This window comes from Hyphomonadaceae bacterium BL14, from assembly GCA_027627705.1.
Lineage (GTDB): Bacteria > Pseudomonadota > Alphaproteobacteria > Caulobacterales > Maricaulaceae > Oceanicaulis.
In genome coordinates, this window is sequence record CP091242.1 from 1,645,581 (window position 1) to 1,757,378 (window position 111,798).

111 protein-coding genes, 1 tRNA gene, 1 other RNA gene, 1 pseudogene and 1 riboswitch are annotated in these 111,798 nt (G+C 66.5%); of the genes and pseudogenes, 61 read left to right on the forward strand and 53 right to left on the reverse strand.

Features of this window, described 5'->3' with window-relative positions; all coding sequences use genetic code 11:
• Positions 1 to 558 precede the first annotated feature (558 nt).
• On the reverse strand, positions 559 to 990 hold the full coding sequence (locus tag L2D00_07920; GenBank protein WBQ11776.1) for a CBS domain-containing protein: 432 nt from the start codon (positions 988 to 990) through the stop codon (positions 559 to 561).
• A gap of 90 nt (positions 991 to 1,080) precedes the next feature.
• Here L2D00_07920 and L2D00_07925 point away from each other — a divergent pair.
• Positions 1,081 to 1,479 (forward strand): annotated as a pseudogene (locus L2D00_07925) (DUF2157 domain-containing protein).
• 899 nt (positions 1,480 to 2,378) lie between these two features.
• Positions 2,379 to 2,975, forward strand: coding sequence for a GDYXXLXY domain-containing protein (locus L2D00_07930; protein WBQ11777.1), 597 nt, complete (start codon positions 2,379 to 2,381; stop codon positions 2,973 to 2,975).
• A gap of 58 nt (positions 2,976 to 3,033) precedes the next feature.
• Here L2D00_07930 and L2D00_07935 read toward each other — a convergent pair whose 3' ends face one another.
• Positions 3,034 to 3,714, reverse strand: a complete 681-nt coding sequence (locus L2D00_07935; GenBank protein ID WBQ11778.1) for a rhomboid family intramembrane serine protease — start codon at positions 3,712 to 3,714, stop codon at positions 3,034 to 3,036.
• A 111-nt stretch (positions 3,715 to 3,825) separates the two neighbouring features.
• Between L2D00_07935 and hfaA the strand changes: the two genes are divergently transcribed.
• The 7 genes from hfaA to L2D00_07970 all read left to right on the forward strand — a co-directional run bounded on the left by hfaA (position 3,826) and on the right by L2D00_07970 (position 9,684).
• On the forward strand, positions 3,826 to 4,302 hold the full coding sequence (hfaA, locus tag L2D00_07940; protein WBQ11779.1) for a holdfast anchoring protein HfaA: 477 nt from the start codon (positions 3,826 to 3,828) through the stop codon (positions 4,300 to 4,302).
• A complete protein-coding gene (gene hfaB, locus L2D00_07945) occupies positions 4,295 to 5,287 on the forward strand; it encodes a holdfast anchoring protein HfaB (protein ID WBQ11780.1) in 993 nt (330 codons plus the stop codon). The genes hfaA and hfaB overlap by 8 nt, the downstream gene beginning before the upstream one ends.
• Positions 5,202 to 6,440, forward strand: coding sequence for a holdfast anchor protein HfaD (gene hfaD, locus L2D00_07950; GenBank protein WBQ11781.1), 1,239 nt, complete (start codon positions 5,202 to 5,204; stop codon positions 6,438 to 6,440). Before hfaB ends, hfaD begins: the two co-directional genes overlap by 86 nt.
• Positions 6,441 to 6,600: 160 nt before the next feature.
• Positions 6,601 to 7,773, forward strand: coding sequence for a saccharopine dehydrogenase NADP-binding domain-containing protein (locus L2D00_07955; GenBank protein ID WBQ11782.1), 1,173 nt, complete (start codon positions 6,601 to 6,603; stop codon positions 7,771 to 7,773).
• 119 nt (positions 7,774 to 7,892) lie between these two features.
• Positions 7,893 to 8,699, forward strand: a complete 807-nt coding sequence (locus tag L2D00_07960; GenBank protein ID WBQ11783.1) for a hypothetical protein — start codon at positions 7,893 to 7,895, stop codon at positions 8,697 to 8,699.
• A 41-nt stretch (positions 8,700 to 8,740) separates the two neighbouring features.
• The gene (locus L2D00_07965) at positions 8,741 to 9,274 is read left to right on the forward strand and encodes a PaaI family thioesterase (GenBank protein WBQ11784.1); all 534 of its coding nucleotides are present in this window, start codon (positions 8,741 to 8,743) and stop codon (positions 9,272 to 9,274) included.
• Positions 9,271 to 9,684, forward strand: coding sequence for a PaaI family thioesterase (locus tag L2D00_07970; protein WBQ11785.1), 414 nt, complete (start codon positions 9,271 to 9,273; stop codon positions 9,682 to 9,684). Before L2D00_07965 ends, L2D00_07970 begins: the two co-directional genes overlap by 4 nt.
• On the opposite strand, the gene L2D00_07975 is transcribed toward L2D00_07970, so the two are convergent.
• Positions 9,681 to 10,391, reverse strand: coding sequence for an SIMPL domain-containing protein (locus L2D00_07975; GenBank protein WBQ11786.1), 711 nt, complete (start codon positions 10,389 to 10,391; stop codon positions 9,681 to 9,683). The two genes, L2D00_07970 and L2D00_07975, sit on opposite strands and share 4 nt — an antisense overlap.
• Positions 10,392 to 10,633: 242 nt before the next feature.
• Between L2D00_07975 and L2D00_07980 the strand changes: the two genes are divergently transcribed.
• Positions 10,634 to 10,710, forward strand: a tRNA-Ile gene (locus L2D00_07980).
• Positions 10,711 to 11,044: 334 nt separating this feature from the next.
• On the opposite strand, the gene L2D00_07985 is transcribed toward L2D00_07980, so the two are convergent.
• The 6 genes from L2D00_07985 to L2D00_08010 form a co-directional block, all read right to left on the reverse strand.
• The gene (locus L2D00_07985; protein ID WBQ11787.1) at positions 11,045 to 11,656 is read right to left on the reverse strand and encodes a hypothetical protein; all 612 of its coding nucleotides are present in this window, start codon (positions 11,654 to 11,656) and stop codon (positions 11,045 to 11,047) included.
• 100 nt (positions 11,657 to 11,756) lie between these two features.
• Positions 11,757 to 12,545, reverse strand: coding sequence for an SDR family NAD(P)-dependent oxidoreductase (locus L2D00_07990; GenBank protein ID WBQ11788.1), 789 nt, complete (start codon positions 12,543 to 12,545; stop codon positions 11,757 to 11,759).
• On the reverse strand, positions 12,542 to 13,603 hold the full coding sequence (locus L2D00_07995) for an SMP-30/gluconolactonase/LRE family protein (protein WBQ11789.1): 1,062 nt from the start codon (positions 13,601 to 13,603) through the stop codon (positions 12,542 to 12,544). Before L2D00_07995 ends, L2D00_07990 begins: the two co-directional genes overlap by 4 nt.
• Before the next feature lie 64 nt (positions 13,604 to 13,667).
• Positions 13,668 to 14,879, reverse strand: coding sequence for a hypothetical protein (locus L2D00_08000; GenBank protein ID WBQ11790.1), 1,212 nt, complete (start codon positions 14,877 to 14,879; stop codon positions 13,668 to 13,670).
• Between the two features lie 5 nt (positions 14,880 to 14,884).
• Positions 14,885 to 15,661, reverse strand: coding sequence for a glucose 1-dehydrogenase (locus L2D00_08005; protein ID WBQ11791.1), 777 nt, complete (start codon positions 15,659 to 15,661; stop codon positions 14,885 to 14,887).
• A gap of 78 nt (positions 15,662 to 15,739) precedes the next feature.
• On the reverse strand, positions 15,740 to 16,153 hold the full coding sequence (locus L2D00_08010) for a MerR family DNA-binding transcriptional regulator (GenBank protein ID WBQ11792.1): 414 nt from the start codon (positions 16,151 to 16,153) through the stop codon (positions 15,740 to 15,742).
• A 144-nt stretch (positions 16,154 to 16,297) separates the two neighbouring features.
• On the opposite strand from L2D00_08010, the gene L2D00_08015 reads away from it, so the two are divergent.
• From L2D00_08015 to L2D00_08050, 8 genes are all read left to right on the forward strand, one after another.
• Positions 16,298 to 17,182, forward strand: a complete 885-nt coding sequence (locus tag L2D00_08015) for an SDR family oxidoreductase (GenBank protein WBQ11793.1) — start codon at positions 16,298 to 16,300, stop codon at positions 17,180 to 17,182.
• A complete protein-coding gene (locus tag L2D00_08020) occupies positions 17,182 to 18,792 on the forward strand; it encodes a hypothetical protein (GenBank protein WBQ11794.1) in 1,611 nt (536 codons plus the stop codon). Before L2D00_08015 ends, L2D00_08020 begins: the two co-directional genes overlap by 1 nt.
• 87 nt (positions 18,793 to 18,879) lie before the next feature.
• On the forward strand, positions 18,880 to 20,052 hold the full coding sequence (locus L2D00_08025; protein ID WBQ11795.1) for an acyl-CoA dehydrogenase family protein: 1,173 nt from the start codon (positions 18,880 to 18,882) through the stop codon (positions 20,050 to 20,052).
• Positions 20,045 to 20,848, forward strand: coding sequence for an enoyl-CoA hydratase-related protein (locus L2D00_08030; GenBank protein WBQ11796.1), 804 nt, complete (start codon positions 20,045 to 20,047; stop codon positions 20,846 to 20,848). Before L2D00_08025 ends, L2D00_08030 begins: the two co-directional genes overlap by 8 nt.
• On the forward strand, positions 20,845 to 22,812 hold the full coding sequence (locus tag L2D00_08035) for a DUF2118 domain-containing protein (GenBank protein WBQ11797.1): 1,968 nt from the start codon (positions 20,845 to 20,847) through the stop codon (positions 22,810 to 22,812). The genes L2D00_08030 and L2D00_08035 overlap by 4 nt, the downstream gene beginning before the upstream one ends.
• Positions 22,809 to 23,672, forward strand: coding sequence for a 3-keto-5-aminohexanoate cleavage protein (locus L2D00_08040; protein ID WBQ11798.1), 864 nt, complete (start codon positions 22,809 to 22,811; stop codon positions 23,670 to 23,672). Before L2D00_08035 ends, L2D00_08040 begins: the two co-directional genes overlap by 4 nt.
• Before the next feature lie 42 nt (positions 23,673 to 23,714).
• Positions 23,715 to 25,553, forward strand: coding sequence for a long-chain fatty acid--CoA ligase (locus L2D00_08045; GenBank protein WBQ11799.1), 1,839 nt, complete (start codon positions 23,715 to 23,717; stop codon positions 25,551 to 25,553).
• On the forward strand, positions 25,534 to 27,018 hold the full coding sequence (locus tag L2D00_08050; GenBank protein WBQ11800.1) for an NAD(P)/FAD-dependent oxidoreductase: 1,485 nt from the start codon (positions 25,534 to 25,536) through the stop codon (positions 27,016 to 27,018). Before L2D00_08045 ends, L2D00_08050 begins: the two co-directional genes overlap by 20 nt.
• Here the strand turns inward: L2D00_08050 and L2D00_08055 are convergent.
• Positions 26,994 to 27,923, reverse strand: a complete 930-nt coding sequence (locus L2D00_08055) for an alpha/beta hydrolase (protein ID WBQ11801.1) — start codon at positions 27,921 to 27,923, stop codon at positions 26,994 to 26,996. The two genes, L2D00_08050 and L2D00_08055, sit on opposite strands and share 25 nt — an antisense overlap.
• Positions 27,924 to 27,937: 14 nt before the next feature.
• Here L2D00_08055 and L2D00_08060 point away from each other — a divergent pair, with 14 nt between their 5' ends.
• Positions 27,938 to 29,215: an NADH:flavin oxidoreductase/NADH oxidase family protein gene (locus L2D00_08060; GenBank protein WBQ11802.1), complete on the forward strand. Its 1,278-nt coding sequence runs from the start codon at positions 27,938 to 27,940 to the stop codon at positions 29,213 to 29,215.
• Positions 29,216 to 29,239: 24 nt separating this feature from the next.
• On the opposite strand, the gene L2D00_08065 is transcribed toward L2D00_08060, so the two are convergent.
• From L2D00_08065 to L2D00_08085, 5 genes are read right to left on the reverse strand one after another with little or no spacing between them, the layout of a single operon-like run.
• Positions 29,240 to 32,605, reverse strand: coding sequence for a hypothetical protein (locus tag L2D00_08065; GenBank protein WBQ11803.1), 3,366 nt, complete (start codon positions 32,603 to 32,605; stop codon positions 29,240 to 29,242).
• Positions 32,586 to 33,275: a hypothetical protein gene (locus L2D00_08070; GenBank protein ID WBQ11804.1), complete on the reverse strand. Its 690-nt coding sequence runs from the start codon at positions 33,273 to 33,275 to the stop codon at positions 32,586 to 32,588. The genes L2D00_08065 and L2D00_08070 overlap by 20 nt, the downstream gene beginning before the upstream one ends.
• A 5-nt stretch (positions 33,276 to 33,280) precedes the next feature.
• Positions 33,281 to 33,679 (reverse strand): DUF6468 domain-containing protein, encoded by a 399-nt coding sequence (locus tag L2D00_08075; protein WBQ11805.1) that lies wholly within the window; start codon positions 33,677 to 33,679, stop codon positions 33,281 to 33,283.
• The gene (gene fliM / locus L2D00_08080; protein ID WBQ11806.1) at positions 33,676 to 34,839 is read right to left on the reverse strand and encodes a flagellar motor switch protein FliM; all 1,164 of its coding nucleotides are present in this window, start codon (positions 34,837 to 34,839) and stop codon (positions 33,676 to 33,678) included. Before fliM ends, L2D00_08075 begins: the two co-directional genes overlap by 4 nt.
• 13 nt (positions 34,840 to 34,852) lie before the next feature.
• Positions 34,853 to 35,401: a flagellar basal body-associated FliL family protein gene (locus L2D00_08085; GenBank protein WBQ11807.1), complete on the reverse strand. Its 549-nt coding sequence runs from the start codon at positions 35,399 to 35,401 to the stop codon at positions 34,853 to 34,855.
• Positions 35,402 to 35,667: 266 nt separating this feature from the next.
• Here L2D00_08085 and flgF point away from each other — a divergent pair, with 266 nt between their 5' ends.
• The 5 genes from flgF to L2D00_08110 are packed head-to-tail and all read left to right on the forward strand — an operon-like array spanning position 35,668 to position 39,372.
• Positions 35,668 to 36,399: a flagellar basal-body rod protein FlgF gene (gene flgF, locus L2D00_08090; protein WBQ11808.1), complete on the forward strand. Its 732-nt coding sequence runs from the start codon at positions 35,668 to 35,670 to the stop codon at positions 36,397 to 36,399.
• Positions 36,400 to 36,424: 25 nt separating this feature from the next.
• Complete coding sequence (gene flgG, locus L2D00_08095; protein WBQ11809.1) at positions 36,425 to 37,210, forward strand: flagellar basal-body rod protein FlgG; 786 nt, start codon at positions 36,425 to 36,427, stop codon at positions 37,208 to 37,210.
• 19 nt (positions 37,211 to 37,229) lie between these two features.
• Positions 37,230 to 38,171, forward strand: coding sequence for a flagellar basal body P-ring formation chaperone FlgA (gene flgA, locus L2D00_08100; GenBank protein ID WBQ11810.1), 942 nt, complete (start codon positions 37,230 to 37,232; stop codon positions 38,169 to 38,171).
• 12 nt (positions 38,172 to 38,183) lie between these two features.
• Positions 38,184 to 38,981 (forward strand): flagellar basal body L-ring protein FlgH, encoded by a 798-nt coding sequence (locus L2D00_08105; GenBank protein WBQ11811.1) that lies wholly within the window; start codon positions 38,184 to 38,186, stop codon positions 38,979 to 38,981.
• 4 nt (positions 38,982 to 38,985) lie between these two features.
• Entirely contained in the window at positions 38,986 to 39,372 is a 387-nt protein-coding gene (locus L2D00_08110) for a hypothetical protein (GenBank protein ID WBQ11812.1), read from the forward strand.
• Between the two features lie 10 nt (positions 39,373 to 39,382).
• Here L2D00_08110 and dksA read toward each other — a convergent pair whose 3' ends face one another.
• Both dksA and L2D00_08120 read right to left on the reverse strand, forming a co-directional pair.
• The gene (gene dksA / locus L2D00_08115; GenBank protein ID WBQ11813.1) at positions 39,383 to 39,814 is read right to left on the reverse strand and encodes an RNA polymerase-binding protein DksA; all 432 of its coding nucleotides are present in this window, start codon (positions 39,812 to 39,814) and stop codon (positions 39,383 to 39,385) included.
• Positions 39,815 to 39,956: 142 nt separating this feature from the next.
• Positions 39,957 to 40,382: a flagellar assembly protein FliX gene (locus tag L2D00_08120; protein WBQ11814.1), complete on the reverse strand. Its 426-nt coding sequence runs from the start codon at positions 40,380 to 40,382 to the stop codon at positions 39,957 to 39,959.
• 229 nt (positions 40,383 to 40,611) lie between these two features.
• Here L2D00_08120 and L2D00_08125 point away from each other — a divergent pair, with 229 nt between their 5' ends.
• Genes L2D00_08125 through L2D00_08140 form a run of 4 tightly spaced genes read left to right on the forward strand, consistent with a single transcriptional unit; the run spans position 40,612 to position 42,949 of the window.
• A complete protein-coding gene (locus L2D00_08125; protein ID WBQ11815.1) occupies positions 40,612 to 41,718 on the forward strand; it encodes a flagellar basal body P-ring protein FlgI in 1,107 nt (368 codons plus the stop codon).
• Positions 41,718 to 42,041 carry a rod-binding protein gene (locus L2D00_08130; GenBank protein ID WBQ11816.1) on the forward strand — a complete coding sequence of 108 codons (324 nt, stop codon included), beginning with the start codon at positions 41,718 to 41,720 and terminating at the stop codon, positions 42,039 to 42,041. Before L2D00_08125 ends, L2D00_08130 begins: the two co-directional genes overlap by 1 nt.
• Entirely contained in the window at positions 42,038 to 42,481 is a 444-nt protein-coding gene (locus L2D00_08135) for a flagellar basal body protein (GenBank protein WBQ11817.1), read from the forward strand. The genes L2D00_08130 and L2D00_08135 overlap by 4 nt, the downstream gene beginning before the upstream one ends.
• 3 nt (positions 42,482 to 42,484) lie before the next feature.
• Positions 42,485 to 42,949, forward strand: a complete 465-nt coding sequence (locus tag L2D00_08140) for a DUF6194 family protein (protein ID WBQ11818.1) — start codon at positions 42,485 to 42,487, stop codon at positions 42,947 to 42,949.
• Here the strand turns inward: L2D00_08140 and L2D00_08145 are convergent.
• Entirely contained in the window at positions 42,946 to 45,693 is a 2,748-nt protein-coding gene (locus L2D00_08145; protein WBQ11819.1) for an SBBP repeat-containing protein, read from the reverse strand. The two genes, L2D00_08140 and L2D00_08145, sit on opposite strands and share 4 nt — an antisense overlap.
• A 188-nt stretch (positions 45,694 to 45,881) precedes the next feature.
• Here L2D00_08145 and pseB point away from each other — a divergent pair, with 188 nt between their 5' ends.
• Positions 45,882 to 46,979, forward strand: coding sequence for a UDP-N-acetylglucosamine 4,6-dehydratase (inverting) (gene pseB, locus L2D00_08150; protein ID WBQ11820.1), 1,098 nt, complete (start codon positions 45,882 to 45,884; stop codon positions 46,977 to 46,979).
• Between the two features lie 4 nt (positions 46,980 to 46,983).
• Here the strand turns inward: pseB and L2D00_08155 are convergent, their stop codons facing one another.
• Positions 46,984 to 47,886: a DMT family transporter gene (locus L2D00_08155; protein WBQ11821.1), complete on the reverse strand. Its 903-nt coding sequence runs from the start codon at positions 47,884 to 47,886 to the stop codon at positions 46,984 to 46,986.
• A 179-nt stretch (positions 47,887 to 48,065) separates the two neighbouring features.
• Here L2D00_08155 and L2D00_08160 point away from each other — a divergent pair, with 179 nt between their 5' ends.
• The gene (locus L2D00_08160; GenBank protein WBQ11822.1) at positions 48,066 to 49,235 is read left to right on the forward strand and encodes a phosphoserine transaminase; all 1,170 of its coding nucleotides are present in this window, start codon (positions 48,066 to 48,068) and stop codon (positions 49,233 to 49,235) included.
• Between the two features lie 95 nt (positions 49,236 to 49,330).
• Here the strand turns inward: L2D00_08160 and hisC are convergent, their stop codons facing one another.
• Both hisC and L2D00_08170 read right to left on the reverse strand, forming a co-directional pair.
• Complete coding sequence (gene hisC, locus L2D00_08165; GenBank protein ID WBQ11823.1) at positions 49,331 to 50,416, reverse strand: histidinol-phosphate transaminase; 1,086 nt, start codon at positions 50,414 to 50,416, stop codon at positions 49,331 to 49,333.
• Positions 50,413 to 51,186, reverse strand: coding sequence for a methyltransferase domain-containing protein (locus L2D00_08170; protein WBQ11824.1), 774 nt, complete (start codon positions 51,184 to 51,186; stop codon positions 50,413 to 50,415). The genes hisC and L2D00_08170 overlap by 4 nt, the downstream gene beginning before the upstream one ends.
• A gap of 84 nt (positions 51,187 to 51,270) precedes the next feature.
• On the opposite strand from L2D00_08170, the gene gloB reads away from it, so the two are divergent.
• The gene (gene gloB, locus L2D00_08175) at positions 51,271 to 52,038 is read left to right on the forward strand and encodes a hydroxyacylglutathione hydrolase (GenBank protein WBQ11825.1); all 768 of its coding nucleotides are present in this window, start codon (positions 51,271 to 51,273) and stop codon (positions 52,036 to 52,038) included.
• Between the two features lie 3 nt (positions 52,039 to 52,041).
• Here gloB and L2D00_08180 read toward each other — a convergent pair whose 3' ends face one another.
• Together L2D00_08180 and L2D00_08185 are read right to left on the reverse strand one after the other, a co-directional pair.
• Positions 52,042 to 52,545, reverse strand: a complete 504-nt coding sequence (locus tag L2D00_08180; GenBank protein ID WBQ11826.1) for a prepilin peptidase — start codon at positions 52,543 to 52,545, stop codon at positions 52,042 to 52,044.
• A 158-nt stretch (positions 52,546 to 52,703) separates the two neighbouring features.
• Positions 52,704 to 52,877 carry a Flp family type IVb pilin gene (locus L2D00_08185; GenBank protein WBQ11827.1) on the reverse strand — a complete coding sequence of 58 codons (174 nt, stop codon included), beginning with the start codon at positions 52,875 to 52,877 and terminating at the stop codon, positions 52,704 to 52,706.
• 253 nt (positions 52,878 to 53,130) lie between these two features.
• On the opposite strand from L2D00_08185, the gene L2D00_08190 reads away from it, so the two are divergent.
• The 3 genes from L2D00_08190 (at position 53,131) to L2D00_08200 (ending at position 54,840) form a co-directional block, all read left to right on the forward strand.
• Complete coding sequence (locus tag L2D00_08190; protein ID WBQ11828.1) at positions 53,131 to 53,547, forward strand: pilus assembly protein N-terminal domain-containing protein; 417 nt, start codon at positions 53,131 to 53,133, stop codon at positions 53,545 to 53,547.
• Between the two features lie 87 nt (positions 53,548 to 53,634).
• Positions 53,635 to 53,781 carry a hypothetical protein gene (locus L2D00_08195; protein ID WBQ11829.1) on the forward strand — a complete coding sequence of 49 codons (147 nt, stop codon included), beginning with the start codon at positions 53,635 to 53,637 and terminating at the stop codon, positions 53,779 to 53,781.
• Between the two features lie 762 nt (positions 53,782 to 54,543).
• Positions 54,544 to 54,840, forward strand: coding sequence for a GIY-YIG nuclease family protein (locus L2D00_08200; protein ID WBQ11830.1), 297 nt, complete (start codon positions 54,544 to 54,546; stop codon positions 54,838 to 54,840).
• A 239-nt stretch (positions 54,841 to 55,079) separates the two neighbouring features.
• Here the strand turns inward: L2D00_08200 and thiC are convergent, their stop codons facing one another.
• From thiC to L2D00_08215, 3 genes are all read right to left on the reverse strand, one after another.
• Complete coding sequence (thiC, locus tag L2D00_08205; GenBank protein ID WBQ11831.1) at positions 55,080 to 56,954, reverse strand: phosphomethylpyrimidine synthase ThiC; 1,875 nt, start codon at positions 56,952 to 56,954, stop codon at positions 55,080 to 55,082.
• A 69-nt stretch (positions 56,955 to 57,023) separates the two neighbouring features.
• Positions 57,024 to 57,512, reverse strand: coding sequence for a hypothetical protein (locus L2D00_08210; GenBank protein WBQ11832.1), 489 nt, complete (start codon positions 57,510 to 57,512; stop codon positions 57,024 to 57,026).
• Complete coding sequence (locus tag L2D00_08215; protein ID WBQ11833.1) at positions 57,509 to 57,958, reverse strand: MmcQ/YjbR family DNA-binding protein; 450 nt, start codon at positions 57,956 to 57,958, stop codon at positions 57,509 to 57,511. The genes L2D00_08210 and L2D00_08215 overlap by 4 nt, the downstream gene beginning before the upstream one ends.
• A riboswitch (TPP riboswitch) is annotated at positions 57,950 to 58,050 on the reverse strand. Its footprint overlaps the gene before it by 9 nt.
• 90 nt (positions 58,051 to 58,140) lie before the next feature.
• Here L2D00_08215 and L2D00_08220 point away from each other — a divergent pair.
• The 4 genes from L2D00_08220 to L2D00_08235 all read left to right on the forward strand — a co-directional run bounded on the left by L2D00_08220 (position 58,141) and on the right by L2D00_08235 (position 62,932).
• Positions 58,141 to 58,980, forward strand: a complete 840-nt coding sequence (locus L2D00_08220) for a haloacid dehalogenase-like hydrolase (GenBank protein ID WBQ11834.1) — start codon at positions 58,141 to 58,143, stop codon at positions 58,978 to 58,980.
• A 94-nt stretch (positions 58,981 to 59,074) separates the two neighbouring features.
• A complete protein-coding gene (hemN, locus tag L2D00_08225; protein ID WBQ11835.1) occupies positions 59,075 to 60,415 on the forward strand; it encodes an oxygen-independent coproporphyrinogen III oxidase in 1,341 nt (446 codons plus the stop codon).
• 72 nt (positions 60,416 to 60,487) lie between these two features.
• Positions 60,488 to 61,900, forward strand: a complete 1,413-nt coding sequence (gene tldD / locus L2D00_08230; GenBank protein WBQ11836.1) for a metalloprotease TldD — start codon at positions 60,488 to 60,490, stop codon at positions 61,898 to 61,900.
• Between the two features lie 51 nt (positions 61,901 to 61,951).
• On the forward strand, positions 61,952 to 62,932 hold the full coding sequence (locus tag L2D00_08235) for an aspartyl protease family protein (protein ID WBQ11837.1): 981 nt from the start codon (positions 61,952 to 61,954) through the stop codon (positions 62,930 to 62,932).
• A gap of 20 nt (positions 62,933 to 62,952) precedes the next feature.
• On the opposite strand, the gene fliE is transcribed toward L2D00_08235, so the two are convergent.
• Genes fliE through flgB form a run of 3 tightly spaced genes read right to left on the reverse strand, consistent with a single transcriptional unit; the run spans position 62,953 to position 64,117 of the window.
• Positions 62,953 to 63,258, reverse strand: a complete 306-nt coding sequence (gene fliE / locus L2D00_08240) for a flagellar hook-basal body complex protein FliE (protein ID WBQ11838.1) — start codon at positions 63,256 to 63,258, stop codon at positions 62,953 to 62,955.
• Positions 63,259 to 63,268: 10 nt separating this feature from the next.
• Positions 63,269 to 63,682 (reverse strand): flagellar basal body rod protein FlgC, encoded by a 414-nt coding sequence (gene flgC / locus L2D00_08245; protein ID WBQ11839.1) that lies wholly within the window; start codon positions 63,680 to 63,682, stop codon positions 63,269 to 63,271.
• 24 nt (positions 63,683 to 63,706) lie between these two features.
• Positions 63,707 to 64,117, reverse strand: coding sequence for a flagellar basal body rod protein FlgB (gene flgB, locus L2D00_08250; GenBank protein ID WBQ11840.1), 411 nt, complete (start codon positions 64,115 to 64,117; stop codon positions 63,707 to 63,709).
• Positions 64,118 to 64,284: 167 nt separating this feature from the next.
• On the opposite strand from flgB, the gene L2D00_08255 reads away from it, so the two are divergent.
• The gene (locus L2D00_08255) at positions 64,285 to 64,671 is read left to right on the forward strand and encodes a flagellar biosynthetic protein FliO (protein ID WBQ11841.1); all 387 of its coding nucleotides are present in this window, start codon (positions 64,285 to 64,287) and stop codon (positions 64,669 to 64,671) included.
• On the forward strand, positions 64,668 to 65,465 hold the full coding sequence (gene fliP, locus L2D00_08260; protein ID WBQ11842.1) for a flagellar type III secretion system pore protein FliP: 798 nt from the start codon (positions 64,668 to 64,670) through the stop codon (positions 65,463 to 65,465). Before L2D00_08255 ends, fliP begins: the two co-directional genes overlap by 4 nt.
• A gap of 244 nt (positions 65,466 to 65,709) precedes the next feature.
• Here fliP and L2D00_08265 read toward each other — a convergent pair whose 3' ends face one another.
• The 6 genes from L2D00_08265 to L2D00_08290 all read right to left on the reverse strand — a co-directional run bounded on the left by L2D00_08265 (position 65,710) and on the right by L2D00_08290 (position 72,941).
• Positions 65,710 to 67,689, reverse strand: coding sequence for a methyl-accepting chemotaxis protein (locus tag L2D00_08265; GenBank protein ID WBQ11843.1), 1,980 nt, complete (start codon positions 67,687 to 67,689; stop codon positions 65,710 to 65,712).
• Positions 67,690 to 68,204: 515 nt separating this feature from the next.
• On the reverse strand, positions 68,205 to 69,023 hold the full coding sequence (locus L2D00_08270) for a PhzF family phenazine biosynthesis protein (protein WBQ11844.1): 819 nt from the start codon (positions 69,021 to 69,023) through the stop codon (positions 68,205 to 68,207).
• Positions 69,020 to 69,589 carry a thioredoxin family protein gene (locus tag L2D00_08275; protein ID WBQ11845.1) on the reverse strand — a complete coding sequence of 190 codons (570 nt, stop codon included), beginning with the start codon at positions 69,587 to 69,589 and terminating at the stop codon, positions 69,020 to 69,022. The genes L2D00_08270 and L2D00_08275 overlap by 4 nt, the downstream gene beginning before the upstream one ends.
• 402 nt (positions 69,590 to 69,991) lie before the next feature.
• The gene (locus tag L2D00_08280) at positions 69,992 to 71,284 is read right to left on the reverse strand and encodes an HlyC/CorC family transporter (protein WBQ11846.1); all 1,293 of its coding nucleotides are present in this window, start codon (positions 71,282 to 71,284) and stop codon (positions 69,992 to 69,994) included.
• Positions 71,281 to 72,384: a 3-dehydroquinate synthase gene (gene aroB / locus L2D00_08285; protein WBQ11847.1), complete on the reverse strand. Its 1,104-nt coding sequence runs from the start codon at positions 72,382 to 72,384 to the stop codon at positions 71,281 to 71,283. The genes L2D00_08280 and aroB overlap by 4 nt, the downstream gene beginning before the upstream one ends.
• Positions 72,381 to 72,941 carry a shikimate kinase gene (locus tag L2D00_08290; GenBank protein WBQ11848.1) on the reverse strand — a complete coding sequence of 187 codons (561 nt, stop codon included), beginning with the start codon at positions 72,939 to 72,941 and terminating at the stop codon, positions 72,381 to 72,383. Before L2D00_08290 ends, aroB begins: the two co-directional genes overlap by 4 nt.
• A 115-nt stretch (positions 72,942 to 73,056) precedes the next feature.
• Here L2D00_08290 and L2D00_08295 point away from each other — a divergent pair, with 115 nt between their 5' ends.
• The 4 genes from L2D00_08295 to L2D00_08310 all read left to right on the forward strand — a co-directional run bounded on the left by L2D00_08295 (position 73,057) and on the right by L2D00_08310 (position 76,880).
• Complete coding sequence (locus L2D00_08295; protein ID WBQ11849.1) at positions 73,057 to 73,197, forward strand: hypothetical protein; 141 nt, start codon at positions 73,057 to 73,059, stop codon at positions 73,195 to 73,197.
• 1 nt (position 73,198) lies between these two features.
• Positions 73,199 to 74,866, forward strand: a complete 1,668-nt coding sequence (locus L2D00_08300; GenBank protein WBQ11850.1) for a hypothetical protein — start codon at positions 73,199 to 73,201, stop codon at positions 74,864 to 74,866.
• Positions 74,863 to 75,792 carry a site-specific tyrosine recombinase XerD gene (locus L2D00_08305; protein WBQ11851.1) on the forward strand — a complete coding sequence of 310 codons (930 nt, stop codon included), beginning with the start codon at positions 74,863 to 74,865 and terminating at the stop codon, positions 75,790 to 75,792. The genes L2D00_08300 and L2D00_08305 overlap by 4 nt, the downstream gene beginning before the upstream one ends.
• Positions 75,793 to 75,899: 107 nt before the next feature.
• Complete coding sequence (locus L2D00_08310; GenBank protein WBQ11852.1) at positions 75,900 to 76,880, forward strand: acetyl-CoA carboxylase carboxyltransferase subunit alpha; 981 nt, start codon at positions 75,900 to 75,902, stop codon at positions 76,878 to 76,880.
• Between the two features lie 16 nt (positions 76,881 to 76,896).
• Here L2D00_08310 and fsa read toward each other — a convergent pair whose 3' ends face one another.
• Positions 76,897 to 77,553 carry a fructose-6-phosphate aldolase gene (fsa, locus tag L2D00_08315; protein WBQ11853.1) on the reverse strand — a complete coding sequence of 219 codons (657 nt, stop codon included), beginning with the start codon at positions 77,551 to 77,553 and terminating at the stop codon, positions 76,897 to 76,899.
• 143 nt (positions 77,554 to 77,696) lie between these two features.
• Between fsa and L2D00_08320 the strand changes: the two genes are divergently transcribed.
• Positions 77,697 to 77,948: a ribbon-helix-helix protein, CopG family gene (locus tag L2D00_08320; GenBank protein ID WBQ11854.1), complete on the forward strand. Its 252-nt coding sequence runs from the start codon at positions 77,697 to 77,699 to the stop codon at positions 77,946 to 77,948.
• Positions 77,945 to 78,253, forward strand: coding sequence for a type II toxin-antitoxin system RelE/ParE family toxin (locus tag L2D00_08325; protein WBQ11855.1), 309 nt, complete (start codon positions 77,945 to 77,947; stop codon positions 78,251 to 78,253). The genes L2D00_08320 and L2D00_08325 overlap by 4 nt, the downstream gene beginning before the upstream one ends.
• Positions 78,254 to 78,273: 20 nt before the next feature.
• On the opposite strand, the gene L2D00_08330 is transcribed toward L2D00_08325, so the two are convergent.
• From L2D00_08330 to L2D00_08350, 5 genes are all read right to left on the reverse strand, one after another.
• Complete coding sequence (locus L2D00_08330) at positions 78,274 to 79,044, reverse strand: ferredoxin--NADP reductase (GenBank protein WBQ11856.1); 771 nt, start codon at positions 79,042 to 79,044, stop codon at positions 78,274 to 78,276.
• Positions 79,045 to 79,142: 98 nt separating this feature from the next.
• Entirely contained in the window at positions 79,143 to 79,718 is a 576-nt protein-coding gene (locus tag L2D00_08335; protein ID WBQ11857.1) for a 5-formyltetrahydrofolate cyclo-ligase, read from the reverse strand.
• 32 nt (positions 79,719 to 79,750) lie between these two features.
• Positions 79,751 to 79,910, reverse strand: a non-coding RNA gene (gene ssrS / locus L2D00_08340) — 6S RNA.
• Positions 79,911 to 79,944: 34 nt separating this feature from the next.
• Positions 79,945 to 80,316, reverse strand: a complete 372-nt coding sequence (zapA, locus tag L2D00_08345) for a cell division protein ZapA (protein WBQ11858.1) — start codon at positions 80,314 to 80,316, stop codon at positions 79,945 to 79,947.
• Positions 80,313 to 80,672 (reverse strand): hypothetical protein, encoded by a 360-nt coding sequence (locus L2D00_08350; protein WBQ11859.1) that lies wholly within the window; start codon positions 80,670 to 80,672, stop codon positions 80,313 to 80,315. The genes zapA and L2D00_08350 overlap by 4 nt, the downstream gene beginning before the upstream one ends.
• Positions 80,673 to 80,807: 135 nt before the next feature.
• Between L2D00_08350 and glmM the strand changes: the two genes are divergently transcribed.
• Both glmM and cysQ read left to right on the forward strand, forming a co-directional pair.
• Positions 80,808 to 82,160, forward strand: a complete 1,353-nt coding sequence (gene glmM, locus L2D00_08355) for a phosphoglucosamine mutase (protein ID WBQ11860.1) — start codon at positions 80,808 to 80,810, stop codon at positions 82,158 to 82,160.
• 30 nt (positions 82,161 to 82,190) lie between these two features.
• Positions 82,191 to 82,985, forward strand: coding sequence for a 3'(2'),5'-bisphosphate nucleotidase CysQ (cysQ, locus tag L2D00_08360; protein WBQ11861.1), 795 nt, complete (start codon positions 82,191 to 82,193; stop codon positions 82,983 to 82,985).
• Between the two features lie 3 nt (positions 82,986 to 82,988).
• On the opposite strand, the gene L2D00_08365 is transcribed toward cysQ, so the two are convergent.
• The gene (locus L2D00_08365) at positions 82,989 to 83,930 is read right to left on the reverse strand and encodes an alpha/beta fold hydrolase (GenBank protein ID WBQ11862.1); all 942 of its coding nucleotides are present in this window, start codon (positions 83,928 to 83,930) and stop codon (positions 82,989 to 82,991) included.
• Positions 83,931 to 84,067: 137 nt separating this feature from the next.
• Here L2D00_08365 and gshB point away from each other — a divergent pair, with 137 nt between their 5' ends.
• Complete coding sequence (gene gshB, locus L2D00_08370; protein ID WBQ11863.1) at positions 84,068 to 85,012, forward strand: glutathione synthase; 945 nt, start codon at positions 84,068 to 84,070, stop codon at positions 85,010 to 85,012.
• Positions 85,009 to 85,794, forward strand: coding sequence for a hypothetical protein (locus L2D00_08375; GenBank protein ID WBQ11864.1), 786 nt, complete (start codon positions 85,009 to 85,011; stop codon positions 85,792 to 85,794). The genes gshB and L2D00_08375 overlap by 4 nt, the downstream gene beginning before the upstream one ends.
• Here L2D00_08375 and L2D00_08380 read toward each other — a convergent pair.
• Entirely contained in the window at positions 85,737 to 86,336 is a 600-nt protein-coding gene (locus tag L2D00_08380) for a hypothetical protein (protein ID WBQ11865.1), read from the reverse strand. The genes L2D00_08375 and L2D00_08380 overlap by 58 nt on opposite strands.
• 57 nt (positions 86,337 to 86,393) lie before the next feature.
• Between L2D00_08380 and L2D00_08385 the strand changes: the two genes are divergently transcribed.
• Positions 86,394 to 86,864: a universal stress protein gene (locus L2D00_08385; GenBank protein ID WBQ11866.1), complete on the forward strand. Its 471-nt coding sequence runs from the start codon at positions 86,394 to 86,396 to the stop codon at positions 86,862 to 86,864.
• Between the two features lie 42 nt (positions 86,865 to 86,906).
• Here the strand turns inward: L2D00_08385 and L2D00_08390 are convergent, their stop codons facing one another.
• Together L2D00_08390 and L2D00_08395 are read right to left on the reverse strand one after the other, a co-directional pair.
• Positions 86,907 to 88,856: a hypothetical protein gene (locus L2D00_08390; protein WBQ11867.1), complete on the reverse strand. Its 1,950-nt coding sequence runs from the start codon at positions 88,854 to 88,856 to the stop codon at positions 86,907 to 86,909.
• Between the two features lie 176 nt (positions 88,857 to 89,032).
• Positions 89,033 to 89,959, reverse strand: a complete 927-nt coding sequence (locus tag L2D00_08395; protein WBQ11868.1) for a hypothetical protein — start codon at positions 89,957 to 89,959, stop codon at positions 89,033 to 89,035.
• A 153-nt stretch (positions 89,960 to 90,112) separates the two neighbouring features.
• On the opposite strand from L2D00_08395, the gene L2D00_08400 reads away from it, so the two are divergent.
• Complete coding sequence (locus L2D00_08400) at positions 90,113 to 92,038, forward strand: glycosyltransferase (GenBank protein ID WBQ11869.1); 1,926 nt, start codon at positions 90,113 to 90,115, stop codon at positions 92,036 to 92,038.
• A gap of 38 nt (positions 92,039 to 92,076) precedes the next feature.
• Here L2D00_08400 and L2D00_08405 read toward each other — a convergent pair whose 3' ends face one another.
• Entirely contained in the window at positions 92,077 to 92,574 is a 498-nt protein-coding gene (locus L2D00_08405; protein ID WBQ11870.1) for a hypothetical protein, read from the reverse strand.
• A 109-nt stretch (positions 92,575 to 92,683) separates the two neighbouring features.
• Complete coding sequence (locus L2D00_08410) at positions 92,684 to 93,730, reverse strand: nitrilase (protein ID WBQ11871.1); 1,047 nt, start codon at positions 93,728 to 93,730, stop codon at positions 92,684 to 92,686.
• A gap of 83 nt (positions 93,731 to 93,813) precedes the next feature.
• On the opposite strand from L2D00_08410, the gene L2D00_08415 reads away from it, so the two are divergent.
• From L2D00_08415 to L2D00_08430, 4 genes are all read left to right on the forward strand, one after another.
• Positions 93,814 to 94,635, forward strand: a complete 822-nt coding sequence (locus L2D00_08415) for a GntR family transcriptional regulator (protein WBQ11872.1) — start codon at positions 93,814 to 93,816, stop codon at positions 94,633 to 94,635.
• A 110-nt stretch (positions 94,636 to 94,745) separates the two neighbouring features.
• A complete protein-coding gene (locus tag L2D00_08420) occupies positions 94,746 to 95,393 on the forward strand; it encodes a hypothetical protein (GenBank protein ID WBQ11873.1) in 648 nt (215 codons plus the stop codon).
• Positions 95,394 to 95,408: 15 nt separating this feature from the next.
• On the forward strand, positions 95,409 to 97,022 hold the full coding sequence (locus tag L2D00_08425; protein ID WBQ11874.1) for an FAD-binding oxidoreductase: 1,614 nt from the start codon (positions 95,409 to 95,411) through the stop codon (positions 97,020 to 97,022).
• Complete coding sequence (locus L2D00_08430; protein WBQ11875.1) at positions 97,019 to 98,443, forward strand: aldehyde dehydrogenase family protein; 1,425 nt, start codon at positions 97,019 to 97,021, stop codon at positions 98,441 to 98,443. Before L2D00_08425 ends, L2D00_08430 begins: the two co-directional genes overlap by 4 nt.
• Positions 98,444 to 98,450: 7 nt before the next feature.
• Here the strand turns inward: L2D00_08430 and L2D00_08435 are convergent, their stop codons facing one another.
• On the reverse strand, positions 98,451 to 99,446 hold the full coding sequence (locus tag L2D00_08435) for a calcium/sodium antiporter (GenBank protein WBQ11876.1): 996 nt from the start codon (positions 99,444 to 99,446) through the stop codon (positions 98,451 to 98,453).
• 290 nt (positions 99,447 to 99,736) lie between these two features.
• On the opposite strand from L2D00_08435, the gene L2D00_08440 reads away from it, so the two are divergent.
• From L2D00_08440 to L2D00_08455, 4 genes are all read left to right on the forward strand, one after another.
• The gene (locus L2D00_08440; GenBank protein WBQ11877.1) at positions 99,737 to 102,802 is read left to right on the forward strand and encodes a PAS domain S-box protein; all 3,066 of its coding nucleotides are present in this window, start codon (positions 99,737 to 99,739) and stop codon (positions 102,800 to 102,802) included.
• 104 nt (positions 102,803 to 102,906) lie between these two features.
• Entirely contained in the window at positions 102,907 to 104,376 is a 1,470-nt protein-coding gene (locus tag L2D00_08445) for an ATP-binding protein (protein WBQ11878.1), read from the forward strand.
• The gene (locus L2D00_08450) at positions 104,376 to 104,744 is read left to right on the forward strand and encodes a hypothetical protein (GenBank protein WBQ11879.1); all 369 of its coding nucleotides are present in this window, start codon (positions 104,376 to 104,378) and stop codon (positions 104,742 to 104,744) included. The genes L2D00_08445 and L2D00_08450 overlap by 1 nt, the downstream gene beginning before the upstream one ends.
• Positions 104,745 to 104,913: 169 nt before the next feature.
• A complete protein-coding gene (locus tag L2D00_08455) occupies positions 104,914 to 105,567 on the forward strand; it encodes a hypothetical protein (GenBank protein ID WBQ11880.1) in 654 nt (217 codons plus the stop codon).
• 98 nt (positions 105,568 to 105,665) lie between these two features.
• Here L2D00_08455 and groL read toward each other — a convergent pair whose 3' ends face one another.
• A complete protein-coding gene (gene groL / locus L2D00_08460; GenBank protein WBQ11881.1) occupies positions 105,666 to 107,312 on the reverse strand; it encodes a chaperonin GroEL in 1,647 nt (548 codons plus the stop codon).
• Positions 107,313 to 107,363: 51 nt separating this feature from the next.
• The gene (groES, locus tag L2D00_08465; GenBank protein WBQ11882.1) at positions 107,364 to 107,651 is read right to left on the reverse strand and encodes a co-chaperone GroES; all 288 of its coding nucleotides are present in this window, start codon (positions 107,649 to 107,651) and stop codon (positions 107,364 to 107,366) included.
• Between the two features lie 295 nt (positions 107,652 to 107,946).
• On the opposite strand from groES, the gene L2D00_08470 reads away from it, so the two are divergent.
• Positions 107,947 to 108,600, forward strand: a complete 654-nt coding sequence (locus L2D00_08470) for an OmpA family protein (protein ID WBQ11883.1) — start codon at positions 107,947 to 107,949, stop codon at positions 108,598 to 108,600.
• A 376-nt stretch (positions 108,601 to 108,976) separates the two neighbouring features.
• On the opposite strand, the gene L2D00_08475 is transcribed toward L2D00_08470, so the two are convergent.
• The 3 genes from L2D00_08475 to L2D00_08485 all read right to left on the reverse strand — a co-directional run bounded on the left by L2D00_08475 (position 108,977) and on the right by L2D00_08485 (position 111,757).
• Positions 108,977 to 109,279 (reverse strand): type II toxin-antitoxin system ParD family antitoxin, encoded by a 303-nt coding sequence (locus L2D00_08475; GenBank protein ID WBQ11884.1) that lies wholly within the window; start codon positions 109,277 to 109,279, stop codon positions 108,977 to 108,979.
• 79 nt (positions 109,280 to 109,358) lie between these two features.
• Positions 109,359 to 110,873: a UbiD family decarboxylase gene (locus L2D00_08480; protein ID WBQ11885.1), complete on the reverse strand. Its 1,515-nt coding sequence runs from the start codon at positions 110,871 to 110,873 to the stop codon at positions 109,359 to 109,361.
• Between the two features lie 107 nt (positions 110,874 to 110,980).
• Positions 110,981 to 111,757 carry an FkbM family methyltransferase gene (locus tag L2D00_08485; GenBank protein WBQ11886.1) on the reverse strand — a complete coding sequence of 259 codons (777 nt, stop codon included), beginning with the start codon at positions 111,755 to 111,757 and terminating at the stop codon, positions 110,981 to 110,983.
• Positions 111,758 to 111,798 lie beyond the last annotated feature (41 nt).

The following is a 111,798-nucleotide window of genomic DNA, read 5'->3' on the forward strand; positions in this document are numbered from 1 at the left end:
GCCGCCTGCGTTTCTCTTTCCAATTTCCAACGATGTCAAAGAGCCGGCATCCAGGCGGGCCGCAGCCCGGTCTTTCCGCCCCGGACTGCTCTGGCGAGCCGCCCGGTCTGCAAGGAGCGCGGTGTCTACTGACGCGCCACTCCGAAGTCAATCGCCTCTTTGCAGTGCGCTGAAAACTCGTTTCCAGCGATGCATATGACGGCGAGGAGCGCGGTGTCTATTGACTGGCGCTTCCCGTGTCAACCGCCCCGAATGAAGTTCTTGTCAGCGTTATCTGCCGGGCGAAAAAGAGCAAAAAGCTCTTCCTCGGCGCGGCTGACACGCCGTCGATGAACTCCCGTCCGAAGCGGAGAGGCTCAGCAGTATGAAGCGCTTCGATGCTGTCCGCAAGAGGAATTTGCCGTGAGGCGCGTTCCCGTTTGCGTCCGGAGCCGAAGCAGTCCGCCGCCGAGGAGGGGGGTTCTATCCCCCTGCCCGGACCGGAGCAACCCCTCATGACGGTTTTTTTGCATTGCGGCTCAGCGGCCCGGGGCAGATGCCTTGGCCTGACAGGCGGACTCAGGCTGTTTCGATATATGCTTTGAGCGTCTCGGCTTCGGCCTGGGCGTCGGCGATCTTGCGTTTGACCACGTCGCCGATGGAGACCACCCCGGTCATGCGCCCGGAATCGAGGATGATGATGTGGCGCACGCGCCGGTCGGTCATCATCCCCATGAGCTCGTCCACGTGTGCCCCGGGCCCGGCAGTAATCAAACCGCGTGTCATGGCGGACGATACCGGCATGGACAGAGCCGCCGCGCCGTGGTCGGCCACCATGCGCACCAGATCGCGTTCGGAAAAGACGCCGGCCGGCTGGCCGTCATTGCCCAGCACCACCGCAGCGCCGATCCGTTTTTCACGCAACACCCGGACCGCGGTTTCCAGCGTGTCCTCCGGCCGGATCGTAACGACGTCCGAGCCTTTGTCGGACAGGATTTTGCCTGCCGTCATATTCGCCTCCTTCGATGTGGCGATATCGGATATGATCATGCCTGAAGGCGGCGGGCGGCGCAAACCCGCGTCCGGGAAGACGGGGACAGCATGGCGGACGGATATCTCAAACGGCTGGCGCGCGATCTCGACCGGTGGATTGCCGACGGGCTGGTGCCGGCACAGAACCGCCAGACGATTCTCGACAGCGCCGCGCCGGCTGCGCGCCGCTGGAGCGTAGCAGGGGCCGCGGCGATTCTCGGGGCGGTTCTGCTGGCACTCGCGGCGCTGAGCTTTGTCGGTGCCAACTGGAGCGAGCTACCCAAGCTCGCCCGCTTCATCCTGATTCTCGCCGCGCTGTGGACGAGCCTGGCCGGCGCAGCCGCAGCATTCGCCCGTGGCGCTCCGGCGCTGGGCCATGCCCTGGCGCTGCTGGGGGCGGCGCTGTTCGGCGCGGCGATCATGCTGACGGCCCAGACTTTCAATATGAGCGCGTTCCGCAATACCGGCGTGCTGATCTGGGCGGCGGGTGCGCTGGCCACGGCTGTGATCGTGCCCTCGCGCCCGGTTCTGGTACTGGCGGCCGGCGTGGGTGCGCTCTGGGCGGGGCTTGAGGCCGGCAATCCCTTCGCGCCGGGCCCGGTCTGGGGCTATCTGGGGCTGTGGGTGGCGACGGCATGGGCGGCCGTGCAGATGAAATCGTCCGTGACGCTGCATCTTCTGGCCGCGGGGCTGGTGGTGTGGACCGGCCACGCCCTGTTCGAGGCCCTGGGCCATTTCGACAGTGATACGCGCTACTGGCTGTGCGCTTTCATCCTTGTATCGGGTGCCCTGGCCATGGCGGCCTCGCTGGCGCTGGACCGGCGCATCGCGGGGGCGGGCGTGCTGGCGGGCTGGGCGGCATGGGCGGCGGCGTTTGGCGCGCTGGCGCTGCAGGGCGCAGACTTTGTCGGCAGCCACCGGACCGGGCCGGCTGTCGCCTATGCGATCATCGCCGGCGTCGCGTTTGTGGCGTTCGCGGCCTTGAGCTTCTGGCGCCTGCGCGCGCAGACGCTGGAGCGCGGGCCGGCGGCGGCTTTGCTGCTCGCGGCGGCGTTCGTGCTCGCCTGGCCCGCCGTTGTGATGAACGAAACCGCTGCCGAAATGACGCTTGGCGCGGTCATCTATGCCGGTGCCGCCGCACTGGTGCTGGCGGGCGCGGCGCCCGGTCGGCGATTCGCCGGGGCGCTGGGCGTGACCGTGTTCGCGCTGCAATCGCTTTACGTTTATGCGCGCCTGTTCGGTGATCTTCTGAGCACTGCAGCCTTCTTCTTCATTGGCGGGCTTCTATTGATCGCCCTGTCCATCGTTATCGGGCGCTGGGCGCGCAGGCGCGCGCCAGCCTCCTCGGCACAGACCGGAGATCAGCCATGACCGCGCCCGTCCGCCTGATCGTGATGGCGCTGGCGATGGGCGCCGTGCTGATCGCCATGGCCGGTCTGCATGCCGCGCAGCGCGCGGGCGGAACTGAAATCCGGCTGGACATGCTGGCGGTCGATCCGCGCGATCCGCTGCTGGGCCATTATGTCGTGATTGAAACCCCGCTTCACCGGCTGGACCTGAACGCGTACGGCCCCGTCCAGACCGGATTCTCACGCGGCAGCGATGTCTACGTTTCCCTGCGCCGTGACAGCGAGACCGGAACCTGGACCGCGGCCAGCGTCCATGACCGCCATCCCGGAGAGGGCGTGGTGATCCGGGGCAAGGTGGAGCGCGTGATGGAGCGCGTCGACCAGGTCACGGACGCAGACGGCGAGCGGGTGCGCGACCGGGACAGCGCCCGCAGCGAACTGCGTGTGCACTATAATCTGGAACGCTACTATGCCAGCCGGGATGAAGCTCTGGAGCTGGAATACATGCGCGAGGAGGCGCGGTTGCGCCTGATTGTATCGGTCAGCAATTCAGGCAATGCCGTCATCAAGGGACTGGAGATTGACGGCGAGGATCGGCTGGACCGGTTGTTTTAGGCTCTTGATTGAGCCGTTTCGAACCGAGAAACCGGGCCCCGCTTTCGCTGAAAGTGCTCTAAGGCCGCGCGAAAATCCGTACGAAGGCCGGATAGGCGATCATCCCCACCAAAAGCCCACCCACATGGCCTGTCCAGGCGATGGGCAGGCTGAGCCAGGGATCGGCCAGGATCATCACGACGTGCAGGGCCAGAAGGGGCACCGCCAGGCGCAGCATGCCCCGGCGGCCGCCCTGGGCCCAGCCGGCCGCGGCCAGCAATCCCATCACCGCCGTCGATGACCCGGCCATGACGCTGGCCTCGCTCATGTGCACCAGGGCATGCAGGCCCGCCCCCGCCAGCCCGCAGGCAAAGAAGAAGGCAAGGAAGCCCGCCGATCCGACCGGGCCCGTCCCGAAGGGCCGCGCCGCCGCCGCGCCAAAGGCCAGCAGTGCCCCGGCATTGAGCAGCAGGTGCGCCCAGCCAAAATGTAAAAAGACATGCGCCAGATAGGGTGCAAACCCGCCCAGCGGGCCCGTCCCGAACCGGTCTGCGGTGTCGCCGGTGCGCACGGCGGCGGTGTCTACCAGCCAGCCATGAAAAGCGCCGTCACCCTGATTGACCGACCACCAGTCCAGAGCGTGCGTGCCGATCATGACCGCCAGCAGAAGGGCGATCACCGGCGGCAGCCCCGTCAGAATCGGCTGGCGCGGCGCCTGCACGGGGGGTGGCGGACGTGTATCGGGATCCGGACCGGTCATGGCGTTTCCTTACATCATATAGCGCGGGTCTGGCCTCCGGCCGGCACAGCGGCGTGGCACGGAGGTTGCAGCAGACCGGTCAATCGAGTCTTCAAAGAGGACACATAGACCATGCGTAGCCCCCTCAAAGCCCTCCCCGCCGCTCTTGCCGGCCTTGCATTCATTGCGGCGGGCGCCAGCGCCCAGGCACCGCAGTCCAATCCGTCAGAATGGAACCGGCCCTATGGCCAGTCCCATCAGGACGTCAGCCAGCCCTTTGCCGGAGCGCGTTCGCGGGCCGGCAACCGGGTGGTGATCAACGGGATCATCCAGACCGGTGTCGGTGTTTCGGCTCAGGCCAGCGCCTTCGCCCAGGGGTCTGCCAGCCTCGGCGGCGGCGTTCAGAACGGCGCAGGTGCCGGGACCGGCTACACCTTCCATCAGGCCACCGCCATCGCCAATCAGCTCAACGTGGTGGTGAACGGCAATTACAACACCGTCGTGGTCAACAGCCGCCAGATCAATTCCGGCCAGGTCACGGCCAATGCCGGTCAGACATCGGCCAATGCCGGTCCGGCGCCGGTAACGGGAGACAGCGACAATGACTAAGCTGCGCACCCTTCTCGCTGTGGCGGCGTCCGCCTTGAGCGTCACCGCCTGCGCCACCAGCACGCCGGGCTCGGACGGGCTGTACGCCACACCGACCGGCAGCGCGCCGGTCACCCCGAACCCGACGCCCTATTCGCAGGCGCTGGTATGCATGTCATCCCACGCCCGTCAGGCCGGACGCGCCGCGCCGCGTATCGCTGTGGGACGCATCGCCGATTATACCGGCCAGATGGCACCCGAAGGCGGCACCCGCGTCACCCAGGGTGCCTCGCTGATGGCGATCAGCGCGCTGGCCAAGGCCGGTGTGCGCCTGGTGGAGCGGTTCGACACTTCGGTGGCCGAGCTGGAGCTGCGCTACGCCAATAACCAGCTGATCACCGACGAGGGCGAAGAGCAGGGTTTTCGTCAGATCTATGCCGGCTCGATCCCGGGCTCGGACTATTATCTGGTGGGCGGCGTCACTGAGCTGAACGCCAATATCCGCTCCAACGGCCAGGACCTGTTCGCGGGTGACAGCGTCGATTCCAGCCCCTCGGGCGTGTTCTCGCGCCGCGTCTACGTGATGAATGTCGGCCTTGATCTGCGCCTGATCGATTCGCGCACACTCGAGGTGGTCGATGTGGTGTCCTACCAGAAACAGATCATCGGCCGCGAATTGTCGGCCGGCGTGTTTGCCTTCTTCGGCGACGCCGTGGTGGACGTATCGGCCGGCGGCCGTTCGCTGGAACCGATCCAGCTGGCCGTCCGCTCGGTGGTCGAGCGCGCCGTCCTGGAAATGACCGCCACGCTTTATGGCGTCAGCCCGGACCGGGTCTGCGCCTATGCCGACCCGCTCGGTCCGTCGAATTCGACCGGCGGCGTCCAGCTTCAAACCCGTTACGCCCCCACGGAGGCTCCCTATGTCCAGGCACGCACAAGCATTGATCGCGGGCACAACCGCCGCGATGCTGATCTCCGCAGCCAGCTTCGCGGAACCTACCAGTAGGGTCACCCTCAACCAGTCCAATTCCGCCGCCAATGCAGCTTCGGACGCGGTGACGGTAGGGGTCGGCGAATCGGTGAACTCCACCGCCATGGTGCAAGCCAATGCGGCCACCGGCTTCGTCACCGACTGGACCTCGGTGACCGGGGGGCAGTCCTTCACTGGTTCGGCGGATTCGGTCTCGCGCGTCGAGGCGGATGAAATCTGGTCATGGATCATTTCCGGTGCCGTGGCACAGGGCAATGGCATGACCGTGCAGAGCCTGAGCGATCTGGACATGGACCTGACCCAGGAGGCCGCCGCCGGCTCGCGCGTCAGCGCCCTGTCCGAGCTGCGCGTCGCCGACTACACCGCGCATGTGATCCAGACATCGGTCGCTGCCGCCAATGCGGTCGAGGTGAATGGGGCCAATGGCAGCCAGGCCATCGACCTGACCCAGACCGCCGCAGGCGACACGTATGCGGGCGCACGCCTGGCCGCTGAAGACGCGCGCATCGAGGATGTGGCCGCCGCCGTTCAGGCGTCGGGCAACAGCCTGCAGGCGTCAGGTAACGAGGCCGATCCGGTCGCCCTCATCAACCAGTCCCAGTCCGGCACAGTCACCGCCGAAGCCGACATCACGGCGCGCGACGTGCACTGGGGGCTGACGGCGGCGACGGAAGCGGCAGGCAATACCGCCGTCATGACCAATGACTGGGGCTATGCCCATCTTCAGGGCACGCAGAGCAATAGCGGCGGCGTCACGGCGCGCACGGTGGTCAATCTGGGCGAGTTTTCCAATGGCGTCGCGGCGATCAGCGCCCATGGCGTCGGCAATAACGCGCTGGTCTCCAATATCGGTGCAGACGCGTATAGCGGGATCGGCCAGGTCAATTCCGGGGCCGTGACCGGCGAGGCCCTGTTCAGTGGCGGGCATAATGGCGGATCGGGCCTGGGCGGCGGCATCACCGCCTCGGCCTCGGCCATCGGCAACGCCCAGTCGGGTTATATCTGCTCAGAGTGCCCGGTGGGACTGACCGCCAATATCAACCAGACCAATTCGGGACCGGTGACGGCGCGCGCACAGATCAACTCGCCCGGCTACACGCCCTTCATCTCCAGCTCGGCCACGGCCGTGGGCAATGCAGCGACCTTTTCCAGCCGCAGCCCGAACTGAAACCCGCACCCAGCCTGCACCTCGCCCCCCGGATCGCCCTGATCCGGGGGTCTTTCTTTGGGCCGTGCGGTGCCACTACACCCTGTTCGGCGCGCTTCAGGTGTGAAACCATGCGCCATCCAGACAGAACCAGCCCGCTTTCAGTCAGCAGAGAGAGTCCATGAGCCAGCGCGAATTTGACGTGATCGTTTTCGGTGCCACCGGTTTTACCGGCCGCCTTGTCGCCGAATACCTGCACCAGCAATACGGCGCGTCGGTGCGCTGGGCGATGGCGGGGCGATCGGCTGACAAGCTGGCCGCCGTGCGCGACGAGATCGGTGCCGCCAGCGATACACCGCTGATCACCGCCGACAGTGCGGACGCCGCCTCGCTGAAAACCCTGGCCGCGCGTGCCAGGGTCGTGATCACCACCGTCGGGCCGTACCAGAATTTCGGCGAGCCGCTGGTCGCCGCCTGTGTTGAGGCCGGGACCGATTATGTCGATCTGTGCGGCGAGCCGGCCTGGATGCGCGATATCATCCACCGCTATGACGCCGCGGCCAAAGCGTCCGGCGCGCGCATCGTTCTGTCGTGCGGCTTTGATTCAGTGCCCTTTGATTTCGGCGTCTATGTCCTGCAGCGCGAGGCCATTGCCCGCAGCGGCAAGCCGATCACCCGGGTCAAGGGCCGGGTGCGCAAGATGAAAGGCACATTCTCGGGCGGTACGGCGGCGAGCTTTGCGCAAACCATGGCCCGCGCGGCACGCGAGCCCGAGGTGATCAACTGGCTCAAAGACCCCTTCTCCCTGACCCCGGACTTCCGCGGCCCGGATCAGCCACACGGTGCCAAACCGCTTTACGAGGAAGACCTGGGCAGCTGGTCGGCCCCGTTCATGATGGCCGCCATCAACACCAAGAATATCCACCGCTCCAACCTTTTGCTGGGCCATCTCTACGGGACGGACTTTGTCTATGACGAGATGCTGCTGACCGGGCCGGGCGAGCAGGGCGAGGCGATCGCGAACCATGTGGCCAAGGACCGCTCCATGGCCGAGAACCCGCCCAAGCCCGGCGAGGGCCCTTCGCGTGCCGAACGCGACGCGGGCCATTACCAGATCATGTTCACCGGCGAGATGACCAATGGCGCGCGCCTGACTGCAGTGGCCGGCGGGGATCTCGATCCCGGCTATGGCTCGACCTCGCGCATGATCAGCGAATGCGCGCTGGCTCTGGCAGGCGATGTCAGCCGCGAGGCCACGCCCGGCGGCGTGTGGACGCCCGCCCCGGCCCTGCGCGAAGCGGGAATTGCCCGCCTGACCGGCAAGGCCGGGCTGTATTTCCGCATCGAGGATTGAGGGGTCAGGCACGGTGATGGCGGGTCAACGTAAACCCGCCATTCACCCTATTGCCCGAATTGAGCGGCGCGCACCCCTCTAAAGCTCTATAGAAATGGGCTGAAGAGGAGAGACGCATCGTGACCGTTCAGCCCCCCGCAAAGGCCGCGCGCGTCAGCGCGAAAACCGATTGGCGCCTGCGGCCCATCGTGCTGTGCGAGCCGAGCGGATTTCTGCGCCGCCTGACCGTCGACATTCTGCGCCATGCCGGGGCCGAGCGTATCACCGCCGTGGACGACGCCGAGGGCGCACTCTGGTTCATGCGTCAGACCCGGCGCGCGATTCTGGTGGCAGGCTGGCTGGACAACCCCGAGGCGGGCGACGCCGCCGATCTGGTGCGCCGCATGCGTCAGGATGCCAGCCCGGCAGGGCTCGCGCCCTCGCTCATCGTGTCCTCGCGCCGTGACATGACCGATATGGAGCGCGCGCGCGATAGCGGCGTGGACGCGCTCGTGCTGCGCCCCGTGGCTCCCAAAGACATCATTGTCCGCCTTGACCAGCTGGTGCAGCGCCGGCGCCCCTTTGTGCGCAGCGAGCATTTTGCCGGACCCGACCGGCGCATCCGTCCGGGTTCGGAGGCCGCCTTCAAGCGCAATGTGGATGTGACAGCGGGCCTGACCACGCCCATCGAGGCAGCCCGCGCCCAGGCCTACGCCATGATTGTGCGCATGCGCCGGCGCCAAGACCCCCTGGCCGAGCGCGTGGGCCGGTCGCTGGCGCGCAGCCTGGAAAACGCCGAGTCGCTGGGGCCGAAAGAAGCGCAAATCACGTCGCTGCATCGCGCGACACTGGCCAAGCTGGAGGCGCTGCACGGCGCGCCCGGCGAAGTGCGCGCTGAAATCGTGGACAGCCTGGAGCGGCTGACCGCCCGGCGGCGCGCCGCCTGACGCACTGGCGTTGGGGCCTGCGCGCGGCTAACTAGGCGCTCATGACAGACGATCTTCAATCAAGGCTCGACCAGCTGGCACCGCTTCTGGTGGCCGGCAGCCCCCATGCCGCCGATCTCGGCTTTGTGCTGGACGCGGTGCGGCCGGGCGAAGCTGTCGTGCGCGCGCCCTATCGCGAAGACCTGGTGGGCGATCCCGACACCGGCGTGACCCATGGCGGCGTGGTGACGGCGCTGCTGGATCACGCCTCGGGCACGGCAGCGTTTGCCGGACTGGGTGGCGACAAGGCCCTGGCGACGCTGGATCTGCGCATCGACTATATGCGCCCGGCCGCGCCGGGCCGCGCGATCATCGCCGAAGCGCATACGGTGAAGGTCTCCGGCCTCATCGCCTTTGTCAGCGCCATCGCCCATGACGGCGACCGAAATGATCCGGTGGCGACATCTCATGCCGCCTTCATGGTGTCGCGCGTCAGCCAGGAAGCCGCCGAGCGCGTACGCGCTGACATCGAGGCGGGGCGCGCCGGCCCCTATACCCGCACGCCGGGCCCGGGCCAGGCGGGGGGCGCACGATGAGCGCGCGCCTGTCATTGCTGATGAACAGCCCCTATGTGCGCCGCCTCGGCGTGCGCTTTGACGATCATGGCGATGAGCTGACGGGCATTTTGCCCTACGCCGAGGCGCTGGTGGGCAATCCGCTGATCCCGGCCCTGCATGGCGGGGCAATAGGGGCTTTCATGGAGATCACGGCCTCGGCCGGCCTGCTGGCCGCCAGTGATCTGGCCGCTCTGCCCAAGCCCATCGATGTGTCCATCGACTATCTGCGCCCGGTGCGCCCGGCGGATGTCTATGCCCGCGCGACCATCACCCGGCAAGGCTCTCGCGTGGCCAATGTGCGTGTGGAAGCCTGGCAGGAGCGCCGCGCCGCTCCGGTCGCGACGCTCCATGGTCATTTCCTGGTCAAGCCGTCCGGCTCGGCCAGTTAGCCTTCAATCTCCCAGGCGGCGTTGACGGTCGCCTCGATGGTGATTTCGCCGGCGGCGACGGGAGTGGAGGCGCTGTCGGAGCGGGCCATGGCGTACATCGCGGTCTCGGGCCGGTAGCTGCCGCTTTCAGAGAAGCTCACCAGACGCACAATCTGGAACCCGCCTGCATCCGCGTAGAGGTCCCGCAGGGCGTGCAGCTCGGCCACCGCCGCACGGCGGGCCTCATTGCGGGCCTCGTCCTCGCCCGAATAGCCAAAGCGCACGCCTTCCAGCTGATTGGCACCAGCGGTCACCATGGCGTCGATCACCTGACCGGTGCGGTCCAGATCGCGGATCAGCGCCGTGACGGTATTGCGCGCCTCATAGCCGGTGATCAGGGGCGACTGGTTCGAATCGCGCCCCGGCTGGGTATAGACCGGCGACACGGTCAGCTGGCGGGTCTGCATGTCCCGCTCGGCCACGCCGGCGCGGCGCAGTTCGGCGAACACGCGGGTCATGGCCTGGCTGTTGGCGCGCAAGGCGTCGGCGGCAGTGTCGCCACGCGTCACCACGCCGGACGAGATATGGGCCTGGTCCGGCGTCACCGTGACACTGCCCGTGGCGGACAGGTCCAGACGCGCTGGTTCCGGGGCCTCGGACTGGGCGAAAGCGGCGGGTGCGGCGGCCAGCATGACCGGTAGCATGACAAGAAGGGCAAGTTGGCGCATGGGTAAGCTCCTGTTTTGGCGGCCCGATGGACCGCACGGCCCAGATCAGCCGCCGATCACGGCACCAATGGGGCGCCCGCGCGGCAGTCTCCGGGAGATGCGGCACTCTACCACGGCGCAGATCAGGATGCGCTGACACAGATGGGTGTGGGGCGAGGCGCGCCCCGGGACACCCGGCTGGCGATGCGCGCTTGGCGCGCGCGCATGTCCGCGCTATGAAACCGCCCTTGCGCAATCGCGCCGGGCCTGTAGCTCAATTGGTTAGAGTCGGCGGCTCATAACCGCTTGGTTGGGGGTTCGAGTCCCTCCGGGCCCACCATTTTTCCTGGTCCTCCCTCGCTCCGCTCGGTCGGTCCTCGCTGACGCTGCGGGCGGGCGGTCGCCCTTGCGAACCCTGCGGGTTCGGGGTGTGCCTGTTTAGTCCTCCCTCGCTCCGCCCGGTAGGTCCTCGCTAAAGCTGCGAGCGCGCGGGTTGCGCTCTCGCCTCGGCGAAGCCGGGGCTTCGCTCCGGCGTAGCTGGGTGCGGGGCTTCGCCGCGGGGCTGCGTCCTCCCTCGCTCCGCCCGGACGGTCATGGCCGACGCTGCGGGTAGGATTGGAAAGCGGGCGGAGCCTCGCGCGCAGGCTGAAGCGGACTGTTTGCAGCGCGATGCATCATGTCACCCAGCCCACCATGCGCGGCCTGGGAAGGCCATGAAAGCAGACAATAGAAGCCCCGTTCGGCACGCCATTCTGCGCGACATTGGCAACCATATAGGAAGCGACCCGGCCCGGGGCAGCGTCCTGGATCCGGCCAACATGATCATCTAGGAGCCAGTGCAGGAATTCGCCGTCGCCGCGAAACCGGCTCATCACACCCTCCATACCGTGCATCCAGACGTACCGCCTCACGCGATCAATTGCGTCTCGGCGCAGGATCATCAGGCCTGACTGCGCGAGTTCCGGAGACACCAGATCACTCAACAGATAGCTGCGCTCCCCAAGCATCCACATCCAGGTAAAGTCGTGCACGAAAACCGTGTCGAGGTCCGCATAGATAAAGCCTCCTGGAAGCTGCAGGAACAGGTTCAGCTTTGCCCACCATCCGGGTAAATCAACGCACATCGGTATGAAATGCACGCCTGCTATTGAAGGCGCGCTATTTAAATCGTCATGGATACAATGTATTTTTACAGGAACAGATAAATTGGCGATGCTTTTCGCCATTTCTTCGAGGTAGTCGTAATCATACTCGTCTGACCGCTTCAGGACGGTATGCAGAACCAAGTCACCCATCAGCCACCAACACAATGCCGCCCTCACCGCCTCATCAAAGATAGCGGAAAGCGCGTTATGGTTGCAACTTAATACCGTCTCATCTCACCCCTCAAACCTTCCGCGTCTCCCGCCGCGTCATCCACCGCAGCACCGGCGCGGGCGCGAGCTTCATCAGCCACATCGCGCGGCGCATGGCGGCGCCGGTGAGGACGAAGCGGCGGTTCTGGTCGAGCCCGGCGATGATGTCGCTGGCGACCTCTTCGGCGGTGGTGGCGGTGAAGCTGGTGAAGGTGCGCACGCCCTCCATCCCGGCGCGTTTGAGGAAGGGCGTGTCGGATATGGCGGACGGGCACACCGTCATCACCCGCACCGGGCTGTTCGCCTCCTCCAGCTCGGCAGTGAGCGCTTCGGAGTAGTGCTTCACGAAGGCCTTGGTGGCGGCATAGACGGCGAGGTCCGGCGCGGGCACGAAGGCGGAATTGGACGCGATATTGACGATGGTTCCGCCGCCGCGCGCCGTCATGGCGGGCAGGACGAGGCGCGTGAGCGCATGCAGCGCTGCGATATTGACCGCGATCATCGCCTGCTCGGCCTCCAGCGCCAGGTTGGACGACGGGCCGTAGACGCCAAACCCGGCATTATTGATCAGGAGATCGCAGCCGCCCTGAGTTTCAGCCCACTCGAACACGCGCTGCGGCGCATCCGGGACGGCGAGATCAAGGGCCAGCCCCTCAATCAGCGCGCCGGGGAGTGTGGCGAGGAGCGCCTCGCGCGCCGCAGCGATCTCGTCTTCGCTCAAGGAGACCCACAGCAAGCGCCAGCCTCGCGCGGCGAGACGGCGGGAGACTTCCAGCCCGATGCCGCTGGATCCGCCGGTGATCAGGGCCGTCTGGGTCATGGCAACGTCTCTGGCCAGGCAAACGCGTCCACGCTTTCGCGCTCCAGCCCGCCGACCCAGATACGGCCCTGCCAGGGGGCCATGCCGGTGGCGCCATAGGGCTGATCGTCCGGCCCGTGGATGACGTGAACGGGCGTTCCGTCGCGATCCACAGCCAGGATCATCACCGGGCGCGGCGGCAGAGGCGGCAGGCCGGCGATCTGGATCCAGCGCCAAATCAGGCGCTTGACGAAGGGGCGCGGGTGCAGCGCCTCGATGTCGGCGGCGCGCAAGGACGGCATGGCGATCCACAACAGGCCCGTTTCGGGATCGAAATGCATGTTGTCAGGATAACCCGGCAGGCCGTCCAGGAAGGGTTCCAGGACGCCCGTATCCGGGTCCAGCGTCCAGACCCGCGCCGCCCAGGTCTCGTTGATATAGACAACGCCCGTCGCCGGATCGTGGGTAACGCCATTGGCGAAGGCGAGGCCATCGGCCAGCACCTCGTACTCATCCGGTCCGCGCACGCGGTAGATGACGCCCGTCGCCTCGCCCTCCAGATAGGAGGTCATGTAGTTGCCATACCCATAGCGCTTGGACGCATCCGACAGGATGACCGAGCCGTCGGCCAGCACGGTGATGTCGTCGGTGAACACCAGGCGGCCTTCGGGTTCCTGCGCCAGCCAGACCTCCCAGTCATTGCCGCCGGTATGCATGAGCAGGCCCCGCAGCGCGTCAGCCACGAACAGCGTGCCGTCAGGACCAAAGCCCAGCCCCAGCGGGCGCCCGCCGGTATGGGCGAATTCGCTCCAGCCGCCATCCGCGTCGCGCGCCATGATGCGCCCGTCCTGCAGCCCGGCATACAGCCGCCCATCGGGGCCGGGCTCGATGTCCTCCGCGCCGATGAGACCGGATTCGCGGATTTCAGGAGACACAGGCTCGATATCGAACAGGGCCGCCAGCGCCGGATCGGGCGGTGTGGGTTCGAACTTCACGGCGCTCAGCGATCCGGGCCCGTAGGCGGCCAGCACCACCAGCAGCACCAGCGTGGCGATGATCGAGACAATCCAGCGCGTCATGACAGCCCTCCCCGGCTATGGTTGGCGCGAGCGTGCGCGAGGCGGACGGGACGCGCAAGCGTGATCAGGTCACCGCCTTGCGGGTGGTGAATTCCGGCCGGTCCCAGGCGCGTGTCTCGATCACCTCGGCCAGCGCCGCGCCCGCATCGAACACCTCCACATGGGAGAGGTAGAGCGGGTTGAAGCCGAACCGCATCAGGTCCGGCGCGCGGAAATCGCCGGTCATGCCGCGCGCGATCATCGCCTGGACGATGGCGTAGCCCTGCTCATGGCGCAGCACCACATGGCCGCCGCGCCGCTCGCCAATGCCCGGACACGCGGTCTCGAGCCCCAGCGCTTGCGCGCGCTCCAGAAGGATGTCGCCCAGCACGCCGGCCTTGGCCTCCACCCGCGCCATATCCACGCCGTCATAGGCGTCCAGCGCGCCGTCCAGCGTGGACAGCGCCAGGATGGAGGGCGAGCTGGTGCGCCAGCGCACGATGCCGTCCGCCGGGGCGTAGGGGTCCTCAAACCCGAACGGCCGGGCATGCCCGAGCCAGCCGGTCACCGGATGCTCCAGCTTTGGCGTCTCACCCCGTGCGCAATAGAGGAAGGCGGGCGCGCCGGGGCCGCCATTCAAAAACTTGTACCCGCAGCCCACGGCGTATCGCGCGCCCCAGGCCTTGAGCTTCAGGTCCACCAGGCCCGTGGCGTGGCTGAGATCCCAGATGATGGAGAGGCCCCGCGCGGCGGCTTCGCGCTCCCAGCGCTCGAAATCGGCGATGCGCGCGCTTTTGTAATGCACCGCGCTTTTGACCAGCACGCGCACGTCGTCCGGCAATTCAGACGGCGGGGTATCGGGCGCCACGCGGTGGAAGGGCGCGCCGGACATGCGCGACAGGCCCTCCAGCACATGGCCGTCTGTGGGAAACTCGCCCGCCTCGGCGGCCAGCGCCCCGCCCTCGCGCGCAATCAGGGCGGCGGCCAGCTTGAAGATATTGATGGTGACGGTGTCGATGGCGATCACCTCATCACCGTCCACGCCGATCAGGCGGGCGAGCCTTGCGCCCAGCGTCAGCGGCAGATCCATCCAGCCGGCCGCATTCCATGACCCGATCAGGCCCTCAGCCCACTCCTGACGTGCCGCCGTGTCGAGCCGTTTGAGCGCGCTGTTTGGCGGCGGCCCCAGCGAATTGCCGTCGAGATAGATATCGCCTGCCCGCAGCGCGAACAGCGCCCGGCGGTCTTTGAGCGGATCGGCGGCGTCCAGCGCCGCGCAGGCCTCGCGCGTGCGCATCGGCGTCAGAGCGGCCCGCGCGCGGTGATGCCCGCATCGATGATCAGGCACTGTCCGGTCATGTAGCTCGACGCATCGCTCGCCAGGAAGTGGATGGCCGCGGCCATGTCTTCAGGCTGTCCCACGCGCTGGATCGAGAAATTGCGCTTCATCATGTCGTCCAGCGCAGGATCGGCGGTCAGCGCCGAAGCCAGCTTGGTCTCGGTCAGGCCCGGGCACAGGGCATTCACGCGGATTTTGTGGGCACCGTATTCCTGGGCCAGCACCTGGGTCATGGAGATCACGGCGGCTTTCGACACCGAGTACACACCCTGGAAGAATCCCGGACGGATGCCGTTGATGGAGGCGACATTGATGATCGAGCCGCCGCCCTGGGCCGACATCATCGGAATCGCCAGCGAGGACAGGAAGAACGGGCCTTTGACATTGACCTCCATCGTCTTGTCCCAGGCGCCGTCCGGGGTTTTGGCGGCCTCGCCGAAATACGGGCTGGTGGCGCCGTTATTGACCAGGATGTCCAGCCGGCCTTCGGTCTTCTGGATCGATTCGATCGCCGCTTCGCGGTGCTCGGCCTCGCCCAGATGCAGGACCATGGCGCGGGCCTGGCCGCCCTCGGCCTTGATCTCGTCAGCCACGCGCTGGCAATCGTCCAGCTTGCGGCTGGAGCAGATCACCATGGCGCCATTGCGCGCCAGGCGCTTGGCCGCAGCCTCGCCAATCCCGCGGCTGGCACCAGCGATGAGCGCGACCTTGCCCTTGAGCGACAGATCCTGTTCGGACATGGAATTCCTCCCGTTTTGAGTCTTGTTTGAGATGTGTTGCGGCGCACCCTAGCGGGGCAAATGCGCAGTGGCGAGCCCTCAGCCGCGCCGGCGGGCCAGCCGCTCGCGCGCGCCGTCATGGATGATCCTGAGTTCCGCCAGCGTCTGGTCGATCTGGCGCTTTTTGGCTTCCAGCGCCTCGATCTCGGCGGCGGTCTTCTCGATGACAAATTCCAGCTGGCGCAATCGGCCCTCACCCTCGCGGCCATAGAGCTCCAGAAACATGCGGATGTCAGACAGCTTCGTGCCGATCGCCTTGGCGCGCAGGATCAGCGACAGACGCTTTGAATCAGCCTCGCCGTAGACGCGCTGCCCCCCGACACGGCGCGGGCTGAGCAGCCCCTTGTCCTCATAGAAGCGGATGGTGCGCTGGCTGACGCCATGGGCCTGCGCCAGTTCGGCGATTCCGTACAGCGTCTCGCTGGCTGCGCCGTCCTTGATGTTCGCGCCCATGGCCTGTCTCCCGTGCCCGCAGCCTAGCCAAGGCAGCTGACGCAAACAAGAGCCCCTTGACGTATACGTCAGCGTAGGAGAGGCTGGCGTTCTGGATCGTGGCGGCATGTATCGCCGGACCAGTCAGGGAGGAGACGGGGCCGCATGACCGACACGCAAGCCCGTTATGACAGCGTGTTCCGGCCCGGCCTGTTTGAAGGCCAGGTCATTCTGGTCACCGGCGGCGGCTCCGGCATCGGGCGCTGCATCGCCCATGAGCTGGCCTCGCTGGGCGCGCAGGTCGTGCTGGCCGGGCGCAAGCCGGACAAGCTTACCGCCGTCGCCGCAGAGATCACCGCTGATGGCGGACAGGCGGATACCCAGGCCTTCGACATTCGCGACGAAGAGGCGGTGCGCGCGGGCGTGGCGGAGATTGTCGCGCGCCACAGTGTGATCCATGGCCTGGTCAACAATGCCGGCGGGCAGTTCCCGGCCGAGATCAAGGATATATCCAAAAAGGGCTGGGACGCGGTGGTCGCCACCAATCTGACCGGCGGTTTTCTGGTCATGAAGGCGGTATTCGAGGCGAGCCTGAAAGACCATGGCGGCGCGGTGGTGAACATCACCGCCGACATGCATAACGGCATGCCCGGCATGGCCCATTCGGGCGCCGCGCGGGCCGGCATGGAGAATCTGACCATGACGGCGGCGGTGGAGTGGGCCAGGCACGGCGTGCGCGTCAACGCCGTGGCGCCCGGCTGGGTCGCCTCGTCGGGCATGGACACCTATGGCGGCGCGGTGCGCGCCATGATCCCCTATCTCAAACAGCATCTGCCCGCCCAGCGCCTGGGGTCGGAAGCCGAGATCGCTGCGGCAGTGACCTTCTTGCTGAGCCCCGCAGCCGCCTTCATCACCGGAACGATGCTGCGCGTGGATGGCGGCGCGCCCCTGGGCGGACGCCACTGGCCGCTGGAAGCCCACGAGGCCGCGCCGGTGTATAACGGGTTTCACCGGGCGGTTGACCCGGCCGTGCTGCGCGGAGAGGGCTGATGCCGGCGATTGTCTCACGCCTCAATCCGGTTTCGGAGGCGTTCACCGCCGCGCGCGACGCGATGACCGGGAAGCTGCAAGAGGCGCGCGGCCTCGAAGACAAGGTGCGCGCCAACTCCGCCTCAAAGCGCGAGCGCTTTGCCGAACGCGGGCAGATCCTGCCGCGCGAGCGCGTGGCCCTTCTGGTCGACCGCGATGCGCCGTTTCTCGAGCTCTCGGCGCTGGCCGGCCTGAAAATGCACGACGATGATGGCGGGCGCGGCGCGTCGGGCGGCGGGTCGGTCATCGGCATTGGCGTGGTGGCCGGCAAGCGCTGCGTGGTCTCGGCCTCCGACAGCGCCATCAAGGGCGGTACTGTCGCGCCCATGGGTCTGAAGAAGGCCCTGCGCGCCCAGGAGATCGCGCTCGAAAACAAGCTGCCCATGATCCATCTGGTGGAATCGGGCGGTGCCAACCTGCTGTATCAGGCGGAGATTTTCGTTGATGGCGGGCGCAGCTTCGCCAATCAGGCGCGCCTGAGCGCCGCCGGCATTCCCCAGATCGCCGTGGTGCACGGCTCCTCCACCGCCGGGGGCGCCTATCTGCCGGGCCTGTCAGACTATGTCGTGCTGGTGCGCAAGAAATCGAAAATCTTCCTGGCCGGGCCGCCGCTGGTCAAAGCCGCCATTGGCGAAGACGCCGATGACGAATCCCTGGGCGGCGCGGACCTCCATGCCGAAGTGACGGGCCTTGGCGAATACATCGTCGATGATGACGCGCAAGCGCTCGCCTGCGCGCGCGAGATCATGGACAAGCTCAATTGGGACGCCGCCACGCCGCCCGGCGCCGGTGCCCCCCCGCTCCATGACGCTGACGAGCTTCTGGGCATTATCCCGCCCGACGACCGCACGCCGTGGGATGTGCGCGAGGTGATTGCCCGCATCGTGGACGGATCGGACTTCCTGGCGTTCAAGGAGCGCTATGGCGCCGAGACGGTTTGCGGCCATGCACGCATGGGCGGGCGGCCTGTGGGCATTATCGGCAATAACGGTCCGATCCAGCCTGAAGGCTCCATGAAGGCGGGACAGTTCATCCAGCTGTGCGACCAGTCAGGCACACCGCTGGTCTTCCTCCAGAACACCACCGGCTACATGGTCGGCACGCGCGCCGAGCGCGAGGGGGCCATCAAGCACGGTTCGAAAATGATCCAGGCCGTGGCCAATGCCCGCGTGCCCAAGCTGACCATCGTGCTGGGCGGCAGTTTCGGCGCGGGCAATTACGGCATGTGCGGACGCGGGTTCGATCCGCGCTTCATCTTCGCCTGGCCCACCGCGCGCACCGCCGTGATGGGCGGCGCGCAAGCCGCCAAGGTGATGGAGATCGTCACCCGTACCAAGAATGCCCGCGATGGTCAGGACACAGACGAAGCGGGTCTGGCCCAGATGAGCGCCATGATCGAACAGGGGCTCAACGAGCAGTCCCAGGCGCTGTTTGGATCGGCCCGGCTCTGGGATGACGGCATCATTGATCCGCGCGATACCCGCGCCATCCTCATGGAATGCCTGAATATCTGTGCCGAAGCCGAGGCGCGGACCTTGCGGCCCAACACCTTCGGCGTGGCTCGGTTCTGAACCGCGCGCGCCTTGCCCTCTAAGTCCCGGGCTGCGCCCGGGACACCTCCTCCGCAGGCGGCGGAGGACACCGAAAGGAGACCAGACATGCAGTTCACCGAGCAGCACGAGCAATTGCGCGACACGGTCGCGAAATTCATCACCCAGGAAATCAATCCGCATGTGGAGGAATGGGAGGCTGCGGGCGAGTTTCCGTCCCACGCCCTGTTCAAGAAGATGGGTGATCTGGGCCTTCTGGGCCTGCGCTGGCCGGAGAAGTATGGCGGCGCAGGGCTGGACATGTCCTACTCCATGGTGATGGCCGAGGAGCTGGGCCTGATCAATTGCGGCGGCGTGCCGATGGCCATCGGCGTCCACACCGATATGTGCACACCGGCGCTGGCCAATTTCGGTTCTGAAGACCTGTGCCGGGAATTCCTGACCCCCTCCATCACCGGCGATTATGTCGGGTGCCTGGGCGTGTCAGAGCCGGGCGGCGGCTCGGACGTGGCGGCGGTGACCACGAAAGCGGTGTCCGACGGCGATGATTACGTCATTACCGGCACCAAGATGTGGATCACCAACGGCATGAAGGCCGATTGGTGCTGCCTGCTGGCCAATACGTCCGACGGCAAGGCCCACGAGAACAAGTCCCTGATCATCGTGCCGATGAACGAAAAGGGCATCAGCCGCCAGAAAATCCACAAGATCGGCATGCACTCGTCCGACACCGCGCAGCTCTTCTTCGATGAAGTGCGCGTGCCCAAGCGTAACCGGATCGGCGATGAAGGCGCGGGCTTCCTCTATCAGATGCTGCAATTCCAGGAAGAGCGCATCTATGGCGCGGCGTCTTCTCTCAAGGCATTGGACCGCCAGATTGATCTGACCATCGAATACACCCGCGATCGCAAGACCTTCGGCACGCCGATCCTGGACAATCAGGTGGTGCATTTCCGCCTGGCCGAGCTGCGCACCGAGGTCGAGGCCCTGCGCTCGCTGACCTACCGCGCCGTGGAGGATTTCATCGCCGGCAAGGACGTCACCAAGCTCGCCTCCATGGCCAAGCTGAAGACCGGCCGGCTGTCGCGCGAAGTGGCCGACGCGTGCCTGCAATACTGGGGCGGCATGGGCTACACGGCCGACAACCCCATCGCGCGCGCTTTCCGCGACGGGCGCCTGGTGTCCATTGGCGGCGGGGCCGACGAGATCATGCTGGGCATTATCGCCAAGCTGGAAGGCACCTTGCCCCGGCGCAAGAAACCGGTGGAAGGCAATGCCTGAGACCTGGGACACCCTCAGCGTCGAGGCCCGCGCCGGCGTGGTCCACATCACGCTGAACCGGCCCGAACTGCGCAATGCCATGTCGCTGGCCATGGTGGATGAGCTGCTGGCCGCGCTGGCGGCGGCTGAGGCCGGCCCTGCGCGCGCCATCGTGCTGCGCGGGGCCGGCGGGCATTTCTGTTCGGGCGGCGACATCAAGGATATGGGCGCGGCGCAAGGCGCTGCGGGCACCGACGGGGTGGACCCGGCGGCGCGCGTGAATGCACGGTTCGGCCATCTGTGCAAAGCCTATGCTGAGACCGGCCTGCCGGTGGTCGCGGTCCTGGACGGCGCGGTGATGGGGGGCGGATTTGGCCTCGCCTGCGTGGCCGATGTGGCGCTGGCGCGCGAGACCGCCCTGTTCCGTCTGCCTGAAACGGGCCTCGGCCTGGTACCCGCCCAGATCGCGCCTTTCCTTGTGGAGCGTCTGGGCTATTCGCAGGCGCGCCGCCTGGCGGTCACCGGTGGAAAGATCGATGCCCGCGCCGCGCTGGCGCTGGGACTGGTGCATGGCGTGTGTGACGGTGAGGACGCCCTGGTCGAGGCGCTGGACGGCGTGCTGGGCGACATTCGCAAAGGTGCCCCCAACGCCATCGCCGCCACCAAGCGCCTGATGCGCAAGGCGCGCCTGAATGATGCGGGCGATCTCATTGATGACGCTGCAGCCGTGTTTGCCGCCGCGGTGAAAAGTGCAGAAGGCGCTGAAGGCCTGACGGCGTTCCTGGAAAAGCGCCCGGCGAAATGGGTGCAGGGATGACCGCGCCCCGCCTTATCCGCTCTGTCCTGGTGGCCAATCGCGGCGAGATCGCGGTGCGGGTGTTGCGCCACGCCAAAGCCAATCAAATGCGCGCCATCGCTGTGTATTCCGACGCCGATGCGCTGGCCATGCATGTGCGCGAAGCCGATGAGGCGGTGCGCATCGGCCCGGCGCCGGCGGCTGAAAGCTATCTCGATAGCGCGGCGATCCTGGCGGCAGCAAAAGCCACGGGTGCCGACGCCATCCATCCCGGTTACGGCTTTTTGTCGGAGAACGCCGCCTTCGCCCGCGCGGTGATCGGGGCCGGCCTCATCTGGATCGGACCGCCGCCTGACGCCATAGACGCCATGGGCGACAAGGCGCGCGCCAAGGCGCTGATGATCAAGGCGGGTGTGCCCACCGTGCCCGGCTGGCAAGGCGAGGATCAGTCGGACGACAACTTGGCCCGGCAAGCCGGGACCATCGGCTTTCCCCTGCTGATCAAGGCGGTGGCGGGCGGCGGCGGGCGCGGCATGCGCGCCGTGCACAACGCCGCTGAGTTCGCCGAGGCGCTGGCTTCGGCCCGGCGCGAGGCGAAATCAGCCTTTGGCGATGACGCGGTGCTCCTGGAGAAACTGGTCGAGACCGCCCGCCATGTGGAGGTGCAGGTGTTTGGCGACCAGCAGGGTGCCATCATCCATCTGGGCGAGCGCGATTGCTCGGCCCAGCGCCGCCGCCAGAAAGTGGTGGAGGAAGCCCCCTCCCCCGCCGTCAACGCCGAACTTCGCGCGGCCATGGGCGCGGACGCGGTGCGCGCCGCCAAGGCCGTCCATTATGTGGGTGCCGGCACGGTGGAGTTTCTGCTGGATGCGTCGGGCGCTTACTACTTCCTTGAGATGAACACCCGGCTTCAGGTCGAGCATCCTGTGACCGAAATGGTCAATGGCGTCGACCTCGTCGAGTGGCAGTTCCTGATCGCGCAAGGCTTCGCCCTGCCGTTTGGCCAGGACATGATCGATCTCAACGGCCACGCGATAGAGGTGCGCCTCTATGCCGAGGACCCCCTCGACGGGTTCAGGCCGCAATCGGGCGATATCGCCTGGTTCGAACCGGACGACGCCGGGCGCGAGGTGCGCATCGATACAGGCTTCGTGACCGGCGACACCATCTCCACCGCCTATGACGCCATGGTGGCCAAGATTATCGCCTGGGCGCCGAACCGCGCTGAAGCCGTCGACATGTTGCTGGCGGGTCTGGCCAAGGCGCCCTTGCTGGGGGTCAAGACCAATCGCGATCTTCTGATCCGCCTGATCGACAGTGCGGCGTTCCGGGCGGGTGCCCTCACCATTTCCGACCTGGACGAATGGGCGGGCGCACGCACGGGTCCATTTGCGCCCGCTGATGTCCCCACAGAGGCTGTTCTTGTCACCGCTCTGCTCCTGGCACGACACGCGCCAGGGGTGATCCGGTCCGGGTCTGTCACGCGTTTCGCCCTGCCGCTCGACGTCGACGGGACACGCGTTGAGCCCATGGTGGAGCAGGCCGGACCCGGCGCGCTCACCGTCACGATGGGGGATAACCGCCACGATATCACCCTTCTGGATCGCGACGGGCCGCGCCTGCGCTACCGCCTTGATGGCGTGGACCGGCGCTGCCTGGCGCTGCAGGACGCAGACGGGGCGGTGCATGTCGCGCTCAACAACCGCATCGCGGTGCTGCGCGAGCCGGCCTTGCTGGCCGGTGCCGGCGCGGCCGACCCCTCACGCCTGACGGCCCCGGTGAGCGGCGCGGTGGTGGCCGTCAACGTGAAGCCCGGTGACAGCGTGACCTCCGGCGATGTGCTGGCGGTGATGGAAGCCATGAAGATGGAAATGCGCCTGACCGCCGCCGCCGATGGCGTGGTGGCGGCGGTACACACGGCACCGGGCCAACAGGCCAACGGCGGCGCGCTGCTGATCGAACTCAAGCTTGAGGACAAGGCATGATGGACAAGGCTGTATTGACCTGCGCGCTCAATGGCGTGCTGACCAATCCCAAGACCCACAAGGTCCCGGTGACTCCGCGGGAAATGGCGGCCAGCGCGCGCGAGGCCTATGATGCGGGGGCCAGCGTGATGCATGTCCATTTCCGCATGCAGGAAGACGGCGTCGGCCACTTCCCCAGCTGGGACCCTGAGGTGGCCGCGTCCATCATCGATGCGATCCGGGATGCCTGCCCGGGCGTGGTCATCAACCAGACTACCGGCATTGTCGGGCCGGACGTGTCGGGCCCCGTGGCGTGCATCAAACGGGTCAGGCCGGAGATCGCCGCCTGCAATGCCGGTTCACTCAATTACCTCAAACTGCGCAGCGATGGCAGCTGGGCCTGGCCGCCCATGGTGTTCGACAATCCGGTGGATAAAATCCAGACCATGCTCGACGCCATGGCCGAGGTGGGCGCGCACCCGGAGTTCGAATGCTTCGATGTCGGCATTGTGCGCAGCGTGGGCATGTTCATCGAGAACGGCATGGCCCCGGCAGCCCACTACAACTTCGTCATGGGCGTCGCCTCGGGCATGCCGTGCGATGCGCGGCTGCTGGAATTGCTGATTGATTACAAGCGTGTGGGCGATCCCTGGCAGGCGACCCTGATCGGGCGCGCCGAGATCTGGCCGGTCCACCAGCGCGTGGCCGAGCTTGGCGGCATGCTGCGCACCGGTCTGGAGGATACCTTCTACCTGCCCGACGGCGAACGGGCAGCGGGCAATGGCGCGCTGATCGAGGCCTTGGCACAGTGCGCGAAAAACGCCGGACGTGAGGTGGCGTCGCCTGCAGAAGCCCGTAAGATCATGGGACTGGCACACTAGACCCTGCCGGCAGCGGACGGGGCGCGATAACGGGAGGTTGGCATGCAGGCGACAGCGAAGGACTTGCCGCGGATTCTGGACGGGCTGTTTCCCTCAACACCAGCGCGGATGCTGGATCAAGGACAGCGCCGGGGCGCAGAGCCGGCCTACACCGCCTATGACGGCGCGAACTGGGTCTCGACCAGCTGGGGCGAGTATGCTGACCAGACCCGCCAGGCGGCGCGTGCCCTGATCGCCCTGGGCTTCAAGGCCGACGATGCGTGCGCCATCCTCGGCTTCAACCGGCCTGAATGGACCATTGCCGCCATCGCCGCGATGATGGCAGGCGGGCGCCCGGCGGGCGTCTACTGGACCAGCTCCGAACCGGAAATCGCGTATATCCTCCAGCACTCGGAAAGCCCGGTCTATCTGGTCGAAACCGCCGAGCAGGCGCGCAACGCCCTGGCGCTGAAAGCCGAATGCCCGAACCTCACCCACATCATCATGATGCAGGGGCCTGAGCCCGCGCCCGAGGGCGCGCTGAGCTGGGAGGCCTTCATGGCCAAGGGCGAGGCGCAGTATGACGACGAAGTCAGCGCCCGGCTCATGGCCATCAACGAGGCGACCATCGGCGCACTGATCTATACATCCGGCACCACCGGCCCGCCCAAGGCGGTGATGCTCACCCACGGCAACATCTCGTGGAGTGCGGGCATGCTGTCGGAAATGTTCCAGCATCGCGAAGGCGATACCGGCTTGTCCTACCTGCCTATCGCCCACATCGCCGAGCAGCAGGCGAGCGTGCATAATCACGTGGCGTCAGGCTCCAATCTGTATTTTGCACGCTCCATGGAAACCCTGGCGGAGGATTTGAAGGTTGCCCGCCCGACGGTGTTCTTTGGCGTGCCGCGGGTCTGGGAGAAGTTCAACGAGGCCCTGCGCGGGCGTCTCGCCGAGGCGACAGGCCCCAAGGCCAAGATCGCCGCCTGGGCCATGGGCGTGGCCAAACGCTATCACGAGGCAGACATTGCCGGCCGCAATCCGGGGCCCATCCTGAGCCTGCAGATGGGTCTGGCGCGCAAGCTGGTGCTGAACAAGATCAAGGCGGCGCTGGGTCTGGACCGGGCGCGCATGCTGATCTCCGGCGCGGCGCCGATCTCCAGGGACGTCCTGGTGTTTTTCACCGGTCTCGATCTGGTGATCTATGAAGGCTACGGCCAGTCGGAGACCAGCGCGCCCACGGCCTTCAATCAGCCTGGTGCCGCGCGTCTGGGATCCGTGGGGCGCATGATCGACCATATGGAGGCGCGCATCTCCGAAGAGGGCGAGCTGCAGGTCAAAGGGCCCAATGTTTTTGCCGGCTATATGAAGAATAACGAAGCCACCGAGAACACGTTCACCCGTGATGGCTGGATGCGCACTGGCGATGTCGTGCGGATGGACGAGGATGGCTTCGTCTTCATCACGGGCCGGATCAAGGACATCATTATCACCTCGGGCGGCAAGAACATCACGCCGGCCAATATCGAGACCGATCTGATGAATGATCCGCTGATCGAGCATGCAGTGGTGGTTGGCGATGCACGCCCCTATCTGACCGCGCTCGTGACGCTGAGCGAAGACGGGCTCGCCAAGTTCGCCAAGGCCAAAGGCATGGATTCGGGAGAGGCGCGCTCGAGCGACGCCCTGACCGGCGCGCTCCAGACGGCAGTGGATGGCGTCAACAAGCGCTACGCCCGGGTGGAGAATGTGCGCAAATTCCGCGTCCTGCCCGCCGCCCTCACCGTGGAAACCGGAGAGCTGACGCCCACGATGAAGGTGCGGCGCAATGTGGTGACGGCGCGCAACAGCGCGCTGATCGAGGCGATGTACGCTGAAGGCCATGCCGGCGCCGATATCTGACGCCCCGCTGCCTGACCGCTGCGACGCCGTCATCATTGGTGCCGGCTTTGCCGGGATTGCCATGGGCCGGCAGCTGGACCGGGCCGGCGTGAGCGATTTTGTCATCCTGGAGCGCGCCAGCGGACCGGGCGGAGTCTGGCGCGCCAACCGCTATCCCGGCGCGGCGTGCGACGTGCCGAGCCATCTGTATTCCTTCAGCTTCTTTCCCAACCCGGACTGGAGCCGGAAATTCTCGCCCCAGGCCGAAATCCTCGCCTATCTGGACAGAGCCGCCGATGCCTTCGATCTGCGCTCGCGCATGCGGTTCGGTTGCACAGTGACGGGGCTCTTGTTTGTTCAAGACCAGGGCCGCTGGCGCGTCAGGCTGTCCGACGGACGCACGCTCTGCGCGCGCGCCGTGATCAGCGCCGTGGGCCAACTATCCGAGCCGGTGATCCCGGCCATTCCCGGCCTCGAGACGTTCGAAGGTCAAGTCGTGCACTCGGCTGAGTGGCCCGAGGACCTCGACGTGACCGGGCAGAACGTCGCCGTCATCGGCGCCGCGGCAAGCGCCGTGCAGCTCCTGCCCGAGATGGCGGAGCGTGCGGCGCACCTGACCGTGTTTCAGCGCACACCCAACTGGATCATCGACAAGCCTGATCGCCCGTTCACCGCGCTGGAGAAGGCCGCCTTCCGCCACGTGCACGGCTGGCATTGGCTTTACCGCACCGCCAGCTTCCTGATCCACGAAACCCGCTTTGCCGCCTTTCTGTCGGGCACGCTGGCAAATGCGTTTACCCGCTGGCGCATGCTGGCGCGGCTGAAGCGCGAGGTCCGCGATCCGGCCTTGCGCGCCAGGCTGACACCGGATTTTGCGCCGGGCTGCAAGCGCATCCTGCTGACCAGCGAGTTCTATCCCACCCTGCAGCGGCCCAATGTCACGCTGGACGATAGCGGCGTAGCGAGCATCGGCCCGCGCGAGATCATCAATGGCCAGGGCAATCGCATCGCCGCCGACACGCTGGTCTTTGCCACAGGCTTCAAGGCGACGGAATTTCTGCCCACCATCTCGGTCACCGGCCGGGACGGGCTGGATCTGCGCGCCGCGTGGGGCGACAGCCCGCGCGCCTATCGCGGCGTGGCCGTCCACGGCTTTCCCAATTTGTTCATCCTCTACGGGCCGAACACCAATCTGGGCCACAACTCGATCATCTTCATGCTGGAGCGCCAGAGCGAATATACCGCCCGCCAGGTGCGCCGCCTGATCACAGAAGACTGGCGCATTCTGGAAGTCACCGCGCAGGCCGAGGCGCATTTCAATCAGGTCATGCAGGCACGTCTCGCCCGCACGGTCTGGGCAGAGGATTGTCCCAGCTGGTACAAGACGCGCGACGGGGTGATCACCAATAACTGGTCAGGGCTCGCCACCTCCTTTGCATTGGCACTGGCGGGCGGCGATGATCAGGCTTGGTCAGCCTCCAGATGAGGCTTGAGCCAGTCTCTGGCCCGCTCCAGCGAGGCGTCGGCTTCGCTGATCAACGGCGCGAACAGCTGAAAATCATGCCACATCCCGGCCCAGACCTCGCACCGGGTCACCACGCCAGCAGCCTCCAGGGCTGCGTGCAGGCGCACCGAGTCGTCGAGCAGAATCTCGTCCTCGCCGACCTGGATGAAGACGGGCGGCAGATCGGAAAGATCGGAATACAGCGGCGAGGCATCCGGGTCGCGCGGGTCGAGCTGGCGCAAATACAGCTCCGCCCCGGCTTTGAGATTGCCCGGCGTCAGCATGGGATCGGCGTCCGCGCGCGTCTTCACGCTGTCGCCCGAGAGCGACAGATCGGTCCAGGGCGAGATCAGGTACAGCGCGTCCGGCAAGCCGCCGCCCGCATCGCGCTGGCGGATGAGGCTGGCCAGCGCCAGCCCGCCGCCCGCACTGTCCCCGGCCAGCAGGAGCGGGCCGTCCTCCTCGGCGCAGGCGAGCGCCAGCGCCGCAGCCCCATCCTCCACCGCCGCCGGGCAGGCATGTTCAGGTGCCATGCGGTAATCCACCGACACGGCGCGCCTGTTGAACAGGGCCGACAGGCGGGCCACCAGCGGTTTGTGGCTCTGGGCCGACCCGCGCGAATACCCGCCGCCATGAAAGAACAGGATCAGGCCCGGCTCCGGCTGGCGCGGGGTGAAAGCCAGCGCCGGCAGGCCGGCATAAGTGATGCGATCGATCACAATGCCTTTGGGCGCGGGCAGGCGATCACCGGCATGATCCATCCGCGCGCGTTGGACCTCGACAGACGAGTCGCGCGACAACGCGCTGCGCCCTACCTTGCGCGCCATGCGCCGGCCGAGATAGCGGCGCAATCCCAGCCCGCCCTGCCTGCCGATCCGTTCCAGCATGAAAGTCTCCTGTCATGACCCTGATGGCTTCATCTTTCACCCTGCCATGCGGCGTGACAATCGCGAACCGCCTTGCCAAAGCCGCGATGACCGAGGGCCTGGCCGAGGCAGGCGGCCGGGCAGGGCCACGGATTATGCGTGCCTACCGCGCTTGGGCGGAGGGCGGGGCCGGCCTGCAGATCACCGGCAATATTATGGTTGACCGACGCTATCGCGAGCGTCCAGCCAATATCGTGGTGGACGGTGAACAAAGCGCTGAGGCCAGGGCGGGCCTCGCGGCCTTCGCCGAAGCCGCGGCATCCGGCGGCGGCGTCACGATAGCGCAGATATCCCATGCCGGGCGTCAAAGCCCGAAAATCATCGCCCCCGAACCGGTGGGGCCATCCGCCGTCGCGGTGAAGTTGCCTGGCGGCGTGTTTGCCGCGCCGCGCGCGCTGACTGAAGCTGAACTCACCGACATTATCGCGCGCTTCGCTCACACGGCGCGCTGCCTGACCGATGCCGGCTTCGACGGTGTGCAGCTGCATGCCGCCCACGGCTATCTGATCAGCGAGTTCCTCAATCCGCGCGTCAATCAGCGTGAGGACCGCTGGGGCGGGGCGCTGGAAAACCGCGCGCGCCTGCTGATCGAGACTGTGCGCGCAGTGCGGCAGGCTGTTGGTACGGACAGGGTGGTGAGCGTGAAGTTGAACTCGTCTGATTTTCAGAAGGGCGGATTCAGCTTTGAAGACTGCCTGGCGGTGGTGGCCCTGCTGGATCAGGAAGGCGTCGACCTGATCGAGATTTCCGGCGGCAATTACGAACAACCCCGCATGATGGGGCTGCAAGGTCTGGAGCCGCTGTTCGATCCCGGCGCACGTGAGAGCACACGGGCGCGCGAAGCCTATTTCATGACCTATGCCCGCGAGGTCATCGCGGCAGCGAAGACGCCAGTGATGGTTACAGGCGGCTTCAGGACCGCCAAAGCCATGACTGAAGCGCTGGAAGATGGCGTGGCGGTGATCGGTCTGGGCAGGCCCTTGTGCGTCGACCCGGACGCCCCGGCCAGGCTCCTGCGCGGTGACTGGGACTGGCTGCCCGCCTGGGAGACCCAGCTGAGGATCCATCCGGTTTTCACCGCTGCCTTTCCTGACGAGGTACGCCGGGTGGTGGAGGGGCTGGCCTTGATGGCATTCTTTTACCGCAACATAATACGGCTCGGGAACGGCAAGACCCCAAAGCGCTCGATGAGCCTGATGGCGGCGCTGATCGCCCACCAGATCACCGAACGCGAAGACGCCAAGCGCATGTAACGCCCTCCGGCGAGTGTTCCGGACCTAGCGCCCCGCGCCGAACCCGCCGCGCCAGGCGCGCGCGCCGCCTACATCGGACAGCGTGCCGGCCAGCGCAGACAGGCGCGGATCGGCGGACCGGCCCGTGCTGTCGGACACCAGCGCGAACGCTTCGCGGTGGCGGCTTTCCGCCATCGCCGCGCCATAACGCGCCTCGACCCGCTCCAGCCCCGCCCGATCCTCGGCCAGCGCATAGGCCAGCGCGGCGCGCAACACATCATGGGATTCGGCATCATCAAGCGGGGTGTCATCGCGCCAGCGCTCACCCAGCACCGCCTCCAGACGGCGGCCCGCCTCATCCCAGCGGCGGGCATCCCAGGCGATATCGGCGCGCAGGCGATCTGCCTCGCTCGAGCGGTCGCCGCTGATCAGCACCAGGGCCTGATCGGCACGATTGAGCCCGGCCAGAGCGCGGGCCTGCAGGATGCGCCGCGACGCGACGAGCTCCTGCGGCAAGCCGGCCATGCGCGTGCGCTCGATGGCGTTCAAGGCAGATTCAGCATTACCGTCCATAAGATGGACCTGCGCCAGCTCCTCGGCGATCTGGGCGCGCGCCAGGCTAGTCATGGTTACATCAGGGCTGAGCTGATGTTCGAGCAGCTGGGCGGCGCGGTCAAACAGGCCAATTTCCACAAGACGGCGCGCGATGCGCCGCACGATGCGGTGACCGGAGGGACCTTGAGGCGTCAGTTCATGATTGCCGTACCACAGCGCCAGCGCCTGCATCGGGTCCATGCGGTCAAACCGCTCGCCCTCGAACAGTCTGCGGAATTCCTCCTGCATGTCGACACCCAGCTGGCGCGCCACACGGCTACCGGGAAAGCGCGCCTGGGCGGAAGCCATGATCGCGAAGGCTTCTTCGTAGCGCCCGGCCTCGGCATAGGCCGTACCCAGCATGCCTGCGACGGCCTGCTCCACCTCGTCGCCGCGCCAGCGATAAAGCAAGCCTTCCAGCTGGATAGCCGCCACATCGGCGCTGATGCGCTCATGGGTCATCTCAAGGCGCGTCTTCTCGAGCAGGGCGCGCGCCTGGATGGGCGTCCAGGGATCACTGTCCAGCGCCGCATAGCGTGCAACGGCCAGATCAATATCACCTTGCGCCGCTGCCAGCCCGGCCAGCGCGAACGCTGTCTCGGCGCGGGCGCGCAGGTCGGCCGGTTCGGCCAGAGCGCGATCAATCCAGGCACTGGCACCGCCCAGATCCTGACTGTTCAGCGACGCAATGGCGGCTGCAGCCGACATGCGTGCGCGCCAGACCGGGTCCATGAAGAACAGTGCATCACGCCCTTCTTCAAACAGGCGGCGGGCGCGCGGCCAGTCGCCCCGCGCAGCCGCCAGCAGACCCTGCCACGGCCGCGCCGCTGTATCATTGACGAGCGCAGGGTGGGCGAAATACTGCTCAGCTTCGCCCAGGCGTCCGGCCATGTAGGCGGCCGCGCCGTGCATGGCCGCAATCTCGGGCGCGGTCTCGTATTCGGGACGCAATTGCACGGCGAAGCGGACAACGCCGGCCGATTCGTTCGCCATCTCCCAGGCCAGTAAAAAGCGGGCCAGCGCCAGCACACTTTCAGGGTCCAGCGCGCGCGCCTGACGTTCATGATGGTGCCGCCCCTCCAGGAAGGGCTGATCGCCGCGCCAGCGCTCGAAATCGAGGAAGCCGGGCGATACCGGCGCATCAGCGCCCGCCGTCAGGGCAGGGTCCGACGCGCGCGACAACGTGAGACCGCCCGGACGGACAAGCTCCGCCCCGCCCGGGCGCATGATGAAGGACAGGCCGTCGGACAAGGGCTGGACTGCAGCACCATGCGTGGAAGCGAGGATCACCGCATCCGCAAAGCGGCGCTCGTCAGGCACGCCGGTCATGCGCCCGTCTGCGGCCAGTACGAACAGCCGGTCGCCAACCACCGGGTCGTCCAGTTCAACCACGGAGCGGGCCCCGGTCACCGCCATGCGCAGCACGGCGGGCCGCCCGGCCCCGGTATCGCGCGCCAGCCGCACCGGGCGCGGTGCCTCAGACAAGGAATCGGCCAGCGTAATGGTCCAACTCGCGCCCGCCGCGCGCGCTTCAGCCAGCGTCGCCGCAGTGGTCTCGAAGCGTAGCGCGGTGTGGCCCGGGCCATAGACCGGCCGGGCATTGCGCACCCGCGTCGATGGGGCCAGGTCCAGCGCGCTCAGATCCAGTTCGGCCCCTGCATCAAACACAATCCAGACCGCGCCCGCACGGCGGAACACGGCTGCGCCGGGCAGCGCGGCCCAGGGGAAATGCAGGCTTACCGCGCCGCCTGCCCCGGGCTGCACGCGCACCCGCACAATGCCGTCCTGCGGAACCGGGTCGGTCCGCACCTCAATGGCAGGCGGGCTCAGGTCCGGGGCATCGGTTTCAAAAAGCTCCGGAGTTTGCGTAGGGCGTGGCTCCGGACCTGGCTGTTGCTCAGGCTGGATTTGAGATGGTTCAGGCACCGATCTGGCCGCCGGTGCCTCGGGCGCAATGCCGTTCTCATCAGCAAACGCCTGCAAAGCGGCCAGCGCCGCATTCGCCGCTGACTGCGTGCGCGCGGCATCGACGGTCAGCTCCCCCGGCGCATCTGACCGGGCCCGCAGGCTCGCCCCATCTTCCAGGCGGAACACCAGAATGAAGTTTTGCCCGCCATCGCGCTCACGGCGGACAGACTGGATGAAGCGGGGCGGCGCGCCCAATAGGTCGGCCAGATCAATTTCGGCCTCGCGCGCAAACCGCAGGCGCATTTCCTCGGCGCTCTGCTCCAGCGTCCACGCCACTGGCTCAGGCCAGGTGAAAATCATGCGCGTCCAGTCGCTGGCCTCACCAACGCGCACACTGGCGGCCAGAGGCGGCAACGGGGCTGCAGCGGCCTCTGCAGCTTGTGCTGCTGCGGCGTCGCGCGCGGTTTGCGCCTCACGCTGGCGGCGAACGAAATCGCTGACCACTGGCGCGAGCGCCGGGCTTCCCGGTGCCGCCAGATCAAGCGCGATCACGTTGTGGGAAACAGACACACGGGGCTCGATGGCGCGGTTGAGCGCCAGACGCAACGTGCGCCCGTCAGCGTCCAGACGGGCCATGGCGACGATATCCGGAAGCGAGTCGCGCACCGCGCTGGCATCCAGACTGACCGCTTCAGACAGGCGCGCGACCAGCACAGCGCCCGCCGCCACATCGGCTTCAGCTGACAGCGCGCCGCCGGAGGCTTCAGGCAAAGTGATTAACAGGCGTGCGGTCACGCCGGTGCGCTCCACCGACACACTGGCCGGAACCTGCGCCCCGGCCGCACCTGCCACCAGCACCGCCAGGGCTGCGCCGATCAGGGCGCGCAGGTCAGTCCACCGCCGCGACACGCCGCGCCTCCATCTCTGCACGGGTCAGAGGCGGCTGGGCGCGCGCCGCCAGCAGCGTCGTCAGATCGGCAACGAAGCGCGGGTTGGCGGCCTCCATGATCTGGGAGTAACGGCGCGGATTCATTTCCTGCAGGGCCGCCGCGATCTGGATCAGCGTGTCACGATCCGTGATCATCAAGGTCTCCAGCACCGGCGCAGCGGCCTCCGGCTCCATCGTCGCATACACCTGCACGATGGCCCCAAGCTGGTTGTCGCGCGACGCATTCAGCGTCTCCACCAGCGCCTGAATCTCGTCGCGCAAGGCCAGAAGCTGACCCTCGCGCTCATCAAGGCGGGCTGCAGCAACAGTGATCAATTGCTCGCGCGTGTCGAGTTCGGCGGCTCGCCGGTCGAGGGCGCGCATCCGTTGGGCGACCCGGCTTTGCAGATCCAGCTCGGCCTGGGACGGCAATGCGACCGGTGCGGACTCCTCCCGTACAGGCAGCGGCGCGGCGTCTGCCGGTTGAGCCGGTTCAGCCGGTTCGGCTTCGGCCGGTGGCGGATCTTCGACCGCATAGGCGGACGCCTCGCCCAGCCAGACAAGCGCGCCATCAGCGAGCGACAGGCCCTTCAGGGCGAGCAGCCCGGCCAGAATGACCGACAAGAGGAGGAGAGGACGGGCGGCGCGCATCAATCTTACCTCATCGCCTTGAGTGTTTCGAGGCGCCGGCGTGCCTCATCAGCCTGCGGGGCTGCGGCCGCGCGCGGTGCGGACGTACGCTGCGGGCGCCCGGCCAGGCGCGAGGCCTGCTCATCGGCACCGGCACCCAGAAAGCGCAGCTCATCGCAAAGACGGCGGGCCTGCTCGACATCACCCTTCAGGCTGGCACCCTGCTCGCGCGCGGCCCGGTCAAGCGCGGCCAGGCTTGCGCGGGCCCGGTCCACGGCGTCATTGAGGCTGGCGATGGTCTCCTTGAGACCGTCCTGCCCTTCGCGCAGCGTGCGCAGGCGGCGATCCACACGCCAGCACATGACAGCAGCAGCCGCCAGCAGCAAACAGACCAGTCCTTCGAATGCGAGAGCCGCGAGCGTCATGTGAACCTCATTACCGATTTGCGGGCGGCGTTCGACAGCGGGGCGTCGAGGCGCACACCAATATTGTGACCGATCCGGCCCATGCGCCCGTGGGTCAGCTGAATCGGGCCACACCGAAGTTCAATCGCGCCGTCCGGGCCTGTATCGAGCAGGAGCGTGTCGCCAACCTTCAGCTTCATGACCTCGCCCAAGGGCTTTCGCATTTCGTCCAACACGGCAGCGACTTCCACCTTGGTGGACCACAGCTCGGTCGCGAGGTGGCTTTCCCAGATATTATCGCGTCCGAACTTCTCGCCCATGAACTGCTGGAGCAGCATTTTGCGGATCGGCTCCAGCGTAGCGTAAGGCAGCAGCATTTCGATGCGGCCGCCACGATCTTCCATGTCGATGCGCAGCTTGACCAGAATGGCTGCGTTGGCAGGGCGGGCAATGGCGGCGAAGCGCGGATTGGTCTCGACCCGGTCGAGATCGAAATCAACTTCCGTCAGCGGTGCAAAAGCGGCACGCGCATCATTCAGCACCACTTCAATCATGCGCTGGACGAGCGTCCGCTCGATCGTGGTGTAAGGCCGACCCTCCACACGCATGGCCGAGGTGCCGCGCCGGCCGCCCAGCAACACGTCGACGATCGAATAAATCAGGTTGGAGTCCACCGTCAGTAGACCGAAATTGTCCAGCTGGCGCGCCCGGAACACGGCCAGAATCGCGGGCAGCGGGATGGAGTTGAGGTAGTCACCGAACCGGATGGAGGAGATGTTGTCGAGGCTGACCTCGACATTGTCGGACGTGAAATTGCGAAGCGAGGTTGTCATCAGCCGCACCAGGCGGTCGAAGACGATCTCCAGCATGGGCAGGCGCTCATAGGACACCAGCGCCGAGTTGATGATGGCGCGAATGCCCGAGCGCTCATTGCTCTCGTCATCGGAGACCGAGAAACCGAGCAGTGAGTCGATCTCGTCCTGATTGAGGATGCGCTCCTGGATCTGGCCACTTTGGGTCGGCAAGGAGGGATGGGTAGAATCCCCGACCATCGCCTCCCATTCAGACGCCAGCGCCTCGCCACCCTCAGACTCTTCGCCGATCGACGAGAAATCCGGCTGATCGCTTTCGGCGGCCGCCTCCCATTCGGCGGCCATGGCATCCTGATCGACGTCGCTCACAGCCCGGTCCCCGCTATTGCATCATGAATTCGTCGAACAGGACATCGTCCACCTCGAGCGGGGCGATGATCAGGTTCGTGCGCCGCACCAGCTCAGCCTTGAAGCGGAAATGGCCCATGGAGCCGTCCAGGTCTTCTGGGCGCAGGGTGCGCAAGAACTCCATGTAACTGTCTTTCAGGAGCTCACGGCGGGTTGGATCCGCCAGCTGCTCGGCGACACGGGCATCTTCAAACGCCACTTGGAACGACACGATGATTGTGGTGCGCCGTCCTGCACCGGCCAAGGTCGCGGTGAGAGGGTCGTCAAGGGGCGAGGCGGTCTGGATCCGGTCAAAATAAGACTGCGGTTCAAGCTCTGCGGCCGCGGCCGCTTCGGCGGCGGCCACATCAACCTCGTCATCTCCACCGCCCAGCAACAGCAGGGCACCGGCGACGCCGGCAAGGATCAGGATGACCGCCGGCAAGCCGATAAACAGGGCCAGCTTCTTTATGTCCGGCTTGGACTTTGCAGCTTCGGCTTCAGCGCCGTCCGCTTCGCCCTCGTTTTCCACATCCTCGGCCATAGCCAGCTCCCGCCGCGACGCATTTGCGATCCATCGGCATTAACCGCCGCTGCGGTTAACGATTCGTTGGGAAAGCGCTATCACCCGGCAGTTATTGCCGCCTTGTGCACACAAGAGCGGCAATCCTGCGCCATCTGATCGGGATGGCCGAAAGCCCGCATCAATAAAATCAATGCATTAACCATGGCACGAGGCTTGCGCCCGCAATCTGGAACGGCCGCCAAGAACCCGCGGCTGGGGCTCAACGCCAGAAGGAGAGGCGCCCCATGGACAATACGATGCTCATCGGCCTGTCGCGCCAGCTCACGCTGCGCCGCGAGATGGACATCACGGCCAATAATATCGCGAACATCAATACGGACGGCTTCAAGGCCGAGCGCGTGATGCTGGAATCGCGCGAGACCCGCCGCGCACGTCATGAGGACGGGCCCCCGCAGGTTCAGTTCGTGGGTGAATGGGCGATGGCGCGCGATTTCACGCAAGGCGCGCTGACCTCCACCGGACGTCCGCTCGATCTGGCACTCGACGGTCCAGGCTTTTTCGTTCTTGAGACACCGGCTGGCGAGCGCTTCACCCGCGACGGCCGCTTCACGCTGAATGCCCAGGGCGAGCTGACAGCATCTGATGGTGCCCGTGTGCTTGATGAAGGCGGCGCGCCTGTGGTGATCGATCCCAACGCGGGCCCTGTGCAATTCGGCACGGACGGCGTGCTGATCCAGAACGGCAATCCCGGTGCCCGTCTGGCGCTGGCCGTGTTCGAAGCGCCCGGCCAGCTCTCCAAGACTGGCGACAACCGGTACCAGGCACCCGAAGATGCCGCGCGCCTCGATGAGCGGCCGGTTTTGCGCCAGGGCTTCAGCGAGAGCTCGAATGTCCGCGCCATCCTTGAAATGACCCGGATGATGGAAGTCAGCCGCGCCTATCAGTCGGTGACCCGCATGATTCGTGACGCCGATGAACTGAGCCGCAAGGCGATCGAACGCCTTGGCCGGCCGTAATTTCACTTAAGCTGGAGACCGCATCATGCGCGCCCTGTCCACCGCCGCCACCGGGATGGAAGCCCAGCAGCTGGCCGTTGAAGTGATCGCCCATAACCTGGCGAACATGAACACCACGGCCTTCAAACGCCAGCGGGCAGAGTTTCAGGATTTGCTCTACCAGACCCTGCGCCAGCCAGGCGCAGCCTCGTCCGATGCCGGCACGATCGTGCCCACCGGGGTGCAGGTCGGTCTCGGGGTGAATGCCGGCTCGGTCTACCGCATTACCGAACAGGGCAGCCTGTCGCAAACGACCAACCCCTACGACGTTGCGATCTCCGGCGACGGGTATTTCCGCATCCAGCTGCCCAATGGTGCCGATGCCTACACGCGGGCGGGCAATTTCTCGCTCAGCCCGGAAGGCGAGCTGGTCACCTCTGACGGCTACCGGGTGGAACCCGGCATCGTGGTGCCCCAGGAGGCGCGCCAGATGGTGATCAACCAGCAAGGCCAGGTGCAGATTCTGCTGGATGGCCAGGCCGAACCCCAAATTGTTGGCCAGCTGGAGCTGGTGATTTTCGCCAATGAGGCGGGCCTCGAACAGATTGGCGGCAATCTGCTGCTGGAAAGCGCGGCTTCGGGCGCGCCCCAGCCCGGCGTGCCGGGCGATGCCGGCTTCGGCCTCATCCGGCAGGGTTTTATCGAGAGCTCAAACGTTGACGCGGTCACCGAGGTCACCTCGCTGATCGCGGCCCAGCGCGCCTATGAAATGAACGCCCGCGTCATCAGCGCCGCCGACGAGATGCTCGCCGCCTCGTCGAACCTGCGCTGATGGATAGGAAAGGCACGTCATGACCCGCACGCTCGCCCTGCTCGCCGCGCTCGCCCTGGCCGCATCGCCCGCTGCCGCAGCCGACGAGGCGCGCACGGTCATCCTGAAAGACCGGCTGACCACGCTGGACGGTGTGATCACGCTGGGAGATCTGTTCGACGGGGCCGGCGAGGCTGCGGATGCCATGCTGGCGCGCGCGCCCTCGCCTGGTCAGCGGGTGTCGCTGGATCCGGCCTTCGTCCGCGCAGAGGCCGCGCGCCACGGGCTGCACTGGGCCAATGCCGGCGGCGTGATGCGCGTCACCGTGGAGCGGGCGGCGCGGACGGTCAGCGCGGCAGAGATGTCCCGCCTGATCGAAGAAGCCCTGTACGTGGAAAGCGGGCAGGCCCATCTGGTAGAACTGTCCAACCGCACCCAGACCCTTCACGCCCCGCTCGATAGTGCAGGGGGTCCCGAGCTGGTCAGCCTGGAGCATGATGCGCGCGCGGGCCTGTTCCGCGCCGAGATCGCACCCTGGCCGGGTGCCGCGCCCGAGCGTGTCGGCGGACGGGCCGAGGCCGTCAGCGATGTGCCGGTGCTGACCCGTGCGGTGGCGCGCGGGGATGTGATCACAGACGACATGGTGCGATGGGAGCGGCTGGCCGCAGGTCAGGTCCGCCCCGACACCCTGATGAGCGCCGAGGCGATGATCGGCCTCGAGGCGCGCCGGACACTGCGCGCCGACACGCCCCTGCGCGCCCTGGACCTGCAGGCACCGGTCATCATCACCCGCGGCGAGATCGTACAGCTGGTCTATCAGACCGCCGGCCTCGCAATGACCGCACGCGCACGCGCGCTGGACAATGTGTCCGAGGGCCAGACCGCGCGCTTTTTGAACCTTCAGTCCAACCGTACGATCCAGGCGATCGCCGAGGCACCGGGCCAGGCCCGGGTCGCGTCCGGTCCCACCTTCACCAACTAGGAGCCAGCCGCCATGCGCCGGACCTTGATGAATACTGCTGCCGTCACGCTCGCCGGCGCTCTTCTGACTGCCTGTGCGACCACCGACAGGCTGGCACATATTGGCCAGCCCCCGCCCCTGTCACCGATGGACAATACCGCGGTCCTGACCGGCGCGGTGAGCAGTGCGGGCATGACGCCGGCGCAGATCGATGCGGCACGTGCGGCGCGTATCCAGCAGCTGATGGCCGAGCGGGCGCATTTGCGGCGCAACGTCAACTCGCTGTGGAGCGCCAATACGACCACCTTCTTCGGCGACCCGCGCGCCGCCCATGTGGGCGATATCCTGACGGTGAAGATCGACATTTCCGATCGCGCCCAGGTTCAGAACCAGACCTCGCGCGCCCGCCAGACCTCGGAGCGCTCGAACCTGACCAATTTCCTGGGCGGTGAAGCGGCGCTGGATGCCATCTTCAACGACGCCATCGATCCGGCCAATCTGACCGGCTTCGGCTCCAATTCCTCAACGGAAGGCTCGGGCAGTGTGAACCGCTCTGAGACCATCTCCATGACGGCGGCGGCGATTGTGGTGGACGTGTTGTGGAACGGCAATCTGGTGATCCATGGCCGTCAGGAAGTACGCATCAACAACGAGGTGCGCGAGCTTCTGATCTCCGGCATCGTGCGCCCGCAGGACATCGCTCCGGACAATACGATCGAGCATCGCAAGATCGCGGAAGCCCGGGTGTCCTATGGCGGCCGTGGCCACATATCCGAAATGCAGCGGCCGCCCATTGGGCAGGAAGTTTATAACCTTCTCTGGCCATTCTAGAGGCATGCCAAACAGCGCCCTGCAGATCGACCGCTTTGCCCTTGAAGACGCCAATGTGCTGTGCATCCGCACGCGCGGCCGAAACTCCGTGTCTGAAAGCCGGGCCAATGCGCCGCGCCTGTGCCAGCGCCTGACCGAGGAAAGGCGTGACGGGCTGTTGCTGGATTACAGCGACTGCGCGCTGGAACACACCGTGCCCCAATTCGCATCGATCGCCGAGATTTTCGCCGAGCGTCTGCCCAGGCATGTCGTGATCGGGTACGTCTACAGCGCGGCGAACATGATGCATGCGCTGATAATGACGAAAATGCTGCATAAGGCCGGGTTCAAGTCCCGGTGCTTCGCCGACTGGGATGAAGCCGAAAACTGGATGCGCGCCCAGCTGGGCTGAGAGGTCGGGCTTAATCGTCGCGGTGGACGCGCTCGGAGCGTTCGTGGCGTTCCTGGGCTTCAAGGCTCAGCGTGGCCACGGGCCGGGCGTCGAGGCGGGCCAGCGAGATGGGCTCACCGGTCTCTTCGCAGTAGCCGTACGTGTCATCCTCGATCCGGCGCAGTGCGGTCTCAATCTTGGAGACCAGCTTGCGTTGGCGGTCGCGGGCACGCAGTTCAAGGGCACGGTCGGTTTCGGTCGAGGCGCGGTCAGCCAGATCCGGCAGGGCACCGATATCTTCCTGCAGCGCGGACAAGGTTGACCGGCTCTCGCGGATGATCTCATCGCGCCAAGCCGTCAGCTTGCGCCGGAAGTACTCCTTCTGGCGCGCATTCATAAAGGGCTCGGCTTCGCTGGGTGCGTAGCCCTTGGGCAGTTCGATAGAGGACTCGGTCACAGCCATATTCGCGACTCCATAAATGCCCTGCCTTGAGCGCGCCGGAGCATATCCAGCAAGCCCTTCAAGTCAATCGGCCATGGCTTCTAGCGCGCAAGTTTGGCGCCAGTGTGAAATTCGAGAGGCAGGAGAGGCGCTTGAACAGTGATCACCGGCGCCGGCCGTGCTTGGCCAGCTCCACCGCGGCGCGAATTTCGACCTCGTCGAGCACGGCTTCCAGGCGCGGGTCTCTGGTATTGTCGCGCTGGGTCTTCACCGTTTCCATCAGGCGCACCAGCGTATCGCGGGGCAAAGACCCGTCCAGAAGCGCCAGCTTGAGATCATCGAGCACGTCCAGAATGGAGAAGGCGCGCTCGGTGGCGCGTTTGCGCGCACCGTGAAAATCATCTGCTCCCTGCAATGCCATTAGCGCTTCGATGGAGTTGACCGGGCCCGCCCCGCTCACGCCGGAGGCTGCGCCCGACCCGGACGACGCCGCCGCATTTTCAGGCGCAAAGCCTTGTGCAGACCCGGCACCTGGCTTGCGGCGAACCGGCGAGGCAGGCTGCGTGCTGCGCGGCGCGTTGACTTTCATGGCGGGACCCCGGACGCAAATCGTCAGGCAGAAGCTGGCTTAACCTGGGTTAACGCTCGATTAAGCCCGCGCCTCAAGCCGGGCAGATTTTGCCCATTTCCACGCCAACCGGCAGATAACGCCGGCATCTGAAATCTCAGACCACTGATTTAATTGACTCTTTTTTGAATTAACCTTGGCACGCTTTTCGCAGGTCCGCGTACAGGAGCCTGCCGGAGATGCGTGCGCCATGATGAGACCAGTCATATTCCTGACCGCCTTGGCCCTGTGCGCCAGCCTGGCAGCGGCGGCCCACGCCAATCCGCGCATCAAGGACATCGCCGATGTGGAGGGCGTGCGATCAAACCAGCTGGTCGGATACGGCCTGGTGGTGGGTCTCGACGGCTCGGGCGACACGCTGCGCAATGCCGCCTTCACCCGTCAGGCGATGAACTCCATGCTGGAGCGCTTCAATATCAATGTACGCGAAGCCGATCTGCGCACCGGCAATGTCGCCGCCGTCATGGTGACGGCCGAGCTGCCGCCCTTCTCGATGCAGGGCACACGCATCGATGTGACCGTGTCGGCGCTGGGCGATGCCAGCAGCCTGCAAGGCGGCGTGCTCATCGCCACCCCGCTGGTGGGTGCCAATGGCGAAGTGTTCGCCGTGGCGCAGGGCTCGGTCGCGGCCGGTGGCTTCGCAGCCGGCGGCCAGGCGGCCAGCGTTACGCGCGGCGTGCCCACGACGGCGCGCATCGCCAATGGCGCCGTGATCGAGCGCGAGATGGAATTTGATCTCGCCGGTCGCAACGAGATCCGCCTGTCTCTGCGCAATCCCGATTTCACCACTGCCCGGCGTATGGCCGACACGATCAACGCCTATCTGGGCTCCGGCGTTGCCGCAGCGCAGAACCCCTCTACCGTCGCACTGATCCGGCCTGCGAGCTTTCGCGGGGACATGGTGTCGCTGCTGGCCGATGTGGAGCAGCTGCGCGTCCAGACCGACATGCGCGCGCGCGTGGTGATCGACGAAAGCACCGGCACCATCGTGATGGGCGATAATGTGCGTGTCTCCACCGTCGCCATCGCCCAGGGCGGGCTGACCGTTACGGTCTCTGAAAGCCCGATCGCCATTCAGCCGGCGCCGTTCACCGAGGCCGAGGCGGTCGTCCTGCCGCGCACCGATGTCGCGGTGGAGGAAGACATGCGCGAGATGGGCGTGCTTCAAGGAACCGTGACGCTGCGCGAACTGGTCGACGGGCTCAACGCGCTGGGTGTCAGCCCGCGCGACCTGATCACGATCCTGCAGACCATCAAGGCCGCAGGGGCGCTGCAAGCCGATATCGAGGTGCTGTAATGGACGGCCTTCTCGACGCCCAGATACAGGCGGCCATGCTGTCGGCGCGTTCGGTACCGGCCGGAACACAGGCACGTCAGGCCCGCACGCCAGATCAGTTGCGCGCAACGGCTGAGGACTTCGAGTCGGTCTTCCTGGCCCAGGTGCTTGAAGCGATGATGGGCGAAACCACCCAGTCGAGCTTTGGCGGCGGGCCCGGCGAAGCGGCGTTCAGCTCCATGCTCAATGAAGAGTACGCCAAGGTGATCACGCGGGCCGGTGGCATTGGCCTGGCCGATTCCCTGGCGCGTGAAATGCTCAGATATCAGGAGGCCGGATCGTGACCACCGAGCTCGCCGCCCAGACACCCGCCGAACGCGCAGAGGCTATGATCCGTCTGACATCGCGCCTCACGGTCTTGCTGGAACAGGAAACCGATCTGTTCGAGGCACGCCGCCCCCATGAGGCGGTGAATCTTCAGACCGAGAAAATGCGCCTGGCCACACTCTACCGCGCCGAGACCCAGCGCGCGGCGCGCGAACCGGAGCGATTGGCGGGGCTTGCCCCTGCCCTGAAAGGCCGGCTTCGCACGGCGACCGAGCAATTCAACGCCGCGCTGGCGCGCAATCACGCTTCGGTCGAAGCGCTCAAAGTGCTCACCGAAGGCCTGGTGCGCGCCATCGCCGAGGAAGCCTCGCGCCAGAAACAGTCCCAGGCCGGATACGGTCCGTCCGCCGCCCGCTACGGCGCCGTGGGCGCGCTGGCGTGCAATCAGACGGCTTGAGGCGTGACCAGCCCCGCGCACGCCGCTGCGCTGCTGGAAAGCTTCGAAGGCATCGCCCCGAAGCCGAGCTGGGGTGAGACGTCTTACTACTACAATCCGGGCCGGCAGTTCTCGAACGGCACCTATTTCGCCACCATCAAACGGTCGGATGGGCCTAATGATACGGCGTCCGGGCTGTCACGCGAGGGCGTCTGGCGGTTGAGCTTCGGGGTGTCGAAGACCCGGTATGCGGCCCTGTTCGGACCGCTGCCCGCAAGGCCGCCCAAAGGCGGGATCATCGCCGGGGACTGGGATTTCAAAGCGCTCAACCAGCTCACGCCCCATCCCGTCTATGGCTGGATGGGCTGGTGCGCCATGCTGTGCCCGGATCAGGCTGTGCTGGACCGGCACCGGGCATTGATCGAAGACGCCTATGCCCGCGCCCGTGCGGGTTTCGACGCCCGGGTGCACAAGCTCGGTCCGGCCTAGAAAAACCCGAGCGTATTGCCGCCCCCGCCCATCAGCCGGTCGAGACCGGCCTGGTAATTGGCGATCTGGCTGGTGAGATAACTCGGCACGGTTCCGCCGCGCTTGCCGTTGGCCGGGCCTTTGAGCATCTCCTTGAGAGCCGGGTCCATGGTCAAGTCGCGCCAGGCGCGCTGGATCTTGGCCTGGGCAGCCGACAGCGCCTCATAGGCGGCCTGGGCCGTGCTGCGATCGGAGATCGACAGGCGGTCGGGCAGCTCGAGGGCGAACACGGTGGGGGAGTCCGAAGTGGCGTCATCAGAGCGGGCCAGGAGGGAGGCCTTGCCGGTGATGCTGCCCGAGGGCAGGCCGAGGCCGGACAGGGCGTCGCGGCCATCGGCCCCGGCTGTCAGCTCGATCGTGACGCCGGGTTTGGGCGCAAGGCGCAGCATGTCGCCTGCGCCTGAGCGGCGCACATCGGCCGAGCCATTGAACAGCATGACGGCATTCAGCTTGAAGGTCAGCGAGCGCATGGTCTCGTTGGGGCCGATCTCTATGCGGCGCTGGCGCCCGCCATCCACCGAGATGAAGAAATGATCGCCTGCGCGCACCGACGAGCGCTGATTGATCGCACGGCTGTCAGCGTAGGCGATGGCTCCGTTTGGCAGGCCAAGCCGGTTCAGCACGGAATCCCCGCCCTGATCCACCACGAGGCCTGTCGCTTCCGACAGGCCGCCGCGACCTGAGACTTGCTGTGTCCACTCCAGCGCGCCGGTGGCCGCGTCAAACCCGGCTGCAAAGCTGTTGCGCTCGCCCGATTGCTGGGAACCGGGCAGCGCGCCGGATGTAGTTCCGGCCAGGTAAACCTTGCCGCCCGCCGTCTTCACCGACGCCGCGGTATTGTCGCCCTCGGTGCCGAGGAAAGTCGCATAGCTCACCGCCGGCGCGGCACCGTCTTCGAGACGCACCAGCACCGCATCGCGCCCGCCGGCATTGGCATTGATGACCGTGCCCGGCGCAAAGCCCGCCCCGGCGGAGCCCGCCAGATTGATCGCGCCATCGGCGTCCACGGCCAGGCCCGCAATGCGCCCGCCATCCAGATCGCCCATATCCAGGCGCCAGACCGGCGCGCCGGTCCCGTCATCGCCGGATGCGAACTTGGCGAGCACCGCGCGGCCATCGACTTCGCTGGCGGTGAGAAGCCCGCCATCGGCAGCCATGGCCACGGCGCGCACGCGCTCCACCCCGGCCCCGGCTTCTATCGCGCGGGTGTAGAGGGTTGCACCGGAGGCATTGAGGGCGCGCACATAGCCGTCCACCATTCCCTGGTGGGCCATGCCGCCGAAGCCGGACCGGGTCTCGCCGGCCACAAAAACATTGCCGGCATCATCCACGGTGACGGCCAGCGCGCGGTCATCGCCCTGCCCGCCAAAGCGCTGAGCCCATTGCTCCACGCCGTCGGCATTGAATTTCACCACCAGCGAATCCTCACCGCCCACGGCGTTGGTACCGCTGAGCGCCCCGGTCACCGAGCCGGCCACAATCACATTGCCCTGCCCGTCCACCGCCAGCGACGCGCCTGAGGCGCTCTGCGCCGCGCCCAGCGCGCGGGTCCAGACCAGCTTGCCCGTGGTGTCAAAACGCTGAAGGATCAGGTCCTGCTCGCCCTTGAGCGCCTGGCCCGCCACGCTGGACGCGCCATGGCCCACGACATAGATGCCTCCATCAGCCGCCTGGGCGGTGTCCAGGATACGCAAGGGATTGCTGGTCTGGGTGGTTTTGGTGTCGCCCTTGTCATTGGTAGTTTCGGCCACATCCGGATCGGCCTCGATCCGGCGGGTAAAATCAGTCTGGCCGCCGTCACTGAGCCCGCTGATCCGGGTGAGCTGACCGGACGCCGCCTCCTTGGCCCCGCTCACTCCGGCAAGCCAGACCGTGGGCGCAGAGGCCGGCGCGGAAAAGCTGATGCGTTCGGTCAAAATGCCCTGGATTTTAAAGCCCCAGTCATCGCCTTCGACCACGCCGTTTTCATTGGGTGTGCCCACGCGCTGGCGCCCGAACCGGGTCAGCATTTCGGCGTCTTCAAGTTTCTGATTGATCAGCCCGATCACGTTGTCGAGCGTGCGCGGGGTGCCGCCGAGATCGGCCAGGTCAATGGCCACATCGGTATCGTCGCCATTTTTGCGCACAGTGATGGTGAAGGCGGCATCGCCCTGAAACGCCGCCACCTCGGCGTCAAACGCGCCGGTATGGATGGCGGCGGTTGAGTATGCCGACAGACCGCGCGAGATTGCGAGTTCGCTCTCGGCCTTGCTCAGCTCCTTGCCGCGCAGCACGGACACGCCTTCCAGCTCCAGATCCTGAAAGAACCCGCCCAGCTGTTCGAGGCCTTCATTGAAGCGGCGCTGCCAGAATTTGCTGTCCAACTCGCTGACATTGCGCTGCATGGCCGCGTCGGCCAGCGATTGCAGCCCGCGCAGGCCCTGATACATGGCGAATAATTGCTGCTCATCCCGGCTGACGCCGGGACCGGAGGCGTTGGTCAGCGAGGCGTCAAAGAAGCGTCCGCTACCCAGCACCTGACGACGCAGGGTTTCCAGCGCCGTGATTGACCCGCGCGCATCCCAGGGCGGCAGGGTTTGGGCGCTGCTCCGGCTCTGGTCACCTTGCCCGGCCGCCGGCGCGCGCGCAGCGTTCGACTGGCCGGCAAACTGCCGGGCAGACTGAGCCCCGTACCATGCGCCAAGCAGTTCGACCGAGAACGCCATGTCCTGTCTGATTCTTGTCCAGCGGGCGCACAGACGCCGCCCGCGCGCAGTATGGCGCTCAAAGCGCTGACAATTGGTTAGGATTGCGCACGTCGAAGCCTTCTCGCGCCGTAATACAAACGGAGCGTTAACCCGCTGGCGTCAACCGTTAGACTGACGTGAAGAGAATCACTTGCGGGGCGCGTTTCATGGCCGGATCAGCAGGAGCATCGCGCGATGCGCACGGCTCGACCTTGCGCGACTTCGCCGGCACAGCCTGTGATTTGACCGGGCGGTCCATCTTCCTGACCGGCGGCACCGGCTCGTTTGGCCATCAGTTTCTCGACACCGTGTCGCGCGGTTTCAAGCCGCGCCAGCTCACGGTGTTCTCGCGCGACGAGCTCAAACAATACGAAACAGCCCAGCGCTTCAGCCCTGACGCCTATCCGTGGCTACGCTTCATGATCGGGGATGTCCGCGATGCCGCGCGCGTGGCCGAAGCCATGCGCGGGGCGGACATCGTCATCCACGCCGCCGCGATGAAGCATGTGCCCATCGCCGAGGCCAATCCGTTCGAGTGCGTGCAGACCAATATCCACGGTGCCGAGCACGTGGTGCGCGCCGCCATCGCCAATGGCGTGGAGCGGGTGGTCGCGCTGTCATCGGACAAGGCCGCGGCCCCTGTGAACCTGTATGGCGCGACCAAGCTGGCGTCTGACAAGATCATCCTGGCCGCCAACGCTCTGGCGGGCGCGCAAGGCCCGCGGTTTTCGGTAGTGCGCTACGGCAATGTGGTGGGATCGCGCGGCTCGGTCGCGCCTTTCTTCCAGCGCCTTGTCTCAGAGGGTGCGCGCGATCTGCCCATCACCGACCCGCGCATGACACGGTTCTGGATCACCCTCGATCAGGGCGTGAACTTCGTCCTGTCCGTTCTGTCAGACATGCAGGGCGGCGAAGTGTTCGTCCCCAAACTGCCCTCCATGCGGACCATTGATCTGGCCCGCGCCATCGCCCCGACCCTGCCCCACCGCATTGTCGGCGCGCGTCCGGGCGAGAAGCTGCACGAAGTGATGATCACGCCGGATGATTCGCGCTCCACGCTGGATGCCGGAGACCGCTATGTGGTGATCGCCCAAGGCCGTGACGCGGTGCGCCGCGCCTGGGAGGAAGCGGGCGCGCGGGCCGTGCGTGATGGCTGGTCCTATTCGTCGGACAACAATCCCGAACAGCTGGATATACCCGGCCTTCAGGCGCTGCTGGGCCTGACCCGCCCGGTATTGCGGCCTGCCGCGGTCAAGGCCGTCTAGACACCTAGACGTCTTTGCGACGGGTGCCGCGCCGGGCGATGAAAATGCCCAACAGGATGATCCCCAGCGCCAGCCAGGCAGTGAGGCCCAGCGATTCGCCCAGCAGCAGCCCGATCATGGCCGCCACCACCGGCACGGCATAATTGATCAGCGCGATAAAGGCCGCACCCACCTTCCGGGCAATGCCCATGTAAACGATGGTTGCCAGCGCCGTCGGCAGAAGGCCCAGCGCGATCACGGCCAGAATCGAATTGAGGCTCGGCTGCATGGCGGCGCCGGTCGCCCCATCCCAGATCACCAGCGGCAAGGTCAGCACTGAGGCGCAGATCAGCGATCCCGCCGCGACGGTGATGGGCGGCGTCTCGGGCATGCGCTGATACATGATGGCGTTGGTGGCGTAAGCCAGTGTGGCCGCGAAAATCAGCATCTGCGCCAGAAAATCGGTCTCCAGCATGCCCGCCAGCGCGGACGGTCCCGTCAGCAGCACGATTCCGGAAAACCCGATCAGGAAGCCAGCCCCTTTCCAGGCATTGATCCGCTCGCCGGGCAACACGAAGTGCGCAGCCATGATGATGGCCAGCGGCGTCATGCCCATCAGAATGCCTGCCACGCCCGACGGCACGGTCTGCTGGCCGATGGCGATCAGGGTGAAAGGCAGCGCATTGCCGAACAGGCCAAGCCCGGCAAACCACAGCCAGCGCCGGTCGGCGAGGGGCGGGAGATAGCGCTTCTGCGCCACCGCCCAGACAGTGAGCACGGCCGCTGCCAGCGCCAGGCGCCCGAACGCGACCACAGACGGCGGCAAGGTCTCCACCCCGACTGTGATGAAGGCAAACGCCCCGCCCCACAGGAGCGCCAGCAGGAACAGTCCGCCCCAGCCCTTGAGACCCGGCTTGTCCGGCGTCACGAGGGCCGCTCCAGGCCATGGAAGGCGCGGGCGGTCGAGGGGCGTTCAGGGTTGATCATGGCCGTGCCGGTAGGCGTGCGCCGCTCCCGCGTCAAGCCGCCGCCCCAGACAGGATTTGACGCTGCACGCGCGAAGGCCTACCGCAATGGACTGCAAACCAGACAGCCGGGGGAATCGTCATGGCCCGCTCCAAACCCAGCCTGCGCCCGTCCGACGCCCGCTTTTCGTGCGGCCCCACGAAGAAGCGCCCGGGTTGGGAATGGAGCGCGCTGGCGGCTGCGCCGCTGGGCCGCAATCACCGCGCCGGCATGCCCAGGGCGCGCCTGGCCGAAGCGCTGGAACGCACAGCGGCTGTGCTGGAAATACCCTCTGACTACAAGGTGGTGATCCTGCCTGCGTCCGATACCGGTGCCATGGAAGGCGCGCTGTGGTCCATGACCGGTGCGCGGCCCGTGGATGTGTTTTCCTGTGACGAGTTCGGCCGGCGCTGGCTGGTGGATTTGCGCGACGAGCTGAAACCTGCCGGGCTCAACGCCTATGAGGCACCCTACGGCCGTGCGCCCGATTACAGCCAAAGCAATCCGGCCCATGATCAGGTCTTCACCTGGAACGCCACCGCGGCGGGCGTGCGGATACCGGAAGCCGCCTGGATCAAGGACGACCGTGAGGGCGTGACGATCTGCGATGCCACGTCGGCAGCCTTCGCCATGGACATGCCTTGGGAGAAATTCGACGTCACGACTTTCAGCTGGCAGAAATGCCTGGGCGGAGAGGCACAGCACGGCATCGCCATCCTGTCGCCGCGCGCCCGGGCACGCCTGCGCGACTACCGTCCCTCCTGGCCGGTGCCGCGCCTGTTGCAATTGTTTGAAGCGGGCGCTGAAGACGCCGCCATCTACGCCGGCTCCACCATCAACACGCCGTCGCTGATGTGCGTGGAAGATTATCTCGACGGTCTGAAATGGGCCGCGCGCGAGGGCGGCGTCACGGCACTGATCGCGCGCACCGACGCCAATTTCGCAGCGCTCGCATCGTGGGTCGACAGCGCGTCCTGGATCGATTTCCTGGCCGAGGATCCGGCGACCCGGTCCACCACCTCGGTGACGCTCAAATTCGCCAGCGCGGAACTCGCCGCCAAGTCTGATGCAGAGCGCTGGGCGGTGTCGCGGCGCATGGGGCTGCTTCTGGACCGCGAAGGCGCGGCGTTTGACGTCATCCCGCACCCGAAAGCCCCGGCGGGCCTGCGCATCTGGTGCGGTCCCACCGTGGACACTGACGACGTGGCCGCCCTCGGCCCCTGGCTGGACTGGGCTTATGAAACGGCGATGGAAGAGCTGGAGATCGCTTAGAGCGCAATCCGAAAAGTGGGGACCGGTTTTCGGATAAATTGCGCTCCTGCTTATAGAGCCAGAGCGTGSGGCCTGACGCAGTCAGGCCSCACGCTCTAGGACCAGCTGTCGCGGAAGGCGGTCAGCGCGTCGACTACGGCGCGATTATGCGCCTCGAGCCCTACGGTGATGCGCAGGGCGTTCGGCAGGCCGTAGGGTGCCAGCGCCCGCACGACGAGGCCGCGCGCGGTCAGGAAGCGATCGGCGTCCGCCGCCGTCCGGCCTGGTGCGTCAGGGAAATGCACCAGCACGAAATTGCACACCGACGGCGTAACCTCGAAGCCGAGCCCGCCGAGCTGCTGGGTCAGATAGGCCAGCCATTGATCGTTATGGTGCTTGGACCGGCGCACGAAGTCAGGATCGGAAATGGCGGCTACGCCTGCTTCAATGGCGGGCAGGTTGACGTTGAAGGGGCCGCGCACGCGGTGGATCACGTCAACCACCTCCTGCGGGCCATACATCCAGCCCAGCCGCAGGGCGGCGAGACCATGGATTTTCGAGAACGTCCGCGTCACCACGACGTTGGAATACGCGTCCGCCAGCGCAATCGGGTCTTCCCAGCCAGGTGCCTCGACAAACTCGGCATAGGCGCCGTCCAGCACCAGCAACGTATCCTCGGGCAGGCCCTCGCGCAGGCGGCGCACCTCGGAGCCGGGAATCCACGTGCCGGTGGGATTGTTCGGATTGGCCAGAAACACGATGCGCGCGCCGGGCCTGGCCGCCTCGATCAACGCGTCCACATCAGCGGTGTAGTCGCGCTCGGGCGCGCTGACGCAGTGAGCACCCGATTGCAGAGCCACCAGCCGGTAGACCAGAAATCCGTATTGGCTTTGCACCACCGTATCGCCCGGTGCCAGATAGGCCCGTCCGATCAGCTGCAACAGCTCGTCCGAGCCTGCGCCGCACACGATGCGCGCCGGATCAATCCCTTCAGCCTTGCCGATGGCTTCGCGCAGCTTGGTGGCACCGCCATCGGGATAGAGCTGCAGCCGCCCGGCCGCCGCCTTGAAGGCTTCAGCCGCTTTCGGGCTGGCGCCCAGCGCATTTTCATTGGACGACAGCTTCACCGCGCCCGCAGGCGCAGCCGCGCCGGGCACATAGGGCTTGATATCCAGAAGGCCGGGGCGGGGTTGAAGTGTCATGGGGATGGGTCTTTCGCGGCGGGATGGGACGGCTTGGTGCGGGGAGATAGCGCGGGGCGCGCGGTGCCTTCAAGCGCGGGGCGCCGGACACGTTCAGCCGAGCCGCCCGGACGCACCGCGCCCACATGCTTGATCGCCTCAGCCAGGATCAGCCCGCCAAAGGCCGGTGCCACCCGCTCGCCCGCGCTTTCAAACGCCGACGCGGTCTTCGGACCGCACGCCCAGCGCCAGGGCGGCGCATAGAGCGCTCGCGACCAGGCCACGGGTTCGAACAGGGCACCAGTCAAAAGGTCCGATAGCTGGCGGCGCGAAAACGGACGGCCATGGCCGAAGGGCGTGGCTTCGGACCGCGCCCACAGGCCGGCGCGGTGGGCGGCGATCACCACGATGCGCCCTTCCGGTGCCGTGACCCGCCACAGCTCGCGCAGGAGCCGGCGCAGATCCTCGGCCTCTTCCAGTGCATGGGCCAGCACGACCCGGTCAAACATGGCTTCCTTGAAGGGCAGGCGCGCCTCCTCGCCCAGTGCGGTGAGCGAAGGGGCTGCTTTTGGCCAGCCCACAGCGCCCTGCGAGGCCGGCATATAGGCCACGGTGCGCCGCGCCTCGGCCCGGTAGGGTTCAAGATACGCCCCGGCAAAGCCATAGCCGAGCATGTCCAGCCCCTTGGCCTGGGGCCACAGCGCGGTCAGGCGGCGCAGCGCCATGTCGCGCGCGGCGCGGCCGCGGGGGGAGCGGTAGAAGCGGTCGATTTCGAGCGCATCGGTGCGCATAGGCGAGCCTCGCAATAGCGTCGTGTATAATGATAGGCTCTGCCCCCCGCCCGTGTAAGGGCATGCGCACAGGAGGGCGTCGTCATGGCCCTGCAGATCCGGCAGTTTCCCTGCCTTCAGGACAATTACGGCTTCCTGATCGCCTGCAGCGAGACCGGCGCGTGCGCGGCCATCGACACACCCGAACCCGCCCGCATCCTGGACGAAGCACGCGCCGCGGGCTGGCGCCTCGGCGAGATCTGGACCACCCACCATCACTGGGACCATGCCGGGGGCAATGACACCATCCGCGCGGCCAATGGCGCGCGCATCACCGCCCCTGCCGCCGAAGCGGACAAGATCGGCCATGTGGACGCCGCGGTCAGGCCCGGCGACCGGGTCAGGCTCGGCGCGCTGGAGGCGCAGGTTCTGGATGTGGGCGGCCACACGCTGGGCCAGGTCGCCTACTGGTTCGAGACCGAAGGCGTGGTGTTCGTGGGCGACGCCCTGTTCGCGCTGGGCTGCGGGCGCCTGTTCGAGGGCACGCCGCGCCAGGCCCAGGCCGGGCTGGCGCGCCTGCGTGATCTGCCGGACACCACGCGCGTCTACTGCGCCCATGAATACACGCAGGCCAATGCGAGATTTGCACTCAGCATCGATCCGGACAATGACGCCCTGCAGGCTTATGCCCGCGAGGTCGAGGCCCTGCGCGCACGCGGCGAGCCGACCGTGCCCACGACCATAGCCCGCGAGCGCGCGGCCAATCCGTTTCTGCGCTGGGATGATGCGGGCTTGCGCACCCGCCTGGGTCTGGAGACCGCGCAGGACTGGGAGGTCTATGGCGAGGTGCGCGCCCGCAAGGACAGGTTCTGAAGCCTACAGCCCCAGCGCCATGAAGATCTGGCTGCGCGGCAGGGTGATCAGCGCGCCCGCGGCAATGGCGATGCCGTAAGGGGCCGGCGCACCCGGTGCCAGCGCGGTTCCGGTCAGGCGCCCGGCCATTTGGGGGATCGCCGGGGCGATGCGGCGCGCCAGCACCAGCACCAGGGCCAGCACGCCGCCCGCCAGCATGGACCACACCAGAAACGACACCACGTCCGGCCAGCCAAACCACAGCGCCCCGGCGGCCAGCAGCTTCACATCGCCCCCGCCCAGCCAGCCTGGCGCCCACAGCGCCATGCCCGCGGCCAGCACCACAAACCCGGTCAGCAGCGCCAGCCCCGCCCCCGGCCAGCCATAGCCCAGCGTGAACGCGGCCGGGATCCAGGCCAGCACCAGCACGCCGGAAATCCAGTTGGGAATGATGAAGCGCGCCGCATCATGCCAGGCCGCGGCGAGCATCAGGCCGGCCAGGGCGAGAATGAGGATATGGGCGATCATGGCTGTGCGTCCCGTTCAAGGTCTGTGCGTCAGCGCCAGCCTGTACCCGCAGGGCTTAAGGCTTCCCCAACACGGGGCCCCGCCCGAACGCAAAAGAGCCGCCCCGGTGACGGGACGGCTCTGTTCGCCGACAAATACGCCCCTTGGGGCGGCGCCGATTACTCCGGCGCGACGATGCCGTCAGCCACCGACTGGAAGGTCGTTTCCAGGTTGGTGCCGACCAGGCCGACCACGGTGATGATCGCCACGGCGATCAGGGCAGCGATCAGGCCATATTCAATAGCCGTGGCGCCAGACTCGTCTTTGAAGAATTTCGAAACCAGGTTTTTCATGTCCATCCACTCCGTTTGCTCTTTTTTCCAGCCCAGAGGCTCAAGTCCGTCCCGACCCGCTCTGAACGTGATGTGAGTAAACACGAGGACGATTTAAAGCGGGTAAAAATCCATGCTTTATTTTGAGTTAATCGCGTTTGTGTGGTCTATGGTTTACACGCGGTGAATCAAGTGGACCCTCCCGGGCCCCTGTTTAGACTTCCTTCATCCGCGCGCGCGACAACAGGGCGAGTGTTCCTATGAGGATGACGCCATGCGCCTGTGCGCCCGTATCGCCGCTCTCGCCCTCACCCTCGCCCTGACGGCCGCCGCCGGCGCGCCCGCCCTGGCCCAGGTGTTCCGCGTGCCCGCCGACCACGCCGCCCTGATCCGCCTGCCCGGCGAGGCGGCGGCCATTGTGGTGGGCAATCCGGCCATCGCTGACGCCAATCTCTATGATGCGCGCACCATCTTCATCACGGGCAAGCAATTCGGGCGCACCAATCTGATCGCGCTGAACGCTGCGGGCCGCGTGCTCTATACCGCCGACCTCTCCGTCACCGGCAATGACCGGGGCGTGGTGCAGGTGTTCCGCAACAATACCCGCGCCAGCTATGTCTGCGCGCCCGACTGCCAGGCCATCCCCACCCTGGCCAATGACGCGGCGTGGAACACGCTCGACGGCGGCTGAGCCGTCAGCAAAATCGCGTGACCGCACGGGGCGATCCGTCATATAAACGCGGCTGAGGGCCTTGCCCTCGGTGCAAAGGATCACGCCATGGCCAAAGGCCAACAAAAATCCGGCCGCGAGGCGAAAAAGCCCAAAGCCGAGAAGAACCAGAAGAAAAAGACCAACGCCTCGCAGCCCTCACAGAAGACCGGATCGGTCGGCGGGCTGGAGCATCTGGGCAACAAGAAGAGCTAGGCGCCCGCGCCGCGCTCATTTCTTGTATTTCCGGAATGGGTTTGGGCCCAAGTGCAGCAACGGGTACGCGCCCGTTTGTTGTTCCGGACTGGGCGTTGGCCCAAATCCGGGACCCGTCCCGCCTAATCGGAGCCAGCGCGGCAGCTGACGGTATGGGATGACGGGTCCCGGGCCGCCCGTCAAAGCACGGCAGGCTGCTGTGATTTCGTCCCAATCGGCCTGACCCGCCGGGCGGGCGGGCGTGAGCGTCTCCGGTGAGACTCCGTCCGGCGACTGTCCTCTTACCGTTCTTACCGTTCTTACCGTTCTCATCCTCCACCCTGGGCTATGGTCCGCCTTCCGCCCGGACATATCCGGGACGCGCTACCATAGCCCCGCCCGCAGCAGGGGCGGACAAGCGGCGGACTGGCGGCATGGCGGGGGGCCATTCCCCACCCCTGCCTTCCCGGAATTGGCGCAGCCCATATCCGGGACCTATCGCGATACATCTCAGCCGCCGCAACGGTGGACAGCCTCGGTGGATGGGTCCCGGGTCTCCCCCGGATCAAGTCCGGGGTCGCCCGGGAAAACAAGATGGGTGTTTTGATCCCCCGCCCCCTGTTTTCCCGGAATTTGCGAAGCAAATATCCGGGACCCATCGCGACACATCTCAGCCGCCCAGGCGGCGGAAAGCATTGGTGGATGGCTCCCGGCGCTCGCTCCGCTCGGCCGGGAAAACAAGGTGGGTTGTTTTGAGGGAGATCGCTGCATCATATTCGCGCTATGCGCGATTATAATTTCTACGTCTACATCATGGCGAACCGGAAGCAGGGCGCGCTTTATACCGGGGTGACGAATGATCTGGTGCGCCGGGTGTGGGAGCATCGCGAGGGGATCGGCTCGGCCTTTGTGCGCCAGCACAAGGTGACGCGTCTCGTCTGGTACGACCATCATAACGATGTGCTGGAGGCGTACGCCCACGAGCGCCGGCTCAAGCGCTGGCGGCGCGCCTGGAAGATCACCCTGATCGAAACCGAAAACCCGGACTGGCGCGATCTGACCTTTGACCTGACGCTCTAACCCCCCTTCCCCTGCTTTGGTTAAATCCCCCATCCCTGTTTTCCCGGAATTTGCGAAGCAAATATCCGGGACCCATCCCCCATAAGACCCAACCCTCAAGCGGCTGAAAGCATCGGTGGCTGGGTCCCGGGTCTCCCTCCGATCGCCCGGGAAAACAAGATGGGTGTTTTGATTCCCCACCCCTGTTTTCCCGGAAGCCCCGGCCTTGAGCCGGGGATATCCGGGACCCATCCCCCCCCCTACTCCCCCACATAAATCTCCCCGCCGCTGCGTTTGAACTCCTCCGCCTTCTCCGCCATGCCCTTTGAGGCCTCATCCGCCTGGCGCTCCAGATCGGCTTTTTCGTTTTCGGACAGGCCCGCCGCGTAGTCGCGCACGTCCTGGGTGATTTTCATGGAGCAGAATTTCGGGCCGCACATGGAGCAGAAATGCGCCACCTTGTGGGCGTCCTTGGGCAGGGTCTGGTCGTGGAAGTCGCGGGCCGTGTCGGGGTCCAGCGACAGGTTGAACTGGTCCTCCCAGCGGAATTCGAACCGGGCGCGGCTCAAGGCGTCGTCGCGCAGCTTGGCCGCCGGGTGACCCTTGGCGAGGTCGGCGGCGTGGGCGGCGATTTTATAGGTGATCACGCCGGTCTTCACATCGTCGCGGTCGGGCAGGCCCAGATGCTCTTTGGGCGTGACATAGCAGAGCATGGCGCAGCCGAACCAGCCGATCATGGCCGCTCCAATGCCCGACGTGATGTGGTCATAGCCCGGCGCGATATCGGTGGTGAGGGGCCCAAGGGTGTAGAAGGGCGCCTCGCCGCAGGTCTCCAGCTGCTTGTCCATATTGGCCTTGATCTTGTGCATGGCCACATGGCCCGGCCCCTCGATCATCACCTGACAGCCATGGGCCCAGGCCACTTTGGTGAGCTCGCCCAGCGTCTCCAACTCGGCGAACTGGGCGGCGTCATTGGCGTCGGCGATGGAGCCGGGGCGCAGGCCGTCGCCCATGGAGAAGCTCACGTCATAGGCGCGCATGATCTCGCAGATCTCGTCAAAGCGCGTGTAGAGGAAGCTCTCTTTGTGATGGGACAGGCACCATTTGGCCATGATGGACCCGCCGCGCGACACGATGCCGGTGACGCGGTTGGCGGTGAGCGGCACATAGGCCAGGCGCACCCCGGCATGGATGGTGAAATAGTCCACGCCCTGCTCGGCCTGCTCGATGAGGGTGTCGGCGAAAATGTCGAAGGTCAGGTCCTCGGCGACGCCGCCCACCTTCTCCAGCGCCTGATAGATCGGCACGGTGCCGATGGGGACGGGCGAATTGCGCACGATCCATTCGCGGGTGTTGTGGATGTTCTTGCCGGTGGAGAGGTCCATCACCGTGTCGGCGCCCCATCGGATGGCCCAGACCATCTTGTCGACTTCCTCCTCCACGGAAGATGCGACGGCCGAATTGCCGATATTGGCGTTGATCTTCACCAGGAAATTGCGGCCGATCACCATGGGTTCGAGCTCGCCATGATTGATATTGGCCGGGATGATGGCCCGCCCGCGCGCGATCTCGCTGCGCACAAATTCCGGTGTGACAAACTCGGGGATGGCCGCGCCGAAATCCTCGCCATCCGCGCGGCGCTCGGCGGCGCCGGGCAGGGCTTGCGCCCGCCCGATATTCTCGCGCTCAGCGGCGTAGATCATTTCATCGGTGATGATGCCCCGCTTAGCGAACTCGTATTGCGTGACCGGGCCGGTCCCGGTGGCGCGCAAGGGGCGGTGGCGCACCGGGAAGGCGCGGGCGAGGTATTTCCCCTGCGCCCCGCCATTATCGAGCGCGCTCGGCGCGCGGCCTTCATATTCCTCCACCCCGCCCCGCGCCGTGACCCAGGCCGTGCGGGCGCGGGTCAGGCCCTTCTCCACGTCGATGCTGGCGCCGGGATCGGTGTACGGCCCCGAACAGTCATAGACGCGCACCGCCGGCTCCAGGGCCGTGGGGTGCAGCTCGATCTCCCGGTGCGGCACGTTAAGATGCGGCGCGGCCTGCGGGTGGGTGAACACCCGGCGCGACCCGGCCAGCGGCCCGGTGGTGACGGTGGGCGTGGGAAATTCGGACTGGCTGACGGGCTTGTTCATGGGATCGGGCTTTCAAGGTGGCGAAGGGTCAGGGGCGTTTGGGCGTGGCGGGTAAGGGCGCGGGCGGGATCAGCCGGTGACGGCCCAGCGGACAGTCGGGCTGATGAGGGCGAGGTCGCCATCGGGACTTTCAGCCACGCTGAACCGGAAGCGGGCTTCCACCGGGCGGCGGTTCGCCTCCACCGGCTCAGCCACAAAGCTCAGCGTGCAGTCATGGGCGCGCGCGGGCTCGGTCAGGGGCGTGCAGACGGCCGAGCGGGTCTCGGCCACATCCAGGGCGGGCAGCACCCAGTAGGACAGGGAGGTCTCCGACACCGGCTCGCCGGTCGTCCAGTCGGACGGGACCAGATCCTCGGCGTTCTCCACCAGCAGAACATGCAGGGCGGCGGCGGCGGGGCCTGTGGCTTCGGGCGCGGCGGTGTCGGGTGCGGCGGTGTCGGGCGCGGCGGTCTCGGGCGCGGCGGTCTCGGGTGCGGCCTGCTCAGCCACGGGGGCCGGGCTGCAGGCGGCGATCAGGACGGACAGGGCGGCAAAGCCGGCAAGGCGCATGACGGTCATCGGTCAGTCTCCGGGGTCAAAGGGTCAGGATGGGGCGGGACGCGCGCGGCAGCGGGCGCGGGTGAGAGAGCGTCCAGCCCCAGCGCGGCGCGGCGCTTTCTGGTGAGGGCGAGGGCGGCCAGGCGCCAGCTTTCGGTGAGGTGGGATTTCAGCTCGTCATCGCTGACGCTGGCGTCGGACGTGCGCTGGATCCACAGCATGCCGCGCGAGGCGAGATAGGGCGCCGGCCGGCAGCCGGGCGCATCGCGCAGCACCTCGTACACGATGTCGGAGCATTTGAAGGTGACGGCGAGCGGCGCGTCCGCATCCTGGCTGGCCACGGCGAACACCTTGCCAGTCTGGCCGGGGCCAACGCCCACCTTCCACACATGCGCCCCGCCCCACTGGACGACATGGGTCGCAGCAGGCAGCGCGGCGCAATGGGTGTTGTAATCGTCTCGCGTCATAAGCTCCATCCCGACGCCGGCATGACCCGGATCCGGTCCTGAGGGTGCTGTCTCAGCCCCGTGATGGTCACGGGACGCCCCTTGGAACGTTCATGGCGGGAACCTCGCACGCGCCGGGTGCCGCGCGCAAGGGCGCCGCGGAGTGCTTGGCGCGCCGGGGCAAGCGGCCTAGAACTTGGCCCATGAGCCCGCGCCCCGTCCTCGCCATCGCCTATGATTTTGACGGCACGCTGTCGCCGGGCTCCATGCAGGAGCATTCCTTCATCCCGGAGATCGGCGAGGACAAGGCCGCCTTCTGGGCGCGGGTGAATGGCGATGCGGCGCGGCTCAAGGCCGACAATATCCTGGTCTACATGCACGAGATGGTGAAGGCGGCGCGCAAGCAGGGTGTGCGATTCCGCAAGGAAGACATCCAGCGCCACGGCGCGCGCGTGGGGTTTTTCCCCGGCGTGGCCGATGGCTGGTTCGCCCGTCAGCGCGAACGCGGCGCGGCGGCGGGGCTGGAGGTGCAGCACGTGATCATCTCGTCGGGCCTCAAAGAGATGATCGCGGCCAGCGCCATCGGGCCGGAATTTGCCGCCATCTTCGCCTCGGAATTCAAATACGACGCCAATGACGTGCCCGAGTGGGCGGCGGCGGCGGTGAACTACACCAACAAGACCCAGTTCCTGTTCCGCATCAACAAGGGCGCGATGGACCCCGGCGACCACGCGGCGGTCAACCGCTATGTGCCCGAGGACGAGCGCCCGGTGCCGTTCCGCAACATGATCTATATCGGCGATGGCGATACCGATGTGCCGTGCATGCGCACGGTCAAGGAACAGGGCGGCGTGTCCATCGCGGTGCACCCGCCTGAAGACGAGGCCCTGGCGGCCAAGACCACGCAGCTGAAAGCCGATCACCGGGTGCATTTCACCGCCCAGGCCGATTTCACCGAAGGCTCCGCACTGGACGCCTATGTCGCTGCGGCCATCGACAAGATTGCGGCGGTGGAGCGCCTGAAGGCGCTGGAGCGCGGCTGACAGGGCGGGGGCTCAGGCCCAGGTGCGGCGAGGCGCCCCATCGCGTCCGGCCCCGGAATGCGCGAAATGTCCCCAAACGAATGAGGGATATTTCATGAGCCGCCGCGACACCATCCTGCACCACGCCCAGGCGCGCACGCCGCGCTATACCAGCTACCCCACCGCGCCGCATTTCCATGAGGGCGTGGACGCCGAGACGCTGGCGCGCTGGCTGGGCGTGCTGGACCCGGCCCGGCCGGTCTCGCTCTATGTCCATGTGCCCTATTGCCGGTCGCTGTGCTGGTATTGCGGCTGCAACACCCGCGCGACCACGCGCGCCGAGCCGGTGACGGCGTATCTCGAACGCCTGCTCACAGAGCTGGACCTGATGGCCTCGCGCCTGCCGGGGCGGATGACCCTCTCCCACTTCGCCATGGGCGGCGGCACGCCCGCCATTCTCTCCCCGGACCAGATCAGCGCGCTGATGGACGCGGTGCGGGCGCGCTTTGAGTTTCTGCCCGGGGCCGAGCTGTCCATCGAAATCGATCCGCGCCATTTCACCCGGGCGGATGCGCTGGGCCTGGCGCGCAACGGATTCACCCGCGCCTCCACCGGTGTGCAGAGCTTCGATCCGGCGGTGCAGGCGGCGATCAACCGCATCCAGCCCTGGGAGCTGGCGGCCATCGCCTTTGACCGGTTGCGCGAGGCCGGGGTGAGCGCGATCAATATCGACCTGCTCTACGGCCTGCCGCGCCAGAGCACAGCCAGCGCGCGCGCCAGCGCCGAAGCCGCCGCAGACCTGGCGCCCGACCGGCTGGCGGTGTTCGGTTATGCCCATGTGCCTCACATGATGGCCCATCAGCGCCTGATCAATGACGCGGACCTGCCCGATGCGCGCGGGCGGCTGGATCAGGCCGACGCCATGGAGAGCGCACTGCGGGCCGCAGGCTACCAGGCCATCGGTATCGACCATTATGCCCGTCCCCAGGACGCCATGGCCCGCGCACTGGCGGCGGGCACGCTGAAGCGCAATTTCCAGGGCTACACCACCGATCCCTCGGACACGCTGCTGGGCCTGGGAGCCTCGGCGATCTCCGCCCTGCCCCAGGGCTATGTGCAGGCCCACAGCGATGTGCGCGCCTGGGGGCAGGCGGTGGAGGCCGGGCACCTCACCGCACGGCGGGGCGTGGCGGTGACGCCGGACGACCGGCTGCGCCGGGCGGTGATCGAGCAGATCATGACGTTTCTGGAAGCCGACCCGGCCGCTATCGCCGCAGGCCATGGCCTGCCTGAACCCCAGGCCGATCTGGGTGCGCTGGAACAGGCAGGCATTGTCGTGCCTGAGGGCGGCCGCATCCGGATCGCGCCGGGCTACCGCCCACTCGCCCGGCTCGCGGCGGCGGCGTTCGACGCCTACCTGCCCGCCAGCGTGGCGCGTCACTCGGTTTCGGTCTGAACACACCCGCCCCCTCGCAAGCCGGCACCCGAACGGCTATCTCTGGAGAAGACACAGACGCCGGGAGCCGACATGACCACAGATGCGTTCGCCGCCTTTGAGTTCGATGCCGCCGATGCGGCCCGGGTGCTGGACCATGCGCTGGCGGGCGCGGATGACGGGGAATTGTTTCTGGAGACCTCGGCCTCGGAATCGCTCGCCTTTGATGATGGCCGGCTGAAGATCGCCAATTTCTCGTCCGAGCGCGGCTTCGGCTTGCGTGCCGTGTTTGGCGAGACCACCGGGTTCGCCCACTCCAGCGATCCGGGCCTGGCCGCGCTGACGCGCGCCGCCGAGACCGCGTCCGCCGCCCGCAAGGGCCGTGACGCGGTAATGGCCCCGCCGCCCGCGCGCGCCAACCAGCGCCTGTATGACGATGTGGATGTGATCGCCGAGCCGGGCTTCGAGGCCAAATCGGCCCTGCTGGCGGAAATCGATGCCTGGGTGCGCGCGCAGGATTCCAGCGTTGTGCAGGTGTCGGCCTCGCTGACCGGGTCACGCCGGGTGATCGCCATCGTGCGGTCGGGCGGCGATGTGCGCGCCGAAGTGCGCCCGCTGGTGCGCCTGAATGTGTCGGTGACCTGTGAGCGCGACGGCCGGCGCGAGACCGGATCGGCCGGCGCAGGCGGCCGCGCGGCGTTCGAGCACTGGCTGGCACCCGAAAGCTGGAAGGGCCTGGCCGCCGAGGCGCTGCGCGTGGCGCACGTCAATCTGGAAGCCGTGGATGCCCCGGCGGGCGAATGGCCGGTGGTGCTGGGGCCGGGCTGGCCCGCGGTGCTGCTTCATGAGGCAGTGGGTCACGGCCTGGAAGGCGACTTCAACCGCAAAGGCACCAGCGCGTTCGCCGGCAAGCTGGGCCAGCAGGTGGCGGCCAAAGGCGTGACCATCGTGGATGACGGAACGATCCCTGACCGGCGCGGCTCGCTGTCCTTTGATGATGAAGGCACACCCACCTCGCGCACGGTTCTGATCGAGGATGGAATCCTGCGCGGCTATATGCAGGACCGGCAGAACGCCCGGCTGATGGGCATGGCCCCCACCGGAAACGGCCGGCGCGAAAGCTATGCCCATCCGGTGATGCCGCGCATGACCAACACCATCATGGAGAACGGGTCCCACGATCCAGGCGAGATACTGGAAAGCCTGAAGGACGGCATCTACGCCAAGAATTTCGGTGGCGGCCAGGTGGACATCACGTCTGGCAAATTCGTGTTCCGCTGCACCGAGGCCTACCGGGTGCGCGGCGGCAAGATCATGGAGCCCATCAAGGGCGCCACCCTGATCGGGGACGGCCCGGCGGCGCTCAAGCAGATCACCATGATCGGCAATGACATGGCGCTGGACTCCGGCGTGGGCATGTGTGGCAAGGGCGGCCAGGGCGTGCCCGTGGGCGTCGGCCAGCCGACCCTGCGCGTGGAGGGCCTGACGCTTGGCGGCGCGGGGTAAAGACGTCTAGGTTTAGCTTCGGGATGCGGGGGCAGATCCGGAGTAGAGGGCATGACCACCATGCTGGCCACCCTGCTGAGTACGCTCAGTCTTTACGCCGCAGCCGCGCAAGCGGGCGGCGCACCGGACACCCGCCTGCCGCTGGCCCGCGCCTCCAGCGGCCAGTTCCTCATTGATGTGAGCATTGCCGGTGGAGGCCCCTGGCCTTTCATGATCGATACCGGCGCCAGCCACACGACGCTCGCCCGGCCAGTGGCCGAGGCGCTGGGCTTCATCTCCACGCGCGAGCATCTGCACCCGGTCCAGACCCTGACGGCGGAAACGCTGGAGGAGCGGCTGGAAATCGCCGCTATGCGGTTCGGACCGGCGCGTGCTGACGGTATCAACGCGGTGGTCGCCGATGTGATCGGCGGCGAGATTCAGGGGCTCATTGGCCTCGACGCGCTGGCGGGCGAGCGCGTGCGGCTGGACTTTCCCGCTGGCGAAATCGTGTTTGATGTCGCGGCCCTGGACAGCGCCCACGGGCGCATTCATCCGGTGCACGGCGTTGCGGTCATGGAGGCGCGTGTCCATGGCATCCGCGAACCGGTTATGGTGCTGGTCGATACCGGATCGGGGTTCACTATGATCAATTCGGCGCTGGCGCGGCGGCTTGTCCGCGAACCGGTGACGCGCATGCGCGTCAGCGGCATCACCCGATCCGCACCCAGCGCCGATGTCGACGAGCGCGCCCGGCTGGAGCGTTTGCGCATTGGCGGCGTCTGCGTCCGCTCGATGAGGGCCGTTCAGGCTGATGTGGACATTTTCCGCGCGCTGGGTTGGCGCGACCGGCCCGCCATGGTGCTGGGTCTCGACCTGTTGCAACACACCATCGTCACGGTCGAGGGAGACGCGCGGACGATCCGCATCGACCCCGGGACGGCGGCGCTCTCATGTCCCGAGGACTACTCGCCGCGCCGCCGCCCCCGGCGCCTATTAGAGGACACGCCCCAAACCGGCTATCACCCGGGCCTGCCACGGCCCGGGCGGTGACGGCGCGGTGCGCACCGGCCCTAGATCGGCATGCGCATGATTTCCTGATAGGCCCGGATCACCTGATCGCGCACGGCGATGGCGGTTTCCAGCTGCACCTCTGCGGCGGCCATGGCGGTGACCACGTCGGTCAGTTCGGCCCGGCCGAGGACGGCCTGGGAGGACTGGGTCTCGGCGGCGGATACGCTGGATTGCAGCGTGTTGACAGCATCGGTGACAAGGTTGGCGAAACCGCCCGTTTCGCCCGTGGGCGCAGGCGCGGGCGCGGCGGCACCGCTGGCGGCCTGGGCCGCCTGGGCGTAGGCGCGGAGAGCGGCGAGGTCCATGGGTTAACTCCTAGCGGCGCAGCAGATCGAGGGTGCGCTCGAGCATGCGGCGCGAGCCTTCGATCATGGTGAGATTGGCTTCATAGCTGCGCTGGGCCTCGCGCATGTCCATCAGCTCGATGAGCGAGGAGACGTTGGGGTAGCGCACATAGCCCTCGTCATCGGCCCCGGGGTGGCCGGGCTGGTAGACTGAACGAAAATCGCGGTCGTCCAGGCGCACATCGGTCATGCGGGCAACCTGCGCGCCGGTCTCGCGATCCAGCTCGGCACGGAAGACCGGGATCTGGCGCTGGTACGGGTTGCCGTCGGGCGTCTGGGCCGCGGAATCGGCGTTGGCAAGGTTCTCCGCAATGATGCGCATGCGCGCCGATTGCGCGCGCAGGCCCGAGGCGGAGATGTGCAGAACGTCGTGGGAGCGGTCCATGAATCAGACCTCCTTGTCAGGTACTTAAGCGCCGGGTCCGCGCGCCGCCATGCGGATCAGTGTCAGGCTTTTCTGGTACAGGCTGACGGCGGTTTCGTACTGCATGCGCGTCTCGCTGGCGCGCGCCATCTGTTCTTCAAGCACCACCGAATTCCCATTGGCGGTGGTTTCGGTGTCGGGCGTGCGCTCGGTGCGGAAACGGCCTGCAGCGTCTGCCTGGCCGGCAATATGGCGCGCATCGGTGCGCTGCAGGCCGGGGCTCGGGCGTGCGCGTCCCTCCAGCGCCTGCTCGAACGAGGCGCGCGACAGGTCCGAAGGCGTGAAGCCGGGCGTGTCGGCATTGGCCACGTTCTGGGCCAGCGTGCGCTGACGCGCGGCGTGGAAGCCCATCGCCTCACGCAACATGGACAGAAGCGGAATGTCGTCTGAGCGCATGAGCGCCTCGCTCCGTTCTGGAGTTTGACTGTAACGTTAACCCTCTCCTGCACCGGTTAAGACAGGCTTAACCGAACGCCCGACTCCCGCTAGGGCTTGATGCTACGGTGACGCGCGCGCGGACAGCGCGGACGCGGCAGCAAGGCTTCAATCGGCAAGGCGCGGGCTTGGATCAAGTTGATTTCATACGCTTTTTCGCAGCGCTCATTCTGGTGCTGGGCCTGCTGGGCGGGTTCTGGGTGATTCTGCGCAAGGGCTGGCTGCCGTCGGGGTTTTCCGGCCTGGTCAATCTGCAGGCCGCGCGTGGTGCGCGCCGCCTGAGCATACGCGAAAGCCTGCTTCTGGATCCGCGCCGGCGCGTGGTGATCGTGCGCGCGGACGGCATCGAACACGTGGTGCTGCTGGGCGCATCGGGCGAGACGGTGCTCGACACCCGCCCTGCCTTGCCCGAGCCGGTGTTTGAACCGGTGTTCGAGCCGGTGTTAGAGCCGGGGCCGGACATGGATAGCGAGGTGGATAGTGCCACCCCGCAAACCGGGGACAGCCAGCCATGAAACCGGGATTTTCGGGGTCAAGCGCGTGGGTCCATGTGTTCAAAGCGGCACTTTATGTGTCACTGGGCTTCATTCTTGCGACGTTGGCCACCGGTGCGGCGGACGCCCAGGCCATCAGCATCGATCTGGGTGAGGAAGGCGGCGGACTGACCGAGCGGGTGATCCAGCTCATCGTGCTTCTGACGGTGCTGAGCCTGGCACCGTCCATCATCATCATGACGACCAGCTTCGTGCGCATCGTGGTGGTGCTGAGCTTGCTGCGCACCGCCATCGGCCTGCAGCAAAGCCCGCCCAATGCGGTGCTGATCTCGCTGGCGCTGTTTCTGACCGCCTTCATCATGGCGCCGGTCTTCACCCAGTCCTGGGAGCAGGGCCTGTCGCCCTATATCGACGGCCAGATGGAGACCGGCGAGGCGTTCACGGCCACCACCGCGCCGGTGAAAACCTTCATGCTCGCCCAGACCCGCGAGGATGATCTGGCGCTGTTCATCTCGATCGCCGGAATCGAGCCGGAATCCGCCGAGGCCGTGCCCTTCCAGGTGGTCGCCCCCGCCTTCATGATTTCCGAGCTGCGCCGGGCCTTCGAGATCGGCTTCCTCCTGTTCATCCCCTTCCTGATCATCGACCTGGTGGTGGCGTCCATCCTGATGTCCATGGGCATGATGATGCTGCCGCCCATCGTGATCTCGTTGCCGTTCAAGCTGATCTTCTTCGTGCTGGTGGATGGCTGGCGGCTGGTGGTCGGCTCGCTGGTGCAGAGCTTTGATCTGAGTGTCGTGCCGCCGCCAGGGTAGCCGGGGCGTGTCCGGACCTTGCCGACATGCGTGCGGCCGATCACCCCGCCGTCCGCCATGCGCCTGGCTTCGCAAGACCTGATGAGCGCTCAGCGGCACAACGCATGAACCCCGCGCCTTTTCCAGGCGCGGGGTTCATCGCGGCGGGATGCCTGTTCAATCGTCGCAAGACCGGGCACCGCGGCAGTCAAGGCAGCGGCAGGGCTCCAGACCGCAGAGCCGCCACGAGGCCGGTCTTCGCAGACTACGCTGCAATCGCGTCCTCGTAACCGTTCGGAAGGCGCGAAAGCACCTTGTCGAACTCGATGCCGACACCGGTCTCGCTATGGCGCACAACAACGCCGGTTGCCGAGATGTCGTCACTGAAGTCAATACGTACCGGCGCGCCCAGGCCCAGATCTTTCAGGCCCAGAATTTGAACGCCCGTCCGGCTGATATCGGCCGTCGTCGACTTGCGCACGTCGCCCTTGGCGCACGTGACCACCACTTCCTGGTGGGGCATCCGCATCTCACGGCGGCGATTTTCAGCATCCGCAGACACATTGGACAGGAAGGCGTCAATTGTGTCCTGAAGCGCCGAGCTTGCTTTGGTCAGGTTACCGGACGCCGTCTTGAGATCCGTCGCTTGCTGCGAGGTTTCGGAGATATTGGAGCGCACGTTCCGTGTCGTTTGGGCCGCTTTGGTGGTGCCAATGGCGGCGACTTGTGCCGAACTGGCGATTTCGTTTGTCACCGCAGTCTGCTCCTCGACTGCGGTTGCAATGGCGCCGCTGAATTCTTCGACACGCGCTACAGCCTCCATGATGTCGCGCAGCGACTTCACCGTACCGGACGTGCGATCCTGAACCGCTTCAATCTGTGACGAGATTTCACCGGTTGCTTTCGAGGTCTGTTGCGCCAGGGATTTGACCTCGCTTGCCACGACAGCAAACCCTTTGCCGGCTTCGCCCGCCCGCGCCGCTTCAATGGTCGCATTCAGGGCCAGCAGATTGGTCTGCTCGGCGATATCATTGATCAGGCCGACCACCTGACCGATATGGTCGGCGGCGGTCTCCAGTTCCTTCACCGTTGCCTCAGCGATCTTGCCGACACGCACGGCTTCCCGGGCAACCTTGTTCGCGGTCTCTGTCTGCCGGGCGATTTCCGAAATCGAGCTGACCAGTTCCTCAACCGCAGCGGAAGCAGACGCCACAGCGCTCGAGGCTTCATCGGTCGCCACATTGGATGCGTCCGCATTGGCCGTGGCCTCTGCTGTCGCAGACCTGACTTTCAAGGACGCCGCGTCAGTCGAACGCACCTCGCCATTCATCGTTTCCATCACCAGGGATATCTGGCTGCGGAATTCCGCGATCAGCTTTTCAAGCTGGGTCTGGCGCAGACGGTCCAGATCGGCCTGCTGCTTTTGCGCGCCTTCCAGACGGCGCTGATTGATCAGCGCATCCTTGAACACAGCAACAGACTTCGCCATGTCGCCGATCTCGTCATTGCGATCCGTGTCGGGCACAACGGCCTTGAGGTCACCCTTGGCCAGGCTGATCATCGCATCGCTCAGGCGGCGAGCCGGCCGTGCAACAGACCGCGACACCGCCCACCCGACCAGCACCGAGACAATGCCGGCAAACAGCAAGGTTCCCAACGTGATCATCGAGAAAACGGCCACCTCCGCCTGGAGGGTTCCGCCGACGTTCTGATTGAGCGCTTCCTGATGGTCGATGAACCGGTTGATCGCCGCCAGCCACTCTGAAAACAGCGGGCTTGCCTCGCCCATAAGCAAGGTGCTGGCGCGCTCCACATCACCGGTGCCCCGCAGCTGGATGATCTGGGCCACCAACGGGTTGGTTCTGGCTTCGATACGATCGATATCGGCCAGGGCCGCAGCCTGCGCCGGGTCAGCGCCCAGTTCACCGATCATGCGTGACATCGCGGCGTGATTGGTCGCGTAGTCGGACGCCAGAGTTTCGATCAGGCGCACCTGCTCGGCGCGGGACCTGACGTTCTCAAGAAGGACGACATCGCGAATGGCGATGGCCCTGTCATGCACGCTGCCGCGATAATTGATGGCGTAGCGCTGGAGAACGCTGTTGACCTCGTTGATCTCGGTCAAATGCCGCTCCATCGAGCCGACACGATTGATCGAGACAGCCACAAGGCCGATCATGACAACAAGCACTGCGGCGAAGCCAGCGGCTACGCGCTGCGGAATTCCGAAACGAAACGAACTCATAAACCCACTCCTTGCAAGTTCGCTCCGCTTCTATGAATGATCGGTATATGGACTATTAATAGCTGTGTTAAATTTTTTAATGTACATGACGCAATCTATGCGAAAGCGGCCCATATAGACTATCGTTACTATTATATTTATTTAAGATCAGACTGCGCGCAGAGACAGAAAAGCGTCGGGACAACGGCAAACCAAATCGCCCCCTCAGAGCCGGCTTCCAATCCAGCCTGACAAGCGCACTCACAGAACGCCTTCCTGCTTTGAGGCGCAGCTTTCCGTACATGGCTTAACAAGGAACCAGGCCTCGATAATGGGCTTTTCAATGCCAATGTGAGGCCGGATTTGCATCCCGTACACAAAGATGTGCTCCTTATGGGGACCGACCTGATCTGCTTGGGCGAGAAAAAATCGCATTACAAATGGCTGCCATTCCCGATGGGACGCAGCCAGAAAGCTCCGGTGACCGTCTGAAGAATTTGTCTGCACCGCCGCCCCAACAAGGAACGGGAAAACCCCTAAACCCTCACCACTCCATCCAGATAGCGCTTGGCCGTCCCCGTCAGCGTGACGCGGCCATTGTCACCCAGGGTCATCTCCAGCGCGCCGGGGCGGGGGCCGATCTGGCGGGCCGTGAGGGTGGTGCGGCCCAGGCGCTGTGCCCAGTAGGGGGCGAGGGTGGCGTGGGCCGAGCCGGTGACGGGGTCTTCGTCGACGCCGCTGGCGGGGGCAAAGAAGCGTGAGACCACGTCGGCACTGGTGCCTGGCGCGGTGGCGATGACATTGAGGCCGGCGGTTTTGAGCGCGCTGATATCGGGGCGAAGGCCCGCCACGGTCGCTTCATCTGAAAAGACCAGCATCTGATAGCGCGCGCCATGGACGCGCTCGATGTCGAAGGCGGCTTGCGGCGCGCCGGCGCCCAGGGCGGCGACCGCCCCGGCCGCCGGGTCGGCGGGCTTGAAACCGATCACCGGCAAATCCATGGCGTAGCGGTCCGGGCCCGCGCGGGTGACGCTCAATATGCCGGACCGGGTTTCGAAGCGCGCGATGTCGCCCCCCACATGGCCCTCTTCAAACAGCCAGACGGCGCTGGCCATGGTGGCGTGGCCGCACAGATCCACCTCCACGCCCGGCGTGAACCAGCGCAGGCGCCAGAGGTCCGCCTCGCCGGAGGCCTCCAGAAAGGCCGTCTCGGACAGATTATTGGACGAGGCGATGCCGAGCCGGTCCGCATCGCTCAAAGGCGCGGTCAGCACCATCACGCCGGCCGGATTGCCGGTATGGGGCGCGTCGCCGTCGGGGAAGGCGTGCAGTTCTGCGTATGGCAGGGCGATCATGCGCCACCTGAGCCTGTGTCCACCCGGCCGGCGTCTGCGGGCACGGGCACGGTGATCAGGGCGGCGAGCCAGTCGGCCACTTCCTGCGGGCGGCGGTCGCGGGCGGTGCGCCATTCGGCGGCGCTGGCGCGGTTGACCACCTCACCATCCGCGGTCACCGCCACGACGGTGGGATAACCGGTCAGCCCCTCATCATAGCCGAAGCGGGCGATGGCACCGGCATTGGTCTGGCCGGTGCGTTCAGCGTCGATCTTCACCACCACGAAATGGGCATCAATGAACTCGGCCATTGCCGGAATGGTCAGCATGCCGCCGAAAATCCGGCAATCGGGGCACCAGTCGCCGCCGAAAATCGCCAGCACGCGCTTGTTCTGGCGCGCCGCGGTTTCGAACGCGGCGTCCAGCGCGGCCATGGCCGGCGGGGCGCTGGCGTAGGCATTGTCCGGGATCTCGAACGTGATCTCGTCAGAAAGGGCGGGGGTTTCGATGACGCGGTCTCCGGTATCGCCGCCGCAAGCGGCCAGGGTGAGGGTCAGGGCGAGCAAGGCGGGCACGGCAAGGCGCATGGCGCGGTCTCCGGGAAACGGCCGCAGCGCGGCCTGGTCATCCCGTTTCACCTAACTGTGCGCCGCACCATAACAAGGCGAGCCGACCTCACCCGCAATTTAGCAAAACTCAATTATCGCCCTTCCTGAAGCAACTGGACCGGGTTTGCCGGATTAGGGTTAACCCGGGCTTGTCAGCCCTCCCTCCTCTTGAGGGGAGGGTTGGGGTGGGGTATGCGGCGGTGCGGGGTGGCGTCAGGGTTCTGAAGTGGCGCGCCCCCCACCCCGGCCCTCCCCCGGTGGGGGAGGGAGAGCGGACAGTGCCGTCTTCACCCGGACCCGGTCCCAATTCGATTGCCCTGCCCTCAAGGGGAGGGAAAAAGGGCTCAACGCTCAAATGCGATAGCCCTCCCCTGTAGACCCCTATAGCGCCGCATCGCTCTGCCCCGGATCGGCCTTCAGGCGCAGGCGGGTGATCTGGTTACGCTTGCGTTCGAGGATTTCAAACTGCACGCCGTGGAAGCGGAAAACCTGACCGGTTTCGGGGATGGTCTGGGCTTCGTGGATCACCAGACCGGCGATGGTCACCGCTTCCTCATTGGGCAGATCCCAGTCCAGCGCCCGGTTCACATCGCGGATCGGGGTCGCCCCGTCGACCAGCACGAAACCGTCCGCCGTACGGGCCACGCCCGCCGGCGTGACGTCGTGCTCGTCCTGGATCTCGCCGACAATCTCTTCAAGAATATCCTCCAGCGTCACCACGCCCATCAGGGCACCATACTCGTCCACCACAAGAGCGAAATGCTCGCGCTTGGAGCGGAAGGCCGACAGCTGGTCCTGCACCGGCGTGGTCTCGGGCACGAACCAGGCCTCGCGCATGATGGCCTGGATGTCGAGGCCTTCGGGATCGCCGCCCGCCTGGCGCAGGGCGCGGGCCAGATCGCGCACATGCAGCACACCGACGATATTCTCGGTATCGCCCTGATAGAGCGGCAACCGGGTGTGCGGGCTGTGCAGCGCCATCTCCACGATGAGATTATTGGGCGCATCGAAATCGAGCATGATCAAATTCTTGCGGTGGACCATGATGTCCACGACGCTCAGATCGCCCAGATCCAGCACGCCGCCGAGCATGTCGCGGTCCGATTTCACCAGCGAGGCTTCCTGGTGGTGCAGATCGATCTGGCCGCGAATTTCCTCGCGCGCCGACAGCACGGGTCCCTCCACCCGCGCGCCCAGGAGGCGCAGCGTGGTGCGCACCACCGCCTGCACCGCCGCCACGATCGGGGCGAATACGATCACGAAGATGCGCAGCGGCAACGACACGATCAGGGCCAGCCGGTCCGGGTTGGACAGGGCGTAGGTCTTGGGCAGCACTTCGGAGAAGATCAGCACCAGCAGCGTCATCACCAGTGTCGCCACCGGCACCCCGGCGTCGCCGAACATGGCCAGGAAAACGGCCGCGGCGATGGACGAGGCCAGGATATTGACCAGGTTATTGCCCAGAAGGATCGCGCCGATCAGGCTTTCGCGGTCGGCGATGAGCCTGTTGACGCGCGCGGCGCGGTGATCCTTTTCCTTCTCCAGGGTGAGCATGCGCGCCCGCGAGGTGGCCGTCAGCGCCGTCTCCGAGCCTGAAAAGAAGGCCGAGCACGCCAGCAGGAAGAGGATGACAAGCCCCGCCCAGATCATCCAGGGTTCCAGTGCGATCGTCACCGTTCAATCTCCTCTTGAAGGAAGCGCTCCAGATCAGCCCGGTCCGCGCCGGGCCAGATATACGCATCACCCAGAGCGCGTGCGAGCACGAGCGTAATGGCGCCGCCGGTGTTTTTCTTGTCCGATCCCATGCGCGCCACCAGCCGGGCCGCAGCGAACGGCCCGCCAGGCAGCTGCGCGATGCGCGCGGGCAGGCCGGCGGCAAGGATATGGGCCTCAGCGCGATCGGCATCGGCCTGCGGGCATACGCCCAGACGCACCGAATAGCGCATTGCCAGGACCAGGCCCGCGGCCACCGCCTCGCCATGGATCAGCGCGCCCCTGGCCGCTTCCGCCTCGAAGGCGTGAGCGAAGGTGTGGCCCAGATTGAGCAAGGCGCGCGCGCCGCGCTCATGCTCGTCGCCCGCGACGATGCGCGCCTTGAAGGCGACGGCGCCAGCGATGGCCTGTGTCAGGGATTCGCCGTGCAGGGCTTTGGGGCCCAGCGCCTCCAGACGCTCGAACAGCGGCCGGTCGGCAATCATCCCGGCCTTGACGATCTCGGCATAGCCCGCGCGCCTTTCGCGCTCCGGCAGGGTCGTGAGAAAGCCGGTATCGGCAATCACCAGAGCAGGCTGATGAAAGGTGCCAGCGAGATTCTTGCCCTGGCGCGTATTGATGCCGGTCTTGCCACCCACCGAGCTATCCACCTGGGCCAGCAGGGTGGTGGGAATTTGCACGAAGGGGCAGCCGCGCTTCATGATCGAGGCGGCAAACCCGGCCAGATCGCCCACCGTGCCGCCGCCAAAGGCGATCAGCGCCTCGCCGCGCTCCATGCCCTGATCGAGCATCCAGTCGACCAGCGATTCCAGCCCGGCCCAGCTCTTGGTGCCCTCGCCGCCATCAAGGGCATGGACAACAGGCACAAGGCCGGCCCCCGCCAGGACGCCCTCCAGCCGGCCGGCATGCCCGGCCAGCGCGCTGCGGTCAGCGGCGATCAGGGCGCGTCCGCGCGGGCAAAGTTCTGCCAGCCGGGCCGCGCCCGCTTCCAGCGCGCTGTCGCCGATCAGCACGTCATAGCTGCGCGCACCCAGCGCCACGGTGACGGTGAGGCAGGTCATGAGCCCGCCGTCTCCATCCAGCCCTGCAGCGCGTCAACCACGCGCTGGGTGGTGGCATCATGGGAGCCGGATGCGCTGTCCACGATGATGTCCGCCTCGCCATAGGCCGGCGCGCGCGCTTCGATCAGGCGGGCCATCACCTCGCGCGGGTCTTCGGTTTCCAGCAGCGGCCGGGCACCGGGCCGGCGCCCGACACGCTCCATCAGGGTATCGAGATCGGCGCGCAGCCAGATTGAGACGGCTGTGGCTTTCACCACGTCGCGCACCGGTGCCTGCACGAACGCCCCGCCGCCCAGCGCCAGCACCATGGGTCTGGGCGATTCGAGGATGCGGCTGATCACCCGGCGCTCGCCATCGCGGAACGCCTCTTCGCCGAAATCGGCGAAAATCTCAGGGATGGCACGGCCTGCCGAGCGCTCGATCTCTTCATCGGCGTCCACGAAGGGGCGGTTGAGGCGCGCAGCCAGCCGGCGTCCGACCGTGGTCTTGCCCACGCCCATCAGTCCGACCAGCACGACGGGGCGCGTAAGGTCGCGCAAGGGATCGGCCTGGGTCATGGAGTGTCTATACGCCAGCGCAGGCCGGCGCCGCAATCGCTGTACCTGTCTGGAAAACGCCCCAATCTCCTGCTTTATTGAGACTTGTACGATTTCGCGATGGAGGCGGCGCGTTATGAAGGGTTTTCTGGTGGGTCTTGCGGCGGTGGTGCTGATCGCGGGGGGCGGGTTCATGGCCCTTCTGGTGATCGCTGAATCCGGCGCGCCGGAACCTGGCGAAATCCGCACCGATGTCAGCGACGCGCTGGGGCTCTGACATGAGCTTGAAGGGTGTTGCGCCTGTCCTGACCTGTGCGATGGCCCTGACGCTGGCCGCGCCTGCCGCCCTGTCCCAGCAGGACCGCCCGCCCATCGAGGTGAGCCAGCTGTCGGTGGCCGATCCGTTCGAGATCGGCGCGCCGGGCGGCACGCTGGAAGACGATGTGTGGTCATCGGGTGATGCGCGCGCGCTGCGCGCCATTCTCGACGTGCTGCCCGAAAGCGGCGGGCCGGGCTGGCGGTCGCCGGCAGCGGCGCGTCTGGCCCTGCGCGCGCTGCTGAGCGCCGGGACGCCGCCTGAAGGCGCGCGCGGTGATTCCGAGCTGGCGGCGCGGCGCGCCGGACGGGCGCTGGCAGCGGGCCGGGCCGAACCGGTTTACACCTTGCTCTCGCGCACGCCGCGCACGAACGAATCGGCGGCTTTGTCGCGCCTCTATGCCGAGACCGCCTTTGCACTGGGGCGGCGGGACGAGGCATGCCGCATCGCCGACACGCTGCAGAACGGGCGCGAGACCGCCTACTGGCTGCGCGTGCGCGCAGCGTGCCAGGCCTTCGCCGGACAGATTGCCGCAGCGGAGCTGAGCGCCGAACTCGCCCGCGGGCAGGCCGCCAACCCGGCCTTCGAGATTCTCTTCGATGCGCTGGCGCTGGGCCGCGGCCTGCCGGACAATGCGGCGCCCATGAGCGGGGTTCAGCTGGCGATCGCCGAGCATCTGGCACCCGACACCCGCATCATCCCCGGCGAGGCGGCACCGCGCTGGCTCAAGCGTGCCGCCGAACGCACGGGCGAGATCGTCGCCCTGCCTGCAGATCTGGGCGAGGCGCTGGAGGCGGCTGAAGGCATGGAGGGGCCGCTGCGCGCCGCGGCGCTGGGCGCGCTGATCCAGCAGGATATTGACCGCGAGATTGCGGCCGAGGCGCTGGCCATTGCGCTGGCTGATGCGGCGCGTGACCGGAGCTTTGTGGAGACCGCCAGCGCTTATGGCATGGAGGTCAGTGACCTGCCCATTACCGGCGACACGCTGGCCCATGGCGCGCGCTTCGTGCTGGCCGCGCTTGCTGCCGACGACATCATCGCTGCCAATGCCTGGCGTGAGGCGCTGATGAGCGGACCGCCGCGGCCCGCCCCGCTGGCGCAGGACGCCTTCCGGCTCGATTTCGACAAGCCGCCGGGCCGGGCCTTCCCGGAGGAAATCGACACCGACGCCCCGGCCCGCGCCAATCCGGAGCCGGAAATCGACTGGACCCCGCCCCCGCCGCGCGTGCTGGTGGCGGTGGATTTCGCGCGCGCTGTGGCCACGGGGCAAATCACGGGTCCGGGGTTTGATGCGCTGCTGGCAGCGCGCATGGAGACACCGAGCCCGGCGCGCCTGTGCCAGGCCGCTGCCCTGATCGCACTGGGCGCAGATGATGGCGGCACCATCCGTACCGCGATGACCGGGCTGGTGCGTGATCCTGACGCGCCGGCGCCGCTGATCGTACCGGCATTGCTGGCAGCAGTCGCGGGTGCCAAGGGCGAGACCCAGCTGCACGCGGCGCGCCTGATCGAGCAAGGCGGGCGTGATCCTGAAGCCTGCGCCGGCGCAGCGCTGGCGCTGGACCGGGCAGGCCTGCGCCTGGAGGCATTGCGCTTCGTGCTGGAACTGATCCTGGACGAGGCGGCGTGAGCGGGCGCTCGATCGCGCTGTTTCTCGACATGATGGCCGCCGAACGCGGCGCGGCACGCAACACGCTGGACGCCTATCGCCGCGATCTTGATGACGCCGCCGCACGCCTGTCCGCCCGCGGCGCGGCGCTGGAGACAGCGTCCACGCCGGATCTGGAAACCCTGCTGGCGGGCATCGCCGCGGACGGGCTGGCCCCGGCGACGGCTGCGCGGCGCCTGTCGGCCCTCAAGCGCTATTACCGTTTCCTGCTGAAAGAAGGCCTGCGCGCGGATGATCCCGCCTCGGGCCTGTCCGGTCCCAAACTGCCGCGCCCCTTGCCCAAAGTGCTCAGCGAGGCCGATGTCGAAGCGCTGTTTGACGCCGCAGAGACCCTGCCCGGCGCCAATGGCGTGCGGGCGCGGGCGTTATTGGAGCTGCTCTATGCCGGGGGCTTGCGCGTCACCGAGCTGGTGGGCCTGCCGCTGGCGGCGTTTGCCCGCGCCGAGCGCTGCGTGATCATCACCGGCAAGGGCGGGCGCGAGCGCCTGGTCCCGCTGACCGATGCGGCGCTGGAGGCGGTCGCCGCCTACAAGGGGGTGCGCGCCGAGCACCTGCCCGGCAAGGCCGCACCCACGCGGGCGAAGGCCGAGCGTCACCTTTTCCCGTCAGGCACCGGTGCGGCCGGGCATCTGACCCGCGAACGCTTCGCCCAGGTGCTCAAGGAGATCGCGCTGGGCGCCGGGCTCGATCCCGAGCGCGTCAGCCCCCACGTGCTGCGCCACGCCTTCGCCACGCACCTCTTGGCCCATGGCGCGGATTTGCGCAGCGTGCAGCTCCTGCTGGGCCACGCCGACGTGTCCACCACGCAGATTTACACCCATGTGCTGGAGGAGCGGCTGACGCGCCTCATCCACGACGCGCATCCGCTGGCGCGCAAGGCCGAGTAAGGCGCGCCCGGCCCCCTCAACGCCCGCCGCGTGCAGCGATTGCGCCTGGCGCAAGCGGGCTATAGTTTGCACGCACTTATCTGTTTCAGCGCTTTCCAGGACGGCTCATGTCTGACCCGACCCGCACCTATCTCGACTTCGAACGCCCCATCGCCGAGCTCGACGCCAAGATCGAGGAGCTGCAGGGCGTATTGTCGCGCAGCGGCGCCGATGCGCCCGACGCCGCCGAGGAAGTCGCCAAGCTGCGCCAGAAGTCGGCCGAGCAGCTGAAAACCCTGTATTCAAAGCTGGATGCGTGGCGCAAGACCCAGGTCGCACGCCATCCCGAGCGCCCGCACCTGGGCGATTATCTCGACGCGCTGGTCAGTGATTTTGAAGAGCTCAGCGGCGACCGGCGCTTTGGCGAGGACTGCGCCATTATCGGTGGTACGGGCCGCTTCAAGGGTCGTCCGGCGGTCATCATGGGTCATGAGAAGGGCCACGACACCCAGACCCGCATCAAGCATAATTTCGGCATGGCGCGGCCCGAAGGCTATCGCAAGGCGATCCGCCTGATGGATCTGGCCGAGCGCTATGGCCTGCCGGTGATCACGCTGGTGGACACGGCCGGTGCCTATCCCGGCGTGGGCGCCGAAGAGCGCGGCCAGTCCGAAGCCATCGCGCGCTCCACCGAGCGCTGCCTGACGCTGGGCACGCCGCTGGTCTCGGTCATCACGGGTGAAGGCGGATCGGGCGGCGCGGTGGCGCTGGCCTCGGCCAATACCGTAATCATGCTGGAGCATTCGATCTATTCGGTGATCTCGCCCGAAGGCTGCGCCTCGATCCTGTGGCGCGACGGCACCAAGGCGCGCGATGCCGCCATGGCAATGAAGATCACCGCCCAGGACCTGATCGAGCTGAAAATCATCGATTCCATCATCCCCGAACCGCTGGGCGGTGCCCATCGCGACCGGGCCGGGACGATTGCGCGCGTCGGCGACGCCATCGAGGCGGCGCTGTCCAATCTGGATGGCCTCGACCCGGCTGAGATTCGCAAGCGCCGCCGCGAGCGCTTCCTGGCCATTGGCCGCACGCTGGGTGAGGCGTAAAGCCTAGACCAGCCCCCTAAACCAGCCCGCCGCGCCCGGTCTTCTTCCAGTCGGCCAGAAACGCCTCCAGCCCGGCATCGGTGAGCGGGTGGCGGATCAGGGCGTCGAAGACTTTGGGCGGGATGGTCACCACATCGCAGCCGATGCGCGCGGCCGATTCCACATGGGCGGGCGAGCGCAGGCTCGCCGCCAGCACTTCGGTCTCGTAGCCGAACTGGTCATAGACCTCACGAATGCCCATCAGGAGGTCGAGCCCGTCCCCGCCCATATCCTCCACCCGGCCCACGAAGGGCGAGATATAGCTGGCGCCCGCCTTGGCCGCGAGCAGGGCCTGATTGATGGAAAAGCAGAGCGTGACATTGGTCTGCACGCCCTCGCCCGCGAAGATGTGACAGGCTTTCAGGCCGTCCACGGTGAGCGGCAGCTTGACCACCACATTGGGCGCGATGGCCGCCAGCTTGCGCCCCTCGGCCAACATGCCCTCAAAGTCGGTGGCCACCACTTCGGCGCTGACCGGCCCGTCCACCACGTCGCAGATCTCGGCGATGCGCCCGAAAATCTCCGCGCCCGAGGCCGCGATCAGGGACGGGTTGGTCGTCACCCCGTCCACCAGGCCTGAATGGGCGCGCGCGCGGATCTCGTTGGTATCGGCGGTATCGAGAAAAATCTGCATGGCGGGCTCCATCGCGCGGGGGGCGTTACGAGCCCCGTCTTATCGGGAGAGCGTGACGATTTGGCAAATGGGGGGTGGCGGCTTGATCTTGGTCCCATCGACGAGTGGGGATATAATTACATCTAATTACAAGGGAGCACATCATGGCCAAGCCGGTCCCATCCGAACCGATTACCGTGCGCACAGCCAAGGTCGCCGAGATCGATGCACTGGCCAGCGCCATGGACCGGTCGCGCAACTACATCGTCAATCAGGCCATCGACCAGTATCTGGAAGCCAATGTGTGGCAGATGGAATTGATCGCAGAGGGCATCGCCGCCGCTCGCGAAGGCAAAATTATTCCCGCTGAAGAGGCGTTCGCCCGGATCGAAGCCAAGCATGGTTGGTCCGATTGAAGCGGCTGGTTTTCGCTGAGCCGGCTGCGCGCGATCTTGAAGGGATCGTAGACTATATCGCCCTGGACAATCCCGCCGCCGCCGAACGCGTCTTCCGGGAGGTTGTGCGCACCGCGCAAAGCCTGACCGAATTTCCAGCCCTTGGCCGCCCAGGACGTTGTCCCGGCACGCGCGAGCTCAGCATCGCGGATCTGCCCTATCTCATAGTCTACGAGGCCGGCCCCGACACGGTCACCATCCTTGCCGTATTCCACACCGCACGCGATCTGGTGCGGGCGTTGGCCGGGCGAATGCAGGGGCGCTGACCGATGCACCCAACAGCCCCCTACCCCGCAAACGCCTTTTCCACCACGTAGTGGGCGGGGCGTGAATTGGCACCTTCTTCCAGGCCCGCCGCTTCGCACAGGGTCTTGAGGTCGGCGAGCATCTCCATGGAACCGCAGATCATCACCCGGTCGCGGGCCGGATCGAAGGGGGCGACGCCCAGATCCCGGAACAGCTCGCCGGTTTCGATGAGGGTGGTGATGCGGCCCATGCGGGCGGTGGGCTCGCGCGTGGTGGTGGGGTAGTGGACCAGCTGGGCGGTGGCCATTTCGCCCACCAGCGGATCGGCCTTGGCCGCGGCGACCAGTTCCACGCCATAGGTGAGCTCGGCCGCCTCGCGGCAGGTATGGGTGAGGATCACCTTGGAGAAGCGCTCATAGGTCTCCGGATCGCGCACGACCGCGGCGAAGGGCGCAATGCCGGTGCCGGTGGAGAGGAGATAGAGGTGCTCGCCCGGCAGAAGCGCATCATGCACCAGCGTGCCGACCGATTTGGTGCCCAGGAGGATCGTGTCGCCGGGCTCGATATGCTGCAGATGCTCGGTGAGCGGGCCGCCGGGCACCTTGATGGAGAAAAACTCCAGCTCCTCGTCCCAGGACGGGCTGGCGATGGAATAGGCGCGCAGGAGCGGCTTGCCGTCGATCATCAGCCCCAGCATCACGAACTCGCCCGAGCGGAAACGGAAGCTGGGGGGACGGGTGACGCGGAAGGCGAAGAGGCGGTCGGTATAATGGCGCACCGACAACACCGTCTGTTCCGTCACCGCCGCCATCGCCCATCCTTCCGGTCTTGTCTGGGAAGTTCCCCGCTATGGGTGGTTTTACGGCGCGCGCCGCGCTGTTGCCAACCGCCTCACTGTGTCGCAGGGGGTCATCCGCCCGCTTTCAGCGCGCCATGCTCGGTGATGATCCAGTCCAGGCGCATGTCGTGGGCGGCGCTGGGTACGCGGGTGAGGCGCTGGGCGGCGTAGGCGAGGCCCACCACCTGCACGTCTCCGGCAGCGCGCAGGGCGGCGATGGTGCGGTCGTAAAACCCGCCGCCATAGCCCAGGCGCCGGCCCAGATGATCAAAGGCCAGCAGGGGCACGAGCACGAGGGCGGGGGTGAGAATTGTCGCGCGTGGGCCCGGCGCAGGGATGGCGTGGGCGCCCGGCTCCAGCGCATCGCCCGGTGCCCAGGCGCGGAACACCAGCGGCGCGTCCGGTGCGGTGACGCAGGGCAGCGCCAGACGCGCCTGCTCGCACCAGAACGTCTCCATGAGGGGGGCGGGATCGATCTCGCCGCGCACGGCGTGATAGCCGGCCACCACGCTGTGCAGTTTCGGCCAGAGACAATCGGGGAAGTGATGCGCCAGGCGGCGGCCCGCCTCGGGATCGCTGGCGTGAGCAGCAGCCCGGCGTTTGAGCGCGGCGGCGCGCGCGCGCTGCTTGCGCCAGTGCATCAGCATGGCCGGCTCCATGCGGTACAAGCGATATAAGTGGCGGTGCCGGTTTCGCCGCTGACCGTTTTCCGTCCCTGATGACCTGATAAATCAGGTGGGCGCCGCGTGACACGGACCACGGTCCGCGCCAGAGGTAGCTCCCTCACAGAGAGGTAAGGTCCTCGGGATGTTAAGGCCTGGCGCACGAACGAGCGACCGCCACTCATGAAGATGGGCCTGAACCGGTCGCGGCTCAAGCGTCTTCCTCATCATTGGGCGATTCGGCGGCCAATGCCTCCAGCCGGGCGGCGGCGGCGTTGATGGCTTCGGCGGCCCGCGCCCGGTCGGCGCGGCGGCGCGCCTCGGCCTGGGACAGGCGTCCGCGCGTGTCGGTCAGGGTTTCTTCCAGGGCCTCGACCCGGCCTTGAGCCTCGCGCAATTCATCGCCCACGATCAGGGCGGCCATGAGCAGAAGGCGCACATCGCCGATCTGGCCCACGCGCTCGGCCAGCTCGCGCACATGCCCGTCAAGATGGGTGGCAAGCTCGCGCAGATAGGCCTGCTGGCCCTCCTCGCAGCCGATGGTGAAGGCGCGGCCATTGAGGGAAATCGTGACCTTGCTCACGCCTCGTCCTCCTGGTCGCCGTCGTCATCGCCGCCGGGTCCGCCATCGGGTCCGCCACCGGGTCCGCCACCGGCGAGCAGCGCGGTCAGCTCCGCCATCGCGCCGTCCAGCGCGGCACCGGCCGCGCGTGCCGCCTCGGTCAGCTCGGCCTCGCGGCCACGCGCCTGATCCAGCGCGTCGGCCAGGCGCGCGCGGTCATCATCGGAGTTTCGTGCCGCATGGGCTTCATCGCCTGCAGCGCTGGCGCGGCGCACCAGATCGTCCATGCGCGCGGCGGCGGCCGCCGCGGCACGCTCCAGGCGCGCGGCCGCATCGGCCAGCACATCATCATCGTCGGCGGGGACCGGCTCGCTCATGGATACAAAATCCGCTTTTGCGGGGGAAAGTTCAAGCGATGCGTGAGGGCCGCATGCAGACCCGCCACTGGCGCCGGTCTTGCGGGTCGTCCATAACAGTCACAGGGCCCTGGGCCATCATCGGCGGAGCACCCCATGAGCAAGCGCTATTTCGGCACGGACGGCGTGCGCGGCGAAACCAACAGCTTTCCCATGACGGCTGAAACCGCGCTGCGCCTGGGCATGGCGGCGTCACGCTATTTCCGCCGGTCCAATGGCGGGCGCCATTCGGTGGTGATCGGCAAGGATACGCGCCTGTCGGGCTATATGCTGGAAAACGCGCTGACCGCCGGCTTCACCAGTTCGGGCATGGATGTGTCGCTGTTCGGTCCGGTGCCGACCCCGGCGGTGGCCACGCTGACACGTTCGCTGCGCGCTGATCTGGGCGTGATGATCACCGCCTCGCACAATCCGTACTCGGATAATGGCATCAAGCTGTTCGGCCCGGACGGCTACAAGCTGGGCGATGCGGCGGAGCTGGAGATCGAGGCGCTGATGGAGGCCGACCCGGCCGAGGCGCTGGCCGCACCCGCCGATCTGGGCCGGGCCAAGCGGGTGGATGACGCCGCGGCGCGCTATATGGAAATCGTCAAGGCGACCTTCCCGAGATCCATGCGCCTGTCGAGCCTTCGCATCGTGGTCGATTGCGCCCACGGCGCGGCGTACAAGGTGGGCCCGCGGGTCTTGTGGGAGCTGGGAGCCGACGTGGTGCCGATCAACACCGCGCCCAACGGCTTCAATATCAATGAAGATTGCGGCGCGGTCACCCCCGGCGCCATGGCCGAGCACGTGCTGAAATACCGCGCCGATATCGGTATCGCCTTTGACGGCGATGCCGACCGGTTGATCGTGTCTGACGAGACCGGACGGATCATAGATGGCGACCAGCTGATCGGCCTGATCGCCCTGGCCTTCAAGGCGTCGGGACGCCTCGCCCATGACACGGTCGTCACTACGGTGATGAGCAATATCGGTCTGGAAAAGGCCCTGGCCGACGCCGGGATCACCATGGAGCGTGCCAAAGTGGGCGACCGTTATGTGGTCGAGGCCATGCGCGCAGGCGGCTTTAATCTGGGTGGTGAGCAGTCCGGCCATCTGGTGCTGAGCGACTACGCCACCACGGGCGATGCGCTGATCGCTGCGCTGCAGGTGCTGTCGCTGCTCGTCAGCTCCGGCAAGAAGGCGAGCCAGCTTCTGCGCGTGTTCACGCCCGCGCCGCAGATCCTGAAGAATGTGCGCTATGCGCCCGGGGCCGATCCGCTGGGCGCCGAGGCGGTACAGACCGCGATCGCAGCCGGCGAGGCCCGGCTCAATGGCAAGGGCCGGCTGCTGGTGCGCAAATCGGGCACCGAGCCGCTGATCCGCGTCATGGCCGAGGGCGACCGCAAGCTGGTCGTGAATGTCGTGGACGATATCTGCGCCGCCGTCACCGCGGCGGCACGCGCCTGACGCATCGATCATCACCGGGGGGGGAATTCCATGACCACTGAAACGGACCGGCTCGCCCGGGTCTTTGCCGACATCTGCGCACGCGCCGCCATTCCGGTGATGGAGGTCTATGCCACCGACTTCAGCGCCGATCAGAAGGCCGACCGCTCGCCCGTGACCGAAGCGGACCGGCGGGCCGAGGATGTGATCGTGCAGGCGCTGGCCGGTGCCCTGCCCGGCGTGCCGGTGCTGGCCGAGGAAAGCTTTGAGGCCGGGCTGCGCCCGGATATCGCGGGCGAGTTCATACTGGTCGATCCGGTCGATGGCACAAAGGAATTCATCAACAAAAACGGTGAGTTCACCATCAATATCGCGCTGATCCGGGACCGCGTGCCTGTCGCCGGATGCGTCTATGCCCCGGCCCTGTCGCGGATCTGGCTGGGGGGCGCGAGCGCGGCATCGGCGTCCCTGGCGCCGGGCGTGGCGTTTGATCCGGCTACAGCACAACCCATCCGGACACGCCCTGCGCCCGCGGGCGGTCTGACGGCGGTGATGAGCCGGTCTCATGCCGACGCGGAGACGCGCGCGTTTGCCGACAAGCTCGGTGTGACCGACACGGTCAGCGCCGGGTCCTCGCTGAAATTCTGCCGGGTGGCGGAGGGCGCAGCCGATGTCTATCCGCGCTTTGGTCCGACCAGGGAATGGGATACCGGCGCGGGTCATGCTGTGCTGATCGCCGCGGGTGGCGCGGTGACCCGCCCCGATGGCGGCCCCTTCCTCTACGGCAAGACCGAAACCGACTATCTCAATGGGCCGTTTGTGGCCTGGGCGCACGGGCCGCGGTGAACCCTATAACTCCGGCCGCGCATCTTCGCTGGGCAGGACCGGGTCGATGACGCTCATCTCGCCCTCCAGGCGCGGATCGGTGCTGGCGCGCGCGACGCTGTCGCAGAAGAAGCGGATGTGCTGGTTGAACACCTGCTGGGTGTAGATGCCGAAATGGTTCGCGCCCTTGACCAGGGCGGCGTATTTCGGGCCGCGCGCAGCATCGTAGAGCCTGCGTCCGCGCGCGAGCGGGATCACCCGGTCATCATCGCCATGCAGCCAGAGGATCGGCGCGGTGACCCGCCCGATCTGGCGGATGGAATCATACCGTTCACGGAACAAGGCCCGCGGCAGCAGCCAGCCGGTGCGCGCGCGCACGATATCGCGAAAGCTGTCATAGGGCGCATGCAGGATCACCCCGCCCACGGCGCGGGCGGCCGCCACCTGGATGGCCGTGCCCGACCCCATGGATTCGCCATAGACCACCACGCGCAGGGGATCGACGCCGTCTGCCGCGATCTGGTCCAGGGTAAAAATTGCATCGGCCACATTGACCCGCTCGCCCGGCCGTCCGGTGGAGCCGTTGAAGCCCCGGTGGGCCAGCGCGGTAAAGCCCCAGCCGGCGGCCAGAAACATGCGGAAGAAGCGCGCCCGGCGCCACAGGGCGCGCCGGTTGCCGTGCAGGTACAGGATATGCGGTGCGCCCTCCCAGGCCGGGTCGGCGCGCCAGAGCACCAGCGTCTGCCCGTCGCGGGTTTTCAGCTCGATTTCGCGCGCCTGCGTGAGGCCGGCCTCGGCCGGGGCGATGCGGGTGGGATCGGTGAAATAGATCAGCCGGCGCTGCGCCAGAAACAGCACGGTCCACAGCGCATACACGCCCAGAAGCGTCAGCGCCGCGCCCTGAACCCAGCCCGGCAGGCCGGTCCACAGGGCGTACGCGGCCTCGATCCAGCCAGACCCGTCCACGTCCTCCCCTCCCCCTTGAGGTGACACACGCCAGCTTGCGGGGGCGGGCGCGGCGAGTCCAGCGCTTCCCTCGCGCCGCGCCATCGCCTACCTCTAGCGCACCGCGCGCGCTGACCCTGTCAGGAGATACCTCGCCCATGCTCAGAATTGCTTTTCAGATGGACCCGATCACGCATGTCAATGTGGACGGGGATTCCACGTTTGATATTGCGCTCGAATGCTTCAATCGCGGCCATCAGCTGTGGGTGCATGAGCCGCGCCACCTGACGTTCGAGGACGGGCGGGTGCGGGCGCTGGCGCGGCGGGTGGAGCATTTGCAGCGTGTGCAGGGCGATCATGTGCGCCTGGCCGGGCCGGCGGTGCTGGACCTGCATGGCGTGGACGTGGTCTTCCTGCGCCAGGACCCGCCCTTTGACATGAGCTACATCACCTCGACGCACCTATTGGAGCATCTCCAGCCGCAGGTGCTGGTGGTGAATGATCCGCGCCATGTGCGCGATGCGCCGGAAAAGCTGTTCGTGACCCTGTTCGAAGGCCTGATGCCGCCGACGCTGATCACGTCGGATGAAAAGGAAATCCGCGCCTTTTTCGAGCGCCATAATCGCGACATCGTGGTCAAGCCGCTGTTCGGCAATGGCGGGGCGGGCGTGTTCCGGGTGCGCGAGACGGCGGAGAATCTCGCCTCGCTGGTGGAGCTGTTCCAGCAGGTCAGCCGTGATCCGCTGATGGCCCAAGCCTTCGTGCCGGATGTGCGCAACGGCGACAAGCGGGTGATCCTGATTGATGGCGAGCCCATCGGGGCGATCAACCGCATCCCTGCCGAGGGCGAGGTGCGCGCCAACATGCATGTGGGCGGCAAGGCAGTGGAATCCACGCTGTCGGCGCGTGATCTGGAGATTTGCGCCATCATCGGCCCGGAGCTGAAGCGGCGGGGCCTCGTGTTTGTCGGGATCGATGTGATCGGGCGCTACCTGACTGAAATCAACGTCACCTCGCCCACCGGCCTGCAGGAGCTGCGGCGGTTTTCCGGCGTGGACGGCTCGGCCCTGATCGCCGACTGGATCGAAGCGAAGCGGGCATGATCGATGAGGCCACATTGCGCCTGCAATGGGCGCTGAGCTATCCGTTCGCGCGGCCCAGGCAGGCCTTCGTGTTCCTCAACGGGGCCAGCTGGGCAATCACCTCCACACACGGCGGCTTCGCGCAGTGGCGGGTGCATGTGGCCCGGGACGATGTGGCGCTGGGCGATCTGCTGACGCCGGGCCAGCTTGGTGATTATGAAGCCGGCGCCTATCACGCCGTGGCGGCTGTCGGCTCCAACGCCGCGCCGGGCCAGCTGCGTCGCAAATTCGCCGCGCACCTTGATGATGTGGCGATCCTGGTCATCCCCATCACCGTGCCCGAGCACATTGTCGCCTATGCCAACCGGCTGGCCGAATATGGCTCCGTGCCCGCCACGCTGGTGGCGCGCCCGGGCGGGACGGCACGGGTCTGGGCGACACTGTTGAGCGCGCGCGACTATGCCATCATGAACGCGACGGAAGACCGCGGTGCCGTCTATGACGGCGTGCCGATCGCCCCGTCCGATGCGCCGCCCGCGGTCAGGGCACCGTTCGAGGCCTATGCCTGTCTCAGCGGCTGCTTGCCGCTGCGGGTCGCCGCCTTCCCCTCCACAGGATGCGGCTGGCCCGAGGGCGGGCAGTGGGAGGCACAATCCATGGCGATCGAGGCGCTGGGCCTTGATCTGCCGGTCGACCGGTTCGTGCTGGAGAATGTGTCGGACGCCCGCCTGCGCGACGCGCGCGATCAGGCCCTGTCGGCGGTTTTTCCGGAGAACCGCTGGATCAACGCGTCCGGGTCATAGGCCTGGTCCGGGCGCGGCCGGTACATCCAGGCAATCGCGCCGCCGATCAGGGCAAACGGCGCGCCCATCACCGCCAGCAGGCCGGCATTGCGCGCCAGCAACATGTATCCTGTGAAGGTGATGGCCCCGATGACGAGGGCGAGGCCGGCCGCGCACAGGATGAGACGGGTGCGCAAGGATGGCCCCTCACGGAATGCAATCTCGCCGGCGCGCGGGCGCAGGGCGGTGTGCAGCGCGATGATCGCCTTGCGGAAGGCATAGCCCTCATCGCTCCAGCCGCCATCGGGCTTCAGACGGCGCGAGCCGAAGGCGATCTCGCTGGACCCGGCGCGCACGCGGCACACCACCAGCGCGCCGGTCCCGGCACCGGGTGCCGGCTCCACCGTCAGGCGCACTTCGGTAATGGCCGCCAGATCAATGCGTTTGAACAGCGCGCCCTTGTCGGACAGGTCAAGGCGGTCCGGGTAAAGGCTCACCGTACGCGTGGGGGCCACCACCGAGCGGCGGTCCTCGAGCATGATGATCGGCGATGACGCGGTCATGACGTGCGCCCGGGCTTGCCCTGAACGGGCGAACAGGGCAGCGTCAGCATCATGACCATGGCGCGCAAATTCCTCGTGATCGCAGACGGCTCCGACGAGAGCCGTCTGGCTGCATACTTTGCTGCGCGCCGGGCGCGCAAGACCGATGGCGCGGTGACCATTCTGGCGGTGGCGCAGGTGGAAAGCTCGGGCGAGCTGTGGCTGGGCGTCGGCGACGCCATGCGCGCCGAGGCGCTGCACAATGCCGAAGCAGCGCTGGAAAGTCTCGCCGAAGACGTCGAAGAGGTCACCGGCGCGCGCCCTGAAGTGATTCTGCGCGAGGGCGTCCTGCTGGACGAGCTGCGTCAGCTGATCGAGACCGATGACGCCATCGCCATCCTGGTGCTGGGCGCGGCGGCCGAAGGCGATGGACCCGGCCCGCTGGTCAGTGCGCTGGGGCGCGGCAAGGGCCTGTTCGACGCCCGGGTGATCCCGGTGACCGTGGTGCCCGCCGGCCTGACCCGCGATCAGCTCAAGGCGCTGGCCTGAGGGCCTGCCCGGTCCGGTGCCCGCGCGCCGGGACCCGGGCTGCTATCCGCGCGGCAATGCCGCCGTCAGGCCGGCCACAGAGGCACTGCGCGGAGCCACCGCTTCACCGTCAGCATGGACGATGGAGACGAACTCCCGGCCCAGCGCGGCACCCATCATGGACGGTGCCTGGTCGATGGCGTGCACCAGCAGACCTGGCACATACACCGCCGGCTCGCCGGGCGGCGCATTGGGGTTCAGACGCGCCCGCGACGCCTGGAGCAGCGCCAGATCGGACAGGGCGCGCACATCGGCATTGGCGTCAAAGCTGCCCGTGTCCATCACCAGGCGGTCGGCATAGACGCGCAGGGGCGCCTCGGCGTTGACCGGCATGTTGTTGACCGTCAGGAACGGCCGGGTAATGCGCCCGGACCCGCCATTGTCCACCTCGACGAACTCGAACGCCAGCTCCGCCCGGCGCGGGGCAAAGCGCGCAATAGCTTCAGCCGCCACCCGCCCGTTGACCAGGCGTTCCGGCCCGTTCATCTCGGAGGGCAGGCGCACCAGAAGCCCATCGCTGAACGCGGGCGGCAACGCGGTGAAACCGGCCGCGCCGGCGCCGCGCGCCATCATCAGCCCGCTATCGGCACTGAGCTGGACGGGGAAGCGCTGCTGGCTGATTTCGCACCCGCCGGTGTCGCGGTGGCGCTGCAGGGTGACGGCCAGCTGATTGGTCAGGCCGTGCAGATGCGGGGGCAGGCCGACAGCGAAGCGGCTGTCCACGCCGGGCTGGAGCCGGCGCGAGTCGATCATTTCGCCGTTGAGGACGGTGTGCACCAGATTGGTGAAGCCATCCGGGCCCTCAGACAGGCGCAGGTCCAGCGCCACCGCTTCGGGCAGGCGTCCGCCCGGCAGATCCGAGAGGGCATATTCCATCCGCCAGGTGCGGCTGTTGGAGATGTTCTGCACCGAATTGTCCGCACCGAAAGCCGATAGCGGGGTCATGGCCGCGTCGGGTGCCAGATCCTCGAACAGGACCGCATCGATGACGTCAGACCGCGCGATGGACGCCATCTCGCTGGTCAGGAAGTTCACTGTCTCGAAGCGTTCGGCATCCATCAGGGCCACCAGCGTGGCACCGGCGCGGCGATAGAGGCCCGCCCCGGCCGGGGCGCGCTCACGCACCGGCGTGAAGCCGGCACGGCGCAGCGCTTCGGGCGAGGCTGCCAGGATCAGACCGCGCGTGCCGGGCTGAACCATCTCGGCGGCGGTAGAGAGATCGACCATCTCGATCTGATAGCCATTGCGGGCCAGGCGCGCGCCCAGACGCACCGCCAGTTCGAACCAGGAATCGCCCTCCTCCAGCCCGATCGTCACAACGCGCGGCGTCAACGCCATCACGTCACGTACCGAGGTCAGGGGACCGTCCAGGTCCACCTCGACACCGGATTGGGCGGTGAACGCCACCATGGCACCCATGGAGCGTTCGTTGTGGCACAAATCCTGGGGCAGGTCGCCGCTGAGCTGGAAGGCGACGCGCGCTTCCGAAGCGCCCGCCATATCTTCGGTCAGATCAAACACCCAGTTGAAGGTGCGCCGGCCTGGCGTGAGGCGGCGCTCCATCACGCGCTTGCCATTCACCGTGACCTGCAGGGCGGTCACGGTCTCGGGACCGACATCCTGTTCGCCGGTCAGCACCAGGCGGACGGCGCGCGGCGCCTGGTCGCGCACAAGCGGCAGGGTCACGGCGGCGAAAGACGGAAATCCGGAGACCACGACCCCTGTCTGGGCACCGGCGTCCTCAAAGCGGATGCGGTGGCGGCCTTCCACCCCGATCACGGCCTGGGCATTGGTCAGGCGCTCGGCGGTGCGGGTCACGAACAGGCCGAAATCACCCTGCCCGGCATTGAGCTGGCCGGACACGAAAAGGGTCGCCACGCTCGCCAGGGCAATGATACCCAGCGATGCCGAGAACCAGGGAAAGCGCCGCTTGTCTTCTTTGGTCGATTTCATCGTCAGCCCCTTTTGAGCAATCGCTCTGTCGCCCCGCCCCAGGGCGTTAGTCATCTGTTCACCACGTCAGAGGTGGACCGCCATTACGGCTTGGAAAGGTCTGCAATCAGACTTCGAGGCGGCATGTTCAAGGCGCGAATGTGGCATCGGGTTCCATCCGGGCGCAGCTGCCGCCCCTAGAACCGGAAGCGCACACCCAGCCGCCACACCGCGCCGCCATAGTCGCGCGAGGCGATATTGGACTGATTGTCCAGATGGCCGACGGCGACGAAGGCGGTGGCGCGCTCGCCCAAGCGATGCTCCACACGCGCCTCGGCCAGCAGGCGCCGATCGGAGCGCTCCAGCGGAACCGCGAGCGAGAAGGCGTCCTTGTAGTCGCGATCACGATAGTCGGCGGCGAGGCCCAGCGTGGTGCGGGTCCCGGCGCGCCAGCTCACGTCCGCGCCCAGACGCGTCTCGTCGAAGGAGAAGGCGTCCCGGTCAGCATCCGCGGTTTCGCGGAAGGCCGACAGGCGCACCTCCCAAGCCTCGTCCGCAGCGCGCACGAACTGTTCGACCCCGGCGCGTGCGCGCGTGGAGCTCAGCCCCTGCAGGGCTGCGCCACGGAAATCATAGGCGTTGATCCGCAGCCGCCCGACCGTCTCCAGCGTGCGGTCTCCGCGCGGACGCCAGCGCAGCTGGGCCTCGGCCTCGGGCCGGGTCCACTGGGTCGAGCCGTCGCGCGTCAAATGGCTGTAGGCGGCAGAGATGCGAAACTGGACTGTGTTGTCCTGCGTGGTGTTCCAGTACTGGATGCGCGGGGTGAGCAGGATGGAATCCAGCCCGTCGCGATCAGAATAGCTGCGCACGCGCACCTGCTGTTCAAAACGCAGCACCTGGCGGCCGGACAAAGGCTGCACCCACCGGGCCCAGTTATTGGAATCAAACCCGGTGGCGAGGCCAAACGGCTGGCCGCCGGGACCCGTGGCCAGCTCATCATCGGGCGAGAACGGGTCATCGCGCGCGATCATGGTGTCGGAGTTGAATTCGAACCGCCCATCCTGGGCGTCAGCGGCAGCTCCGGTCATGAGCGCCAGCCCTGCAGCGGCGAACGTGATGCGCATGCAATCCCCCTCGATCTTGATCGGCCCTAGTTTGGCCGATGTCGGTTTTGGCCTTTATTTTGCCGGTTAATCGGGCGTTAAGATAGAGCCATGGGGTGCGATTGCGGGTCTTGAGGGGCGCGCATCAGGCGATTTCGAGGCCAGGGGACGCATATGGAAGAGGGCATCCGGACGCAGACGCGTCCCCAGACGGCGGACCCGAAGGTCCGGCCGGGCGCAAAAAGCAAGCCGGACGCAGCCCGGCTGGACAGCGCGGGACGGTCGGCAGATTTCTTCCGTTCGGTGGACTCGGCACCCAGGGCGGTATCGGTCGCCCGCCCGCGCGGGGTGCAGGACACGGCCCTGATCGCCTTCGCGTTCATCTCTGTCATTGTGCTGGCGCTGCCGGAACTGGCGCGCACCGGCTTGCTCGACGTGCCGATCCCGCGCGATTTCGTGATTTTCAGCGCCGACCGGGTCAATTCCATGCTGCCGGTGCGCAGCTTCATCGTGTCGTTTTTCCTCACCTACGCCCTGTTCGCCTACGGCTCGGTGCTGACGCGGGGCCGGCTGGCCGTGCTGTTTCTGGCCAAGTTCGCCCTGGCCTGTGCCATCATCGATGGCGGGGCATGGCTGAGCTGGCGCTTCGCCGATGCGGTCTGGCCGATCCATTTCCAGCAATTCCTGACCGGCATGGCGGGGCTGGTGATCTTTCCCCACACGCTGATCTCCAATGCGCGGCTGCCGGTGGATTCTGGCGTCGCCAATCTGCGCACCGGCAAGGTGCATGAGTACGCCATCCTGTTCATCGCAGCGGCCATCGCCGCGGTGATCGCCATCATCGTGGCGACAGTCTATGGCGACGAGGCGGGCTATCTGCGCTCCATCGCCATTCTGGGCGGGATGGGGCCGGGCGTGTTCCTGGCCCAGCAGCTGATGACAGGCCAGCTAGCCGCCATTGGCTGGATCCGCAACATGGTCTCGCGCCGGCGCGCCTTCTCCCCGCCGGTCACCGTGCTGGTGCCTGCCCACAACGAAGCCCACCAGATCCATGAAACCCTGCGCGCGGTGGATGCTGCCGCGGCGCGCTATGACGGGCCGGTGCGCGTTGTGGTGATGGAGAATTGCTCCAGCGACGCCACGGCCCGCCTGGCCGAAACCACGCTGGGTGAGTGCACGCATCTGTCCGGCTGGACCGTGGATGCCAGCCAGATTCCGGGCAAGGCCAAGGCGCTCAATCGCGGTCTGGACATGATCGGGGACGAATTTGTCGTGCGCATCGACGCCGACACCACCATCGGGCCGGACGCCATCCGCATTGCCATGCGCCATTTCGCCAACGCCAAGGTCGGCGGCGTGGGCGGACTGCCTTTGCCCCACGAAGGCGAAGGCCTTTTGTCCAAGGTGCGCGCCATTGAAGTCTTGCTGCGCCACGGGTTTGTGCAGGTGAGCTTTGGCGCGTTTGGCGGCATTTTCGGCCTGCCGGGCATGTTCGTGATCTACCGCAAGGCCGCGCTGGACGAGGCAGGCGGCTTCACTGAAGGCATGAATGGCGAGGACACCGACATCACGCTGGCCATGACCAGCCTGGGCTGGCGGATGGTGTCGGACCCGCGCGCGAAATTCTATACCGAGACGCCCGACACGCTGGCCTTCCTGCGCGAGCAGCGCACGCGCTGGTTCCGCTCGCTCTATCACGTCACCGCCCATAACCGCCGGGCGCTGTTTGCCAACGGGTCCATCATCGGCTGCGTGGTGCTGCCTTTCACCCTGCTCAACGGGGCGCGGCGGGCCATGATGACGCCGCTGCTGATCTATGGCGTGATCGTGTTCCTGCTGTTTGGCGGCGTGTATGGCCACCCCCACTTCGCCACCGTGGTGGCGGTGGTGCTGGGCATGCCGTTTGTGCTGGCGCTGACCGTGCTGATCCTGTGGCGGCGCTTTGATCTCATCCTGATCCTGCCGCTTTACATGGGATTCCGCTTCCTGCGCTCTTACTACACGCTGGGCTCCACGCTCTCGCTGATCTATCCGGCCAGGCGCGAGGACAAAGCCTTCGCCGCACCCAAACCGCGCCAGGCCCCGCCCTTCCCGGAATAATCCGGGCCGGGCGGAGCTGACGGCGAAACCGCGCGCGTCTAGCGGCCGTCGCCCTGCGGGGCCGGCTCGTCTGCGGGCTGGTCAACAGGTGCTGCGGCGGGTGCCGCAGCGGCTGCGGCCGCGGCTTCGGCTTCCCGGCGCAACACCGTGTCGCAATCGCGCCCGCCATACAGGCCGTTGAGGAAATACCAGCGCTTCTCTGCGATGGCCCGGCGCGCCTCTTCCTGTTCGCGCTGGCGCTGGGCAGCGCGGCCCATCATGCCGCCCACGGCACCCAGGCCCGGGATGGCCCGGCCCGCGCCGGACATCAACGCGCCTTGCTGGACCAGCGCGGTGGCCGCGCCGACAGCGTATTCACTGCCCAGAAGTCCGCCCTCGGGCGAACCGCCGAGAATATCGGTCTGCTCGGTGGCGGCCACGACAATCTGCTGACAGCTCATGGCCGTATCGCCCATGCGCATGACCTGGCCCTCCTGGGCCGATGCTGCACCGGCCAGGACAATCGCCGCACCTGCGGCGGCAAGATACTGTTTCATCGAAAATATCCCCATTCTGGTGCCGGCCGGTCATCAAGGCCGGTCCGGCTTCACCGAACGGGAGGTTAGGCGGCGGGCGCAGCGCGCGCCCTCCCCTGAACAGGGGGCGTCAGATCACGCCGCGCCTGGCCAGGGCCTCGATCACCCCGGCCTGACGGGCGCGGTAGAAATCCTTGGCAGGCGTGGTGACCGCGCCGTCCGCCATCAGCGTTTCGGGCGGATGGACGCGAGCGCCGGCATAGGCACGCGCCCAAAGCTCCATGGGCTGACGGGCCAGGAGATTGCCCATGGACACCTTGCGCCGCAGGCGGCGTACCAGCCCCACATCGACCTCGCCATAGGCGCACATGGACGGGCCAGACGCGGCTTCGGCGATGATCAGGCCGCGCGGATCGACGATCTTGGAGCCCCGGTCGGCGCTGGCCTGGGGGATGGGCGTACCGGTCATGCCCCCGGTATTGGCCGACACCACATAGGCGAGGTTTTCAATGGCGCGCGCCTGCTTGGCGATATTCTTGGGCGTGGCCTGGGGGCTCGACACTTCAGACGATGAATGCACGAACACCTCCGCGCCGCGCACTGCGTGCAGGCGGGCGATCTCGGGGTGAAGAATCTCTTCGGACGCAATCGCCGCCAACCGGCCGATGGCGGTATCGGCGACGGGAAACAGCGCATCCTCGCCATAGGCGTCAAGATAGGCGTCGAGCACGTCATAGGGGCTGGGCGCATACATGGAGATGAGGCGGCGATAGCGCAGCACCTGCGCGCCGGACGGATCGATCACCACGCAGGCCTGGAAGTAGAGGTCGGGGAAGTGCGGGTCGGTCTCGTAGCCGTTCCAGGCCAGGAAGATGTTGAAATCGGCCGCGATGGCGGCCATGGCGCCGAACTCCGGCCCGTCTGCGCTGATCGACGCCTTGGCGCGCCATTCGGCAGCGGTTTCGCGCATGGGAAAACCGGTGAGCGCATACTCGGGCAGCACGACCAGGCGCACGTCCGGGCCGATAAAGGCGACGGACCCTGCAATCTCGGCGCGGATGCGCGCGATGGAGGCCAGCATGCGCGCGCGCGCACTGTCCGCGTCGGGGCAGGCATTCACCGTCTCGCACAGAGACTGCAGGGCGAGCGCCGTATAGGCGGGGGCGGCTTGCGTCATGACACTGGCTCCTTGCAGTTGACGGCGAACCCAAGACATAGTCCGGACATGAACACTCCGTCACGGACATCGGCAGGCCAGACATGAGCCCGACTTCCCGGCTGGACGGCAGCGCCGCGACTCGCCTGGCGCCCGACCTGATCGACGAGACCCTGCCCACACCGCTGTATCACCAGATCTTCCTGGTGTTGCGCGACCGGATTCGCGAGGGCGGATTCCCCGCAGGCGCGATCCTGCCGGGCGAGCAGGAGCTGACGCGCCTGTTCAATGTCTCGCGCATAACCGTCAAGCGCGCCATGAATGAGCTGGCCGCCCACGGCTTCGTCACCCGCCATCGCGGGCGCGGCACAGTGGTCACCCACAACGCGTCCGCACCGGTGGTGGAAGGACGGTTCGACACGCTGTTCGACGCCCTCAAACGCATGGGGCTGGAGACCCAGGTCCAGCTTCTGGAGGCGGAAGCGGTACGCGCCAGCGAGGAGCTGGCGCTGGAAATGACGCTGGACCCCGGTTGCAAGCTTCAGCGGGCGGTGCGCCTGCGCTCGCTGGAAGGCGACACGTTTTCCTATCTGGTCACCCATGTGCCGTGGGAGATTGCGGCGCGCTACAGCCAGGAAGACCTGAAGACCCAACCCATGCAGGAATTGCTGCGCCGGGCGGGCGCCGAAACGGTGGAGGCCGACCAGACCATCACGGCGGTGGCCGCCGAGCCGCTGATCGCGTCGGCGCTGCGCATCTCGCCGGGCTCGCCGCTGTTGAAGATCAAGCGCATCATGCGCGGCGCGGACGGGCGCGCGGTACAGCATATCATCGCCTATTACCGGCCTGAACGCTTCCGCTACCACATGCGTCTGGTGCGCAAGGACGCCGCCGACGATGACTGGAGCGAAGCCGAAATGAGCTGAGGCCCGCGCAGCCCGCATGATCTTCCCCTCCGCACAAAAGATATATAACTATACCATTTGAAGCTGGTCCTGCCGGCTTATCAAGGGGTAAAGCGAGCGGAAGGCGGGCGATGGCGCTCCTGGAACTCATCCATATTCTGGTTCTGGTCTATTGGCTGGGTGGTGATCTGGGCGCGTTTGTCGCCAGCCGTCTGGTGGCCGATCCGGCACGCGCGCCGGCAGGCCGGGCCGCAGCTGCCACCATATTGATGCATGTGGATATGGCCCCGCGCATGGCGCTGATATTCGCCTTCCCCACAGGCTTTGCGCTGGCGGTGTATGAAGGCTGGCTGCCGGCCGGTCCGGTCTGGATCGCGCCGGCGTTTGCGCTGGCGCTGGTCTGGGCCGTGGCGGCGTGGATGGTGCATCTCAAAGCCGGGCCGGACGGGCTGGGCCAGCGCGTCGACATGGCGATCCGGATTGTGGCGCTGATCGGTTTTGCCGGTGCGGGCGCAGCGGGACTTGCCGGCGTGATCGTCCTGCCCCTGTTCATTGCAGGCAAGCTGGTGCTGCTGGCGCTGGCGGTGTTTGCCGGACTGATGGTGCGGCGTGTGCTGTCGCCTTTCGGTGCGGCCTTCGGCCGGATCGCGGCGGGCCAGGGCGATAGCGAGGCTGAAACCATCGTCCGCGCCAGCCTGTCGAAAGCCCGAATCTGGGTGTTTGTGATCTGGGCAGCGGTGCTCGGTGCCGCCGCGCTTGGCGTGCTGCAGCCGGTCTGAGGGAGCATGACCACCATGAACCAATCCGCTGAAGCGGCCACGATCGAAACTCTTGCCACCACCCTGTCCGGGATCATCGGTGCCGATCACGTGCAGGCCGGTGACGCCGCCCGAATCCTGTTTTCCCAGGATGTCTGGCGTGAGGGCGCGCGGGTGGATCTGGTCGCAAGCCCGGCCAGCGAGGCCGAGTGCGCGGCCGTCGTGCGCGCCTGCGCTGACGCCGGAGCCGCGGTCTATCCGCGCGGCGGGGGCATGTCCTACACGGCGGGGTATCTGCCTGACCGTCCCGGGGGCGTGTCTGTGGACACCACGCGCATGAACCGGGTGCTCGAGATCAGCGAAGCGGGCATGTATGTGCGCGTGGAGGCCGGGTGCACCTGGAAGACACTGAACGAGGCGCTCGCACCCACCGGCCTGCGCACCCCGTTCTGGGGGCCGCTCTCGGGGACTTCCTCCACCGTTGGCGGGGGCGTGTCGCAGAACAACGCCTTCTTTGGTGCCGGGGTCCATGGCCCGACGGCCGACAGTGTGCTGTCCGTCTCCGTCGCCCTTCCACAGGATGTGATCCTGCGCACAGGCAGCGCTTCGGGCGAGACCGGCACCGGCCCCGCCCGCCCCTTCTTCCGTCACTATGGCCCGGACCTGACCGGCCTGTTCTGCGGCGATGCCGGGGCGCTGGGGGTGAAGACCGAGATCACGCTTCGTCTGATCCCCGCCCCGGCCCATGAGCGCTGGGCGAGTTTCTCGTTCGCGTCCCGCGAGGCCTGCGCGGCGGCCATGGCCTCCATGGGCCGCACCGGACTGGCGTGCGAGCTGTTCGCGTTTGATCCGGGCCTGACCGCCGTGCGCATGAAGCGCGCCTCGCTGATGAGCGACGCCAAAACCCTGGGCAAGGTGGTCACCGGCCAGAAGAGTTTGATGAAGGGCCTCACCGAGGGCGCGAAAATGGCGCTGGCCGGGCGGTCATTCCTCGGTGAGGCCGACTTCAATCTGCATGTGGTCACAGAGAGCCATTCCAAAACCGGTGCCGATGACGCCCTGCGCCAGCTGACACAGCTCGCCGAGCGGGCGGGCGGGCGCGGCGTGGAGCCGACTATCCCCAAGGTGATCCGCGCCAATCCCTTTACCCCGCTCAACAACATGATCGGGCCGAGTGCCGAGCGCTGGGTTCCGGTTCATGGCATTGTCGCCATGGATGACGGCCCGGCCTGCTGGGCCGAAATCGAGGCACTGTTCGCCAGCCTGAAAACGCGCTTTGACAATCATGGCGTGACAACCGGCTTTCTGGTGACCACGCTCTCCACCACCGGCTTTCTGGTGGAGCCGGTCTTCCTGTGGCCCGATGAATTGTTCGATCTGCACCGCGCGCATGTGGAAGCGGGCTATCTCAAGACCCTCAAGCCCCGGCCCGCCGATCCGGCGGCGACCGCGCTGGTGGCAGAGGCGCGCACGGCAGTTGTGGATATCTTCACCCGCTATGGCGCAGCGCATTTCCAGATCGGGCGCACCTATCCGCTGGCGCGCACGCGGTCAGCGCCGGCGCTTGCGCTGCTGCGCGCGATCAAGACCGAGCTGGACCCGCACAACATCATCAATCCCGGCGCCCTGAGACTGGACGGCAAGCCATGACCCGAACGATCTCCGTGCGCAATCCGCGCACCGGCAAGGCCGATTACCGCTTTACGCCGCCCGGCGAAGCTGAACTCCAGGCCACGGCCGCGCGCCTGCGCGCGGCGCAAGGCGGCTGGGCGGCCATGCCGCTCGACGCGCGGCTGGAGCGGCTCGTGAGCTGGGCGGATATCATGGCCCGCGATATCGACGCCATCGCGGCCGCGCTGGAGACTGATACCGGCCGGCGCCGGGTGGCGCGCATGGAGGTCCAGGGCGCGTGCGCATCAATCCGCGGCTGGGCAGCGAGCGCGCCGGCCCTGGCTCCCCAAGCCGGCTGGATCCCGGGGCGCAGCAATCCGGCGCTGAAACATTCAGGCCAGTTCATCCCCTACCCGCTGGTGGGCGTGATCAGCCCGTGGAATTTCCCGCTCACCCTGTCGCTGATCGACGCCATTCCCGCGCTGGCGGCGGGCTGCGCTGTGCTGATCAAGCCGTCCGAAGTGACGCCGCGCTTTGCCGAACCGGTGGCGGCGAGCATTGCAGAGGCCGGCCTATCTGATCTCATCGCCTTCGCGCCGGGCGCTGGCGACACCGGCCAGCAGGTGATCGCGGTGAGTGATCTCATCTGCTTCACCGGCTCGGTCCCCACGGGCCGCAAGGTCGCTGCGGCCTGCGCGCAGCGCCTGATCCCGGCCTTCCTGGAGCTCGGCGGCAAGGACCCGCTGATCATCACGCGCAGCGCCGATCTGGAGCTGGCTGTGCGTGCGGCCTTGCGCGGCTCGGTCCTGTCCACCGGCCAGGCCTGCCAGTCCATCGAGCGCATCTATGTGGACCGGGCGATCCATGACGCTTTCCTGGAGCGGCTGGTAGAGGCGGCGGGCCAGGTGCGCCTGAACTGGCCGGACATCACCCAGGGCGAGATCGGTCCCATCATCTTTGAAAAACAGGCCGATCTGATCGCCGGACAGATCAGGGACGCGAAATCCAAAGGCGCGCGCGTGCACACCGGCGGCAAGGTGGAGCGCCATGGCGGGGGTCTGTGGATCCGGCCCACGGTGATGTCGAACGTGGATCACACCATGGCAGTGATGACGGAAGAAACCTTCGGTCCGGTCCTTCCTGTGATGGCATTTGAGGATGTGGATGAGGCGGTCGCGCTGGCCAATGACACGGTCTACGGCCTGTCGGCGGCGGTGTTCGCCGGCGACCTTGACGAGGCCGAAGCCATCGCCCGGCGGCTGGAAGCCGGCGCGGTGTCACTCAATGACGCGGCGCTGACGGCACTGTTTTACGAGGCGGAAAAGCAGAGCTTCCGGCAATCGGGGCTCGGCCCCTCACGCATGGGCGCGGCAGGGCTGACGCGCTTCTACCGCCGCCAGGCGCTGATCGCCAATACCAGCGCGCCCGCCCCTCTGGAGGCATTCCGCGAGGAAGGCTGATCCGGCCTCAGCCCAGATGGATGTAGACCAGCGCCGCAAGATAGGCGGCGTAACCGCCCGACAGCACGATGCCGGCGACGCGTCCGATCGGCCGCTGGGTGAACACAAAGACCGCGCCAGCCAGCATGGCCGCCGCCATCACCCAGAAATCAAAGCGCAGGAAGATCGCGTCCACCGTGACCGACGCGCCCGCCAAATGTGCCGACACGGCTGTCAGCCCGCCCACGGCAGCGATGTTGAAGATGTTGGAGCCGATAATGTTGCCGAATGCCATGGCGGCCTGCTTGCGCACGGCGGCGACGATGGCGGTGGCAAGCTCGGGCAGGCTGGTGCCCACGGCCAGCAGGGTCAGGCCGATAACGGCTTCGCTGATGCCCAGCTGGCGGGCGAATACCGACCCGTTGGACACCACGAAGTGGGCGCCCAGCGGCAACAGGACCAGGCCCACGATCAGGAAGACCGTGATCATGAGGGCCGTGCGCGGCAGGCCGTCCATGTTGTCGACGTCGGTCATCTCGGACAGGAGCGGGTCGTCCGCCGCCTTGGGCCGCGTCGCTGACCAGGCGAGCCAGAGCACGTAGAGGATAATCGCTCCGATCAGCACCCAGCCTTCGCGCAGGCCGAACTCGCCGTTCAGGCCCAGGGCGATGAATACGGCGGTCAGGACAACAGCGATCGCGGTGTTGGTGCGCACGCCGGGCGCGCGGGTCACCAGCGGCGCAAACAGGGCTGCCACGCCAAGGACCAGCAGGATATTGGCGATATTGGAGCCGACGATAATGCCGTAGGCGAGGCCCGGCGCGCCCTGGATGGCCGCGGCCACCGAAACCACCATTTCCGGCGCGCTGGTGCCGAAGGCCACGACGGTGAGGCCGACTATCAGCGGCGGCACGCCCATCTTGCGCGCCATCGCCGTGGCACCGCGCACCAGCACGTCGCCGCCCACGAGCAGCAGCACGATCCCGATGGTGACCATCAGGATCAGGAGGAGGTTTTCGGTCAATGCAGCCCCCGCGTCAGCGGATGCGCGCGCTAGTCGAGGCGCTTGTTGTCGATCAGGTTCAAAATCGCAAACACGCCAAAGCAGAGACCAAGAGCGATCAGAGCGGCCATGGGTTCACCTTTCAACAACAGTCGGGGGTCAGGGTCGTTCGCACAGGATATAGACCGGCGTGGCCTGTGACGGAAGAGTGCAAGCCCGGGGTATCACAGAGGACGCGGCTGCGGTTATATCTTCATTCATGACAGACCTGGCGGGGAGCGATGGCCGAGGCAATTTCAAGAAGCGACCTGATGCTCAGGCTGACCACTTTGGTCCAGAGCGCCAGTCACATGCTGGTGGTGATGGGGCTGGATCGCACCATTCTATGGGTCAATCGGGCATGGGAAATACGCACAGGCTATGCGCTTGACGTGGTGCGCGGACGCAACCCGGGGCAATTCCTGCGTTGCGATGACACGGACCCCGAAGTCGGCCCGATATTGCGCCGGGAGATGGAGGCGGGCCGGCGGGTGCGCGTCGACATGCTGTGCGAGAGCCGGGAGGGCGAACGCTACTGGCTGGATATCGACGTGCAGCCCACCTACGGCCCGGACGGCGCCATGCACGGGTTCGTCGCGGTCCATACCGACATCACCGAACGCAAAATCCAGGAACAGGCCGCGATCAACGCGCGCAACCGGCTGCAGGCGACGCTGAACGCCATGCCGGACATCGTGCTTGAGGTCGACCATGACGGCCGGTTCACTGCGGCCCATGTCAACGATCCGGGAAAGCTCACGGCACAGCAGGACCAGCTGGTCGGCAGCCTGCTTGAAGACATGCTGCCGCCCGACATTGCCGCAATGGGCCGCGCGATCATGGCCGAGGTGGATAAGAAAGGCTTCGCATCCGGCTACCGCTACGAGCTTGAAACGCTCGAGGGCTTGCGCTGGTTCGAAATGTCCGCCGCCCTGAAGCCGGCGGCGAGCCCGGGCACCGCGCATCAATACATTCTGGTCGCTCGCGATGTCAGCGATCTTGAGCGCGCGGAGCGCGAGCTGAAGGCAGAGCGGGATTATCTTCAGGCCATTATTGCAACCAGCGCCGGTGCCCTGACCGTGCTTGATGACAGCGGGCAGATTGTGTTTGCCAACACTGAAGCCGAGCATGTGCTGGGCGTCACCCATGACGACATAGCACGCCGCAAATTCAACTCCCGTGAGTGGGCGATCGTCACCGATGAGGGTGGCGAATTTCCCAATGATGAACTGCCGTTTGTTCAGGTGATGCGCACAGGGCGCACAGTGCGCGGGGTCCGTCACGCCATCGAAAACGCGAAGGGGGAACGCCGTCATCTGTCAATCAATGCGGCACCCGTCACCCTTGATGGCCGCGTACACGTTGTGTGTCAGGTTCATGATGTAACCTACCTGTTCAAGGCGCAGGAAGCCTTGAAGCAGGCAAACACACGCTATCAGCTGGCGGTCTCCGGATCCCTGATGGCGATCTGGGACAATGATATCGTGCGCAGAGAAGTTTATCTCTCTCCACGCTTCAACGAGTTGATTGGTGGCCCGCCGGGCGAATGGGTGGGCCCCACAGACGACTTTCTTGAGCTGCTGCATCCGGAGGACCGCCCACGCATCGAGGCAGCGACGCAGCGTCATCTGGTGAACGGCGAGCCCTATCGTCAAGACATGCGCTTTCACGATGCGCGCGGCGGCTATGTTCATGTGCGGTCAATGGGAAGCGCAATCCGCGATGAAACGGGCCGCGTCGTGCGCATGGCCGGGTCGCTGATCGACATTACTGCCGAGCGGGCCGCCGAGGCCGAGGCCCGCCGCCTGGGCGTCCGCGCCCAGATCGCACTCAAGTCGGGCAGGCTGGGTGTCTGGGAGCAGGATGGCGAAACGGGCCTGGTCAGCATGGACGCCACGCTGGCCGAGCTGATGGGCAGGCCACAACTGGCCGACATTCCGATGACAGCGGCCGAGGCCTATACCTTTACCCATCCCGACGATGTGGAGCTGGCGGCCGGACTTTTGCGCCGCCTGGTCGCAGGCGAATTGGAGGAGGTCAATTCCGAACACCGCATCGTGAAGCCCGACGGCTCCCCTGTCTGGATTTACGCCCATGTCGGCGTGGTCGGGCGCGATGCGTCGGGCAAGCCCTTGCGCATTGTGGGCATCACCCAGGACCTGACCGAGCGCAAGGCCGCCGAACTACGGCTGAAGGAACTGCTCGACGCCGCCGAGAGTGCCAGCGCCGCCAAAACGCAATTCCTGGCTAATATGAGCCATGAGATCCGCACCCCCCTCAACGGCGTGCTGGGCATGGCCCAGCTGATGGAGCTGACCGCTCTGGACGCCCGCCAGCGCAGTTATGTGGAGACGATCCGGTCGTCCGGCCGCGCGCTGCAGGCGGTGATCGAGGACGTGCTGGACATTTCGCGCATCGAGGCCGGCAAGCTGACCCTGTCACCCAAACCGGCATTGGCTGGCGATATCGTTACCCAGGCGCTGGCAGCGATCGGCGGTCAGGCCGTGCGCAAGGGGCTGGACATCATCACGGAGATTGATCCGGCGCTGGAGACGCCGGTGAAGGTGGACTCCCAGCGGTTGGCCCAGGTGCTGACCAATCTGATCTCCAATGCGGTTAAATTCACCCAGCATGGCCAGGTGACCGTGCGCGTCCGGTCCCTTCCCGGCGACTGGATCCGGCTGGAGGTGCAGGACACCGGGCCGGGGCTGGACCGCGCCCTTCAGGTGCGGGTGTTCGAGCGGTTCAGTCAGGCCGATATGAGCCCCAGCCGCGCCCATGGCGGTGCCGGGCTGGGCCTGGCCATCGCCCGCGAACTGACCGAACTGGCCGGTGGCCGCATCGGCGTGGACTCCGAGCCCGGACAGGGCGCCCTGTTCTGGGTGGAGCAGCCCGCGCCGCCCTGCGGCCCGGTACAGCCTTCGCACGCTGAATCCCCCACCCCGCCCCCGCCGGGTCCGGCGCGGCGCGTTCTGGTGGTTGAAGACAATCCGGTCAATCGCGCGGTGGCGGCCGGCATGCTCCATGAGGCCGGATTTGTCGTCTGCGAGGCTGAGTGTGCCGCCAAAGCCCTCGATTATTTGCGCGAAGGCGGCGTGGACGCCATGCTTCTTGACCTGCACATGCCCGGCATGGGCGGCGACGAGGCGCTGCGCCGCATCCGCGCCGGGGAGGCCGGACCGGCCGATTTGCCGGTCTTCATCGTCACCGCAGACGTGACGAAGGATACGCGCGAGCGGCTGGACGAGCTGGGTGCCGATCGCTTTTTCGCCAAGCCTGTCGACGGGGAGGCCCTGGTCAACGCCCTGCGTGCCCGGCTGACGGGAGACGCAGCGTAGGGCTCGATCCGCTTCAAACTCCGCTGGAAAGGACTGGTTGAGGCCGAGATGCTTGACGTCAGCCCCGGTCGCTTCAATTCTGCGCCACCAAATGGGGAGCGAGCATGGACAAGACCGAAATCGGGGCCGAAGCCGGCAGAGCCGCGCCGCCGGGCCCGGCCTGGCTGAACCGTGTGCTGGACAAAACCGAGCAGGCCAGCTCACTGGCATCCAATACGGTCCTGATCATCATCATCGTCGCAGCCAGTCTGATTCTGTCCGTCCTGCTGGGCTTCTTGTTGCGCGATCTGTTCGAGCCGGCCGGCACTCAGGGGCTGATTGCGACCATCGCGGTGATCGGCGTTATCGTGTCAGTGGCCGTTGGCACGCCTGCGGTGCTGTTCGGCGATGCCCTGATCCTCAAGATCAAGGGCATGAAGACTGAATTGCAGGCGGCGCTGATCGATGCAGACCGGGCCAACCAGGCCAAGTCCGAATTCCTCGCCAATATGAGCCATGAGATCCGCACGCCCCTCAACGGGATGATCGGCATGGCGCAATTGCTGGAAATGACCCCTCTGGACCCGCGCCAGCGCAGCTATGCGGACACGATCCGGGCCTCGGGCCGCGCGCTTCAGGCGGTGATCGAGGATGTCCTGGACATCGCGCGCATCGAAGCGGGCAAGCTGACCTTGTTCCCGCAGCCGGTGCGTCTGGCGGACGTGGTGCACGAGGCGTTGCAGGCGGGGGCGGCGGGCGCTGCGGCCAAGGGTCTGACCATCACCGTCGAGATTGATGCGGCGCTGGAGGGCCCGGTTCTGATCGACCCCCAGCGCTTCGCGCAGGTTTTGATCAATCTCGTCTCGAACGCCGTGAAATTCAGCGAGCAGGGCGGTGTGCGCGTACGGGCGCGCGCGCTGCCGCAGGGCTGGTTGCGCCTTGAAGTCGAAGACACAGGGCCGGGCCTGGACCTGGCGTTCCAGGGCCGCGTGTTCGAGCGCTTCAGCGAGGCTGATATGAGCGCGAGCCGGGATCATGGCGGCGCCGGGCTGGGTCTGGCGATTGCACGCGAACTGACCGAGTTGGCCGGCGGGCGCATCGGCGTTGACTCTGAACCCGGTCACGGTGCCCTGTTTTGGGTCGAGCAGCCTGCGCCCCTGGCGGCCTTCGCGCATGACCCTCGCGAAACCGCGGCGATCCCTGCGCCGCCGGGCCCCGCACGCAATGTGCTTGTGGTGGAGGACCATTCGGTGAACCGCGATGTGGCCGTGGGCATGCTCAGCCAGGCCGGCTTCCAGGTCACCCAGACAGGCTGCGCCTCGGACGCGCTGGACCATTTGCGATCGGGGACCGTCGACGCCGTCCTCATGGACCTGCACATGCCGGGGATGAGCGGGGATGAAGCGCTGCGCCGCATCCGGGCCGGGGAGACCGGGCCGGCCGATTTGCCAGTCTTCATCCTCACCGCCGACGTCACCAAGGACACGCGCGAGCGCCTCGACGGGCTGGGGGCCGATCGCTTCTTCGCCAAGCCGGTGGACGGGCAAGCCCTGGTCAACGCCCTGAACGCCCGGCTGAACGGGGCGGCGGCGTAGTGGCGCGCATCGCGCTCATCGATGACGATCCGGTGGAGGCGCTGATCCTGCGCAGCCTGCTTGAGCATTCCGGATCGGACCACACGCTGGCGCACTTCACCCGCGTGGAGGCTTTCGCTGACGCGCCGCAAGCCGATCTGGTCATACTCGACCGCCGCGTGCCGCCCTGGATATGCTTTTCAGAGACCCTGCCCCTGATCGAGGCCAGCGGCTGGCGCGGACCTGTCCTCCTGATCACCGCCGCGCCCGAGGGCGTGAGTGCGTCATCGCAAGTTCTCAGTCTGATCGGGCCGGTCTCGAAATCCGACCTGCTGGAACCGGAGGCGGTGGCGCGGGCTATTGGCGAGTCGCTGGCGGCGGGGGGCTGAACGCCTCTGTCAGACTTTTGGGCCCGGCGTGCCGGTCAAACCGCACGGCGAGGCACCACGCAGAACCTTGCCGCGAAGAAAATGCACGTGTCGGACACGGATTTTCTGCCTGTCATGACACGCATTTGCTAGCTTGGCTGACGATGGAGCCTTCAAGCTGGGAGCCGCCATGACACGCGACCGGACCAAGAAACTGAAAGCCAACGCGAAGCTGGACGTGCGCCTGCCCGACCAGCTGAAGGAGGAGTTTCTCGCGCGATGCCGCGAGGAAGGCATCTCCAGCGGGGCCGTCATCCGGTCGCTGATCGTCGGCTATGTGCCGGACCGGCGGCGTGGCTGGCCGGTCCGGCTTGCGAACCTGAAGGAGATGATGATGCGGCGAGTTCGCTGGATCATTGGCTTAATCGGCGGCGGCGCAGCCGCCGCGACAGGTGCCATGGCCCTTGTCTTTGCGCCGAGCGCGAGCGCTGAGGACCTGCGGCTGGACTATTTTATTGAGGTCGGCAATTTCACCATTGCACAGGGTCGGCTGCTGGCACCGTTCGATCAACCAGTGACCAGCCCGACAACCGGCGACGAGGACCCGCACCACTTCTCCGTCACCGCCCGCCCCTGCGCCCCCGATGCACCGGCACCGTGCAGCCCGGACAGGCTGATCCTGGAGGTGGTGATCTATCGCGAGGGGCCGCAAGGGCGCGAGATCGTCTCCACGCCCACGCTGATCGTCTACCCTGATAACATGGCCGCCATCGGCATAGGTGAGCAGGACGATCGCGATGTCACTCTGGTGCTGTTTCCAGTTCTGACCCGCAGCGCCGATTAATACGCCGCGAACGGCTTCAGCCGCACTCCAGACCCCATAGAAAAAGGGCGGCTGTCGCCAGCCGCCCTTTCGCGTAATGCGTCGGTGAGAAGCGTGGACTAGAAGTCCATGCCGCCCATGCCGCCCATGCCGCCGCCGCCGCCCATGGACTGGCCGGAGTCTTTCTTCGGCTTTTCGGCCACAGCCGCTTCGGTGGTGATCATCAGCGCGGCCACGGACGCGGCGTCCTGCAGCGCGGTGCGCACCACTTTGGCCGGGTCGATGACGCCCGAGGCGACCAGGTCTTCGTACTTCTCGGTCTGGGCGTTGTAGCCAAAGTTGGCGTCCTTGGACTCCATCACCTTGCCCACCACGATCGAGCCTTCAACACCGGCGTTTTCGGCGATCTGACGGATCGGGGCCTGCAGGGCGCGGGCGATGATCTGGATGCCCTGGTTCTGGTCCTCATTGTCGCCGGTCATGCCGACCAGGACTTTGGAGGCTTTCAGCAGAGCCACGCCGCCGCCCGGCACGATGCCTTCTTCCACCGCAGCGCGGGTGGCGTTCAGGGCATCGTCAACACGGTCCTTGCGCTCTTTCACTTCGATTTCAGACGCGCCGCCGACCTTGATCACGGCCACACCGCCGGCGAGTTTGGCCAGACGCTCTTGCAGCTTCTCCTTGTCGTAGTCGGAGGACGTGTCCTCAATCTGGCGGCGAATCTGGTTGACCCGGCCCTCGATCGCGACTTTCTCGCCGGCGCCGTCCACGATGGTGGTGTCATCTTTGGTGATGGACACTTTCTTGGCGGTGCCCAGCATGTCCAGGGTGACGTTCTCGAGCTTGATGCCGAGATCTTCGGAGATCACCTGCCCGCCGGTCAGGACAGCGATGTCCTCCAGCATGGCCTTGCGGCGATCACCGAAGCCCGGTGCCTTGACGGCGGCGATTTTCAGGCCACCGCGCAGCTTGTTGACCACCAGGGTGGCCAGCGCTTCGCCTTCGACGTCTTCGGAGATGATCAGCAGCGGACGGTTGGACTGAACCACCGCCTCGAGCACGGGCAGCATGGCCTGCAGCGAGGACAGCTTCTTTTCGAACAGGAGGATGTAGGGATCTTCCAGCTCGGCGCGCATTTTTTCGGCGTCGGTGATGAAGTAGGGCGACAGGTAGCCGCGGTCGAACTGCATGCCTTCGACGACTTCCAGCTCGGTTTCGAGGGATTTGGCTTCCTCGACCGTGATCACGCCTTCATTGCCGACTTTTTCCATCGCACGGGCGATCATGTCGCCAATGGAGGATTCGCCATTGGCCGAGATCGTGCCGACCTGGGCGATTTCCGAGGAGCCCTTGATCGGGGTGGCCATGCCCTTGATGGTCTCGATGACTTTCAGGACGGCCTTGTCGATGCCGCGCTTGAGGTCCATCGGGTTCATGCCGGCAGCCACCGACTTCATGCCTTCGCGGATGATGGCCTGGGCCAGCACGGTGGCGGTCGTGGTGCCGTCGCCGGCTTCGTCATTGGTGCGCGAAGCGACTTCGCGGACCATCTGGGCGCCCATGTTCTCGAACTTGTCTTCCAGTTCGATTTCCTTGGCGACGGTAACGCCGTCCTTGGTGGTGCGCGGCGCGCCGAAGGATTTCTCGATCACCACGTTACGGCCTTTGGGGCCGAGGGTGACTTTCACAGCGTCGGCCAGGATATCAACGCCACGCAGCATGCGCTCGCGGGCGGATGCGCCGAATTTCACGTCTTTCGCGGACATAGGGTGTTCTCTCTTTTCAGGTGTTCAGACGATGGGTGGGATGCGCCGGCCTCAGGCCAGAATGCCCAGGATGTCGGATTCCTTCATGATCAGGAGTTCCTGACCATCAACCGTCACCTCGGTGCCCGACCATTTGCCGAACAGGATGCGGTCGCCCGCTTTCACGTCCAGCTGACGGACCGAACCGTCTTCCTTGATCGCTCCACCGCCCACGGCGACGACTTCGCCTTCCTGGGGCTTTTCCTTGGCCGTGTCGGGAATGATGATCCCGCCCTTGGTCTTGGCTTCTTCTTCAACGCGCTTCACCAGCACGCGATCGTGCAGCGGACGAAATTTCATGACCGTGTCTCCGTTATCGAGCGGTATCGCTCATCGTTCCGGTATCTGTCTGGCTATCGGGAAAAGGGGCGTTAGCACTCTCATCCCCCGGCTGCCAACGCTCGTGGAAGTAAGAGGGCCGCTGGCAAGCGTCAAGGGGTGGCGCGGCGCTCTGGCGCCATAAAATTGCGCCACTCGGGAACGCATGTGTTCAGTGCGCGTTCATGCTAGGTTGATTTAAGCTTCGGCCTGGCCGGAAGCCTGCGCACCGGGACTGCCTTGGCGCGCGAACACGACATTCTCGAGGGAGTCTCAGATGATTATCCGTTCTCTTGCCGCCGCAACCCTGGCCGTGAGCCTGGCTGCGTGCACCACCACCGACCAGTATGGCAACACCAACCCGAACCGCACCGGACAGGGCGTCCTGGCGGGTGCCGCGGCGGGCGCTCTGCTCGGCATGCTGGCGGGCGGTGATGACCGCCGCAACGCGCTGATCGGCGCAGGCGTGGGCGCGCTGGCTGGCGGCGCCGTCGGCAATTACATGGACCGTCAGGAGCGCGACATGCGCGAGCGCCTGCGCGAATCGGGTGTGACCGTGCGCCGTGTGGGCGATGATCTGGTCCTGGTGATGCCGGGCAATATCACCTTCGCCACCGGTTCGGCGACCGTGAGCCCGCGCTTCAGCGGCGTGCTGCATGATGTCGGCGATGTGCTGCAGACCTATCCGGCCACCTATGTGGACGTGGTCGGCCACACCGACAGTGTCGGCTCCGCCCAGTTCAACCAGCAGCTTTCCGAGCGCCGCGCCAGCTCGGTGGCCGCCGAGCTGATCGGTCGCGGCGTGATCCGCGAGCGCCTGTTCGTGGCCGGCATGGGCCTGACCCAGCCAGTCGCGGACAACTCGACCGATGAGGGCCGCGCCGCCAATCGCCGCGTGGAAATCCGCATCGCGCCGCACCGCGGTTCGTAAACGCCTCTCAGGCTCATGCCTGACAGACGCTGCGCCCGGCCCTTGCGGCCGGGCGTTTTGCGTTCGGGGGCCTTGTTGAGCGGAAAAGGAAATGTGCAGCCGCCCGAGCCATCGGGGTGGTGGGGGGACGATGGCGGCTCGGACGGCTGCACAAGGCGCGTGCGCCTTGGGGGGAGCGCATCAGGGATGGTGCAGGCGATGGGATCACACACCGGTTCGTCAGCTGGGCAGGTGGACGCAGGCTCTCGTCCGGGGTGTGTCCATGCCCTCACCGTGCCTGCACAGCGCGGAGTTTGCACACGGAATTGGGGCGGGAGGTTAAGCGCCGGTTAAGGGCGCGGGCCGCCCAAGGTCGGCGAACGCTGCGTCGGTGTACTCAATCGCGCGCGCCATCGGCCCGCGCCCGCGCTAGCGCCCGGTCAAACACTTCATCGAAGGTTCGCATGCGCGCCTCGCCGCGCACTTCGTCAATAATCTCGGACAGGCTCTGATCCACGATGGGACTATCCAGCCCCTCCTGGATCAGGCGATTGAACTCGGCGCGCTTCGCCCGCGCCTCGCAATCGCGGCGGATCAGGTCGCGGACATAATCGCTGGCGCTGGCATAGCGGCCCGAGGCGACCTGTTCATCCACCGCCGCCTTGAGCAGGTCGGGCAAAGAGACATTCATTGTGGCCATGGCGCGCCTCCTCATGCATGACAGGCTTTGCCATAAAATGCCATCGGGAGGCCGCCCGGGCAAGGGAGGCAGAAATCTCCTAAAGCCCCAACTCCCCCCACATCGCGTCCACCTTATCGATAATCTCCTGTTCCATGAACAGCTTCTCGCCCCATTCGCGGTTGGTTTCGCCTTCCCATTTGTTGGTGGCGTCGAGGCCGATCTTGGAGCCGAGGCCGGAGACGGGGGAGGCGAAGTCCAGATAGTCGATGGGGGTGTGTTCGATGATGGTGCAGTCGCGCGCCGGGTCCATGCGGGTGGACAGGGCCCACATCACATCCTTCCAGTCGCGCGCATTGATGTCGTCGTCCACCACGATCACCCATTTGGTGTACATGAACTGGCGCAAGTACGACCACGCGCCCAGCATCACGCGCTTGGCGTGGCCGGGATAGGCTTTCTTCATGGAGATCACGGCGATGCGGTAGCTGCACCCTTCGGGCGGCAGCCAGAAATCGATGATCTCGGGAAATTGCTGGCGGATGAGGGGGATGAACACCTCGTTGAGCGCCTCGCCCAGCACGGATGGTTCGTCGGGCGGACGGCCGGTGAAGGTGGTGAGGTAGATGGGATCGCGGCGCATGGTGATGGCGCTGATCTGGAAGACCGGGAAGCGCTCCACCGAATTGTAATAGCCGGTATGGTCGCCATACGGCCCCTCCGGCCCGTCCTCATCCAGCAGGACATGGCCCTCGATGACGATCTCGGCCTCGGCGGGGACTTTCAGCGGCACGGTCTTGCACGCCACCAGCTCGGCCTTGCGCCCGCGAAGCAGCCCGGCGAACTGGTATTCGCTCAGCGTGTCGGGCACCGGCGTCACGGCGGCCAGGATGGTGCCGGGATCAGCGCCGAGCACGGCGGCGGCGGGCAGCGGATCGGGCCGCGCGCCCTTCCAGCGCTGATAATGCTGCGCCCCGCCGCGATGCTTCAGCCAGCGCATGAGGGTGCGGTCCTTGCCCAGCTTCTGCATGCGGTAAATGCCGAGATTGAAATCGTCCTGCTTGTCGTCCGACGGACCCTTCGTGACCACCAGCGGCCAGGTGATCAGCGGCGCCGGCTCGCCCGGCCAGCAGCCCTGGATGGGCAGGCGGTCCAGATCGATATCCTTGCCGGTCAGGACAATCTCCTGACACGGGGCTTTCTTTACGGTGTTGGGCCGCATCGCCATCACGGTCTTGGCCAGTGGCAACAGCTCCATGGCGTCGCGGAAGCCGCGCGGCGGTTCGGGCTGGCGCAGGAAGGCGAGAAGCTCGCCCACCTCGCGCAGATCGGCCGCCGTCTTGCGCGGCTCGCCGCCCATGGTCACGGCGCGCGCCACCCGGCCCACCGTGCCGAACAGATTGACCAAGGCCGGCATTTCGCTCGGGCGCCCGTCCTCATGGACCGGGTTTTCAAACAATACCGCCGGGCCGCCCTTGGCCAGCAGCCGGGTCTGGATCTCGGTCATCTCCAGATGGGTGGAGACCGGGCGCGAGACGCGCTTGAGCTCGCCCTCGGCTTCCAGCAGCGCCATGAACTCGCGCAGCGACTTGTACGCCATCTCGTCTCCCATCATGCCGTCTGCGCCGGGATCAGCCCGGCCGGTTTGCGACACGATAGGTGGCGCGGCGTCTGCGCGCGTCCAGAAAATTCAGTGCGGCGAATGCGCGCCTGGCATCAGGCTCAGCCCAGAAGCCGCGCCCGCTTTAACGAATCCCGGCGCGCCGGGGCGATATAGAGAGTGTTGAGCGCGCCCGGCAGACCCAGATCAAGCCCCGATCCGGTCCAGGCCGCGCGCGTCCAGCCCAGCTCTCCGGTCAGGAAGTCATCGGCGTCAGCATTGTTTTCCAGCATGACCAGCGGCGCGCAGCGCTCCAGTGTCTTGCGCGCGCCCGCCAGCACCGAGCGCTCAAACCCCTGAACGTCCAGCTTGATGAAGCCGGGATTGAGATCGAGATCGTCGAGGGGAAAGGCGCGCGCCTCGAACGAGATGATCTTCAGCTGTTCGCGATCAAACCCGGCGACGGTGCCGGGGTTGAGCCAGCTGGCGCACTCGGCCGCATCGAAGGAGGCGAGCCCGTCATAGACAAAGCCGCGATAGACCGGGATGTGCAGGGTGTGGGTCTCGTCGTTATCGCCCAGCCCGCAGGCATAGACCGCCAGCGCTCCATCGCGCGCGAACAGGCGCGTGAGATTGGCCGCAAGGTGCGCATTGGGCTCGAAGGCATGGATCAGCGCCTCAGGATGAAACAGGCGGATGGCGTCGATGGACTGGCCGCGATTGGCACCCACATCAACGAATACCTCGCCCGGTTCGGGGGCCCAGCGGCTCAGCAGCGCAAAATCCGCCTCGAAAGGCTGACGCAGGGCGCGCCGCATCAGGCGCTGGGCACCCGCCTTGGCTTCCAGCAGCGCCGGAAACCGGCTCTGAAGCGCGCGTATATGAGCAGATACATGCATGATCAGGCCTCCATCAGGGAGGCGGGCGCTGCAAGGCCGGG

Coding starts and splice junctions, on each gene's coding strand:
- L2D00_07920 (WBQ11776.1), bottom strand. CDS start 990: ATGACGGCAGGCAAAATCCTGTCCGACAAAGGCTCGGACGTCGTTACG.
- L2D00_07930 (WBQ11777.1), top strand. CDS start 2,379: ATGACCGCGCCCGTCCGCCTGATCGTGATGGCGCTGGCGATGGGCGCC.
- L2D00_07935 (WBQ11778.1), bottom strand. CDS start 3,714: ATGACCGGTCCGGATCCCGATACACGTCCGCCACCCCCCGTGCAGGCG.
- hfaA (WBQ11779.1), top strand. CDS start 3,826: ATGCGTAGCCCCCTCAAAGCCCTCCCCGCCGCTCTTGCCGGCCTTGCA.
- hfaB (WBQ11780.1), top strand. CDS start 4,295: ATGACTAAGCTGCGCACCCTTCTCGCTGTGGCGGCGTCCGCCTTGAGC.
- hfaD (WBQ11781.1), top strand. CDS start 5,202: ATGTCCAGGCACGCACAAGCATTGATCGCGGGCACAACCGCCGCGATG.
- L2D00_07955 (WBQ11782.1), top strand. CDS start 6,601: ATGAGCCAGCGCGAATTTGACGTGATCGTTTTCGGTGCCACCGGTTTT.
- L2D00_07965 (WBQ11784.1), top strand. CDS start 8,741: ATGACAGACGATCTTCAATCAAGGCTCGACCAGCTGGCACCGCTTCTG.
- L2D00_07970 (WBQ11785.1), top strand. CDS start 9,271: ATGAGCGCGCGCCTGTCATTGCTGATGAACAGCCCCTATGTGCGCCGC.
- L2D00_07975 (WBQ11786.1), bottom strand. CDS start 10,391: ATGCGCCAACTTGCCCTTCTTGTCATGCTACCGGTCATGCTGGCCGCC.
- L2D00_07990 (WBQ11788.1), bottom strand. CDS start 12,545: ATGACCCAGACGGCCCTGATCACCGGCGGATCCAGCGGCATCGGGCTG.
- L2D00_07995 (WBQ11789.1), bottom strand. CDS start 13,603: ATGACGCGCTGGATTGTCTCGATCATCGCCACGCTGGTGCTGCTGGTG.
- L2D00_08000 (WBQ11790.1), bottom strand. CDS start 14,879: ATGCGCACGCGCGAGGCCTGCGCGGCGCTGGACGCCGCCGATCCGCTC.
- L2D00_08005 (WBQ11791.1), bottom strand. CDS start 15,661: ATGTCCGAACAGGATCTGTCGCTCAAGGGCAAGGTCGCGCTCATCGCT.
- L2D00_08010 (WBQ11792.1), bottom strand. CDS start 16,153: ATGGGCGCGAACATCAAGGACGGCGCAGCCAGCGAGACGCTGTACGGA.
- L2D00_08015 (WBQ11793.1), top strand. CDS start 16,298: ATGACCGACACGCAAGCCCGTTATGACAGCGTGTTCCGGCCCGGCCTG.
- L2D00_08020 (WBQ11794.1), top strand. CDS start 17,182: ATGCCGGCGATTGTCTCACGCCTCAATCCGGTTTCGGAGGCGTTCACC.
- L2D00_08025 (WBQ11795.1), top strand. CDS start 18,880: ATGCAGTTCACCGAGCAGCACGAGCAATTGCGCGACACGGTCGCGAAA.
- L2D00_08030 (WBQ11796.1), top strand. CDS start 20,045: ATGCCTGAGACCTGGGACACCCTCAGCGTCGAGGCCCGCGCCGGCGTG.
- L2D00_08035 (WBQ11797.1), top strand. CDS start 20,845: ATGACCGCGCCCCGCCTTATCCGCTCTGTCCTGGTGGCCAATCGCGGC.
- L2D00_08040 (WBQ11798.1), top strand. CDS start 22,809: ATGATGGACAAGGCTGTATTGACCTGCGCGCTCAATGGCGTGCTGACC.
- L2D00_08045 (WBQ11799.1), top strand. CDS start 23,715: ATGCAGGCGACAGCGAAGGACTTGCCGCGGATTCTGGACGGGCTGTTT.
- L2D00_08050 (WBQ11800.1), top strand. CDS start 25,534: ATGCCGGCGCCGATATCTGACGCCCCGCTGCCTGACCGCTGCGACGCC.
- L2D00_08055 (WBQ11801.1), bottom strand. CDS start 27,923: ATGCTGGAACGGATCGGCAGGCAGGGCGGGCTGGGATTGCGCCGCTAT.
- L2D00_08060 (WBQ11802.1), top strand. CDS start 27,938: ATGACCCTGATGGCTTCATCTTTCACCCTGCCATGCGGCGTGACAATC.
- L2D00_08070 (WBQ11804.1), bottom strand. CDS start 33,275: ATGCGCGCCGCCCGTCCTCTCCTCCTCTTGTCGGTCATTCTGGCCGGG.
- L2D00_08075 (WBQ11805.1), bottom strand. CDS start 33,679: ATGACGCTCGCGGCTCTCGCATTCGAAGGACTGGTCTGTTTGCTGCTG.
- L2D00_08085 (WBQ11807.1), bottom strand. CDS start 35,401: ATGGCCGAGGATGTGGAAAACGAGGGCGAAGCGGACGGCGCTGAAGCC.
- flgF (WBQ11808.1), top strand. CDS start 35,668: ATGGACAATACGATGCTCATCGGCCTGTCGCGCCAGCTCACGCTGCGC.
- flgG (WBQ11809.1), top strand. CDS start 36,425: ATGCGCGCCCTGTCCACCGCCGCCACCGGGATGGAAGCCCAGCAGCTG.
- flgA (WBQ11810.1), top strand. CDS start 37,230: ATGACCCGCACGCTCGCCCTGCTCGCCGCGCTCGCCCTGGCCGCATCG.
- L2D00_08105 (WBQ11811.1), top strand. CDS start 38,184: ATGCGCCGGACCTTGATGAATACTGCTGCCGTCACGCTCGCCGGCGCT.
- L2D00_08110 (WBQ11812.1), top strand. CDS start 38,986: ATGCCAAACAGCGCCCTGCAGATCGACCGCTTTGCCCTTGAAGACGCC.
- dksA (WBQ11813.1), bottom strand. CDS start 39,814: ATGGCTGTGACCGAGTCCTCTATCGAACTGCCCAAGGGCTACGCACCC.
- L2D00_08120 (WBQ11814.1), bottom strand. CDS start 40,382: ATGAAAGTCAACGCGCCGCGCAGCACGCAGCCTGCCTCGCCGGTTCGC.
- L2D00_08125 (WBQ11815.1), top strand. CDS start 40,612: ATGATGAGACCAGTCATATTCCTGACCGCCTTGGCCCTGTGCGCCAGC.
- L2D00_08130 (WBQ11816.1), top strand. CDS start 41,718: ATGGACGGCCTTCTCGACGCCCAGATACAGGCGGCCATGCTGTCGGCG.
- L2D00_08145 (WBQ11819.1), bottom strand. CDS start 45,693: ATGGCGTTCTCGGTCGAACTGCTTGGCGCATGGTACGGGGCTCAGTCT.
- pseB (WBQ11820.1), top strand. CDS start 45,882: ATGGCCGGATCAGCAGGAGCATCGCGCGATGCGCACGGCTCGACCTTG.
- L2D00_08160 (WBQ11822.1), top strand. CDS start 48,066: ATGGCCCGCTCCAAACCCAGCCTGCGCCCGTCCGACGCCCGCTTTTCG.
- hisC (WBQ11823.1), bottom strand. CDS start 50,416: ATGACACTTCAACCCCGCCCCGGCCTTCTGGATATCAAGCCCTATGTG.
- L2D00_08170 (WBQ11824.1), bottom strand. CDS start 51,186: ATGCGCACCGATGCGCTCGAAATCGACCGCTTCTACCGCTCCCCCCGC.
- gloB (WBQ11825.1), top strand. CDS start 51,271: ATGGCCCTGCAGATCCGGCAGTTTCCCTGCCTTCAGGACAATTACGGC.
- L2D00_08180 (WBQ11826.1), bottom strand. CDS start 52,545: ATGATCGCCCATATCCTCATTCTCGCCCTGGCCGGCCTGATGCTCGCC.
- L2D00_08185 (WBQ11827.1), bottom strand. CDS start 52,877: ATGAAAAACCTGGTTTCGAAATTCTTCAAAGACGAGTCTGGCGCCACG.
- L2D00_08190 (WBQ11828.1), top strand. CDS start 53,131: ATGCGCCTGTGCGCCCGTATCGCCGCTCTCGCCCTCACCCTCGCCCTG.
- L2D00_08195 (WBQ11829.1), top strand. CDS start 53,635: ATGGCCAAAGGCCAACAAAAATCCGGCCGCGAGGCGAAAAAGCCCAAA.
- L2D00_08200 (WBQ11830.1), top strand. CDS start 54,544: ATGCGCGATTATAATTTCTACGTCTACATCATGGCGAACCGGAAGCAG.
- thiC (WBQ11831.1), bottom strand. CDS start 56,954: ATGAACAAGCCCGTCAGCCAGTCCGAATTTCCCACGCCCACCGTCACC.
- L2D00_08210 (WBQ11832.1), bottom strand. CDS start 57,512: ATGACCGTCATGCGCCTTGCCGGCTTTGCCGCCCTGTCCGTCCTGATC.
- L2D00_08215 (WBQ11833.1), bottom strand. CDS start 57,958: ATGACGCGAGACGATTACAACACCCATTGCGCCGCGCTGCCTGCTGCG.
- L2D00_08220 (WBQ11834.1), top strand. CDS start 58,141: ATGAGCCCGCGCCCCGTCCTCGCCATCGCCTATGATTTTGACGGCACG.
- hemN (WBQ11835.1), top strand. CDS start 59,075: ATGAGCCGCCGCGACACCATCCTGCACCACGCCCAGGCGCGCACGCCG.
- tldD (WBQ11836.1), top strand. CDS start 60,488: ATGACCACAGATGCGTTCGCCGCCTTTGAGTTCGATGCCGCCGATGCG.
- L2D00_08235 (WBQ11837.1), top strand. CDS start 61,952: ATGACCACCATGCTGGCCACCCTGCTGAGTACGCTCAGTCTTTACGCC.
- fliE (WBQ11838.1), bottom strand. CDS start 63,258: ATGGACCTCGCCGCTCTCCGCGCCTACGCCCAGGCGGCCCAGGCCGCC.
- flgC (WBQ11839.1), bottom strand. CDS start 63,682: ATGGACCGCTCCCACGACGTTCTGCACATCTCCGCCTCGGGCCTGCGC.
- flgB (WBQ11840.1), bottom strand. CDS start 64,117: ATGCGCTCAGACGACATTCCGCTTCTGTCCATGTTGCGTGAGGCGATG.
- fliP (WBQ11842.1), top strand. CDS start 64,668: ATGAAACCGGGATTTTCGGGGTCAAGCGCGTGGGTCCATGTGTTCAAA.
- L2D00_08265 (WBQ11843.1), bottom strand. CDS start 67,689: ATGAGTTCGTTTCGTTTCGGAATTCCGCAGCGCGTAGCCGCTGGCTTC.
- L2D00_08270 (WBQ11844.1), bottom strand. CDS start 69,023: ATGATCGCCCTGCCATACGCAGAACTGCACGCCTTCCCCGACGGCGAC.
- L2D00_08275 (WBQ11845.1), bottom strand. CDS start 69,589: ATGCGCCTTGCCGTGCCCGCCTTGCTCGCCCTGACCCTCACCCTGGCC.
- aroB (WBQ11847.1), bottom strand. CDS start 72,384: ATGACCTGCCTCACCGTCACCGTGGCGCTGGGTGCGCGCAGCTATGAC.
- L2D00_08290 (WBQ11848.1), bottom strand. CDS start 72,941: ATGACCCAGGCCGATCCCTTGCGCGACCTTACGCGCCCCGTCGTGCTG.
- L2D00_08295 (WBQ11849.1), top strand. CDS start 73,057: ATGAAGGGTTTTCTGGTGGGTCTTGCGGCGGTGGTGCTGATCGCGGGG.
- L2D00_08300 (WBQ11850.1), top strand. CDS start 73,199: ATGAGCTTGAAGGGTGTTGCGCCTGTCCTGACCTGTGCGATGGCCCTG.
- L2D00_08310 (WBQ11852.1), top strand. CDS start 75,900: ATGTCTGACCCGACCCGCACCTATCTCGACTTCGAACGCCCCATCGCC.
- fsa (WBQ11853.1), bottom strand. CDS start 77,553: ATGCAGATTTTTCTCGATACCGCCGATACCAACGAGATCCGCGCGCGC.
- L2D00_08320 (WBQ11854.1), top strand. CDS start 77,697: ATGGCCAAGCCGGTCCCATCCGAACCGATTACCGTGCGCACAGCCAAG.
- L2D00_08330 (WBQ11856.1), bottom strand. CDS start 79,044: ATGGCGGCGGTGACGGAACAGACGGTGTTGTCGGTGCGCCATTATACC.
- L2D00_08335 (WBQ11857.1), bottom strand. CDS start 79,718: ATGCTGATGCACTGGCGCAAGCAGCGCGCGCGCGCCGCCGCGCTCAAA.
- L2D00_08350 (WBQ11859.1), bottom strand. CDS start 80,672: ATGAGCGAGCCGGTCCCCGCCGACGATGATGATGTGCTGGCCGATGCG.
- glmM (WBQ11860.1), top strand. CDS start 80,808: ATGAGCAAGCGCTATTTCGGCACGGACGGCGTGCGCGGCGAAACCAAC.
- cysQ (WBQ11861.1), top strand. CDS start 82,191: ATGACCACTGAAACGGACCGGCTCGCCCGGGTCTTTGCCGACATCTGC.
- gshB (WBQ11863.1), top strand. CDS start 84,068: ATGCTCAGAATTGCTTTTCAGATGGACCCGATCACGCATGTCAATGTG.
- L2D00_08375 (WBQ11864.1), top strand. CDS start 85,009: ATGATCGATGAGGCCACATTGCGCCTGCAATGGGCGCTGAGCTATCCG.
- L2D00_08380 (WBQ11865.1), bottom strand. CDS start 86,336: ATGACCGCGTCATCGCCGATCATCATGCTCGAGGACCGCCGCTCGGTG.
- L2D00_08385 (WBQ11866.1), top strand. CDS start 86,394: ATGGCGCGCAAATTCCTCGTGATCGCAGACGGCTCCGACGAGAGCCGT.
- L2D00_08390 (WBQ11867.1), bottom strand. CDS start 88,856: ATGAAATCGACCAAAGAAGACAAGCGGCGCTTTCCCTGGTTCTCGGCA.
- L2D00_08395 (WBQ11868.1), bottom strand. CDS start 89,959: ATGCGCATCACGTTCGCCGCTGCAGGGCTGGCGCTCATGACCGGAGCT.
- L2D00_08400 (WBQ11869.1), top strand. CDS start 90,113: ATGGAAGAGGGCATCCGGACGCAGACGCGTCCCCAGACGGCGGACCCG.
- L2D00_08405 (WBQ11870.1), bottom strand. CDS start 92,574: ATGAAACAGTATCTTGCCGCCGCAGGTGCGGCGATTGTCCTGGCCGGT.
- L2D00_08410 (WBQ11871.1), bottom strand. CDS start 93,730: ATGACGCAAGCCGCCCCCGCCTATACGGCGCTCGCCCTGCAGTCTCTG.
- L2D00_08415 (WBQ11872.1), top strand. CDS start 93,814: ATGAGCCCGACTTCCCGGCTGGACGGCAGCGCCGCGACTCGCCTGGCG.
- L2D00_08420 (WBQ11873.1), top strand. CDS start 94,746: ATGGCGCTCCTGGAACTCATCCATATTCTGGTTCTGGTCTATTGGCTG.
- L2D00_08425 (WBQ11874.1), top strand. CDS start 95,409: ATGAACCAATCCGCTGAAGCGGCCACGATCGAAACTCTTGCCACCACC.
- L2D00_08430 (WBQ11875.1), top strand. CDS start 97,019: ATGACCCGAACGATCTCCGTGCGCAATCCGCGCACCGGCAAGGCCGAT.
- L2D00_08440 (WBQ11877.1), top strand. CDS start 99,737: ATGCTCAGGCTGACCACTTTGGTCCAGAGCGCCAGTCACATGCTGGTG.
- L2D00_08445 (WBQ11878.1), top strand. CDS start 102,907: ATGGACAAGACCGAAATCGGGGCCGAAGCCGGCAGAGCCGCGCCGCCG.
- L2D00_08455 (WBQ11880.1), top strand. CDS start 104,914: ATGACACGCGACCGGACCAAGAAACTGAAAGCCAACGCGAAGCTGGAC.
- groL (WBQ11881.1), bottom strand. CDS start 107,312: ATGTCCGCGAAAGACGTGAAATTCGGCGCATCCGCCCGCGAGCGCATG.
- groES (WBQ11882.1), bottom strand. CDS start 107,651: ATGAAATTTCGTCCGCTGCACGATCGCGTGCTGGTGAAGCGCGTTGAA.
- L2D00_08470 (WBQ11883.1), top strand. CDS start 107,947: ATGATTATCCGTTCTCTTGCCGCCGCAACCCTGGCCGTGAGCCTGGCT.
- L2D00_08475 (WBQ11884.1), bottom strand. CDS start 109,279: ATGGCCACAATGAATGTCTCTTTGCCCGACCTGCTCAAGGCGGCGGTG.
- L2D00_08480 (WBQ11885.1), bottom strand. CDS start 110,873: ATGATGGGAGACGAGATGGCGTACAAGTCGCTGCGCGAGTTCATGGCG.
- L2D00_08485 (WBQ11886.1), bottom strand. CDS start 111,757: ATGCATGTATCTGCTCATATACGCGCGCTTCAGAGCCGGTTTCCGGCG.